We start from the raw sequence: 112,463 nt of genomic DNA, 5'->3' as shown, positions 1-112,463 counted from the left end.
GGACGGCCCGTCGGTCGCCGAGCTGGTGTACGGCTGCATCCGCTGGGACTGGCGATGGGACCCGACGGCCGACGATCGGGACCGCTACCTCGCCCGCCTGATCCGGGACCTGGGGCTGCCGCTCGCACCGGTGGTGGAGCTCCTGTCCGGCGACGAGGGCACCCGGCACCGGGCCACCCGGGTCCTGGAACTGCTCGCGCTCGGCGGCTCGGCGCAGGCCCGGGCGGCACTGCCGGACCCCGCCCCGGCGCCGGACGGCCCGACCCCGCACCACCCCCCGAAGGACGCCTGCCCGGACCGCGGCGACGCGTACCCGCCGGCGGGCCCCGGCGACGAGCGCGACATACCGGCCCTGGTCGCCGAGCTGGAGCGGTGCTGGGTGGCGCGGACCTGGTGCGGCCCCGCCGCCCTCGCCCGCGACCTCGCCCGCTTCGGCCCGCGGGCCGCCGACGCCGTCTCCCTGCTGCGCCGCTTCTGGCTCTCGACCCCGCACTCGTCCGAGCGCCCCGCCTACCTGGAGGCGCTGGCGGCGATGGGGGCCGCGGGCATGCCCGAGGTGTACGTCGAGTCGCTGGACGACTGCGAAACGCGGGCCCGGCTCCTCGCCGTCCGCCACGCCCCCGACCGGCCCGCCGTGCGGGCCCGCCTCGGCGGCCTGCGGGACGATCCGCTGGAGGCGCCGGAGGTCCGCGAGGCCGCCGCGGCGCGACTCTCGGGGCTGGGTCGTCAGCTGTTCGAGGGGGCTAAAGTAGACGCGTGAACGCGTGAGTGGTGGTCCGGGCCCCGAGAGGCGCTCCGGGCCACATCCATTTCCAGGGCATCCCCTGTGACCTGCACGTTCGCCGGCCCACCAGACCAGCACCAGAGCCTCCGGAGGCCCCGCCTTGAGCGACCAGCCGTTCGCGCATCTGCACGTCCACACCGAGTACTCGATGCTGGACGGTGCCGCCCGGCTGAAGCAGATGTTCAAGGAGGTCGAGCGCCTCGGCCAGACCCACGTGGCCATGACCGACCACGGCAACATGTACGGCGCCGCCGAGTTCCACAAGCAGGCCACCGCCGCCGGCATCACGCCCGTCATCGGCATCGAGGCGTACGTCGCCCCGGAGTCCCGCTCCAACACCAAGCGCATCCTGTGGGGCCAGCCGCACCAGAAGCGGGACGACGTCTCCGCGTCCGGCGCGTACACCCACAAGACCATCTGGGCCCGCAACAAGGAGGGCCTGCACAACCTCTTCAAGCTGACCTCGCGCTCCTACGCCGAGGGCTGGCTGGTGAAGTGGCCCCGGATGGACAAGGAGCTGATCTCCGAGCTCTCCGGCGGCCTGATGGCCACCACCGGCTGCCCCTCCGGCGAGGTGCAGACCCGGCTGCGCCTCGGCCAGTTCGACGAGGCCCTCAAGTCGGCCGCCGACTACCAGGACATCTTCGGCAAGGAGAACTACTTCCTGGAGCTGATGGACCACGGCCTCGACATCGAGAGGCGGGTCCGCGACGGGCTGCTGGAGATCAGCAGGAAGCTGGGCATCCCCCCGGTCGTCACCAACGACTCGCACTACACCACCGAGGCCGACGCCGGCGCGCACGACCTGCTGCTCTGCGTCCAGACCGGCAAGAACCTCTCGGACCCGGACCGCTTCCGCTTCGACGGCACCGGCTACTACATCAAGTCAGCGGCCGAGATGTACGCCCTGGACTCCTCCGACGCCTGGCAGGAGGGCTGCCGCAACAGCCAGCTCCTCGTCGCCTCCCGGGTCGACACCGAGGGCATGTTCAAGTTCAAGAACCTGATGCCCCGCTTCCCCATCCCGGAGGGCTTCGAGTCCGAGGCGGACTTCTTCAAGTCCAAGGTCTGGGAGGGCATGGACTGGCGCTTCCCGAACGGGTACGACGAGGAGCACAAGAAGCTCGCCGAGTACGAGATGGACACCATCATCCAGATGGGGTTCCCGGCGTACTTCCTCGTGGTCGCCGACTTCATCATGTGGGCCAAGAGCCAGGGCATCGCGGTGGGCCCCGGCCGCGGTTCGGCGGCCGGCTCGCTGGTCGCGTACGCGATGGGCATCACCGACCTCGACCCGATCCCGCACGGCCTGATCTTCGAGCGCTTCCTCAACCCCGAGCGCATCTCCATGCCCGACGTCGACATCGACTTCGACGAGCGCCGGCGCGGTGACGTGATCCGCTACGTGACCGAGAAGTGGGGATCCGACAAGGTCGCCATGATCGTCACGTACGGCACCATCAAGGCGAAGGCCGCCATCAAGGACTCCTCGCGCGTCCTCGGCTACCCGTACGCGATGGGCGACCGGATCACCAAGGCGATGCCGCCGGACGTCATGGGCAAGGGCATCCCGCTCTCCGGCATCACCGACCCCTCGCACCCGCGCTACAGCGAGGCCGGGGAGATCCGCGGGCTGTACGAGACCGACCCGGACGTCCGGAAGGTCATCGACACCGCGCGCGGCATCGAGGGCCTGATCCGCCAGCCCGGCGTTCACGCCGCGGGCGTCATCATGTCCGCCGAGCCGCTGACCGACCACATCCCGGTCTGGACCCGGCACACCGACGGCGTCACCATCACGCAGTTCGACTACCCCACTTGTGAGAGCCTCGGCCTCCTCAAGATGGACTTCCTCGGCCTGCGCAACCTGACGATCATGGACGACGCCGTCAAGGCGATCGAGAAGAACAAGGGCATCAAGATCAACCTGCTTGATCTGCCCCTGGACGACAAGCCGACCTACGAACTCCTCGCCCGCGGCGACACGCTCGGCGTCTTCCAGCTCGACGGCGGGCCGATGCGCTCGCTGCTGCGCCTGATGAAGCCCGACAACTTCGAGGACATCTCCGCCGTCCTGGCGCTGTACCGCCCGGGCCCGATGGGCGTCAACTCCCATACGAACTACGCGCTGCGCAAGAACGGGCAGCAGGAGATCACTCCGATCCACCCGGAGCTGGAGAAGCCCCTGGAAGAGGTGCTCCGGCCGACGTACGGCCTGATCGTCTACCAGGAGCAGGTGCAGAAGGCCGCGCAGATCCTGGCCGGTTACTCCCTCGGCCAGGCCGACCTGCTGCGCCGGGCGATGGGCAAGAAGAAGAAGGAGATCCTGGAGGCGGAGTTCGTCCCCTTCCAGAAGGGCTGCCGCGAGCGCGGCTACTCCGACGAGGCCATCCAGGCCGTGTGGGACGTCCTCGTCCCCTTCTCCGGCTACGCGTTCAACAAAGCGCACACCGCCGGCTACGGGCTGGTCTCCTACTGGACCGCCTACCTCAAGGCCAACTACCCGGCCGAGTACATGTCCGGCCTGCTCACCTCCGTCAAGGACGACAAGGACAAGTCCGCGGTCTACCTCAACGAGTGCCGCAAGATGGGCATCCAGGTGCTGCCGCCGGACGTCAACGAGTCGGACTCGGACTTCACCCCGCACGGTGACACCCTGGTCCGCTTCGGCCTGACCGCCATCCGCAACGTCGGTGGGCCGGTGGTCGACTCGATGATCCGGACCCGGAAGGCGAAGGGGAAGTTCGCGTCCTTCCCCGACTTCCTGGACAAGGTGGAGTCGGTGGTCTGCAACAAGCGGACCGTCGAATCGCTGATCAAGGCCGGTGCGTTCGACTCGCTCGGGCACACCCGCAAGGGCCTGAGCGCGCAGTTCGAGCCGATGATCGACAACGTCGTCGGCGTGAAGCGCAAGGAGGCCGAGGGGCAGTTCGACCTCTTCGGCGGCGACGCCACCACGGACGAGCCGAGCTTCGGGCTGGACGTCGTCTTCTCCGAGGAGGAGTGGGAGAAGTCCTTCCTGCTCACCCAGGAGCGGGAGATGCTCGGCCTGTACGTCTCCTCGCACCCGCTGCACGGCATCGAGCACGTGCTCGCCGACAAGGCGGACTGCGCGGTGGCCGACCTCGCGGAGCGGCCGGACGGGACGATCGTCACCATCGGCGGCATCATCTCGGGCCTCCAGCGGAAGATGACCAAGCAGGGCAACGCGTGGGCGATCGCCACGGTGGAGGACCTCGCGGGGTCCATCGACTGCATGTTCTTCCCGGCGAGCTACCAGCTGGTGTCCTCGCAACTGGTCGAGGACGCCGTGGTGTTCGTGCGCGGCAAGCTGGACAAGCGGGAGGACGTGCCGAGGCTGATGGGGATGGAGCTGTCCGTCCCCGACCTGTCGAACGCCCACGCCGAGGCGCCGATCACCATCAACATCCCGAGCGGGAAGATCACCCCGCCGCTGGTGGCCCGGCTCGGCGAGGTGCTCGGGAGCCACCGCGGCACCACCGAGGTGCGGGTGCGGCTGGAGGGCCGCAACAAGACCACGGTGCTGCGGTTGGACCGGCACCGGGTGAAGTCGGACCCGGCGCTGTTCGGGGATCTGAAGCAGCTGCTCGGGCCGAGCTGTCTGGCGGGGTGAGACCGGGCGGCGGCCGGGAGCGGCTGCCGGTGCTCGAGTGCGGGTAGCGGCCTTCCGCTTCGCGCAGTCCCCCGCGCCCCTTCGGGCGCGGGGGACTTCTGTTGTGGGGAGGGAGAAGGGGAGGGTGCGGGGGCGAGGGGCGCGGGGAGCTGCTGTCGGGGGAGCGGCGGTGGGCGGCGTCGGGAGGGTGCGGGGGTGTCAGGTGCCGCTGCCGAGGCCGGGTGGGACGGCCGTGTGCAGGGCCGAGACGAAGGCGGAGATGGCCGGGTGGGAGCCGGCGCCGGCGCGGAAGGCGGCGCGGGTGCGGCGGTACATCGGCAGGCGGGTGAGGACGACGCCGGGCGGGAGTCCGGCCGTGCCCAGGTGGGGCACCAGGGCGACGCCCTGGCCGGCCGCCACCAGGGCCAGCACGGTGGTGAAGTCGTCGATCTGGTGCCGGATCCGGGGTGCGAAGCCCGCCGCCTCGCAGGCGCGGACGGCCATGGTGTGGCAGAGCGTGTCGGGCGGGGACATGATCCACGGCGCGGCGCGCTGTTCGGCGACGGTGCCCGGGACGCGGGCGGCCAGGTACATGGGTTCGGTGAAGACCGGGCGGGTCACCGCGAGGCCCGGCTCCGGGTCGGTCGGGACGAGGTCGTACTCGTGCACCAGCGCCACGTCCAGCTCGCCCGCCCGCAGCGCCGCGCCGACGGCCGCCGGGTCCACCTCGGTGACCATCGGCTCCAGCCCCGGGTGCCAGCTCGCCAGTTCGGCGAGCACCCCCGGGATGATCGCCCGGGCCGCCGAGGGGTAGGTGCCGATCCGCAGTGGGCCGGCCAGCCCCCGCTTGGCGTGGGCGAGTTCGGCGCCGGCCTGCTCCAGCAGGGCGAGCACGGCCTCGGCGTGCCGGACCAGGTTGCGCCCGGCCGGGGTGAGGGTGACCCGCCGCCCGGTGCGCTCCAGCAGCGGGACGCCCGCCTCCTTCTCCAGGACGGACAGCTGCTGGGACACGGCCGAGGGGCTGAAGGAGAGCGCCTCGGCGACGGCCGCGATGGTGCCGAGGTGGGCGAGTTCGCGCAGCAGGCGCAGGCGTCGGACGTCCAGCATCGGTCCAGCCTAGTCGGGCACCGGCCCGAGCACAGGCCCGAGCATCGGCTCAGCTTACGAGTAGCGTCGGAAATGTGAACTGGACCTGGGCGATCGGCGCGCCGCAGGATCGTGGGCATGGAACTCAAGGGCATCCACGTCCCCCTGATCACCCCCTTCGCCGCCGACGGCTCCGTCGCCCTCGACGCGCTGGAGAAGCTCTCGTACGAGCTCCTGGACGCCGGCGCAGCCGGGCTGGTCGCCCTCGGCACCACCGGTGAGCCGGCCGCGCTGACCGCCGGGGAGCGGGACGCGGTGGTGGACGTCGCCGCGGCCGCCTGCGCCGCGCGCGGGGCGCAGCTGACCGTCGGCGCCTCCGGCGGTGACACCCGGGCCGTCGGCGAGGCGCTGGCCGCGCTCGGCGCGCGGGTGCCGCAGGCCGCGGCGCTGGTCACCACGCCGTCCTTCGTCCGGGCCGGCGAGGCCGGGACGGTCGCGCACTTCCGGGCGCTGGCCGCGAGCAGCCCGCTGCCGCTGGTCGTCTACCACATCCCGTACCGCACCGGGCAGCAGCTCTCCACCGCCGCGCTGCGCGAACTCGCCGCGATCGAGGGCGTGGTGGGCGTCAAGTACGCGACCGGCGGGCTGGACCAGACGGCCGCCGAGCTGCTCGCCGACGCCCCCGCGGGATTCGCGTTCCTCACCGGCGAGGACGCGTACCTCTCGCCGATGCTGGCGCTCGGCGCGGCCGGCGGCATCCTCGCCTCCGCCCACCTGGCGACCGGCCGGTTCGTCGAGCTGGTCGAGGCCTGGCAGGCCGGGGACGTGGCGCGGGCTCGGGCGCTCGGGCACCGGCTGACCGGCCTGGCGCTGTCGGCGTTCACCGCGCCGAACCCGACGGTGACCAAGGGTGTGCTGCACGCCCAGGGCCGCATCCCCACCCCCGACGTGCGGCTGCCGCTGCTGCCGGCCGGGGAGGCGGAGGTCCGCGCCGCGCTGGCCCTCGCCAGTGGTCTGGACCACTAGGGCCCGTCCGGGCGGCCTCTCACACCGTGGAACGCCAGGCCGCCGCACCCGCGTGACAAGGCATGATGGACGGAGTGCGGCCGTGAACAGCACCATTCAGAGGAGTAGTCGGAGATGAAGATCGGCATTGTCGGTGCCACCGGCCAGGTCGGCGGCGTGGTCCGCGAGATCCTGGCGGAGCGCAACTTTCCGGTGGAGCAGCTGCGGCTGTTCGCCTCGGCCCGATCGGCCGGGCGCACGCTGCCCTGGCAGGGCACCGAGGTCACCGTCGAGGACGCGGCCACGGCCGACTACACCGGCCTCGACATCGTGATCTTCTCGGCCGGCGGCTCGACCTCCAAGGCCCTGGCCCCCAAGGTCGCCGCGGCCGGTGCCGTCGTGATCGACAACTCCTCCGCCTGGCGCCGCGACCCCGAGGTCCCGCTGGTCGTCTCCGAGGTCAACCCGGAGGCCGTCGCGGACCGCCCCAAGGGCATCATCGCCAACCCGAACTGCACCACCATGGCCGCCATGCCCGTGCTGCGCCCGCTGCACGAGGAAGCCGGCCTGGCCGCGCTCGTCGTCTCCACCTACCAGGCCGTCTCCGGCAGCGGTGTGGCCGGCGTCGCCGAGCTGCAGGACCAGGCCGCCAAGGTCGTGGAGGGAGCCGCCGGGCTCGCCCACGACGGCGGTGCCGTCGAGTTCCCCGAGCCCAGGGTCTACGCGCGGCCGATCGCCTTCAACGTGGTGCCGCTGGCCGGCTCCCTCGTGGACGACGGCTCCAACGAGACCGACGAGGAGCAGAAGCTCCGCCACGAGAGCCGCAAGATCCTCGGCATCCCCGAGCTGAAGGTCTCCGGCACCTGCGTGCGCGTCCCGGTCTTCTCCGGCCACTCGCTGCAGATCAACGCCCGTTTCGAGCGCCCGATCAGCCCCGAGCGCGCCGTCGAGCTGCTCGACGGCGCCCCTGGCGTCGAGCTGTCCGACATCCCCACCCCGCTCCAGGCCGCCGGCCGGGACCCGAGCTACGTCGGCCGCGTCCGGGCGGACGAGACGGTGGACCACGGTCTGTCGCTGTTCGTCTCGAACGACAACCTGCGCAAGGGCGCCGCGCTGAACGCCGTCCAGCTGGCCGAGCTGGTCGCCGCCGAGCTCAGGGGCTGAGCGTCCCCGGCCGAGCCGCACCGGCCGGACCACCGGTGTCCGCCGTCCGGAACACCGCCGCGTGACCCAGGGCGGGCCCCGTCGTTGTACGGGGCCCGCCCTCGCTTCTGTTCGCTCCAGGCCGGGGCGGCTGTTGCGGTACCGGGACAAGCGGCGAGGTTCGGCGGGCGAACCGCGGGTAAAAGGGGACCCAACGATCGGGCGGCGACGGGGGCCCCTCACCTCGGCACGTCCGGACGACGGGCCGACCGGCCCGTTCCCGAATCGATCCACCCGACTGATTCCGAGGGCGAGCGAAAAGAGGTGCGCGATGGACCGTTGTGTCGTCCTGGTGGACGCCGGATACCTGCTGGGCGCCGCCGCCAGCCTGCTCGCCGGGGATCCGTCCCGTTCCAGGGTCACCGTGAACCACACGGCCCTGATCACCGCACTGCGCGAGCGGGCCGAGGCCGAGACCGGGCTGCCGCTGCTGCGGATCTACTGGTTCGACGCCGCGCCCGACCGGCGCCCGATGCCCGAGCACCGGCGGCTGCGGGTGCTGCCCCGGGTCACCGTGCGGCTGGGCGCGCTCACCCGGGCCGAGGGGCGTTGGGTGCAGAAGGGCGTGGACGCCGCGATGCACGCCGAACTCTCCGAGCTCGCCCGCAACCGGGCCTGCGCCGATGTCGTGCTGATCACCGGCGACGGGGACCTGCTGCCCGGCATGATGACCGCCAAGGAACACGGAGTGGCCGTCCACCTGTGGGCCCTGCAGGCCGCCGACGGCGACTTCAACCAGTCCGAGGACCTGGTCGGCGAGGCGGACGAGCGGCGGGTGCTGGACCGCGAGTGGATCGAGGGGTCCTTCTCGCTGCGCGAGCACTCCAGCCCGTTCCCGGCCCCGGGTGCCCGGCAGGAGATCGCCAAGATCCTCGCCGCCCCGCCGGCCGCCCCGCCCGCCACGCTGCCCACCGTGGTGCCGCCGGTGGTCCGCCCGGCCGCCGCCGAGGCAGCCGCCGCGGCCCCGGAGAGCGCCACCCCCGCCGCCGACGGACGGCCGCAGCCGGCCGCGGCCGCGCTCAAGGTCGTGCCGACACCGAAGGACCTGGCCGGGCGCGCCCCCTCCGTCACCCCGGTCACCCCGGTGGCGAGCGGCACCAACGGCCACGCCGCCAACGGCCACGCTGCCAACGGGCACGCCGCCGCCGCGCAGGGCGGGCCGGTGCTGCGCTGGTCCTCCGACCGGGGCTGGGTGGACCGGCCCGCCCCGGAGCCCGCCGTCACCGCCGGCGACAGCCTGCCCACCCTCGCCCAGCTCACCACCGCCGAACAGCGCTGGGCCGACCGCGAGGAGGACATCACCTCCATCGGCGGCGACGCCCACGAGGTCGGCCAGGTCTTCGCCCGCCGCTGGAGCGAACGCCTCGGCGACAACGAGAGACTCACCGTGCTCTGGCCCGACTACCCGCGCATCCCGCACCGGGTGGACGGCGAGCTGCTGCGCTACGCCGCCCGCTTCGGACTGCTGGCGCACAAGGACGACCAGATCGACGAACACGACCGCTACGCCATCCGGGCCGGGTTCTGGAAGGAACTGGCGGCGCGGGTGCCGGGCGGGTCGATGGTCGTCGAGGACTGAGCCGACCCGACCGGCCCGAGGGCCCCCTTGTCCGGTTCGCCCGTATGAGCGCGTAGAGTCTTCGGTCGTGAACGAGACGGCCGGGCGAGCACCCGAGGAACCCCAGCCGTGCGTGGCCGTACGCGACCTGGTCAGGACCTACCGCAGCGGACGCGGCGCGGCCGCCACCGAGATCCGGGCCAACGACGGCATCAGCCTCACCGTCCGCCAGGGCGAGATCTTCGGGCTGCTCGGGCCGAACGGAGCCGGGAAGTCGACGCTGGTGCGCCAGCTCACCGGGCTGCTGCGCCCCGACTCGGGATCCGTCGAACTCCTCGGCCACGACATCGTGCGGCACCCCGACCGGGCTGCCCGGCTGCTCGGCTACCTCGGGCAGGAATCCACCGCGCTGGACGAGTTGACGGTGGTGCTCGCCGCCGAGACCACCGGGCGGCTGCGCGGACTCACCCGGGCGCAGGCCCGCGGCGCGGCCGCGGACGTGCTGGCCGAGCTCGGGCTGGAGCCGATCGCCACCCGGCCGCTCGCCAAGCTGTCCGGCGGACAGCGGCGGCTCGCCTGCTTCGCCGCCACCCTGGTGGGGGAGCGGCCGCTGCTCGTCCTGGACGAGCCCACCACCGGCATGGACCCCGTCGCCCGGCGGGCCGTGTGGAGCGCCGTGGACCGGCGGCGCGCCGAGCACGGGACGACGGTGCTGCTGGTCACCCACAACGTGATCGAGGCGGAGACGGTGCTCGACCGGGTCGCCGTGGTGGACGACGGCCGGGTGATCGCCTGCGACACGCCCGGCGGGCTCAAGGCACTGGTGGACGGCGACGTCCGGCTGGACCTGGTCTGGCGGGACGAGGCGCCGGTCGGCGTGCCCGCCGTCGCCGCGCTGCGCGAACGGGCCGAGTGCACCGGGCGCCGCTGGACCGTCCGCACCACCCCCGAGCAGGCCCGCGAACTGGTCGCCGCCGTCACCACCGGCCCGGCCTTCGCCGCGCTCGACGACTTCACCCTCGCCACCCCGAGCCTTGAGGACGCCTACCTCAAGCTGGGCGGCCGCCACGGAGGACTGGCCAAGTGACACTGCTCTCGGTGCCGCCGGAGACCCGCCGGTCCACGGCCGCCCCCGCTCCGCTCGCCCCCGCGGCCGGGCTGCTGCCGGCGCTCGCGGCCGTGTACCGGGCGCAGCTCGCCCGGGCGCGGGTGGCGCGCATCCCGCTGCTGTTCGTGGCCACCTTCCAGTCCGTCGGCATCCTGGTGATGATGCGGGGCGTGGTGGACGCCGGGCAGTCCTCGGAGGCGCGGTCGGTGGTCGCCGGCGCGAGCGTCCTGGTGGTGGCCTTCGTCGCGCTGAACCTGCTCGCCCAGTACTTCGGGAAGCTGCGGGCCACCGGCGGGCTCGACCACTACGCGACGCTGCCGGTGCCGGCCGCCTCGGTGGTGCTGGGGACGGCCGCCGCGTACGCCTCCTTCACCCTGCCGGGGACGCTCGCCACGGCGGCGTTCGGGGCGGTGACGTTCGGGCTGCCGCTCGGGCAGCTGTGGGTGCTGCTGGCGGTCGTGCCGCTGGCCGGGGCCGCGCTGTCGGGGCTGGGGGCGGCCTGCGGGCTGCTGGCGCCGCGGCAGGAGATCGCGACGATGCTCGGGCAGCTCGGGATGTCGGCCGCCCTGCTGCTGGGGGTGCTGCCGGCGGACCACCTGCCGCAGCCGGTGCAGTGGCTGCGGGACCTGCTGCCGTCCACGTACGGGGTGGACGCCTTCGCGCGGACCTTCGCGCCGGATCCCGACTGGGCGCTGGTGCTCGGGGACCTCGCGGTCTGCGCGGGGGTGGGCGTGGTGTCGCTGGCCGTCGCCACCTGGGCGTACCGGCGGGCGGTCTCGCGGTAGGGCGTCCCGTGGCGGGACCGTCCCGGTTCCGTGGGTACGGTGGTGGGTCGTTCGAGTGGCCGTCGTGAAACGATGGGGCCTGTGACCGTACCGAACACACCTCCGGATCCTGCCCCCGCCGATGCGCAGGCGGAGCCGGGCGAAGCGCCCGACCCGTTCGCGCCGCCGGCGCACGGTGCCACCGCCCTCGGGGAGGGGACGGCTCCGCTGGGGAAGCGGCTGCTGCCGGAGGTGCGGGTCGGTGCCGGTGTCGTGGTCGCCTGTCTGGTGGCCGCACTGGTGGTGGCCGGGCTGTGGGCCTGGCTGGCGCCGAAGGTGCCGCTGCTGGTGGACGGGGACCGCATCCTCTACGCCGACCCCGAGGGCGAGCAGCGGGCCGGGGCCGACGCGGTGTTCGTGCTCATCGCCCTGGGGGCCGGGATCCTGACCGCGCTCGGGGCCTTCCTGGTGACCCGCCGGCGCGGCGGCGGCATCGCGGTCGCGGTGGGGCTGACCGTCGGCGGGCTGCTCGGATCGATCGGGGCCTGGCGGATCGGGCGGTGGCTCGGGCCGAGCGGCGACCTGATCGGCCAGGCCCGGCGGGTCGGCGACGGCGGCCACTTCGACGCGAGCATCGACCTGGGGGCGCTGGGGGCGCTGCTGGTCTGGCCGATGACGGCGATGGTGGTGCTGCTCCTGCTCTCGGCCGCGTTCGGCAAGCGCGAGGAGGACCCGCCGCCGTACTGGGCGCCGGTCGCGCAGGCTCCGCTGGGGGTGCCGCCGACGGGCACGCCGCAGGGCACGCCGACGGGCACGCCGACGGGGCAGTGGGCAGGGCCGGGGACGGGGAGCGGCCCGGAGCGCTGACCGCTGCCCGCCGGGCGCGGGTGGGCTCAGGGGCCCGGTGCGGTGGGTTCAGCGGGCTCAGCGGGCGATGGCGGCGGTGTGGGCCCCGGTGAGCGCGACCAGGTCGGCGGGGGCGAGTTCCACTTCGAGGCCGCGGCGGCCCGCCGAGACGTAGACGGTGGGGTGGCCGAGCGCGGTGGCGTCGACGACGGTGCGCAGCGGGCGGCGCTGGCCCAGCGGGGAGATGCCGCCGCGGACGTAGCCGCTGCTGCGCTCGGCGGCGGCCGGGTCGGCCATGGCGGCGCGCTTGCCGCCGACGGCCGCCGCCAGGGCCTTGAGGTCGAGCTGGCCGGCGACCGGGACCACGCCGACGGTGAGGGTGCCGTCCACGTCGGCGACGAGGGTCTTGAAGACCCGCTCGGGCGTGACACCGAGGGCCTCGGCGGCCTCGCCGCCGTAGGAGGCGGCGGCCGGGTCGTGGTCGTAGGCGTGCACGGTGAACGGGACGGCGGCGGCTTCCAGGGCGACGGTGGCGGGGGTGCCCTGCCCGCCCTTCCTGCTCTTCTTGGCCATGCGGGGTCCTCGGGCTCCTCGGTCAGTTGGGGCTGAAGCGCTGGCGGGTGAGGTCGGCGGCGGGAAGCGAGGGCAGCCAGCTGAGGACGGCGGTCTCGCGGCGCAGCAGGTCGAGTTCGGCGCGCAGCCGCTGGGCGGTGTCCGGGCAGGCGAGCAGCCGCTGCTTGACCGGGGTCTCGAACACCGAGGCGGCGGCGACCAGGTAGGAGAGCACCTGGGGGTCGTCCGGGAGTTCCTGGCGGCCGACGGTGCTGGCCTCGCGGGCGCCGGCCAGGCGCTTCTGGTAGACCCGGAACGCCCGCTCGACCTCGGAGGCCAGGGCGCCGGAGCCCTCGCCGGGGAGCTCCTCGATCGGCTCGATCTCGCCGGTCAGGTACGGGCCGGAGACGTCCGCCGAGCGCAGCCGGAACCGGGTGGTGCCGGTGACCAGCAGCTCGTAGCGGCCGTCCGGCTGGTGCTCGACGGAGGCGACGTCGGCGACGCAGCCGATGTGGAACAGCGCCTCCAGCGGGTCCCCGGTGGTGGTGCCGAGGCCGTCCAGCGGGCCGGCCGGGCCCTCCTCGGGTCTGACCGGCGCGACTTCCCGGCCGTCCCTGATCGCGAGCACGCCGAACCGCCGAGGGGTGTCCTCGGAGCGTTCGAGCAGGTCGGCGACGAGACGGCGGTAGCGCTCCTCGAAGACGTTCAGGGGCAGCACCAGGCCCGGGTAGAGCACGGTGTTCAGCGGGAAGAGCGGCAGCCGTTCTGTCACGGCGGACAGCGTAGTTCCCCGGACGGGGGCCTTGTCGCACGGATGACGAGGCCACCCGGTCGGCGGCCCCCGCCGCCGCCCGGCTCAGCCACGCTGGAGCATCCGCGTGGCGCCGGCGACGACCGTGGAGGCGAGCAGCCAGCCGATGACGACCAGCCCGGCGGCGATCCACTGGGAGAGGCCGCCCGGGTTCCAGCCGCCCTGGTTGAGGTCCACGATCGGCAGCAGCTGGTTCAGGGTGTACAGCACCGGGTTCCAGTGCGGGCGCTCGTCGGCCTTGAGCGGCTCCAGCGGGTGGGAGGCGAACCAGAGACTGCCGAGGATCCAGGCGAGCAGCAGCCACAGGCCCGCCCGGCCGGGCCGGTAGCCGTAGCCGACGGTGGCGTCCTGGACCGCGCCCCAGACGCGGGCGGGCAGCGGCAGCGTGCGGCGGCGCCGGCGCTGCTTGGCGTAGAGCACCTCGCGGGCGTCGTCGTCGGCGCCGTCGCGGCGCAGGGCGGCGGCCAGCTGCTCGTAGGACTCGGGCTGGAAGTCCACCGAGGAGCCCTCCAGCCAGGCGATCCGCTGCTGGACGGTGAACGTGCTGATCGGGCGCAGGTTCTCGTAGACGAAACCGGTGAGGCCCAGGTGCTTGCCGAGCGGCCAGGCGTGCGGCCTGTCGACCAGGTTGCCGACCCGGGCGCGGGAGAGCGAGACGGTGCCGGTGGGGCGGAAGTCGCAGGAGAACCGCAGCTCGGGGGTCTGGATGCGGCGCAGCGAGAGCTCGTCGTCGTCCTCCAGGTGGAACTCGCCGGAGATCAGGCAGGCGCCCTCGAAGCGGGAGTCGGACAGCCGGACCCGGCCGAAGGCCCGGAACGGGGTGACGGGGCCGTCGGCCGGCGGGACCTCGCCGTAGCCGGAGCCGTAGTAGCCGCGGGAGCCGGTCCAGCCGAGGTCGGCGGAGCCGGTCAGGTAGAGGGTGTGGCCGATGGTGACCCGGACGGCGTTGAGGCAGGTGCGGCTGTGCCGGCGGTCGGCGTGCAGCTGGGCGCCGCGCAGCGACAGCCGGCCGCCTATTCGGGCCGTGCGTATGCTCAACTCGCCCCGGGCCTCCAGGCGTTCGGCTTCGAAGTCCTGGTTGACGGTGATCCCGTCGGCGGAGACGGCCCGGCCGTAGCGGTCGCCGCCGACCCGGGTCTGGTTGAGCAGCAGGTCGGTGCCGATCTTGGAGTCGGTGAGCCGGATGCCGTCGGGGAGGCGGCAGCGGGCCAGGTGGAGGTCGCCGGTGGTGGAGAGCCGGGAGGCCTCCAGCCGGGGGATCAGGCAGTTCACGAAGCGCAGCGTCGGCGCCGAGGCCTCGGAGAGCAGGATCTTGTGCTCGAAGCGGCACTCGTGGAGCTCGATGTAGCGGTCGATGGCGGCGCCGGCCAGGTTGAGCGCGCCGGTGACCAGCACACCGCTGAACCGCAGCGAGGCGACCCGCCCGGGGGCTGGCCGCGGGCCGGCCAGCAGCAGGTGGGCGAGCACCTCGGCGCGGACGGTGCGCTCGGGGCCCCAGTCGGCGTCGCCGAAGGGGTCGTCGGCGTCCGCGTCGCCCGTTCGCAGGTCCAGGATCACACCTTGGCGGTAAGCCTCCCAGAGTCGCTGCTCGACCCCCGTCCAGCCCTCCGGAGCACGCTCCGCCATGGTTTCCCCCGTCCCCCCGGTCGTCTCGCCTTTCGTATCACGGACTGAAATGCGGGACCAGCGGTTCCGGCCACTCCTTACACTGGGTGGCGTGATCTCTCGAATCGACCTCCGCGGCTCGCTGGACGACCCGCGTGACCTGCTGCCCCGTGCCGAGTTCGACGTCGCGGCCGCCCTGGAGAAGGTGCGGCCGATCGCCGAGGACGTACGCCATCGCGGGGTCGCGGCGCTGATCGAGATCACCGAGCGCTTCGACGGCGTCCGGCTGGAGTCGACCCGTGTCCCGGCAGAGCAGCTCACCGCCGCGCTGGAGACGCTGGACCCGAAGGTGCGGGCCGCGCTGGAGGAGTCGATCCGCCGGGCCCGCGCCGTGCACGCGGACCAGCGCCGCACCGGGCACACCACCCAGGTGGTGCCGGGCGGCACCGTCACCCAGCGCTGGGTGCCGGTCGAGCGGGTCGGCCTGTACGTGCCGGGCGGGCTGGCGGTCTACCCGTCCTCCGTGGTGATGAACGTGGTGCCGGCCCAGGAGGCGGGCGTCAGGGGCATCGCGGTCACCTCCCCGCCGCAGAAGGAGTTCGGCGGACGCGTCCACCCGACCATCCTGGCGGCCTGCGCGCTGCTCGGCGTGGACGAGGTCTACGCCGTCGGCGGCGCCCAGGCGGTCGCGATGTTCGCCCTCGGCACCGAGGAGTGCGCGCCGGTCACCATGGTGACCGGCCCGGGCAACATCTACGTGGCCGCCGCCAAGCGCTACTTCGCCGGCCGGATCGGCATCGACTCCGAGGCCGGGCCGACCGAGATCGCCGTCCTCGCCGACGACAGCGCGCTGGCGTCCGACGTCGCCGCCGACCTGATCAGCCAGGCCGAGCACGGCCCGACCTCCGGCTCGGTGCTGGTCACCGACTCCCCGGCGCTCGCCGACGCCGTCGAGGCCGAGCTGGCCGCGCAGGTCGCGCGGACCAAGCACTCCGAGCGGGTGGCCGAGGCGCTGGGCGGCAAGCAGTCCGGCATCATCCTGGTCGACGACCTGGAGCAGGGCCTCGCCGTGGTCAACGCGTACGCGGCCGAGCACCTGGAGATCCAGACCCGTGACGCGCACGCGGTGGCGGCCCGGGTGGTCAACGCCGGCGCGATCTTCATCGGCCGCTGGACCCCGGTCTCGCTGGGCGACTACGCGGCCGGCTCCAACCACGTGCTGCCGACCGGCGGCTGCGCCTGCCACTCCTCCGGGCTGTCGGTGCAGACCTTCCTGCGCGGCGTCCAGGTCGTCGAGTACGACCGGGACGCGCTGGCGGACGTCGCCGCGCACGTGGTCAACCTGGCGAACGCCGAGGACCTGCCGGGGCACGGGGACGCGATCAAGGCACGTTTTGTCGGAGACGAACAGAACTGGCACAGCGACTGGACGGTGTCGGGAGCGTGACCGCCATGACCCGCATCGACGACCTCCCCGTCCGCGACGAGCTGCGCGGGCAGTCCCCGTACGGCGCGCCGCAGCTGGACGTGCCCGTCCAGCTGAACACCAACGAGAACCCGTACCCGCTGCCCGAGGAACTGGTGGCCCGGATCGCCGAGCGCGTCGCCGAGGCCGCCCGCGGGCTGAACCGCTACCCCGACCGGGACGCGGTCGAGCTGCGCGAGGGTCTCGCCGCGTACCTCGCCGAGACCACCGGCTTCCCGGTCGGCCGGGCGCAGGTGTGGGCCGCCAACGGCTCCAACGAGGTGCTCCAGCAGCTGCTGCAGACCTTCGGCGGCCCCGGCCGCAGCGCGCTCGGTTTCGAGCCCTCGTACTCCATGCACGCGCTGATCTCCCGGGGCACCGGCACCGCCTGGATCTCCGGGCCGCGCAACGACGACTTCACCATCGACGTGGACGCCGCCGTCGCCGCCATCGCGGAGCACCGGCCCGACGTGGTGTTCATCTGCTCGCCCAACAACCCGACCGGCACCGCCGTGGACGCCGACACCGTGCTGCGGCTGTACGAGGCCGCGCAGGCCGCCCGGCCCAGCCTGGTCGTGGTGGACGAGGCGTACGTCGAGTTCTCGCACCGCGCCTCGCTGCTGCCGCTGATCGAGGGCCGGCCCAACCTGGTGGTCAGCCGCACCATGTCCAAGGCCTTCGGCGCGGCCGGGCTGCGCCTGGGCTACCTGGCCGCCGACCCGGCCGTGGTGGACGCGGTGCAGCTGGTGCGCCTGCCGTACCACCTGTCGGCCGTCACCCAGGCCACCGCGCTGGCCTGCCTGGAGCACACCGACACCCTGCTCGGGTACGTCGGGCGGCTCAAGGAGGAACGCGACCGGCTGGTCGACGCGCTGCGCGGGATGGGCCTGGAGGTCACCGACTCGGACGCCAACTTCGTCCAGTTCGGCCGCTTCGCCGACACCCACGCGGTGTGGCAGGCGATCCTGGACCGGGGCGTCCTGGTCCGCGACAACGGCGTCCCCGGGTGGCTGCGCGTCACCGCCGGCACGCCAGCCGAGAACGACGCCTTCCTGGACGCCGTCCGTTTCGTGATCAAGGAGCTGTAACCCCCATGTCCCGCATCGGACGCGTCGAGCGCACCACCAAGGAGACCTCGGTCCTGGTCGAGATGGACCTCGACGGCACCGGGAGGACCGACATCTCCACGGGCGTCGGCTTCTACGACCACATGCTCGACCAGCTCGGCCGGCACGGCCTGTTCGACCTCACCGTCAAGACCGACGGCGACCTGCACATCGACACCCACCACACCATCGAGGACACCGCCCTCGCGCTCGGGGCCGCCTTCAAGCAGGCGCTCGGCGACAAGGTGGGCATCTACCGCTTCGGCAACTGCACGGTGCCGCTGGACGAGTCGCTCGCGCAGGTCACCGTGGACCTCTCCGGCCGGCCGTACCTGGTGCACACCGAGCCCGAGGGCATCGCGCCGATGATCGGCTCGTACGACACCACCATGACCCGGCACATCCTGGAGTCCTTCGTGGCCCAGGCGCAGATCGCGCTGCACGTCCACGTGCCGTACGGGCGCAACGCGCACCACATCGTGGAGTGCCAGTTCAAGGCGCTGGCCCGGGCGCTGCGCTACGCCGCCGAGCGCGACCCGCGCGCGGCCGGAATCCTCCCGTCGACCAAGGGTGCGCTGTGAGCAACACCGCGATGATCCTCATCTTCGTCGGCCTCTTCCTGGCCGGCGGAGTCATCTCCTTCTGGAAGCAGAAGCAGTCGAAGGGCGTCATCCTGGTGCTCGCCTTCGGCTCCGTGATGTGCCTGGCCTCCGGCCTCATGCGCCTGTAGACCCGCCGCCCGCCGCAGAGAGACTGGACACCTGAACATGGGCAAGAACGTCGTCGTCCTCGACTACGGCTCCGGCAACCTCCGCTCCGCGCAGCGCGCCCTGGAGCGGACCGGAGCGGACGTCACCGTCAGCTCCGACTACGACACCGCGATGGCCGCGGACGGCCTGCTCGTCCCCGGCGTGGGGGCCTTCGAGGCCTGCATGCGCGGACTCAGGTCCGTCCGCGGGGACTGGATCATCGGCCGCCGGCTCGCCGGGGGCCGACCGGTCATGGGCATCTGCGTCGGCATGCAGATCCTCTTCGAGAAGGGGGTCGAGCACGGCGTGGAGACGGCCGGCTGCGACGAGTGGCCTGGCACCGTGGAGCCGCTGGAGGCCCCCGTCGTCCCGCACATGGGCTGGAACACCGTGGACGCCCCCGAGGGCAGCCGGATGTTCGCTGGCCTCGACCCCGAGACCCGCTTCTACTTCGTGCACTCCTACGGGGTGCGGCACTGGGAACTGGAGACCCACAGCGCGCGGATCAACGCGCCGCTGGTCACCTGGGCCACCCACGGGCAGCCGTTCGTCGCGGCCGTCGAGAACGGCCCGCTCTGGGCCACCCAGTTCCACCCCGAGAAGTCCGGCGACGCCGGCGCCGCCCTGCTGACCAACTGGGTCAACACCCTCTGACTTTCTGAGAGTTGGATCTCTGATGAGCCTCGAACTGCTGCCCGCCGTCGACGTCCGCGACGGTCAGGCCGTCCGTCTGGTCAAGGGCGCCTCCGGCACCGAGACCTCCTTCGGCGAGCCGCTCGCCGCCGCCCTCGCCTGGCAGAACGCCGGCGCCGAGTGGCTGCACCTGGTCGACCTGGACGCCGCCTTCGGCACCGGCTCGAACTACGAGCTGCTGCGCGAGGTCACCGCACAGCTGGACGTCAAGGTCGAGCTGTCCGGCGGCATCCGCGACGACGAGTCGCTCGCCCGCGCGCTCGCCACCGGCTGCACCCGGGTCAACCTCGGCACCGCCGCCCTGGAGGCCCCGGAGTGGGTCGCCAAGGCCATCTCCGAACACGGCGACAAGATCGCCGTCGGCCTGGACGTGGTCGGCACCACCCTGCGCGGCCGCGGCTGGACCCGCGACGGCGGCCAGCTGTTCGAGGTGCTGGAGCGCCTCGACCGGGAGGGCTGCGCCCGCTACGTCGTCACCGACGTCAACCGCGACGGCACCCTGACCGGCCCCAACCTCCAGCTGCTGCGCGACGTCTGCGCCGCGACCGACAAGCCCGTCGTCGCCTCCGGCGGCGTCTCCTCGCTCGACGACCTGCGGGCGATCGCCTCGCTCGTCGCCGAGGGTGTCGAGGGCGCCATCGTGGGCAAGGCACTCTACGAGCAGAAGTTCACCCTCGAAGAGGCCCTGGAGGCGGTTTCCGGATGACGGACGGTCGGATCGTACGCGGCAGGGTCGGTGGATTCTCCCCCTGGGAGGACGAGTTCGGCTACGCCCGGGCGGTCGCCGCGGGTGACCACGTGCACGTGGCCGGCTCCACCGCCTGGGTGGACGGCCGGATCGAGCACGAGGGGGACCCGTACCGGCAGACCCTCGCCGCGTTCGGCGTCGGGCTCCACGCCCTGGCCGCGTACGGTCTGACCGCGCAGGACGTGGTGCGCACCCGGATGTACATCACCCACGTCCGCGACGCCGAGGAGGTGGGCCGGGCCCACCGCGAACTCTTCGACGCCGCCCGCCCGGCGGCCACCATGGTGGTCGTCGAGGGACTGATCGACTCCCGGATGCTGGTCGAGGTCGAACTCGACGCGTACCGATCCGGGCTGGCAAGGATCCTGGAAAACCAGGAGCCCCCGAAGCCCCTGGAATCCCCGGAACCCCTGGAAGGCAAACAGCCGTGACCCTCGCAGTACGTGTCATCCCCTGCCTGGACGTCGACGCCGGGCGGGTGGTCAAGGGCGTCAACTTCCAGAACCTGCGCGACGCGGGCGACCCGGTCGAGATGGCCAAGCTCTACGACGCCGAGGGCGCCGACGAGCTGACCTTCCTCGACATCACCGCCTCCTCCGGCGACCGGGAGACCACCTACGACGTGGTCCGCCGCACCGCCGAGCAGGTCTTCATCCCGCTGACGGTCGGCGGCGGCATCCGCGCCGTCGAGGACGTCGACAAGCTGCTGCGGGCCGGCGCCGACAAGGTCGGCGTCAACACCGCGGCCATCGCCCGGCCGGAGCTGGTCCGCGAGATCGCCCAGCGGTTCGGGCGGCAGGTCCTGGTGCTCTCGGTGGACGCCCGGCGCTGCCCCGAGGGCACCGAGACGCCGTCCGGCTTCGAGGTCACCACCCACGGCGGGCGGCAGGGCACCGGCCTGGACGCCGTCGAATGGGCGGGCCACGCCGCCGAGTTGGGCGCCGGCGAGATCCTGCTCAACTCGATGGACGCGGACGGCACCAAGGACGGCTACGACCTGGAGATGATCCGGGCCGTGCGCAAGGCCGTCTCGGTGCCGGTGATCGCCTCCGGCGGGGCGGGCAAGCTCGCGGACTTCGCGCCGGCCGTCGACGCGGGTGCGGACGCGGTGCTGGCCGCCAGCGTGTTCCACTTCGGGGACCTGCGGATCGGCGAGGTCAAGGGCGCGCTGCGGGAGGCCGGGCACCCGGTGCGGTGACGCTGCGTGCGTGACGAGGGCCCGCGGTTCCGGGAACCGCGGGCCCTCGCCGTGTGCTCGGGACTCCCGGGTGTTCAGGACTCCTGCGGCTCGCCGTGGATCAGCGCGAACGGGGCGCCGTTCGGGTCGGCCAGCCAGGCGATCCGGCCGACGTTCTCCACGTCCGAGGCCGGCATCAGCACCGAGCCGCCGGCCGCCGTCGCGGCGGCCACCCGCGCGTCCACGTCCTCGGTGGCGAAGTACGGCGTCCAGGCGGAGGGCTGCTCCGGGGACATGGTCGGGGCGATGCCGCCGAAGCTGGTGGCCTCCTGGTCGCCCTCGGCGGCGGAGAGCACCCGGTAGGTCATGCCCGGCGACGGCTCGAACTTCTGCATCCGCCAGCCGAAGAGCTTCTCGTAGAAGGCGAGGGCGACGTCCGGGGCGGAGGTGTGCAGCTCGGACCAGACCAGGGCGCCCTCCTCGGAGACGGCGCCCAGCCCGGTGGTGCCGCCGGACTGCCAGAGGGCGAACTCGGCGCCCTGGGGATCGGTGAGAGCGGCGAACCGGCCCTCCTCCATCACGTCCATCGGCGGCACCCGGACGGTCGCGCCGGCCTGCTCGGCGGCCTTCACGGTGGCGTCCGCGTCCCTGGTGCGGAAGTACGTCGTCCAGGCGGACCGCGCGCCCGGGTCGAGGTTGCCGACGGCTCCGACGGTCCTGCCGCCCAAGTGGAGGAACCCGTAGCCGCCGGCCTCGGGGACCTCCTGGAAGGTCCAGCCGAACACCTTGCCGTAGAACGCGGCGGTGGCGGGGATGTCCGGGCTGCCCAGGTCGATCCAGCAGGGCGAGCCGATGGGGAAGTCGGTGGTGAGCATGGCGGAGTGCTCCTTCGACGCGGAGGGACCGGGACGGTTCCATCGGGCGCGCCCACGCGCCACCCCGGCCACCTGCGAGTCTGCACCCGGGCCCGGACATCCGCAGCCGGAGGCCGTCCGCGGCGGACGGCCCGGGCCGCTACCGCGGCGGCAGCGGCAGCACGTGGCGCAGGGCCTCGACGGCGTCCGGGGCGCCGTCGACGGTGAGGGCGGTCCGGGCGCCGCGGCCGTAGGTGAAGAGGACGAGCTCGGCGGGTTCGCCGGTGAGGCGGACGGTGGGGGAGCCCGCGGGACCGACGGTGAGGGAACGGCCGTCGGGGTGGGCGAGGGCCAGGCGGACCGGGGACCGGCGGCCCGCCTCCATGCGGGCGATGAGGGGCAGACGGCGCCAGAGGGCCTCGGCGCGGCCCGGCGGGACGGCCTGCGGGGTCCAGTCCTCGGCCGCGCGCAGGACGTCCTCGGCGTGGACGTAGTACTCGATGGTGTTCGCCGCCTCGTCGGCGCCGGGCAGCGCGAACGGGGAGTAGACCGGCGGGCCGGCCCGGAACAGCCGCACCAGCTCCTCGTACGGCCGCTCGGCGTACTCGTCCTGCACCCGCCGCGTCCACCCGGCGAGGGCACCGACCCGGATGCCGGCCGCCGCGTCGGGGCGGCGCTCGCGGATCACCAGGTGGGCGGCCAGGTCCCGGGTGGTCCAGCCGGCGCAGAGGGTTGGGGCGTCCGGGCCGGCGGCGGTGAGCAGCCGGGCGAGGCGGTGGCGTTCGGCGAGGGCGTGGTTCGACATGGCGTCAGCCTAGGCGCTCGGCCGCCAGAGCCCGGCGCGGAAACTGAGGTCACCGCCACCTCGGTATCGGTCCGCGTCCGATGACCCTACGGACAGGCTCCGCAGTCATGACTCCAGTCCACCTGGCCGGCCCCGCCTGGCGATGCGCGAGGTCGAACCCAGGGACACCGACGCCCTCCTGGCCATCTACGGCGACCCTGAGGCCACCCGGCACCTCAGCTTCGAACCCCCACCCGCGAGCAGGTCGAAGCGATCACGGCCCGCTCCATCGACTCCGCGCATGCCACCCCGCGTACCGAGTACTGCATGGCCGTCACCCGCCTCGGTGAACACCAACTGATCGGCTACGCCCGGCTGGCCACCGAGCCCCAGCAGGCCGCCACCATCGGATTCGCCCTACACCCGGCCGAGTGGCGCAAGGGGCTCGGCACCGAGACCGTCCACCTGCTGTGCGCGCTCGGCTTCACCGTCCTCGGCATGCACCGCATCTGGGCCGCCCGCTCACCACGCAACGAGGCCTCGGCCCGCACCCTGCTTCGTGCCGGCTCGACCGAGCACGGCCGGATCCGTGACCTGGTCCGAGCGTTTCCCTCGGTGGCAGGGTTAACTGCTGGTTGGATTTATCAATTCGGGTCTTCCCTGTGGTGGCACCCCTTGATGGATCGAGGGGTGCCACTATCAACGGCGGCCTCCTCGTTGGAGGAGGCCGCCGTTGCCCGTTCTCGGTAGTCGGTCCTCTTTTTGGTGTCGCTCGCCTCGCTGTCAGGGCGAGGTGAGCGACGGAGGGTGCCCTTCTGGAGTTGTTCTTTGTGTTTCCCGGTCCTTCCTCGGGTAGGGGAAGCAGCTGACTCTCGGTGGCGGGCCTGCGCCCGGAGGCAGCCCCCCGGACGGGTGAGTTCGGCGAACCGCCTGCCGGGGACGGGGCGGGTGGGCCATCCTCTTGGCCATGACCTCCGAGCAGCCGCCGCCCGCAGTCGGCTCCCGTCCGTCCCGGGGCCTGGTCCTCACCGTCGCCGCCGTGCTGGTGGTCCTGCTCGCGGTGGTGGCCACCGCGGTGCTGTGGCCGGACGACGGGAAGCCGGCCGCCGCGCCGCCCCCGCCCACCCCCACGGCCACGGAGACCCCGACGCCGACGCCCACCCCGACGCCCACACCGGCGAAGCCGCAGCCGCCGTACGCCTTCTTCCCGGTCGGCGCCTGCTTCGACCACCCGCAGCTGAGCCCGGTGATCACCAAGCCCGAGGAGCGGCCCTGCGCCGGCGAGCACGACGGCGAGGTGATCGCCGACCTCAGGCTCGCCGACGGCCTGACCGGTGAGATCCAGGTCGCCCTCGCCATGCGGGAGGGGTGCAAGGACGTCGAAGCCGCCGCCAGGGCCCACCAGACCGACGGAAGGACCTACTACGGCCGCCAGTTCGGCCCGGCGATGGCCAACTACCAGCAGGGCTGGCGCGACTACACCTGCACCCTGGCCGTCAGCAACAAGCAGGGCGGCCCCAAGCTCACCGGACAACTGCATTCCTAGCGGTTCCCCGGTTCCCAGCGGTTCCCCCGCGGGCGATCCGTGCCCCCGCGGGGGAGCGGGGCGGGGCACGCCGGGGTGGCGGGGCGGGCTGACACAATGGGGCTCATGTCCACCACACCCGCCACGCCCGGCAGCACCGCCCTCGCCCCCGAGATCGCCGCGCGGCTCAAGCGCACCGAGGACGGGCTGATCCCGGCCATCGCCCAGCAGTACGACACCGGCGAGGTGCTGATGCTCGGCTGGATGGACGACGAGGCGCTGCACCGCACCCTCACCACGGGCCGCTGCACCTACTGGAGCCGCAGCCGTCGTGAGTACTGGGTGAAGGGCGACACCTCCGGCCACGTCCAGGCGGTCAAGTCGGTGGCCCTGGACTGCGACGGCGACACCCTGCTGGTCAGGGTCGACCAGAGCGGCGCGGCCTGCCACACCGGCGACCGCACCTGCTTCGACGCCGACGTGCTCCCGCTGTCCTGACCCCACCCCGTCCACAACTCCAGAAGGTGCCGCCCGTCATGGATCTCGAAGCCTTCCGCAAGCTCGCCGTCGACACCCGGGTCATCCCGGTCACCCGCAGGCTCCTCGCGGACGGCCTCACCCCGATCGGCCTCTACCGCAGCCTCGCCGAGGAGCGGCCCGGCACCTTCCTGCTGGAGTCCGCCGAGCAGGGCCGCAGCTGGTCGCGCTACTCCTTCGTCGGGGTGCGCAGCGCCGCCGCGCTCACCGTCGGCCCGGACGGCGGAGCCCGCTGGCTCGGCACCCCGCCGGTCGGCATCCCCACCGACGGCGACCCGCTGGAGGTGCTGCGCGCCGCCCTCCAGGCGCTGCACACCCCGCGCACGACGGACGACGGCCTGCCGCCGCTCACCGGCGGCCTGGTCGGCTACCTCGGCTACGACATCGTCCGCCGGCTGGAGAAGCTGCCCGACCTCAACCCGGACGACCTCGGCCTGCCCGAGCTGACCATGCTGCTCGCCACCGACCTCGCCGTGCTCGACCACGTCGACGGCACGGTGCTGCTGATCGCCAACGCCGTCAACCACAACGACCTGGCCAGCGGCGTCGACGAGGCCTGGGCGGACGCGGTGGCCCGGCTGGACGCCATGGAGGCCGAGCTGTCCAAGCCGGTCGACCCGGGCCTGGCCACCTTCACCCCGGCCGGCCCCGGCGAGGTGCACTCTCCGTTCGGCGGCGAGCCGTACCGGGCCGCGGTGGAGGAGGTCAAGGAACGGATCCGGGCCGGCGAGGCCTTCCAGGTGGTGCCCTCGCAGCGCTTCGAGGCGCCCTGCCCGGCCTCCGCGCTGGACGTCTACCGGGTGCTGCGCACCACCAACCCCAGCCCGTACATGTACCTGTTCCGCTTCCCCGGGCCGGACGGCGCCGCCGAGGGCGGCTTCGACGTGGTCGGCTCCAGCCCGGAGGCGCTGGTGAAGGTCACCGACGGCGAGGCGATGCTGCACCCGATCGCCGGCACCCGGCACCGCGGGGCCACCCCGCACGAGGACGCGGAGCTGGCCGCCGAGCTGCTCGCCGACCCCAAGGAGCGGGCCGAGCACCTGATGCTGGTGGACCTCGGCCGCAACGACCTCGGCCGGGTCTGCGAGCCGGGCAGCGTCGAGGTGGTCGACTTCATGCAGATCGAGCGCTACAGCCACGTGATGCACATCGTGTCGACCGTCACCGGCAAGGTGGCGCCCGGGCGCACCGCCTTCGACGTGCTGACCGCCTGCTTCCCGGCCGGCACCCTGTCCGGCGCGCCCAAGCCGCGGGCGATGCGGATCATCGAGGAGCTGGAGCCCACCCGTCGCGGCCTGTACGGCGGCTGCGTCGGCTACCTGGACTTCGCCGGGGACTCGGACACCGCGATCGCGATCCGCACCGCGGTGCTGCGCGACGGCACCGCGTACGTGCAGGCCGGCGCGGGCGTGGTCGCCGACTCCGACCCGCACGGCGAGGACACCGAGTGCCGCAACAAGGCGGCCGCCGTGCTGCGGGCCGTCGCCACCGCCAATACGCTGCGGAGGCCGGAACTGTCCTGAGGCGCGAGGAGGCGGCCGGGATGCCCGAGGTGCCGTACGACGAGCTGCGCTGGGCGGTCGTGCTCGGCGCCGCCGGACAGCTCGGCGAGCAGCCGGCCGGTCACGGGCGGGTGCTGTCGGGGGTGGCGATCGACTTCCCGGCGGCGCCCGGCGGCCCGGGGCCGCACGGGCCCGACCGGCCGGACCCGGTGGTGCTCGCCCCGGACCTGGCCGTGCTCGCCCGGGACGCGGTGCGCGGCGAGCGGGGCCGGTTCGGCGCGGCCGGGGTCGAGGCGGTGCTGGAGGTGGCCCGGCCCGGTCTGGCGGAGGCGGCGAGGGCGTACGCGCGCAGTGGCGTGCCGCTGTACCTGGTGGTCGATCCGGCGGCGGCGGTCTGCACCCTGCACACCGCGCCGTTCCCCGAGGGCGTGTACCGGGAGGCCGAGCGGGTGCCCTTCGGCAACGACCTGTTCCTGGCGCTCGGCGGCCGCACGGTGGTGCTGCGCACGGACGAGTTCCCGACGCCGTCATCCGCGCCGCCCGCCGCGCCGCCCGACGCTGGGGACCCGGCGCCGTTCCCCACCCCGGGTACGGACCCGGGCGTCGGCCGGGGGATAGTGGACGGGTGACCGCAGAGCAGACCCCCGCCCCCGCCGCTCCCAGCCGCCGCACCCTCGGCGTGATGCTGCTGCTGACGGTGCTGAGCGCCGTCCTGGTGCTGACCGCGGCAGGGCGGACCTGGGCCGAGGGCCGGGCCGGCACCCTGGACGTGTCCGTCACCGGCGGCAAGATCTCCGAACTGCCCGGCGGGCTGGCCCTGGTGGGCCTCGCCGCGGCCGTCGCGGTGTTCGCGGTGCGCGGCGTCGGACGGCTGGCGGTCGGCGCGCTGACCCTGCTGGCCGGGCTCGGCGCGGCCGCCGCCTCGGTGGCCGGGGCGGGCGACACCGCCGCGCTGGACGCCGAGGCCGCCCGCAAGCTGGCGCTGACCGGATCGGCGGCCACCGAGGTCGCGCACACCGCCTGGCCGTGGGTCGCGCTGGTCGGCGGGCTGCTGCTGGCCCTGGCCGGAGTGCTCACCCTGCGGTACGGCCGGGGCTGGCCGGCCATGGGCAGCCGCTACGAGGCGCCGACCCGCAAGGCCCCGGTGAAGACCGACACGCCGGGCGACCTGTGGAAGGCGCTGGACCGGGGCGAGGACCCGACCGCGGTGTGAGCCGCGGGCATGTGACGCGATAGACCCGCCACCCGCTTTGGGCCACCGATGTGTGGCCCGGCACAATGGAACCCGTCAACCCGCCGGCGGCCCCGCAGGCCCGGCCGGGCCCCGAGAGCCAAGGAGCACCACTCAGATGGCAGCAGCAGCACACGGCCACACCCCCGCCGCCTGGACCGGCGTCGTCATCTCCTTCGTCGGTTTCGGCGTCGCGGGCGTCGCGATGATCCTGCCGTCGGTGCTGCTCGTCTGGGTCGGCCTGGCGGTCGTCCTGGCCGGCGGCGTGGTCGGCAAGGCCATGTCCCTCGCGGGCATGGGCAAGCAGGCCAGCACCAACGTGTACAAGTCGGCCGAGGAGCAGATCGCGGCCCGTGAGGCCCGCGCCGCCGTCGCCGCCTGACGAACGGCTCGTCGCACCACACGTTTGTCGTACATCGGAACGGCGGGCGCGCCACGCCCGCCGTTTCGTCGTGTCCGGGCCCGACCCGGGCAGAATCGGGGCGTGACCTCCGCCCCCACCGCCTCCGCCCCGCCGCCCGTGCTGCGCCGGCTGAGCCCGCCGCTGACCGCGCTGGCGGCGGTGGCCGTCCCCGCCGCGTACGTCGCCGTGGTGGACCCGAACACCCCCGGGCACTACCCCGACTGCCCGTTCCTGACCGCCACCGGCTGGTGGTGCCCGGGCTGCGGGGGGCTGCGCTGCGTCCACGCGCTGACCCACGGGGATCTCACCGGTGCCCTGCACGACAACGCCGTCCTGGTCCTGCTGGTCGGCGTGCTGGCGGTGCTCTGGCTGCGCTGGGGCTGGGCCGCGCTGACCGGCGGTCCGCCGCCCAGGATCACCGTCGGGGCCCGTCGCTGGGCGCTGATCGCCCTGCTGGTGCTGGTGTTCACCGTGGTGCGGAACTCGGGGATCGGTGCCGGGCTGGCACCGCCGCTGGTCTGATCCGGCCACCCGGGGGCCGCTTCCGGCCACCGGGCCGCCGCCCTTACGGACCGCCGGCGGCGGGCTCGAAGAGCGACCGAAAACCAGTGCGAAGACCGGCCGAAAACCGGCGCGGGGCCGGTGAAACCGCAGCTGGGGACCGTCGGCGCGGAGGTCCGGTCCGCGAGACGCGGCTCGAACCGATGCGCCCCCCGCCGCCGGGTGCCGATACCATCGAAGAGCCGGTGGGCTGTCGCCCGCCGGCTCGCGCCGACCAACTGGCAGAAAAGATGGGGGCTCCTGAGTGAGTGTGCTCGACTCGATCATCGAAGGGGTCCGCGAGGACCTCGCCGAGCGGCAGGCCCGGGTCTCCCTGGACGAGCTCAAGGAGCTCGCCGCCAAGGCCCCGGAGGCCAAGGACGGCGTCGCCGCCCTCAGGGGCGACGGGGTCCGGGTGATCTGCGAGGTGAAGCGCTCCAGCCCGTCCAAGGGCGCCCTGGCCTCGATCGCCGACCCGGCCGCCCTGGCGGTCGACTACGCGGCCGGCGGTGCGGCCGCGATCAGCGTGCTGACCGAGCGGCGCCGCTTCGGCGGCTCGCTGGCCGACCTCGACGCCGTCCGCGCCGCGGTGGACACCCCGGTCCTGCGCAAGGACTTCATGGTCACCGCCTACCAGCTGTGGGAGGCCCGCGCGCACGGCGCCGACCTCGCGCTGCTGATCGTCGCCGCCCTCGACCAGCCGGCCCTGGTGTCGCTGATCGAGCGCGCCGAGTCGATCGGCCTCACCCCGCTGGTGGAGGTGCACGACGAGGAGGAGATCAAGCGCGCGGTGGACGCCGGCGCCCGGATCATCGGCGTCAACGCCCGCAACCTCAAGACGCTCGAAGTGGACCGCAACACCTTCGAGAACGTCGCCCACGCCATCCCGGACGGCATCGTCAAGGTCGCCGAGTCCGGCGTGCGCGGCCCGCTGGACGTGATCAACTACGCCAACCTGGGCGCCGACGCGGTGCTGGTCGGCGAGACCCTGGTGACCGGCAAGGACCCGCGCGCCGCGGTCGCCGACCTGGTCGCCGCCGGGGCCCACCCCGCCGTCCGGCACAAGGACTGACGCCGCCCGATGAAGATCGCCGCCCGACTCGCCCCCGGTTGCCGCCCGCGCGGCTGCCGCGCACCCGCACGCCGGGTGCTGGGGCGTCGGGTGCGGTACGTCATCGGGTGCGAGCCCGGGCAGGTACCGGGACGGCGATGGCGCGTGACGTCCGGCTGACCGGCCCACCAGCCGGGGCGGTCGAGAAGACGTCATCGTCGTTCATCTCCGTTCAAGGGAAACCACCATGTCCGAGAAGGACTACCTGCCCGGTGCCCAGGTGCCGGACGCGCGCGGCTACTTCGGCGCGTACGGCGGCCGCTTCATCCCCGAGGCGCTGGTCGCCGCGGTCGAGCAGGTCGCCGAGGAGTACGAGAAGGCCAAGGCCGACCCGGCCTTCGCCGCCGAGCTCGACGCGCTGCTCAAGGACTACACCGGGCGCCCGAGCCCGCTGACCGACGTGCGCCGCTTCTCCGCCGAGGCGGGCGGCGCGCGCATCCTGCTCAAGCGCGAGGACCTCAACCACACCGGCTCGCACAAGATCAACAACGTGCTGGGCCAGGCGCTGCTCACCAAGCGGATGGGCAAGACCCGGATCATCGCCGAGACCGGCGCCGGCCAGCACGGCGTGGCCACCGCGACCGCCTGCGCGCTGTTCGGCTTCGACTGCACCATCTACATGGGCGAGGTCGACACCGAGCGCCAGGCGCTCAACGTCGCCCGGATGCGGATGCTCGGCGCCGAGGTGGTGGCCGTCAAGTCCGGCAGCCGGACGCTCAAGGACGCCATCAACGAGGCGTTCCGGGACTGGGTCGCCAACGTCGACTCCACCCACTACCTGTTCGGCACCGTCGCCGGGCCGCACCCGTTCCCGATGATGGTCCGGGACTTCCACCGGATCATCGGGGTCGAGGCGCGGCAGCAGGTGCTCGACCGGACCGGCCGGCTGCCCGACGCGGTCGTGGCGTGCGTCGGAGGCGGCTCCAACGCGATGGGGATCTTCCACGAGTTCATCCCGGACACCGGGGTGCGGCTGGTCGGCTTCGAGGCGGCGGGAGAGGGCGCCGAGACGCCCCGGCACGCGGCCACCCTCACCAAGGGCGACCCGGGGGTGCTGCACGGCTCCCGGACGTACGTCCTGCAGGACGAGGACGGGCAGACCATCGAGTCGCACTCGATCTCGGCGGGCCTGGACTACCCGGGCGTCGGCCCGGAGCACGCCTGGCTGAAGGACACCGGGCGGGCGGAGTACCGGCCGGTCACCGACGACGCCGCGATGCAGGCGCTGCGGCTGCTGTCCCGCACCGAGGGGATCATCCCGGCCATCGAGAGCGCCCACGCGCTCGCCGGGGCGCTGGAGTTGGGGCGCGAGCTCGGGCCGGAGGCGACCATCCTGGTCTCGCTGTCGGGACGCGGGGACAAGGACATGCACACCGCGGCCCAGTACTTCGGACTGTACGACGAGCAGGCCGGCGGTTCGGGCGACGCCTCCGCCGAGGGGGGTAAGTGACCATGACTTCCAAGCTGAGCACCAGCAAGCTGAGCGGCCGGCTGGCGGCCGCCAAGGCCGAGGACCGGGCCGCGCTGATCGGGTACCTGCCGGCCGGCTTCCCGACCGTGGACGGCGGCATCCGGGCGATCAACGCGCTCATCGAGGGCGGCTGCGACGTGGTCGAGGTCGGGCTGCCGCACTCCGACCCGGTGCTGGACGGCGCGGTCATCCAGACCGCCGACGACATCGCCCTGCGGGGCGGCGTGCGGATCAAGGACGTGCTGCGGACCGTCCGGGAGGTCGCCGCGGCGCACCCCGAGGCCGCGGTGCTCGTGATGACGTACTGGAACCCGGTCGACCGCTACGGCGTGGCGCGCTTCGCGGCCGACCTGGCGGCCGCGGGCGGGGCCGGGTGCATCCTGCCGGACCTGCCGGTGGAGGAGTCCGAGGAGTGGCGCAAGGCGGCGGACGAGCACGGTCTTGACACCGTGTTCGTGGTCGCCCCCAGCAGCAAGGACGCCCGGCTGGCGGAGGTCACGGCGGCCGGCAGCGGCTTCGTGTACGCGGCCGCGGTGATGGGCGTGACCGGGACGCGGTCCGCCGTCGGGTCGATGGCCGAGGACCTGGTCGCCCGGACCAGGGCGACGACGGACCTGCCGGTCTGCGTCGGGCTCGGGGTCTCGGACGCGGTGCAGGCGGCGGAGGTCGCCCGGTTCGCGGACGGAGTGATCGTCGGGTCGGCGTTCGTCAAGCGGATCCTGGCCGCGGGCGAGGACGAGACGGCCGCGCTGGACGCGGTGCGGGCCCTGGCCGGGGAGCTGGCCGAGGGCGTGCGCCGGCACTGACGCGCGGCAGGGACATCCGGCCGACGGCCCCCCACTCCACCGGGAGTTGGGGGGCCGTCGGCGTTCCACCCGGCATCGCCGATCCGCTGCGGGGCGCGGGCACGGGCGTGCGGCTCCGCTCCGCGCTCCCGGCCGGGCTCGCGGACCCGAACGGGTGAACAAGGGGTGGGGACACGCATCAGCCGGGGTTGACGGACGTTGAGAGGAGGGACGAGTGCACGAACGGTTTCGCGGTCGAGCGGAAGGGGTGAGCCGGTGCGGAGTCTCCAGCGGGCCGTCCTGCTGCGGGCGGCGACGGCCGTGTTGGTGCTCGGCGCCGCCGTCGGCGTGCACGCCCAGGTGGGGCACGTGCTGGCCAGACGGGGGGCCGAGCGGGCGGAGCGGGAGGCGGTGGCGTGCGCGGAGGCGGCCCGGCACCCCGAGCTGTTCGAGGCGGGGTGGTCGGCCGGGTGCCGTTGACGCACGGATGTTCGTCATATTCGGACAGAACGTCACTCGTCCGGCTTAATTCCTGAATGCGGAGGAACCACTCTTCATCCCCCGCGGTTCATCAGGGAGTGAACGAGCTTCCCGAGGGGGATTCCCTGATGACCGCGCAGCCCGAGGGCTCCGCGCCCGAGCCGACGGCGCGCCGGCCGGTGTCGGCCTGGAGCGAGTGGCTCGGCACGGTCGTCCGGCTCGGCCTCGCGGTGGTCTGGGGGTGGGCCGGGCTGGCGAAGGTCACCGATCCGGCGGAGGCCGCGCAGGCCGTCCGCGCCTACGAGATCCTCCCCGAAGGCCTGGTCAAGCCGATCGGCTACGGCCTGCCGTTCCTGGAGCTGGCACTGGCCGTGCTGCTGCTGGCGGGCCTCGGCGTCCGGCTGGTGGCCGGGATCTCCGCCGTGCTGCTGCTGGTCTTCATCGCCGGGATCGCCTCCGCCTGGGCGCGCGGCATCTCGATCGACTGCGGCTGCTTCGGCGGCGGCGGGCACGTCGACGAGTCCCAGACGAAGTACCTCCAGGAGATCCTGCGCGACACCGGGTTCCTGCTGATGGCCGGATGGCTGCTCTGGCGGCCCCGCACCCGGCTGTCGGTGGACGGCTGGCTGGCGAGCTGACCCCACCCGCCCCCCCCCACGACCCCGCCCCACATCCCGCACCCCGACGAAGGCCCCCGACCGTGGACGTCAACGCAATGAGCGAGAAGAACCGAGAAGGCAAGCGCACCGCCCGCGAGCGGATGCTGGAGCAGCGGGCGGCCGAGGAGGCCACCTCCAAGCGCAGGAAGAAGCTGATCGTCGGCGGTTCCGTGCTCGCGGTGATCGCCGCCGCCGTGATCACCGGCGTCGTGGTGCAGAACCAGCGCTCCAAGCCGGAGACGCCCACCGCCGCCCCGGCCGGGACGATCGGCGACAAGAACCTGGTCATCCCCGTCGGCGCCGCAGACGCGCCCTCCGTCCTCACGGTCTACGAGGACCCGCGCTGCCCCGCCTGCGGCACCTTCGAGCGCGAGTTCTCGTCCACCATCGACCAGATGGAGGACGCCGGGAAGATCTACACGAACTACCACATCGTGTCGTTCATCGACCGGGCCGTGGGCGGCAAGGGCTCCAGGACCGCCGCCAACGCGCTCGGCTGCGCCCAGGACGCCGGGCACTTCCGGGACTTCCACGACGTGCTGTACCGCAACCAGCCGGACGAGACCAACGACGCCTTCGGCGACAAGAACACGCTGCTCGGCCTCGCCAAGCAGGTCAACGGCCTGGACACGCCCGAGTTCCAGGCCTGCGTCAACGACAACAAGTTCGGCGGGTGGGTGTCCGCGGTGCAGCAGGACTTCGACAAGTCCAGCTTCAAGTCCACCCCGACGGTGCTGCTCAACGGCCAGCCGATCTACCCGAAGAACGGCAGCGAGGAGATCACCCCCGCCAACCTGGCGAAGTGGGTGGACGCCGCGAACCAGGGCAAGCAGCTGGGCACGCCGGGTTCGCACGGGCAGAGCCCGGCGCCGACCAGCGCCGCCTCGGAGGCCAACAACCCGTCGCCGACGCCCGGCTGAGCCCGTTCCACCGTGCCGCCCCCTTCCCGTCCGGAGGGGGCGGCGCCGTCCGTTGTTCGGTTTCTGTGACCCCAGGGGTGTCCGAGCGGGCCGCCGGACCCTGTAGCGTCGGAACTGCCATGGATATCGCCTACATTCCCAGCCCGTCGCGGGGCGTCCTGTACCTCGGACCGATCCCGCTGCGCGCCTACGCCTTCTGCATCATCCTCGGTGTCGTCGTCGCCGTCTGGCTCGGCAGCAAGCGCTGGGTCGCCCGGGGCGGTGCCAAGCACACCGTCGGCGACATCGCCGTGTGGGCCGTGCCGTTCGGCCTGGTCGGCGGCCGCCTGTACCACGTGATCACCGACGGCGGCCGACTGTACTTCGCCGAGGGGAAGAACCCCTGGGACGCCCTCAAGATCTGGGAGGGCGGCCTCGGCATCTGGGGCGCGGTCGCGCTGGGCGCGGTCGGCGCCTGGATCGGTGCCCGCCGCCGGGGCGTGCCGCTGCCCGCGTACGCCGACGCCATCGCGCCGGGCATCGCGCTCGCGCAGGCGCTGGGCCGCTGGGGCAACTACTTCAACCAGGAGCTGTACGGCCGGTCGACCACCCTGCCGTGGGGCCTGGAGATCGACAAGACGCTGGCGAACGGCGAGGTCGTGAAGGGCGTCTACCACCCGACCTTCCTGTACGAGTCGCTGTGGTGCGTCGGTGTCGCGCTGCTGGTGATCTGGGCGGACCGCCGCTTCACGCTGGGCCACGGCCGGGCGTTCGCACTGTACGTGGCCGCGTACACGGTGGGCCGGTTCTGGATCGAGTGGCTGCGGATCGACGACGCCCACGTCTACTTCGGCCTGCGGCTGAACGACTGGGTGTCCATCGCGGTGTTCGCGGGTGCGGTGGCGTACTTCGTGATCGTGGGCCGGACGCGGCCCGGGCGGGAGGACCCGGCGAGCATCGACCCGGCCGCGCACCTGGCGGAGGACGCCGAGCCCGCCGACAAGGGCGGGAAGGGCGCCGGGGAGAAGGCCGACGGGAAGCCGGTGCTGCGCGAGCCGGCCGGGCCCGTGGATGGGGAACCGGCCGCCGGGACGGCCGGCAAGGACGCCAAGAACCCGATCTGACCAGGGGTTTCCCCCGCCTGAGGCCACCCTTCGCGAACGCCGCGAAGGGTGGCCTCAGTGGTGTTCGGGCAGCCTTACTTTGCTGGAAATGCCCAGGTCAGGCGGGCTACGGTCAAGGCCGAGGAACGACGACCGAGGGGAAGAACGATGAGTGCGACCGCTGTGGAGGCCGACGCCGGGCACCAGCCGCGGATACCCGCGGCCGACCACCACCGGGACGTCAACGGCGGCTGGCTGCGGCCGGCCGTGTTCGGCGCGGTGGACGGACTGGTGTCCAACTTCGCGCTGATGACCGGGGTGGTCGGCGGTGCGGCGTCCAACGGGACGGTGATCCTGACCGGACTGGCGGGCCTGGCGGCCGGTGCCTGCTCGATGGCGGCGGGGGAGTACACCTCGGTGGCCTCGCAGCGGGAGCTGGTGCAGGCCGAGATCGAGGTCGAGCGGCTGGAGCTGAGCCGCAACCCGCACGGCGAGCTGGCCGAGCTGGCCCAGCTGTACGTCTCGCGCGGGGTGGACCCCGAGCTGGCCCACGAGGTGGCCCGGCAGCTGTCCGCGGACCCGGAGCTGGCCCTGGAGGTGCACGCCCGCGAGGAGCTGGGCGTCGACCCGACCGACCTGCCCTCGCCGCTGGTGGCGGCCGGCTCGTCGTTCCTGTGCTTCGCGCTCGGCGCGCTGCTGCCGCTGCTGCCGTACCTGCTGGGGGCGACCACGCTGCTGCCCGCCCTGCTGCTGGCGGGGGCCGGGCTGTTCCTGTGCGGCGCGGTGGTGGCCCGGGTGACGGCCCGCAGCTGGTGGTTCAGCGGGCTGCGGCAGCTGGTGCTGGGCGGCGCGGCCGCCGGGGTGACCTACCTGCTCGGGTGGCTGATCGGCGGCCACGTGGGCTGAGCGCGGCAGTGCATGACTATGCTGACGAGTGCGTGACGTTTCACACATGAGCGCCGAGTGGCGCCTGGCAGTGTCTCATCATTCGGGCCCCCGAGCCGCGGATTCGCATCCGCGGACGGGCTCCCGGAATGGAATCCCAGGCACCCGTGATCGGCTTCCGTGGCGGGCCGGTTTCGCCCCTGTTTCAGGCCGTGGACGGTTGGGCACAATCGTCGGGACGTGCACTGTGGCGCGTCCTCTCACACACCCCTGACCTGCGCGTCGTCCCGCCATCTGGACGGGATATTTCCGCTTCTCGGGATCACGGGCATCATGTAACTTGCACGACACCGCACCATCGCATCAGGGCCAACGTCGTCCCTACTTGCACCAACTTGCCGAAAGACGACGACGGGAGAGCCGATGCTGTCTGCATCCATGCACTCCGCCAACGAGCCCCAGGCCGGCACCGCCCGCCGGCCCTACGCGCTCGTGCCGGATGCGCGACCTGCTGCTCAGGGCCTGTACGACCCGCGGAACGAGCACGACGCCTGTGGCGTCGGTTTCGTCGCCACGCTGACCGGCATCGCCGACCACACCATCGTCGAGCAGGCGCTGAACGTCCTGCGCAACCTGGAGCACCGCGGCGCCACCGGCGCCGAGCCCGACTCCGGTGACGGTGCGGGCATCCTGACCCAGGTCCCGGACGCCTTCCTGCGCGGGAAGGTCGACTTCGAACTCCCGGCCGCCGGCGCCTACGCCGTCGGCATCGCCTTCCTGCCGGACGAGGACGCCGCCGACGCCGCCGCCGTCGCGCAGGTCGAGGCCATCGCGGCCGAGGAGGACCTGACCGTCCTCGGCTGGCGCGACGTCCCCGTCACCCCCGACCTGCTCGGCGCCACCGCACGCGGCGTGATGCCGCGCTTCCGGCAGCTCTTCCTGGCGAAGGACGGCCTGGCCGGCATCGAGCTGGACCGGATCGCCTTCGTGGTCCGCAAGCGCGCCGAGCGCGAAGCCGGGCTGTACTTCCCGTCGCTGTCCGCGCGCACCATCGTCTACAAGGGCATGCTGACCACCGGCCAGCTCGAACCCTTCTTCCCCGACCTGTCGGACCGCACCTACGCCTCCGCGATCGGCCTGGTGCACTCCCGGTTCTCCACCAACACCTTCCCGAGCTGGCCGCTGGCCCACCCGTACCGCTTCGTCGCGCACAACGGCGAGATCAACACCGTCAAGGGCAACCGCAACTGGATGCGCGCCCGGGAGTCCCAGCTCGCCACCGACCTCATCCCCGCCAACAAGAACGGGCAGGGTCTGGAGCGGATCTTCCCGATCTGCACCCCCGAGCACTCCGACTCCGCCTCCTTCGACGAGGTCCTGGAACTGCTCCACCTCGGCGGCCGCTCGCTGCCGCACGCGGTGCTGATGATGATCCCGGAGGCGTGGGAGAACCACGCCACCATGAGCCCCGCCCGCCGCGCCTTCTACCAGTACCACTCCAACCTGATGGAGCCCTGGGATGGCCCGGCCTGCGTCACCTTCACCGACGGCACCCGGATCGGCGCCGTGCTCGACCGCAACGGCCTGCGCCCCGCCCGGTACTGGATCACCGAGGACGGCCTGGTCGTCCTCTCCTCCGAGGTCGGCGTGCTCGACATCGACCAGGAGAAGGTCGCCAAGAAGGGCCGCCTCCAGCCCGGCCGGATGTTCCTGGTGGACACCGTCGAGGGCCGCATCGTCGAGGACGAGGAGATCAAGTCCGCCCTCGCCGCCGAGCACCCCTACGAGGAGTGGGTCGAAGGCGGACAGATCCAGCTCGCCAAGCTCCCCGAGCGCGAGCACATCGCCCACACCCACGCCTCCGTCACCCGCCGCCAGCAGACCTTCGGCTACACCGAGGAGGAACTGCGCGTCATCCTCGCCCCGATGGCGCGCACCGGTGCCGAGGCGCTCGGCTCGATGGGCACCGACTCGCCCATCGCCGCGCTCAGCGAGAAGCCGCGACTGCTGTTCGACTACTTCGTGCAGCTCTTCGCGCAGGTCACCAACCCGCCGCTGGACGCCATCCGCGAGGAACTCGTCACCTCGCTGCTCTCCAACCTCGGCCCCGAGGGCAACCTGCTGGCCGCCGAGGCCGCGTCCTGCCGCTCGGTCGGCATCACCTTCCCGGTGATCGACAACGACGAGCTGGCCAAGCTGGTCCACATCAACGCCGACGGCGACCAGCCCGGCCTCAAGGCCGTCACGCTGTCCGGCCTCTACAAGGTCACCACCGGCGGCGAGGGCCTCGCCGCCCGGCTGGCCGAGATCGCCGCCGAGGCCGACGCGGCGATCGCCGACGGCGCCCGGATCATCGTGCTCTCCGACCGGCACTCCGACGCCGAGCACGCCCCGATCCCCTCCCTGCTGCTCACCTCGGCCGTCCACCACCACCTGATCCGCACCAAGCAGCGCACCCAGGTGTCCCTGCTCGTCGAGGCCGGCGACGTCCGCGAGGTGCACCACGTCGCCCTGCTGATCGGCTACGGCGCCGGGGCGGTCAACCCGTACCTGGCGATGGAGACCGTCGAGGACCTCGTCGCCCAGGGCGTCTTCATCCAGGGCCTCGAAGCCGAGAAGGCCATCAGGAACCTGATCAAGGCACTCGGCAAGGGCGTCCTCAAGGTCATGTCCAAGATGGGCATCTCGACCGTCGCCTCCTACCGCGGCGCCCAGGTCTTCGAGGCCATCGGCCTCGCCCAGGACCTCGTCGACGGCTACTTCGCCGGCACCACCACCAAGCTCGGCGGCATCGGCCTGGAGGAGATCGCCCGCGAGACCGCCGCCCGGCACGCCAAGGCGTACCCGGCCTCCGGCATCCCGGCCGCGCACCGCGCCCTGGAGATCGGCGGCGAGTACCAGTGGCGCCGCGAGGGCGAACCGCACCTCTTCGACCCGGACACCGTCTTCCGTCTCCAGCACGCCACCCGCAACCGCCGGTACGACATCTTCAAGCAGTACACGGACCGGGTGAACGAGCAGTCCGAGCGGCTGATGACCCTGCGCGGCCTGTTCCGACTGGACGGCCTCGACCGGGAGCCGATCCCGGTCGAGGAGGTCGAGCCCGTCTCCGAGATCGTCAAGCGCTTCTCCACCGGCGCCATGTCCTACGGCTCGATCTCGCGCGAGGCCCACGAGACCCTGGCCATCGCGATGAACCGCCTCGGCGGCAAGTCCAACACCGGCGAGGGCGGCGAGGACCCGGACCGCCTGTACGACCCGGAGCGCCGCTCCGCGATCAAGCAGGTCGCCTCCGGCCGCTTCGGCGTCACCTCCGAGTACCTGGTCAACGCCGACGACATCCAGATCAAGATGGCTCAGGGCGCCAAGCCCGGCGAGGGCGGCCAGCTGCCCGGCCACAAGGTCTACCCGTGGGTCGCCAGGACCAGGCACTCCACCCCCGGCGTCGGCCTGATCTCCCCGCCCCCGCACCACGACATCTACTCGATCGAGGACCTCGCCCAGCTGATCCACGACCTCAAGAACGCCAACCCGGCGGCCCGCATCCACGTGAAGCTGGTCTCCGAAGTCGGCGTCGGCACGGTCGCGGCGGGCGTCTCCAAGGCCCACGCCGACGTGGTCCTGGTCTCCGGACACGACGGCGGCACCGGCGCCTCGCCGCTCACCTCGCTCAAGCACGCCGGCGGCCCCTGGGAACTCGGACTCGCCGAGACCCAGCAGACCCTGCTGCTCAACGGGCTGCGCGACCGCATCGTCGTCCAGACCGACGGCCAGTTGAAGACCGGCCGCGACGTCGTGATCGCCGCGCTGCTCGGCGCCGAGGAGTTCGGCTTCGCGACCGCCCCGCTGGTCGTCTCCGGCTGCATCATGATGCGCGTCTGCCACCTGGACACCTGCCCGGTCGGCGTCGCCACCCAGAACCCGGTGCTGCGCGAACGGTTCTCCGGCAAGCCCGAGTTCGTCGTCAACTTCTTCGAGTTCATCGCCGAGGAGGTCCGGGAGATCCTGGCCTCGCTGGGCCTGCGCTCGATCGAGGAGGCCGTCGGCCACGCCGAGCACATCGACGCCCGGGCCGCGATCGACCACTGGAAGGCCGCCGGGCTCGACCTCGCCCCGCTGTTCCACGTGCCGGAGCTGCCCGAAGGGGCCGCCCGCCACCGCACCACCGCCCAGGACCACGCGCTCGACAAGGCCCTGGACAACCAGCTCATCGAGCTCGCCCAGGACGCCCTGGAGCGCGGCGAGACCGTCCGCATCGAGCTGCCGATCCGCAACGTCAACCGCACCGTCGGCACCATGCTCGGCCACGAGGTCACCAAGCGGTACCGCGGCGAGGGCCTGCCGGAGGGGACCATCGACGTCACCTTCACCGGCTCCGCCGGGCAGTCCTTCGGCGCGTTCCTGCCGCGCGGCGTGACCCTGCGACTGGAGGGCGACGCCAACGACTACGTCGGCAAGGGCCTCTCCGGCGGCGTCATCGTCGTCCGCCCGGCCCGCGAGGCGGCCGCCATCGGCAACGACGCGCAGAACCACGTCATCGCCGGCAACACCATCGGCTACGGCGCCACCTCCGGCCGCGTCCACCTGCGCGGCAAGGCCGGTGAGCGCTTCGCCGTCCGCAACTCCGGGGCCACCCTCGTCGTCGAGGGCGTGGGCGACCACGGCCTGGAGTACATGACCGGCGGCCGGGTCGTCGTCCTCGGCGAGACCGGACGCAACCTCGCGGCGGGCATGTCCGGCGGCATCGCGTACGTCCTGGACCTGCGCCCCGCCAATGTCAACGACGGCATGGTGGGCATCGAGGCCCCCACCGCCGCCGACCGCGACTGGCTGCGCGAGACCGTGCAGCAGCACTACGAGGAGACCGGCTCCACCGTCGCCGCCGAGCTCCTGGCGGACTGGGGCAGCGGGGTCTCCCGCTTCTCCAAGATCATGCCGACCGACTACAAGGCAGTGCTCGCCGCCAAGGACGCCGCTGAGCGCGACGGCCTCTCCGAGGCCGAGACCACCGCGAAGATGATGGAGGCGGCTAATGGCTGACCCCAAGGGCTTCCTGACCACGCCCAAGCAGCTGGCGGAGCGCCGCCCGGTCGACGTCCGGATCAAGGACTGGAACGAGGTCTACGTCGAACGCAGCCTCCTGCCGATCATCACCAAGCAGGCCGGCCGCTGCATGGACTGCGGCATCCCCTTCTGCCACAACGGCTGCCCGCTCGGCAACCTCATCCCCGAGTGGAACGACCTCGCCTACCGGGACGACTTCGTCGGCGCCATCGAGCGGCTCCACGCCACCAACAACTTCCCGGAGTTCACCGGCCGCCTCTGCCCGGCCCCGTGCGAGTCCGCGTGCGTCCTCGGCATCAACCAGGACGCGGTGACCATCAAGAACGTCGAGGTCACCATCATCGACAAGGCCTGGGACCGCGGCGGGGTCACCCCGCAGGTGCCCGAGCGGCTCTCCGGCAAGACCGTCGCCGTCGTGGGCTCGGGACCGGCCGGCCTCGCCGCCGCCCAGCAGCTCACCCGGGCCGGGCACACCGTCGTCGTGTACGAGCGCGCCGACCGTATCGGCGGGCTGCTGCGCTACGGCATCCCCGAGTTCAAGATGGAGAAGCGCCACATCAACCGCCGCATCGAGCAGATGCGGGCTGAGGGCACCCGGTTCCGCACCGGCGTCCACGTCGGCGAGGACATCACCGGACAGCAGCTGCGCGAGCGCTTCGACGCCGTGGTCGTCGCGGCCGGCGCCACCACCGCCCGCGACCTGCCGGTGCCCGGACGCGAGCTCAAGGGCGTCCACCAGGCCATGGAGTACCTGCCGCTGGCCAACAAGGTGCAGGAAGGCGACTTCGTGGAGTCGCCGATCAGCGCCAAGGGCAAGCACGTCGTCGTGATCGGCGGCGGCGACACCGGCGCGGACTGCGTCGGCACCGCGCACCGGCAGGGGGCGGCCTCCGTCACCCAGCTGGAGATCATGCCCCGGCCCGGTGAGGAACGGCCCGGGCACCAGCCGTGGCCGACCATGCCGATGACGTACAAGGTCACCTCCGCCCACGAGGAGGGCGGCGAGCGGGTCTACTCCGTCAACACCACCCGCTTCACCGGCGACCAGGACGGCAACGTCCAGGAACTGCACCTCGTCGAGGTGGAGTTCAAGGACGGCCGGTTCGAGCCGGTGCCCGGCACCGAGCGGGCCATCCCCGCGCAGCTCGTCACCCTGGCCATGGGCTTCACCGGGACGGACGTGCGCAACGGACTGGTCGAGCAGCTGGGAGCGGACCTCGACGCGCGCGGTAACATTGCCCGTGATGGCCGGTTCGCCACCAATGTCGATGGCGTGTACGTCTGCGGAGACGCCGGCCGTGGCCAGTCGCTGATCGTCTGGGCCATCGCGGAAGGCCGTTCGGCCGCAGCCGCGGTGGACAGGTACCTGGGCGGCAAGACCCCGCTTCCCGCCCCCATCCGGCCCACCGACCGCCCCCTGGTGGTCTGACGGACGGACGGTCTCCGACCGGCCCCCACCGAACGCCCGGCGCCGCATCGCCGGGAGCTCAACCCGCTGCCCCCGCCAGTGTCGCCGGGCCAACGCGGTCTCCTGGCGCCTGCCCTCTTCCCCGACCAGTTGGAGGGCGGGCGCCGTCGCGTTCTCCGCAGGACCCGACCCCGCAACCGCGACGACCCCCGGACACCCGGGGCCCGTCTCCCGGATACCGGCCGGAGCCGACCGCAACCCCCACGGTTCGCAAGGCAGCGGACTGTTGTTCGTCGGTGCCAGGTGGCAGACTGCGGCCGACGGCCGGGGGGCTGGGCGAGTGCGGAGGACGACTTCGATGGGCACGACTCAGGCAGGCGGGGGCGCCACCGTACGGCGTCTGCAGCTCGGCACCCAGCTGCGCAAGCTCCGCGAGGCCAGAGGCGTCAGCAGGGAGGAAGCCGGATACTCGATCCGGGCCTCCGAATCCAAGATCAGCCGGATGGAACTCGGCCGGGTCGGCTTCAAGGAACGGGACGTCGCCGACCTGCTGACCCTCTACGGAGTCGAGGCCGAACAGGAACGCGCCACCGTCCTCGGCCTGCTGCGCGAAGCCAACGCCAGCTCCTGGTGGCACGAGTACGGAGACGTGCTGCCCGGCTGGTTCCAGAACTACCTGGGCCTGGAGGAGGCCGCGGCCGAGATCCGCAGCTACGAGGTCCAGTTCGTCCACGGGCTGCTCCAGACCGCCGACTACGCCCGCGCCGTGGTCACCGCCGGCTGCCACGCCAACGGGCCGGAGGAGATCGAGCGCCGCGTCGACGTACGGCTCAAGCGGCAGGCGGTCCTGACCGGCGAGCGGGCACCGCACCTGGTCGCCGTCCTGGACGAGGCCGCGCTGCGCCGACCCTGGGGCGGACCGGAGCTGATGCGGGGCCAGCTGGACCGGCTGCTGGAGGCCGGCGAACTGCCCAACGTCCGGATCCAGGTGCTGCCGCTGGGCAACGCCGGACTGAGCGCGGAGAGCGGCGCCTTCACCGTCCTGGGCTTCTCCGAGGCCGAGTTGGCGGACGTGGTGTACCTGGAACAGTTCACCACCGCGCTCTACCTCGACAAGCCCGGCGAGGTGGCCGAGTACCGCAAGGCGATGGACGACCTGCTCGCCGACAGCCTGAGCCCGGAGCGGACCCGCGACCTGCTGCACGCGGTGCGCCAAGAGCTCTGATCCGTCAGTACGATGATTTTCCATCAGGTCGGTGCATGAGAGGGAACAGATGTCGTACTTCTCCGAGTTGGCGCTGCAGTACATCGATGGCGAGTGGCGCAGCGGCAGCGGCTCCTGGGACATCGTCGACGTCGATCCCTACACCGGTGACAAGCTCGCCACCATCACCGTCGCCACCGTCGCCGAGGTCGACCAGGCCTACCGCGCCGCCGAGCGCGCCCAGAAGGCGTGGGCCGCCGCCAACCCGTACCAGCGGCGGCTGGTCTTCGAGCGCGCGCTGCGGCTGCTGGAGGAGCGCGAGCCGGAGATCGTCCAGGCGATCATGCTCGAACTCGGCGGCACCGCGCTGAAGGCGGGCTTCGAGCTGTCGCTGGTCAAGGACGTGCTGCGGGAGTGCCTGCACCTGTCGGTGGCCGCCGAGGGCCGGCTGCTGGCCTCGCCCGCCCACGGCCGGGAGAACCGGCTCTACCGGCTGCCGGTCGGCGTCGTCGGCGTGATCAGCCCGTTCAACTTCCCGCTGTTCCTGGCGCTCAAGGCCGTCGCCCCGGCGCTCGCGCTCGGCAACGGCGTCGTCCTCAAGCCGCACCAGGAGACCCCGGTGGTCGGCGGCGGGCTGATCGCCAAGCTCTTCGAGGACGCGGGGCTGCCGCCCGGCCTGCTGAACGTGGTGGTCACCGACATCGCCGAGATCGGCGACAGCTTCCTGGAACACCCGGTGCCCAAGGTGATCTCCTTCACCGGCTCCGACAAGGTCGGCCGGCACGTCGCCACCGTCGCCGCCGCGCACTTCAAGCGGACGGTCCTGGAGCTCGGCGGCAACAGCGCGCTGATCGTGCTGGACGACGCCGACGTGGACCACGCCGTGGACGCCGCCGTGTTCAGCCGCTTCGTCCACCAGGGGCAGGTCTGCATGGCCGCCAACCGGGTGCTGGTGGACCGGAGCGTCGAGGCCGAGTTCACCGAGAAGTTCGTCGCCAAGGTCGCCTCGCTCACCGTCGGCGACCCCAAGGACCCGGCCACCCACATCGGCCCGCTGATCAACCCCGTCCAGGCCGACAACCTCCTCGCCAAGGTCGACCAGGCGGTCGCGGCCGGCGCCACCGCGCTGCTGCGCGGCGGCACGGTCGGCAGCCTGATGTCGCCGACGGTACTCACCGGCCTGGCGCAGGACGCGCCGATCCTGCGCAACGAACTCTTCGGCCCGGTCGTGCTGCTGGTGCCCTTCGACGGTGAGGACGAGGCCGTGCGGCTCGCCAACGACACCCCGTTCGGGCTCAGCGGCGCGGTGCACACCGCGAACGTCGAGCGCGGCGTGCGGCTCGCCCAGCGGATCGAGACCGGCATGATCCACGTCAACGGCGGCACCATCGCCGACGAGCCGGGCGTGCCCTTCGGCGGCGAGAAGCACTCCGGCGTCGGCCGCCTCAACGGCGAGTCCACGGTGGACGCCTTCACCACCGTGAAGTGGATCTCCGTCCAGCACGAGCGCGCGGTCTTCCCGTTCTGACCACGGGCCGCCGAACGGGCAGGGCCTCCTGGCGGCAGCCGCCAGGAGGCCCTCACTGCTTGACCGTTCAGACCCCGTAGCGGAGCAGGGTAGGTCAGGTCCGGGTTGCGCAGCTTGCCGACGTTCGGGGAGGCGAGGTCGGTGTTGCGCTGGGCATCATGCCGGCGGGTTCGTGTGCCTCGAACTGCCTGCGGATGAGCAGCAGGTTGCGTTGGTGGATCACCGACGGACCGGCCGTCATGATGATCTCGTCACCGGAGATCTCGATCTTCCAACCGGCCGGAGGCGTGAGGCTCTGCGCGTGGGCCAGCAGCCGCGCGTGGCGCTCCGGGGTCTGGAACTCGCTCATGGCGCCATTCTTCCACCGGACGGGTCGGAAGGCCGTCGCCTGCGGGGCGACGGCCTTCCGGTGGGGTGCGGATCAGAAGACCGGCTGGCCGGCGCGGACCAGGCGCCAGGAGTCGGTGAAGAAGTCCGCGGGGTCGATGGTGCCCTTGGCCTTCACCCAGGCGATCATGGTGTTGCGGATCTCGTCGGAGTTCGACCAGACCACCTTGGCCTTGGCGACGTGCGGGAAGTTGCCGCCGCCGTTGGCACGGTAGTTGTTGACGGCGAGGACGAACTCGGCGGCCGGGTCGATCGGCTTGCCCTGGAAGGACAGGTTGACGATCCGCTGGCCCTTCGGCTGGGCGATGTCGATGTCGTAGCTCAGGCCGTAGACCGAGTCGTAGTTGTAGTCCGGGGTGGCCTCGGCACCGGTCAGCTTGTCCTTGTCGACCGGGGCGCCCGGGGCGAGCTGGTTGTAGTACTTGACCGAGTACTCGAGGTAGTCCTTGAGCTGGGCGCCCGTCATGATGCGGGCCTCCAGGGTGTTCTCGTAGATGTAGAGGCCCGCGGCGTCGCGCAGCTTGACCTGACCGGACGGGATCAGGGCGGTGCGGTTGAACGGGGCGGCCTGGGCGAGCACCGGGAGGTTGGCGTACTGCCCGCCCGCCAGCGCGGCCTTGACGGCGTCGGCCTGGACCCGGCCGATCAGGTCGATGATCGGGGTGGCCTTGAAGGGTGCCTCGGCGATCGAGAGCGCGATCTTGCTGGTGCCGATGTTCTGGTTGACGTACGCGACGACCTTCTTGTGCTGCTCGGCGATCGCGTTGGTGATCTCCGGGTTCTCCGGCACCGTGTTGGAGTTCAGCAGCCGGGAGGAGACCGAGGTGACCTTCCAGGCACCGGCCGCGAACTCGACCTCGAAGTCGAAGCAGGTCAGCCGCTGGCCGTAGCAGAGCGGCTCGGAGAGCACGACCGTCCGGCCGGTCTTCTTGTTGACGACCAGGCGCTGCGCGACCTCCTTGTGGGCGTGGCCCACCAGCACCGCGTCGATGTCGGGGACGGTCTCCGCCAGGGCCACCGAGACGTTCTCGGCCCACGGCAGCTGGTCGCCCCAGGTGGTCGCCTCGTCGCAGCCCGAGTGCGCCGAGACCACGATGACGTCCGCGCCCGCGGCCTTCATCTTCGGCACCCAGGTGGCGGCGGTCTCGACGATGCCGGGGAAGACCATCTTGCCGCTGACGTTGGCCTTGTCCCAGATCGCGATGCCCGGGTTGGTGAGGCCGAGGATGCCGACCCGCACCGGACGGCCGCCGCCCAGGCGCAGTTCCTTGATCACGTACGGCTTGAAGGCCGGCTTCTCGTTCTTGGCGTTCAGCGCGTTGGCGCCCAGCAGCGGGAACTCCAGCTGGTCCTGGTAGGCCTTCAGGAGCGGGATGCCGTAGTTGAACTCGTGGTTGCCGAGCGCGGCGGCGTCGTACTCCATGAGGTTCATGGCGACGGCCATCGGGTGGTCCGGCACGGTGTTCGCCTCGGTGTCGATCGACTCGATCCGGGCGTAGTAGTAGGACAGCTGGGTGCCCTGGATGGTGTCACCGGAGTCGATCAGCAGGCAGCGGTCCCAGCCCTTCTCCTCGCGCACCTGGTTGGCCAGGGTGGAGATCTTGGCGAGGCCGACCGCGTTGTGGCCCTTGTCGGTGTACTCGGCGTCGGTGAAGTAGTCCCAGTTGAGCACCCGGCCGTGCAGGTCGGTGGTGCCCATCACGGTGAAGGCCTGCTTGTGCGGCTGGGGCCGGCCCTTGGCGGCCGCCGTGTCCGGCTGGGCGGCCGCGGCGGAGGGGGCGGCGGCCAGGGCGGCACCGCCGGCCAGGGCGGCGCCGGCGGCGGTGGCGGCGGACCGGGTGACGAAGTCACGGCGGTTCAGGGGCATGGACGACTCTCCCGAGTGGGACCGACGGCGGATGGGCCGTCAACTGGCATTCGTTGACAGGTGTGCGTGTACGCGTCGACGCGCGTAGAAGGACGCGCGTAGAAGTGTGCCGTGCGGGTCGGGGCGCTGGATAGCCCCCGGACCTGTCCAGGAGGTGAGATCTTAACGACTCGTTCGTGACGGGACGGGGGAGGTACCGGGTGGTAGGGCGGAGGGCGGACTTCCGGAGACCGACTCCGGGACAGGGGCGAACGTCGGGCTCCGGGGGGCGTCGGCTTCCGAGGGGCGGCTCCGGGACGGGCGGGCGGGAGGCCGCCGCCATCCCGGGGCGGACGGTCGGTCAGGACAGTTCGGCCGTGAGCCGGTCGACCTCGCGGCCCAGCTGGACCGCCGGATCCGGATCACCCGGCCCCGCCCAGGGCTGCCAGGTCCGCGCCCGCAGGTAGCCGGCCACCGCCACCGGCAGCCGGTGCCGGACGATCCGCTCCGCCACCGGCCCCGGGCCTGCCGCCCGCAGCGCCGCCAGCAGGGCGTCCACCCGGGCCGAGGGCGGCAGCGGCACCGTGTCCAGGTAGGCGGCCAGCGCCACCAGCTCCGGATCGGGTGCGGGGGCCGGCTCGGGCTCGGGCGTGGGCTTGGGCTTCGGCTCGGGCTCGGGCGCCGGAGGCCGCGGCTCCTCGAGCCCCGGCACCCGCGCGCCGGGCAGCTCGGGTGCACCGGGATCCGGCCCCGGGCCCGGGCGGGGCCCCGGACCGGGCGTCAGCAGCGCGCCCACCCCGTACAGCCCCGCCACGACCCCCGGCCACCAGGCCCCGCCCAGCCCGGCGAAGTGCAGCCCCAGGCCGACCGCGCCACCCGCGCAGCCGACCAGGTTCCTGGCCGACTCCAGGTAGCGCAGCACCCGGGGGCCGAACCCGTCACTGGTAGCCACGGATCTCCTCGAACACCCCGTCCAGCGAACCCGTCCCGTCGAACAGCTTGCCGCCGCTCAGGTCCGCGATCCCCTGGAGCTGGCCCACCGCCGCCTCCCCGAACTTGATCGGGAACACCGGGATCGACCTCTCCCCGGCCGGCAGCGCGTCGTGGAAGCGCTTGAAGTCGCCGTCCGTCGCACCGGCGTTGCTCTCCCCGTCGGTCATCAGCACGATCGAGGTGAACCGGTCGTCACCGGCCGCCGCCTGCTGACGCTCGATCACCCGGTACGCCTCCTCCAGCGAGGAGTACACCGCCGTCCCGCCCTCGGCCGCCAGCGACTGCACGTCCGCCTGGATCGACGCCAACTCCGCCTGCGGGCCCGGCTGGCTCCCGGTGGCCGGCACCACGTGGGTCTTGGTCCACTTCACCTCGGAGGCGAAGGAGAGCAGCGTGATCTCCTCGCGGTCCCGGAAGCGGCGCACCCCGCGGGTGTCGTCCGCTCCGGTCAGCCGGCCCAGCGCGCTCTTCAGCGCCGCGATCCGCGAGCCCTCCATCGAGCCCGAGGTGTCCAGCACGTACACCGTCCGGGACGGGCGGCGCAGCTCGTTCTGGTACGCGGCCAGCAGGCCGTCCGCGACCGCCCTGGTTCCCGGGAACGGCAGCTCCTTGCGGCGGTCCGCGGGCAGCCCGGCCGCCGGGGTCACGCCCGCCGTCACCGGGCGGCGCAGCGTCGCCTCGGAGATGCGTTTCTGCACGTCCTCCTTGAGCAGGTACGCCGTCAGCCGCTGGAAGGAGTCGCGCTGCTCCGGTGCGGCCGAGGACATCAGCCCGAGCGGGTAGTCCGCCGACACCACGCCGTCCAGCGGCCGCACCACGGTCAGCTGCTGCTGCGGCGGCAGCGTCCGGTTCAGCGACAGCAGCACCGACTCGTAGTTCACCAGCGCGCCCACCGTGCCCGACTCGGCCCGGCTGTACGCCTGCGCCAGCCAGCCGGAGGAACCGGAGGTCAGCTTCTGGCCCTTGAAGAACTGCTTCAGCTGCGGCGAGGCCTTCTGCACGTCCGCGTCGGTCAGCGCCGCGCCCGCGCCGGAGAAGGCCGAGGCCACCGCGACGAGCGTGGAGAAGCCCGAGTTGGAACGGGACGGGTCGGCCATCCCGTACGCCAGCCTGCCGGCCGCGGCCGCGTCCCCGACCTGCGCCCAGGTGACCTTCGAGCCGTCGCCCCAGCCGAGTTCGCCGAGCGTCGAGGAACGCACCCCGATCGCCACCGGCGAGACCATCACCGGGATCTCGGAGACCACCTTGGACCGGCCGGCCGGATCGAGCCGCAGGTACTGGTCGGACGGGAACCACACGGCGTCGTACTTGCCGTCGGCCCGGCCCGAGGCGACGGTGTCCGCGCCGTCCAGGGTGCCCGTCCAGGAGAACTGCACGGTCACCCCGGTGGCCTTGCGGGCCTCCTCCAGGACCGGTGCCAGGTCCTGGAGTTCACTGCCCGCCAGGACGCGCAGCACCCCGGGGCGGGCCGTCTCGGCGGGCGGGCCGCTGGGGTCGGGGCCCGGCCCGGAGCCGGAGCCGCCGGAGGTGCAGGCGGTCGCCGCGACGAGCACGGCGGCCAGCGCGGCCACGAGCCGGCCGCGCCGCTTCTTCGGGATGGTCACTTGGTCCCCTTCGCCGCGGCGGTCAGCTTGATCAGGTTGTCCAGCGAGGGCAGGGTCGCCTGCTTGATCCTGGCGGCGTTCAGATCGGGGGCGAAGGTCGGTTTCCTGTCCCGCATCAGGTTCGCGAAGGCCTCCGGCTTGGCCTGCGGCCGCAGGCCGAACCTGGCCTCCAGGCCGCGCAGCACCTCGTCGTTCTGGAGGACGTCGGCGAGCCTGCGGCCGTTGTCGGTGTGGGCCACGACGGTGTGGTCCGAGTAGACCGTGGTGTCCGGGTACAGCACGACCATGTCGCCGGTGGGCTTGCCCTGCAGCGACAGGGCGGCGGCCTGCGACTCGTACGCGAAGATCAGCGGGCTGCCGATGCCCGCGCCGAAGTCCCGGAACGGCTCGTCGCTGCTGCTCTTCTGGATGCCCTGCAGCGCGTTCGCGGTGTGCAGGACGTCCTTGACGGCGGCGACGCCGGCGTCGTCCGACACCACCTGGTGGTTGTTCGCGATGTACGAGAGCAGCGCGAGGTACATCGCCCCGGAGGACGAGCTCTCCGGGTCGGTGGTGGTCACGAAGAGCTGGCCGGACAGCTCCGGGTGCTCGCGGGCACCCGCCAGGTCCTCCCATCTGCGGTTGCTCCGCAGCGCGTTGACGTACTCGTCCATCCGGAACGTCCAGATGCCGGTGGAGTCCTTGTCGGCCAGCTTGTTCTGCTTCAGGACGTCGGCCACCGGCTGGTGGGCCACGATCACCAGCGGCGAGTAGAACGGCACCGGCGGGGAGTCCTTCAACTTCCAGATGCGCTGGATCTCCTGGGCCGGTGCCGCGCTCGCCGGGAAGGCGAAGTCGAGCCCCGGGGTCTTGTCCGCCTGGTCGCTCATCGTCCAGGAGCCGGTCGAGTCCGCCCGGACCTCCAGGCCCTGCTTCGCCAACTCGGCCCTGACCTCGTCGTTCTCGAAGAAGGCGCGCTTCTCCGAGCCGATCAGGCCGGTGACGGCGACCGTCCTGGTGTCCTTCTTCGGGTCGTCGTCGGGGATCAGCGCGAAGGCGACCCCGCCCAGCAGCGCCAGGGCCGCAACCACCCCCAGTGCGCGTCGCATACCGAACGCCTCCCCCTCGTCCGCTACTTCGTCCGGGTGGTGACCCGGGGCGCCCGGGCAGCCACCCGGGGGTGACGAGCGTCCCGCCGGGCGGGGAGCGGGGGAGGAAGCGGCGGTGAACCAGGGGTGAACACCCCTTCACGGAATCGCATCGACGGGCGGTGTGACGGGGGCGCGCAGGGCGTGCGGAGAGCGCGCGGCGAAGCGCGTTCGCACTGCGGTCCGAGGATGTGTCAGATTGTTCAACTCGCCTTACGCAAACGGTCATCCCGCAGTCCGGGCCCGCGTCGCGGTTACGCACCGGTAATGCCTAGTCTCAGCATTATGCGCCGAGCAAAAATCGTCTGCACCCTCGGGCCCGCCACCGACTCGTACGACCGGATCAAGTCCCTGGTCGACGCCGGGATGGACATCGCCCGACTGAACCTCAGCCACGGCTCGCACGCCGAACACGAGGAACGCTACCGCCGCGTCCGCAAGGCCGCCGACGAGACCGGCCGCAGCGTCGGCATCCTCGTCGACCTTCAAGGCCCGAAGATCCGGCTCGACACCTTCGCTCACGGACCCGTACTCCTCGAACGCGGCGACGAGTTCACCATCTCCACCGACAAGGGCGTCGTGGGGGACAAGGACCGCTGCGGAACCACCTACTCCGGGCTCGCCGCCGACGTCAGCCGTGGCGAGCGCATCCTGGTCGACGACGGCCGGGTCACCCTGGAGGTCGTCGCCGTCGACGGCCCGCACGTGCGGTGCCTCGTCATCGAGGGCGGGCTGGTCTCCGACCACAAGGGCCTCAACCTCCCCGGCGTCGCCGTCTCCGTCCCCGCGCTCAGCGACAAGGACGTCGCCGACCTGCGGTGGGCGCTGCGGACCGGGGCCGACCTCGTCGCGCTCTCCTTCGTCCGCAGCGGGCGGGACGTCGAGGACGTCCACCGGATCATGGCGGAGGAGGGGCGCCGCGTCCCGGTCATCGCCAAGATCGAGAAGCCGCAGGCGGTGGAGAACCTGGAATCCGTCGTCGACGCCTTCGACGGGATCATGGTGGCCCGCGGCGACCTGGGCGTGGAGATGCCCCTCGAACAGGTCCCGCTGGTCCAGAAGCGCGCCATCAAGCTCGCCCGCCGCAACGCCAAGCCGGTCATCGTCGCGACCCAGATGCTCGACTCGATGATCAACGCCTCCCGGCCCACCCGCGCGGAGGCCTCCGACGTCGCCAACGCCGTCCTGGACGGCACCGACGCCGTGATGCTCTCCGGGGAGACCTCCGTCGGCAAGTACCCGGTCGAGACGGTCAAGACCATGGCCCGGATCGTCGAGGCCGCCGAGAACGACATCCTCGCGGCCGGACTGCTGCCCCTGATCACCGGCGGCAAGCCGCGGACCCAGGGCGGCGCCGTCGCCCGCGCGGCCGCCGAGATCGGCGACTTCCTGCACGCCAAGTACCTCATCGCCTTCACCCAGTCCGGCGACACCGCGCGCAGGCTCACCCGCTACCGCTCGCCCATCCCGGTGCTCGCCTTCACCTACGAGCCCGCCGTCCGCAGCCAACTCGCGCTCACCTGGGGGGTGGAGACCTTCCTCGGTCCGTTCGCCCCGACGACCGACCAGATGGTCGAACAGGTCGACGCGGCGCTGCTGTCGCTGGGCCGCTGCCAGAAGGGCGACATCGTCGTCATCACCGCTGGCTCGCCGCCCGGCCTGGCCGGCTCCACCAACCTCGTCCGCGTCCACCACGTGGGAACCCTGGACGCCTGAGCGACCTTCGATCGGCGGCGCGGCCCTTCCGGGGCCGTGCCGCCGTCAGTACTTAGGCCCGATGTGGGCGTCGACGACCTCCTGCTGCCCCGGTGTGAGGACGATCGGCCGCCGGTGCTTCGGGCCGGGCCCGTGCTGGGGGAAGAGGCAGGGCCAGTGCTTGCTGGTGCTGACGACGCTGGTACAGCCGGGCGCCTGGATCCGGTTGACCTTGTTGTGCGGCATGACGGCGGCGACGGCTCGCTCGCACTCGAGGATGAGGCCCGGCCAGGTGTCGCAGCATGCGATACGGAGGGCGTGGACCTGGCGGCGGCCCTCGCCGATGCAGCCGTCGCCCAGATGGAGGCCGAGCAGGTAGGAGTACTGGGGGCGTGGCCTTGAGGGATCGAGTCGACCGCTGCGGACCGGGCATTCGGCGGTCATGCGTGGACCGGGGACCGCGCCGGATGCCCACTGGCGGATCGAGAAGCGGGAGATCCCGGTCGCACGACTCACCTGGCTGAAGGTCAGCCCGGAGGCGTGCAGATCGAGTGTCCCTGGCGTGCGGCCATGTCGTACGTACGGCCGAGCGTGTGTGAATCGCACGGGTAGATCTGGTGAATGCGGCGATTTTCATCCGGATTGATGAAGATCACCAACGGTTAGGCTGGCCTAAGTGGCCTGCGAATCGAAGGTTAAGTGCCCCGAGTGGGATTCGAACCCACGCTGTATGGTGTTTGAGACCATCGCCTCTCCCGCTGGGCTACCGGGGCGCCCATGGATTCGAAGGTTCAACTTCGGACCCGCTGGTCTCAAACATACCGTGTCTGGGTACCCTCGTGCATGCAGTACCCCGCCGGAACTAGGAGCCCCGTGAGCACCGCCGACGAGCAGGCGCAGCCGCTTGAGACCGATACGCCCCAGATCACGCGGATTGTGATCGCCGAGGACGAGGCGCTGATCCGCCTCGACCTCAAGGAGATGCTCGAGGAGGAGGGGTACACCGTCGTCGGTGAGGCCGGCGACGGGGAGACGGCGGTGCGGCTCGTGGAGGAGCTGAAGCCGGACCTGGCGATCTTCGACGTGAAGATGCCGGTCCTCGACGGGCTCTCGGCTGCCGAGCAGATCCACGAGAAGCACCTGGCGCCGGTGCTGATGCTGACGGCGTTCTCGCAGCGGGAGCTGGTGGACCGGGCGCGCGATGCCGGGGCGATGGCGTACATCGTCAAGCCGTTCTCGAAGTCGGACCTGGTGCCGGCGATCGAGATGGCGGTGTCGCGGTACGCGGAGATGCGGGCGCTGGAGAAGGAGATCGGGGATCTCAGCCAGCGGCTGGAGACGCGGAAGCTGGTGGACCGGGCGAAGAGTGTGCTGCAGACCAAGTTCGGGCTGAACGAGCCGGCGGCCTTCCGGTGGATCCAGAAGACGTCGATGGACCGTCGGATGACGATGGCGGCGGTGGCCGAGGCGGTCATCGAGGAGGGCGAGGCCCAGGACCGCAAGAAGGCGGAAGAGGGCAAGTCCGAGTAACGCGCGTACGAAGGCCCGGCAGAACGTTTCTGCCGGGCCTTTCGCGTCCGCGGAGGGCTCAGTCCTCGCCGAGGTAGGCCTTCCGCACGGACTCGTCGTGCAGGAGGTCGGCGCCCGTGCCGGAGAGGACGATGCGGCCGGTCTCCATGACGTAGCCGCGGTCGGAGAGGGAGAGGGCCGCCTGGGCGTTCTGCTCGACCAGGAGGATGGTCGTACCGGACGACTTCAGTTCCACGATGGTGGACATGATCTTCTGCATCATCAGCGGGGAGAGCCCCATCGAGGGCTCGTCCAGCATGAGCAGCTTGGGCTGGGACATCAGCGCCCGCCCCATCGCGAGCATCTGCTGCTCGCCGCCGGAGAGCGTCCCGGCGGCCTGGCGGCGCCGTTCGCCGAGGATCGGGAACAGGCCGTAGGCCCGCTCGACGTCCGCGGCGATGCCGGCCGCGTCGGTGCGCAGGAAGGCGCCGAGGAGGAGGTTCTCCTCGATGGTCATCCGGGGGAAGATGTGCCGGCCCTCGGGGGAGTGGGCGAGGCCGAGGGCGACGATCCGGTGGGCGGGGACGGTCGAGAGGTCCTGGCCGTCGAAGGTGATCCGCCCGGCGGTGGGCTTGAGCAGGCCGGACAGCGTGCGCAGGGTGGTGGTCTTGCCGGCGCCGTTGGTGCCGATGAGGGTGGTGACCTCGCCCTGCTCGACGGTGAAGCTGATGCCCTTGACGGCTTCGATCTTGCCGTAGGCGACGCGGAGGTCCTGGACCTCGAGAAGTGCGGTCACTGGTCGGACTCCGTAACGTTCTCCGGGGCGGCCGGGGCGGCCGGGGCGGCCGGGGCAGCCGGGTCGGTGCCTTCGAGCGGGGCTCCCAGGTAGGCGGTGATGACGCGTTCGTCGTTCTGGACGGTCTCGCGGTCGCCCTCGACGATCTTCTGGCCCTGGACGAGCACCGCGGTGCGGTCGCAGAGGTTGAAGATGAACCGCATGTCGTGCTCGATGACGAGGATGGAGATCCCCTTGTCGCGGATCGCGAAGACGAGTTCCTCGGCGGCCCTGGTCTCCTGGGGGTTCATGCCGGCGGTGGGTTCGTCGAGGAGCAGTAGGCCGGGTTCGGAGGCGAGGGCGCGGGCGATCTCCAGTTTGCGCTGCTCGCCGTACGGGAGGTTGCGGGCGAGGTGGTCGGCCTTCTCGGCGAGGCCGGTGAACTGCAGGAGGTCCATGGCCCTCGCGCGGCTCTCGGCCTCGGCGCGGTGGTAGCCGGGGCCGCGCAGGACGGCGGAGAAGATGCCTTCCTTGGTGCGGGTGTGCCGGCCCACCAGGACGTTCTCCAGGACGGTCATGTTGGCGAAGAGCCGGATGTTCTGGAAGGTGCGGGCGATGCCCGCCTGGGTGACCAGGTGGGGCTTGGGCGGCAGCAGGGTGTCGCGGAAGCGGACGGCGCCCTCGGTGGGGACGTAGAGGCCGGTGAGGCAGTTGAAGAAGGTGGTCTTGCCGGCGCCGTTGGGGCCGATGAGACCGATGATCTCGCCTTCGCCGACGGTGAGGGAGACGTCGTTGACCGCGGTGAGGCCGCCGAAGCGCATGGTGACGCCGGTGACTTCGAGCAGGGGTGCGGCGGTGGTGGTCATCGGGTCGGTCACGCCCCTGCCTTGGTGAGTGCGGTCGGCTCGCCGGCGGTCTGGGCCGGGAGGGCGGTCTCGTGGAACTCCAGCTGTCGGCGCCGGTTGGGGATGAGGCCTTCGGGGCGGACCCGCATCAGGACGATGAGGGCGGCGCCGAAGGCGAGGAGCTGGTAGTCGGCGAGGAATTCGAGCTTCTTCGGGATGAGGAAGAGCAGGGTGGCGCCGGCCAGCGGGCCGCTGATGGTGCCCATGCCGCCGAGGATGACGGCGGCGAGCAGGAAGGCGGAGTTCGGCGGGAGGGCCTCGGCGAAGGTGTACTGGTCGGGGGTGACGGTGTAGCTGACGTGGGCCTGGACGGTGCCGGCCAGGCCGGCGAGCAGGGCGCCGAGGGCGAAGGCGAGCAGTTTGAGGCGGAAGCCGTTGATGCCCATGGCCTCGGCGGCGGTCTCGTCCTCGCGGATGGCGACCCAGGCGCGGCCGATGCGGGAGTTGCCGACGCGGGCGAAGACCAGCACGACGAGGGCGGTGACCAGCAGCATCAGCAGGTAGTAGTTGGAGAAGCGGCCGAGTTCGATGCCGGCGACGGTGTGCGGTTTGCCGAGGTCGAAGCCGAGGATCTCCAGGTCCGGGATGCGGGGGATGCCGTTGGAGCCGTTGGTGACCTTGGGGCCGGTGGTGCCGTTGAGGTTGAGCATGGTGATGCGGAAGATCTCGCCGAACCCGAGGGTGACGATGGCGAGGTAGTCGCCGCGCAGTCGCAGGGTGGGGGCGCCGATGAGGACGCCGAAGACCATGGAGACGACGGCGCCGGTGAGCATCGCGGCCCAGAACGGGAACTGGACGTGGATGGGCGAGGCGGGGGAGCCGGAGACCAGGGCGGCGGCGTAGGCGCCGACGCCGAGGAAGGCGACGTACCCGAGGTCGAGAAGGCCGGCGAGGCCGACGACGATGTTGAGGCCGAGGGCGACGGTGGCGAAGATCAGGATGTTGGTGGCGACGGAGGTGTACTGGTCGCTGGTCTGGGTGAACGGGAAGCTGGCGGCGGCGGCGAAGGCGGCGCCGGTGGTGACGGGGCGGTGCTTGACGGTCAGCGCGCGCAGCCGGGCGATCAGGCCGGACCTGGTGAGGGCGGGGACGGCGAGGGCGACGAACAGCAGGTAGCCGGTGAAGAGTTCGCCGTACTCGGTGTCGATGCCGAAGGTGATGGCGAACAGTCCGAGCCCGAAGGCGAGGACGATCAGCAGCACCTCGACCCAGGAGGGGAGGGCGCGCGGCGCGGCCAGCGGGCGGTCGGCCCGGCCGAGGCGCAGTCCGCTGTTGGCGAGGTGGCCGAGCTGGAGCAGCAGGACGACGCCGGCCGCGATGGCGAGGCCGCCGGCCAGGGCGGTGAGGACGGGGGCGACGGGCTGGTCCGTGGGGACGGCGTGGGCGCCGAACCAGGCGGCGGGAGCGATCGGGACGAGCAGGAAGAGGCGCTTGTCGAGGATCCGCAGCGGGACGGCGGTGCGGCGGTCGAGGGGCAGACCGAGGGCGCCGAGGACGCCGATCAGGCCGCCCGCGGCGAGTACCCAGCCGCCGGGTTCGAGGTTGGCGAGGCCGCCGAGTTCGGCGGAGATGGCGGACACCGCGTAGACGGCGACGGCGAGGGCGCCGGTGGCGGCGTACAGGACGGCGTTGTTGCTGCGGGTGGGGGCGGCCCAGCGCAGGCCGGGGAGGCCCTGGCAGGCGAGCAGCAGGACGAGGGTGAGCAGGCCGGCGGCGAGGGCGAGCCACTGGAGTCCGGCGGGGGAGCCGTAGTAGGTGAGGTCGCCGGGGAAGTCGGCGGTCCAGGTCCAGGACATGGCGGCGGAGGCCGTGGTGGCGAGGGCGCCGAGTCCGGTGGTGGCCGCGGCGGCGCGGGCGGGCAGCGGGATGACCGGGGTGGTTTCGGTGCGGGTGGTGGTCATGGTGGTCACGCCCTGTCCGCGACGCGCTCGCCGAGCAGGCCCTGGGGCCGGATCAGGAGCACGAGGATGAGGAGAACGAACGCCCAGACGTCCTTCCAGGCGCCGCCTCCGAAGAGGTGCATGCCGGGCAGGTGCTGGATGTAGCCGGTGGCGAGGGCTTCGGCGAGGCCGAGGGCGAGGCCGCCGAGCATGGCGCCGTAGATGTTGCCGATGCCGCCGAGGACGGCGGCGGTGAAGGCCTTGAGGCCGAGGATGAAGCCCATCCGGAAGTCGACCTGGCCGCTGCGCAGCCCGTAGGCGACGGCGGCGACGGCGGCGAACGCGGCACCGATGGCGAAGGCCATGACGATGATGCGGTCGGTGTCGATGCCCATCAGCTTGGCGGTGTCCGGGTCCTGGCTGGTGGCCTGCATGGCGCGTCCGGAGCGGGTGCGGGTGACGAACCAGCCGAGGGCGAGCATGCACAGCGGGGCGGCGATGATCAGGAAGAGGTCGCTGCGCTGGATGGTGACGGAGCCGAGGCTGAAGGGGTCGCCGGGGAGCTTGGGGAAGACGCGGGCCTTCTTGGCGTCCGGGTAGAAGGAGAAGACGAGTTGCTGGAGGAAGATGGACAGCCCGATCGCGGTGATCAGCGGGGCGAGCCGGGGGGCGTTGCGCAGGGGGCGGTAGGCGAAGCGCTCGGCGGCGACGGCGGTGAGGGTGGAGACCAGGATGCCGGCGATCAGCATGAGCGGCAGGGCCAGCCACAGGGTGGTGCCGCCGGGGAGGGCGAGGTAGGCGGTCAGGGCGCCGAAGCCGCCGACCATGACGATCTCGCCGTGGGCGAAGTTGATGAGCTGGACGATGCCGTAGACCATCGTGTAGCCGATCGCGACGAGCCCGTAGAGGGCGCCGAGGATCAGGCCGTTGGCCAGCTGCTGCGGTAGGTCGTGCACCGCTGGGCCTCCGTAGTGCGTTCGGGGGTTGTCCGCGTGGGTGGTGGATGTGGGTGCGCGCGGGGGCACTGGTGGCGCCCCCGCGCGCGGTGGTGGTGAAGTGGCGCTGGTGGTGCGGGTGGTGACGGGACGTCAGGCCGTTCGGGCCTGCGTCGGCCCGTGCGGGCCTGTGTCAGCCCTTGAAGGTGCCGGACTTCTCCACGGCCCACTTGCCGTCCTTGACGGTGTAGACGGTGAGCTGCTTGTTGGTGGTGTCGCCGAACTCGTCGAAGGAGACCTTGCCGGTGACGCCGTCGAAGGAGACGTTCTGGACGGCGTCGCGGACGGCCTCGCGGGTGAGGGGCTTGCCGCTGGCCTTCACGGCCTTGACGCCCTGGATGACGGCCCAGGCACTGTCGTAGGAGTAGCCGCCGTAGGTCTCGTAGGCGTCCTTGTAGCCGGCGGTCTTGTAGTCGGCGATGAACTTCTTGGCGGTGTCGAGGCTCTCGACGGGCAAGCCGACGGCGGTGGCGAAGTCGCCCTGGCTCTTGGGGTTGAGCTTGATGAAGTCGGCGCTCTGGATGCCGTCGCCGCCCATCAGCGGGATGGTGGCGCCGGCCTCCTTGAGCTGGAGGGAGAGCGGGCCGGCCGCGGGGTACTCGCCGCCGTAGTAGACGGCTTCGGCGCCGGAGCTCTTGACCTTGGTGGCGATGGCGGCGAAGTCGCGGTCGTCGGGGTTGACGTGCTCCTCGCCGACGAGGGTGCCGCCGAGCTTGGTGAACTCGCCCTTGAAGGTGCCGGCCAGGCCGGCACCGTAGGTCTTCTGGTCGTCGATGAGGAAGACCTTGGTCTTCTTGGCGTCGTTGTAGAGGAACTGGGCGGCGAACGGGCCCTGGACGGCGTCGGTGGTGGCGGTGCGGAAGTAGGACTTGAAGGGGCGCTTCTTCTCGCCGCTGGCCCACTTCTCGCCCTGGCTGAGGGCGACGCCGGTGTTGGCGGGGGAGACCTCGACCAGGTTCTTGTCGTCGAAGATCTGCTGCATCGACTGCGCCACACTGGAGTTGAGCGGGCCGACGACGCCGAGGACCTTGGAGTCGCCGACCAGCTGGGTGGCGTTCTGCTGGCCGGGGGCGGGCTTGCCGGTGTCGTCCAGCGCCTTGATCTCGAACTTGACGCCGGGGACCTCGTTGGTCTCGTTGGCCTTCTTGATCGCGAGGTCGACGGAGTTGCGGATGCCGAGGCCGAGGGCGGAGAGGTCGCCGGTGAGCGGGGCGTCGACCCCGATGACGACGGTGGTGGAGGCGGAGTCGCCGCCGCCGTTGCCGCTGTTCTTCTCTCCGCGGGAGCCGCAGGCGCTGAGGCTGAGGGCGCCGATCACGGCAATGCTCACGACAACTGCTGAACGATGACGCACGAGGGTCCCCTTCGGTTCGGGAGGCGCCCGCGCCGGAGTGGCGGGAGCCGGAGTGCGCGGAGGGCCTGGCCCAATCGAGTGGCGCGGTGACTGGCCGTGACTCTAGATGCCGTTGGGCGGCTCGGGCAGTGCTGGGAGCAGGCTGTGATTCTCTTGTTATGAGCACACGGAGTATATGTCTCACGATGTGGTCGTTCCGGCTCGATCGATCCCGCGATGACGGGCGTTTACGCGCTGGTAGGGCGATGTAAGGGCCAGAAATGGGGGTTGCAGCTGGCAGCGTCGATTATCGGACGCCCGTGTCCGATGCCCTGGTTCCGGCCTTGAGCGTCCGTATTACGGACGGAGAGGTCGCGGCCGAGTCGCTCCGGGGCGCCTGGAGGCCTCGGAACCGGCAATTGATCGGATTTCCTACTTGTTACGCAGCGTTACAAGTGCGGGATTCGTGCCCGCCGCGCCCGGACATGCGAACGCCCCCTTGTCCAGATCAACGCCTGCCCAGGCCGGCGGATGGTCAAACAAGGGGGCGGAAAAGGGACTTGATGTTGTCCGGAGTGAACTCGCCGACGCCGTGCGGACGTTGTCGGGAGCTTTCGGGGTGCGGCCGGTCAGAGGTCGCGCAGCATGCAGGTCAGTCGGCAGCTGGTGATCCGCCGGCCGGTGTCGTCGGTGATCGCGATCTCGTACGTGGCGGCGGTGCGGCCCTTGAACACGGCGGTCGCCACCCCGGTCACCAGTCCGGAGGTGGCCGAGCGGTGGTGGGTGGCGTTCAGGTCCACGCCGACCGCGTACCGGCCGGGGCCGGCGTGCAGCATCGCCCCGATCGAGCCCAGCGTCTCGGCCAGCGCCGCCGAGGCACCGCCGTGCAGCAGCCCGTACGGCTGCTGGTTGCCCTCCACCGGCATGGTGCCGACCACGCGGTCGGCGGAGGCCTCGACGATCCGGATGCCCATCTTCTCGCCGAGGTGGCCGCCGGAGAAGGTCTGCGGGCTCACCCCGAGCTTGGCGAAGTGGTCCAGCACGTCCTGCGGGACGTTCAGAACGGGCTCGGTGTCGAGGGCGGTGTCGGGGGCCGCGTCGGTCATGGGGTGCTCCTGCCGCTGGGGGACGCTGGGTGTCGCTCGGGGGTTGCTCGGGGCGTTGCTCGGGGGCGTTCCGCCTGTGATCGTACGACCGTCCTACTCGTAGGTAACAGCTGCGGCCGGATCGGCGCGGCGCCCTTTTTGTCGGTGCCGGGCCATAGGATCGGTGGCCGGTAGTGGAATCGGCAGGAACGGACGTTGACGTGGCTACGCAGAGTACGGACAAAGGCGCGACGGGTGGCGGCGGGGCCGGCCCGCGGCCCCGGCTGATGCTGCTCGACGGGCACTCGATGGCCTACCGGGCCTTCTACGCCCTGCCCGTGGAGAACTTCAACACCTCCACCGGCCAGCCCACCAACGCGGTCTACGGCTTCGCCTCGATGCTCGCCAACACCGTCCGCGACGAGCAGCCCACCCACCTCGCCGTCGCCTTCGACGTCTCCCGGCAGACCTTCCGCTCCGTCGAGTTCCCCGAGTACAAGGCCAACCGCGCCAAGACGCCGGACGAGTTCCGCAGCCAGGTCGGCCTGATCGGCGAACTGCTCGACGCCATGAACATCCCCCGGCTGACGGTCGAGGGCTTCGAGGCCGACGACATCATCGCCACCCTGGCCACCGCCGCCGAGGCGGCCGGCTTCGACGTCGACATCGTCACCGGCGACCGCGACTCGCTGCAACTGGTCACCGACCACGTCACCGTGCTCTACCCGACCAAGGGCGTCTCCGAGCTCACCCGCTTCACCCCGGAGAAGGTCACCGAGAAGTACGGCGTCACCCCGCGCCAGTACCCGGACCTCGCCGCGCTGCGCGGAGACCCGTCCGACAACCTGCCCGGCATCCCCGGCGTCGGCGAGAAGACCGCCGCCAAGTGGGTCAACCAGTTCGGCTCCTTCGACGAACTCGTCACCCGTGCCGACGAGGTGAAGGGGAAGATCGGCGAGAAGCTGCGCGACCACCTCGACTCGGTCAAGCGCAACCGGGTGCTCACCGAGCTGGTCCGCGACGTCGAACTCCCGCTCGGCGTCGCCGAGCTGGACCGCAAGCCGTTCGACCGGGACGCCGTCGGCACCCTGATGGAGTCGCTGGAGTTCCGCAACGCCAACTTCCGCGACCGCGTCTACGGCATCGACCCGTCCGCCGGCGAGGACTCGGCGGAAGCCGAACTCGCCCCCGGCGTCGAGGTCGACGGCGAACTCCTCACCGACCCGGGCACCCTCGCCGCCTGGCTCGCCGAGCACGCCGCCGACGGCAAGACCACCGTCGCGCTCGCCGCCGTCTACCAGTGGGCGCTCGGCGCCGGCGAGGTCACCGAAGTCGCCCTCGCCGCCGGGGAGACGGCCGCCTGGTTCGACCCGGCGCTGCTCGCCGAGGAGGACGAGCGGGCCTTCGCCGCCTGGCTCGCCGACGCCACCGCCCCCAAGGCCCTGCACATCGCCAAGCAGGTCATGCGCGCCTTCGCCGAGCGCGGCTGGACGATCGAGGGCGTCGTCGCCGACACCGCGCTCGCCGCCTACCTGGAGAAGCCCGGCCGCCGCACCTTCACCCTGGAGGTGCTCGCCGAGGAGTACCTGGCCCGCTCGCTCACCCCGGCCCCCGCCACCGAGAGCGGCCAACTCGCCTTCGATGCACCGGAGGAGGACCCGACCGCGCACGCCCAGTCGCTGATGCTCCAGGCCCGCGCCGTGCTCGACCTCGCCGCGCTCTTCGACACCCGCCTCGCCGAGGTCGGCGCCGCCGGGCTGATGCACGACATGGAACTGCCCATCGCCGCCCTCCTCGCCCGCATGGAGCGCTACGGCATCGCCGCCGACCGCGAGTGGCTCACCGGCCTGGAGGCCCAGTTCGCCGCCGAGATCCAGCGCGTGGTCGAGGAGGCGCACGCCGCCGCCGGGCGCGAGTTCAACCTCGGCTCGCCCAAGCAGCTCCAGGAGATCCTCTTCGGCGAGCTCGCGCTCCCCAAGACCAAGAAGATCAAGACCGGCTACACCACCGACGCCGACGCGCTCACCTGGCTGGCCACGCAGACCGACAACGAGCTGCCGGTCATCCTGCTGCGCCACCGCGACCAGGCCAAGCTGCGCACCACCGTCGAGGGCCTGCTCAAGACCGTCTCGCCCAAGGGCCGGATCCACACCACCTTCAACCAGATGGTCGCCGCCACCGGCCGGCTCTCCTCGCAGGACCCGAACCTGCAGAACATCCCCGTCCGCACAGAGGAGGGCCGGGCGATCCGCCGCGCCTTCGTCGTCGGCCAGGGCTACGAATCGCTGCTCACCGCCGACTACTCGCAGATCGAACTGCGGATCATGGCGCACCTGTCCGAGGACGAGGCGCTGATCGAGGCCTTCGCCTCCGGCGAGGACCTCCACAACACCGTCGCCTCCCAGGTCTTCGAGGTGCCGCGCGCCGCGGTGGACGCCGAGATGCGCCGCAAGATCAAGGCGATGTCCTACGGCCTGGCGTACGGGCTGTCCGCGTACGGGCTCTCGCAGCAGCTCGGCATCAAGCCGGCCGAGGCCCAGGGCCTGATGGACACCTACTTCGAGCGCTTCGGCGGCGTGCGGGACTACCTGCGCCGGGTCGTCGACGAGGCCCGGGCCACCGGCTACACCGAGACCCTGCTCGGCCGCCGCCGCTACCTGCCCGACCTCAACAGCGACAACCGCCAGCGCCGCGAGATGGCCGAGCGGATGGCCCTCAACGCCCCGATCCAGGGCTCGGCCGCCGACATCGTCAAGATCGCCATGCTCCGGGTGGACGAGGCGCTGCGCGCCGCCGGCCTCACCTCCCGGATGCTGCTCCAGGTACACGACGAAATCGTGCTGGAGCTGGCCCCCGGCGAGCGCGAGCAGGTCGAGGCCGTCGTCCGCGAGCAGATGGCGGGCGCCTACCCGCTGCGTGCCCCGCTGGACGTCTCCGTCGGCGTCGGCCCCAACTGGGAGGCCGCCGCGCACTGACGGGTGATCTCCGGACGGGCCCGGGCGCGCGAGTGTCCGGGCCCGCCGCTACGATCCTGCCGGTCCGCCGCGCAGTGGGCACGGCGGTGAGGGGGGAACGGCGATGGCGGAAACGGCGACGGCGGGCTCGGGCGCAGGCGCGGGCGAGGGCGCGGGCACGCGCCGGCGCGGGGCCCTTCGGCCCCGGGTGGTGGTCCCGGCCGCACTGACGGCGCTGGTGCTGGTGGGCGGCTCGGTCTGGGCGGCCTCCGGCGGCGGGAACGGGCCGGCGGCCGCGGCCGGGGCGGGCGCGACGGCGACCGCTGGGCCCTCAGCGGCGGTTGAGCCGTCGATGACGCCGACGCCCGCGCCGACCGGGGCGCAGCCCTCGCCCAGCCCGTCCGCGGTGCCGGAGACCACCCCGGCCGCCGCCCCGGCCCCGGCCTCCGTCGAGCCCGACGCCCACGAGCCCGCCGCCGACCAGCCTGCGGGCAGCGCCCCGGCCGCCGCCCGGAAGCCGACCGCGAAGGCCGCGGCCACCGCCACGTCCAAGCCGCAGGGGTCGTCCGCGGGGGAGCCCAAGGCCCCGGCGGCGCAAGACCCGCACGACATGGCCCCGGCGCCCTGCACCAACTGCGAGGCCAAGGTGCAGGAATCCGACCCGCAGGGCAAGTGCATCCACGACTCGGCCGGCCGGATCATCACCTGCAGCCCCGTCCAGACCGGCATCCCGATCCTGCGCCCGGGACAGTCGGTCGGCACCCCCACCCCCGGCTGGCCCGACCACACCCACTGACCCGGGACCGGCGACGGGCCGGGGCCCGTCCTCGACGGGCTCGTCCTCGACCACCCGCATGCCGCGGGCACGCTGAGCCGATGCCGGGCCGGGACAGCGTCGGCGGCCCCCGCCGGACGGATTCCGCGCACGTGTGCCACCGCGAGCCCAACTGGGGTACCCCGGCCGCGAGCGCGAGCGAGGCGGCAAGCGGGGCACCGACCTCGGCGCCCCCTCCTGCCGCGCCTGCCGTTCCCGCCGCTCCTGCCATGGCTGCCCAGCACCGCCATGAGGAGGCCGTGATCCTTTGGAACGAGTGCCTGGACCTCATGGACGGTGTGGCATCCGCCCGGAACAAGAAGGAACTCATGGCGGTGCGTTCGGCCATGACCGTCTATCGCACACGAGGAATTCCGGGCGCTTCCGAGCTGGCTCAGCGGGTTGCCGAACTCGTATCCGCGTGAATCCGGCTGGACCTTCCGAGGAGCGCACTGAGCGGGTACGGTGCGAACGGGGATCCGGGAGGGGAGAGCGGAATGAAGCGGCCAGGGTACGCGATCGCGGTCGTGCTCGACATCGTGCTGCTGATCGGACTGCTCCAAGGCTGGCTGCCCACCAGTTCCGAGGGTTTCCGGAAGTTCCTGATCCTCCTCACGACCTTGGTCCTCACGCTCGTCCTCTACTCCGCGATCCGGCCGAACCGGCGCGACTGACGCGGCCGCCCGGCTACTTCCGGGCGTTGGTGCGGCGGGTGGGCTCGGCCGCCGTCCGCGAGGTCGAGGAGGAGACCGGCCGGCGCCCCGGCCGGGCCGAGCCGTTGACCGAGTACAACGCCATGGCCGGGATCAGCGACCGCACTTCCACGCCTACCACGTCACCGGCTGCACCCGGATCGGCGAGCCCGAGGACGTGTCCGAGGCGAGCCGCGTGGAGTGCCAATGGCTTCGGGCACCGCGGGCCCCTGCCGACTTGGCAGGGGCCCGCGGTGCGGGGAGCTACGGCCCGTTCCCGTAGGTGGCGTCCTTGCCGCCTACCGCCTACCGCCTACCGACGGCCCGGACTCACTTCAGGTGCCGGGCGAAGAAGCGGGCCCCGGCGTCGACCTCGTACTGCGGGACGCCGGTGTGCCCGCCCATGTTGGCGTGCAGGGTCTTCTCCTTGGAGCCGAAGGCGTCGAACAGGTCCAGGGCTGCCTGCCGGGGGTTCCGCTCGTCGTCCCACTGCAGCAGGACCTGCAGCGGGATGGTGACCTGCCGGGCATCCTCGAAGATGGCGGCGGGCACGAGACTACCGGCGAAGAGACCGGCGGCCGCGATGCGCGGCTCCACGACCGCCAGTCGGACGCCGATGGAGATGATTCCCCCCTCGTACCCGACCGGGCCGGCGATCTCGGGCAGCGCAAGGAGGTCGTCGAGCGCTGCCTGCCATTCCGGGACGGCCCTCTCGACCAGCGGGAGGACCAGGGCGTCGATGATCTCGCCGCTGACCGGCTCTCCCGCCTCCATGGCTCGGCGCAGGTCGGCGCGGGCCTGATCGGCGGCGGCCCAACGGGGACGGTCACCGCTCCCGGGGAGTTCGATGGTGGCCGAGGCGAAGCCGTACTCCGCCGCGTAGTGCCGGGCCCGACCCGCCAGCCGGGGGTACATCTTGCTCAGTCCGAGCGGCGGGGGACAGATCAGGATCAGCGGTACCGGTGCGGAGGCGGACGCGGGCGTCCACAGGATGCCGGGGATCTCGCCGAGAGTGAACTCGCGCTCGACGACGTCGTCGTCGAAACGCTGCTCAGAAGTGAAGTGCATGGTCGTGCCTTTCGGGAGTGCTCAGAGACGGCGCTCCCGGACGACGACCTATCGCCCGACCGTGACCCCGGAGGGGAGCACCCATGTCGATACTGCGTTCACGGGTACCACCTCCTCGTTCTCTCACACGGCCTCCGGAAAGGTAGCAGTGGTCGCCGTGGTCCGCCAAGCGGGTTGTTGCGGGGGCTCCGTGGCCGGATGCGGAGCGCACTGAGCGGGTCGGTGTGAACGGGGATCCGGGAGGGAGAGCGAATGAAGCGGCCCGGCCGAACGGCGCGACTGACGCCGCTGCCGGGCAGCGTCAGTCGCGCGGGCTACTTCCGCGCGTTGGTGCGGCGGGTGGGTTCCGCCGTGGTCGGGTCTTCGGGCCAGGGGTGGCGGGGGTAGCGGCCCCTGAGATCCGCTCGGACGGCTCGGTAGCCCTCGCGCCAGAAGCTCTCCAGATCGCCGGTGACGGCGGCGGGGCGGCCGGCGGGGGAGAGCAGGTGGATGGTCAGCGGGACGCGTCCTGCGGCCAGCGCCGGGGCAGCTTTCCAGCCGAAGAGTTCCTGCAACTTGACGGCCAGCACCGGGCGTTCGGTGGTGTAGTCGACGCGTATCTTCGAGCCGGACGGCACGGTGATGCGCTCGGGAGCGAGTTCGTCCAGGCGGCCCGCCTCGCCACTCGCCCACGGCAACAGGCGTTGGAGGGCGGACGTCGTATCAATGCGGGCCAGGTCCGAGCGGCGGCGGGCGCGGGAGAGTTCGGGCTCCAGCCACTCGTCGGCGCGTTCGAGAAGGGCGGAATCAGAGACGTCGGGCCAGGGTTCACCGATGGCGGTGTGCAGGAAGGCCAGGCGCTCGCGCAGGTTGGACGGGAACGTCAGCAGGGTGCTGACGCCCTCGCGCGCGAGGCCTTCGAGGAGGGCGGCGCGGACAAGCGAAGGGTCAGGGCGGTTGAGGGGCTTCTCGGCGAGTTCGATGGCGCCCAGGGACTCCACCTGGCGGGAGACGACGTCGCCCCGCCGGGTGTCCCAGTGGACTTCGGCGCGACCGTCGAGCAATGCCGCACCGGCGAGCAGCGCCGTGCCCTCGTCCAGCGCCGCGGCGTGCAGGATGCGGGCCGAGTGGGATCCCGCCGGGCGGTCGGCGACCGCGACGGCGAGCCAGGGAAGGGCGCCGAGCCGGGTGTCGGGGGCGAGTTCGGCGGCGGTGCCGGAGGCCATCAGGTACGGGCTGCGCTCGCCGGGGGCGGGCCGTTCGAGGCGGGCGCGGGCGATCCGCTCGGGGAAGGCGAGGGCGACGACGAGTCCGGCGGCGGTCGCGTCGGGCAGCTGGGTGGCGGGTTCGTCGGAGGTGGCGCGCAGCAGGCGGCGGACTTCGTCGCGCCAGCGGCCGGCGTAGGGGTCGCGGGAGTCCCGTACCGTCCGCCACACCGCGCCGAGGTCGTCGCCCAGCGCCCGGGGCGGTTCCTCGGACAGCAGCGCGACCACCTCGGCCGCGCGCCGCGCGCCGACCACCGGCGCGCCGTCGACCAGCGCGCGCCCCAGCCGGGGGTGCAGCCCCGTGCGGGCGAGGCGCACCCCTCGCGCCGTGGCCCGCCCGTCCGAAGAGACCGCGCCGAGGGCGAGCAGGGTCTGCCGGGCGGCGGCCATCGCCCCCGTCGGCGGCGCGTCGGGCAGGGCGAGGCCGGTGGCGTCCGGGTCGCCCCAGCAGGCGGCCTGGAGAGCGAACGAGGTGAGGTCGGCGAGCGCGATCTCCGGGGTGGGGAAGCGGGCGGCGAGGGCGTCCTCGGCCTCGTTCCAGCAGCGGTACACGGTGCCGGGGGCCTCACGCCCGGCGCGGCCGGCCCGCTGGCGCGCGGCGGCGAGCGAGGCCCGGACGGTGACCAGCCCGGCGAGGCCGCGGGCGTGGTCGGTGCGCGGCTCGCGGGCGAGCCCGGCGTCGACCACGACCCGTACGCCGGGCACGGTGAGCGAGGACTCGGCGACGGCGGTGGCCAGCACGACCCGGCGGCCCTCGCCGGGCGAGAGGGCGGCGTCCTGGACGGCCTGCGGGGCGCGGCCGTGGAGTTGCAGGACGTCGAGGCCCACGCCGCCCAGCGCCCCGGCGACCCGGGCGATCTCGCCGACGCCGGGCAGGAAGCAGAGCACGTCCCCCTCCTGCTCGGCGAGGGCTCGCCGCACCACCGCCGCGACGTGGTCGAGCAGCGCCGGGTCGACCCGGGTGCCGTGGGCGGGCCGGACGGCGCGCGGCGGCGGCGCCCAGACCGTCTCCACCGGGTGGGACACCCCGTGCGCCTCGATCACGGGCGCGCCGCCGAGGAGTTCGGCCCAGGCCTCGGTGTCGGAGGTGGCCGAGGCGCAGACCAGCCGGAGTTCGGGCCGCAGCGCCGCCCGGACGTCGAGCAGGAAGGCGAGCGCGGTGTCGGCGTCCAGGTGCCGTTCGTGGCACTCGTCCAGGACCACCGCGTCCACCCCGGGGAGCTCCTGGTCGCGCTGGAGCCGCTGCAGCAGCACACCGGTGGTGACCACCTCGACCACCGTCTCCGGCCCGACCCGGCGCTCGCCTCGCACGGTGTACCCGATCTCGCGGCCCACGGACGAGCCGAGCAGCCAGGCCATCCGCCGGGCGGCGGCCCGTACGGCGAGCCGGCGCGGTTCGGCGACCAGCACCCGCCGTACCGGGCCCTCGGAGGAGAGCAGCCCCGCCAGGGCGAGCGGCACCAGCGTCGTCTTGCCGGTGCCGGGTGGTGCGGCGAGGACGGCGGTGCCGTGCTCGTCCAGCGCGCCGTGCAGGGCGGGCAGGGCGGTGCGGACGGGCAGTTCGCGCCAGGCGGGACGCAGGGCCGGGTTCATCAGGGCGCTCAGCCCCGTTCGGTGACGAAGATCGCGGTGCCGGGGATCAGCCGCCCGCGCAGCGGGGACCAGCCGCCCCACTCCTGCTCCAGGCCGGCCGGCCACTCGGGCTCGACCAGGTCCACCAGGCGGAAGCCGGCGGTGACGAGCTCGCGGACCCGGTCGCCGAGGGTGCGGTGGTGCTCGACGTAGGTGGCGCGGCCCTGCTCGTCCTGTTCGACGTACGGGGTGCGGTCGAAGTAGGAGGACATCGCGGTGAGGCCCTCGACGCCCGGCTCGTCGGGGAACGCCCAGCGGATCGGGTGGGTCACCGAGAACACCCAGCGCCCGCCGGGCCGCAGCACCCGGTGCACCTCGCGCATCAGGGCGGCCGTGTCGGCGCTGAACGGGACGGCGCCGTAGGCGGAGCAGGCGAGGTCGAAGGACGCGTCGGCGAAGGGCAGCACGGCGGCGTCGGCCTGGACGACCGCGACGGGTGCGGTGCCGCGGCCGAGGTCGATCCGGCGGGAGTGCTGGAGCTGGCGGTAGGAGATGTCCAGGGCGACCGGCCGGGCTCCCTGGGCGGCCAGCCAGCGGGAGCACTGGGCGGCGCCGGCGCCGATCTCCAGGACGTCCCGGCCGGCCACCTCGCCGAGCAGGTGGGCGTCGGCCTCGTCCAGGCCCTCGGGGCACCAGGTGAAGCGGTCGTCGCCGAGGAACTCGCCGTGTTCGTCCTGGTACTCGTCGGCGTTGCGGTCCCACCAGTGCCGGCTGGCCCGGCTGCTCTCCCCGGTGCCGGCCTCCCGGCGGGTGGCCTCGTCGCCGTCCTCCTCCTCGACCCGCGCGGGGGAGGTGTCAAGATCGTGCAGGTCTGACTGGGGGGTGGTGGCCACGGTGACAATGCCCATCGCGTAGGGTATGGAAGTGCGGAAGCGCCGCTGCCGCGAACCGGCCCGTGAGGGTCCGGATCCTGGCGGTGGCATCCGGGGACAGGGCCCCTTCGGGCGCCGCCGCGAGGCGCGCATTCGGAGGATATGGCCTGATCCGTACCGGGCTCCACCGTCTTGCCGTCCTTCGGCATTGACCGTGCCTGGCCGTCCCCGTATGCTACAAGTTGCGCTGCGGGCCTGCGCGCCTCGGACGGAGCAGGTCGCGCTCGCATCTGTCGAAGACCCCACGGTCGCAAGACGGACACCGGTTCTCGTTGTACGGGATCTTGGTGTGCCGTGTTCTTGGCTGTCCGGCTTTCGGTGGGAGCGATACAGGCCCTCCGCGTGGCATTACCTACGACTTTCATGTCCGTACCGGAGCCCTTTTCCTAATGACGAGCCCCACCGACTCCTCCCTCAGCACCACCCCGCAGGTCGCGGTCAACGACATCGGCGACGCGGAGGCGTTCCTCGCCGCGATCGACGAGACCATCAAGTACTTCAACGATGGCGACATCGTCGAGGGCGTCATCGTGAAGGTCGACCGTGACGAGGTTCTCCTCGACATCGGTTACAAGACCGAGGGCGTCATCCCGTCCCGCGAGCTCTCGATCAAGCACGACGTTGACCCGCACGAGGTCGTCGCCGTCGGTGACAACATCGAGGCCCTGGTTCTCCAGAAGGAGGACAAGGAGGGTCGTCTCATCCTGTCCAAGAAGCGCGCTCAGTACGAGCGTGCCTGGGGCACGATCGAGAAGATCAAGGAAGAGGACGGCATCGTCACCGGTACCGTCATCGAGGTCGTCAAGGGTGGTCTCATCCTCGACATCGGCCTCCGTGGCTTCCTCCCGGCCTCGCTCGTCGAGATGCGTCGTGTCCGCGACCTCCAGCCCTACGTGGGCAAGGAGCTCGAGGCCAAGATCATCGAGCTGGACAAGAACCGCAACAACGTGGTCCTGTCCCGCCGTGCCTGGCTGGAGCAGACCCAGAGCGAGGTCCGCCAGACCTTCCTCACCACCCTGCAGAAGGGCCAGGTGCGCTCCGGCGTCGTCTCCTCGATCGTCAACTTCGGTGCCTTCGTGGACCTGGGTGGCGTCGACGGTCTGGTTCACGTCTCCGAGCTGTCCTGGAAGCACATCGACCACCCGTCCGAGGTTGTCGAGGTCGGCCAGGAGGTCACCGTCGAGGTTCTCGACGTTGACATGGACCGCGAGCGCGTCTCCCTGTCGCTGAAGGCGACCCAGGAGGACCCGTGGCAGCAGTTCGCCCGTACCCACCAGATCGGCCAGGTCGTTCCGGGTAAGGTCACCAAGCTGGTTCCGTTCGGTGCGTTCGTCCGCGTGGACGAGGGCATCGAGGGTCTGGTCCACATCTCCGAGCTGGCCGAGCGCCACGTCGAGATCCCGGAGCAGGTCGTCCAGGTCGGCGACGAGATCTTCGTCAAGGTCATCGACATCGACCTCGAGCGTCGTCGCATCAGCCTGTCGCTGAAGCAGGCCAACGAGGCCCTGGGTGCCAACCCGGCCGAGGTCGAGTTCGACCCGACCCTGTACGGCATGGCCGCCTCGTACGACGACCAGGGCAACTACATCTACCCGGAGGGCTTCGACCCCGAGGCGAACGACTGGCTGCCCGGCTTCGAGAAGCAGCGCGAGGAGTGGGAGCGCCAGTACGCCGAGGCGCAGGCCCGCTTCGAGCAGCACCAGGCCCAGGTCATCAAGAGCCGCGAGGCCGACGCCCAGGCTGCCGAGGAGGGTGGCGACGCCGTCGCCGCTGCCGCCGGTGGCTCCTACTCGTCCAGCAGCGACGAGGGCTCGGGCGCCCTGGCCTCCGACGAGGCCCTGGCCGCCCTGCGCGAGAAGCTGGCCGGCGGCCAGAGCTGAGGCTCTCGCTTCCCGCTAGCTAGCTAGACGGTGGGCCCCACCCGGAATTTCCGGGTGGGGTCCATTTCGTTTTTCGCGATGATTTATACCGACTTGACTTATGTGAAGCTGATGTGAAGAAAAGTGTGAGATGAGGCTCATTGCCCATCTATAGGCCTTGGTTCGGGTTCCACCTAGATTGAGAGGAGCTGCCCGAAAGGCTTTTCATGCGCAATACCTCCTCCGTCGCCCCCACCGCCCTGGTCGGCGGCCGGCTCGCGGCCATCGGCCGGTTCTGCTTCCGTCACCGTCGCTGGGTACTCGGCCTGTGGGCCGTCGTCCTGGTGGTCGGCGTCCTGATCGGGGGCCGGGTCTTCGAGGGCTCGGTGGCCGGGGCGTCCTCCGCCAGCGCCGAGGCCGACCGGGGGAGCGCGGTGGTCGCCGCGGCCGACCCGGCCAAGGGCACCGTCACCGCCGTGGTGGACGGCAGGCCGGTGGGCGATCCGACGGTGAAGGCCGCCGTGGAGCGGGCCACCGCCGAGATCGCCGCCCTGCCCGGGGTCTCCTCCTCGCTCGACGCGTACGGCACCGGCCCGGAGGCTGCCGCGCTGAGCTCCGCCGACGGGACGGCGAGCCTGGTCACCGTTCGGATGGCCGACACCGCGAGCACCGCCCAGACCGACGCCGTCACCGCGCGGCTCGCCGCGCTGGACGGAGTGGGCGGCGCCCACGTCACGGTCGGCGGGGACCTGGTGCTCCAGCAGGAGGTCAAGCAGCAGACCGAGAAGGACACCCGGTTCGGTGAGCTGGTGACGCTGCCGCTCACGCTGATCGTCATGGTGCTGGTCTTCGGCGGGCTGGCGGCGGCCTCGCTGCCGGTGATCGGGGCGGTCGCCTCGGTGGGCGGCGCGCTGCTGGCCATGTTCGGTTTCAGCCGGATCATGGACATCGACACCAGCGTGCTGCCGATCGCCACGGTGCTGGGGCTCGGGCTCTCGATCGACTACGCGCTGCTCATGGTGAATCGTTTCCGCGAGGAACGCGGCCACGGTGCGGACATCGCCGCCGCCGTGGAGCGGACCGCGGCGACCGCCGGACGCACCGTCGCCTTCTCCGGGCTGACCGTGGCCGTCGCGCTCTCCGGCCTGTTCGTCTTCACCAGTCCGGTGCTCGGCGCGGTGGCGGCGGCCGGAGTGAGCGTGGTGGTGATCGCCGTCGCCGCGGCGCTCACCCTGATCCCCGCGCTGCTCGGCTTCGCCGGCGCGCGGATCAAGACGCCCACCGCGCCCGTCCCGGACGAGGGGTTCTTCAGTCGGACCGTGCGCCGGGTGCGCAAGCGGGCGGTCGCCGTCACGCTCGCCTCCGTCGCGCTGCTGATGGCGGCCGGGGTGCCGTTCCTCCACGCCGACATGCGCAACTCCGGCGCCGCGGTGCTGCCCGCCTCCTCGGCCGGGCGACAGGTCGCCGAGACGATCGACCAGCGCTTCCCGCAGGTCTCGGCCGCGCCGATCACGGTGGTGGTCGAGGGCGGGGCGCCGGTGGCCCAGGCGTACGCGGACGACGTGATCGCCAAGCTGCCCGGGGTGAGCGGGGTCCGGGCGGTGTCGCCGGTGGGCGACACGGTCTCCACGATCGACGTGCTGGTGCACGGGGAGCCGCAGGGCGCCCAGGCCAAGCAGGTGGTGGAGGAGCTGCGGGCCGACCGCGGCGGGTTGACCACCTACGTCACCGGCGGCGCGGCCTCGGTGGTGGACTTCCAGGACGAGCTGCTCTCACGCGGGCCGTGGGCGCTGGGCCTGGTGGCGGTCGGCACCCTGGTGCTGCTGTTCCTGATGACCGGCTCGGTGGTGATGCCGGTCAAGGCGCTGCTGATGAACCTGCTCTCGCTGGGCGCCTCGCTCGGCGCGCTCACCCTGGTGTTCCAGGACGGCTGGTTCAGCGGGCTGCTCGGGTTCAGTCCGACCGGCGGGCTGGAGACCTTCATCCCGGTGCTGGTCTTCGCCTTCGCCTTCGGGCTGTCGATGGACTACGAGGTGTTCCTGCTCTCCCGGATCAGGGAGCTGACCCTGCGCGGGCACGACTGCGTCCGGGCGGTGGAGCTGGGCGTGCAGCGCAGCGGTCGGATCATCACCTCGGCGGCACTGCTGATGGTGATCGTCTTCGCCGGGTTCGCGCTCGGGGACATGCTGATGGTCAAGCAGATGGGCATCGCGCTGGCCGTCGCCGTCGCGGTGGACGCCACCCTGGTGCGCTGTCTGCTGGTGCCCGCCGCGATGAGCCTGTTCGGCGAGTTCAACTGGTGGGCGCCCGCTCCGCTGCGGCGGCTGCACCGGCGGTTCGGGCTCAGCGAGCACGTCGACCTGCCGGAGATCCGGCCGGCGGCGGCGGTCCCGGCGCCGCGGCCGGTGGCGGAGCCGGCGGAAGAGAGCCCGGTGGGAGAGGCGCCGGCTGGCAAGGACCTGGTGGGCTCAGCCCAGTCGGCGTAGCAGGTCGACCGCCGCGCGCAGCCGGTGCTGCTCCTCGGGGGTGAGCCGGGCCTCGATGGCGGTGGCGATCCGGTGCTCGCGGCGGGCGCGCTGGTCGAACAGGGCGCTGCGGCCGGCCTCGGTGGCGGTGACCAGCAGCTTGCGGCCGTCGGTGGGGTGGGGCTGCTGGGTGACCAGTCCGGCCTCGGTCATCAGCGCGACGGTGCGGGCCATCGACTGGTGGCGGACCCGCTGGAGCGCGGCGAGTTCGGCGACCGTGCAGGTGCGCCCGTCGCGGACCAGCAGGCCGAGGACGCCGGCCTGGTTCTGCGGCAGCTCGTCGCCGTCGCGCAGGGAGCGGACCAGGCCCCCGAGGGCGGCGCGCAGGTCGGCGGCGAGTTCCAGGGTGTCCGGGTGCGGGTGCGGGTGCGGGTGCGGGTGCGGGTGCGGGTGCGGATGTGGGAGCGGGGCTTCGCTGCTCATGGGATGAGTCTATCGGGAAGATCTACAGCCTGGCTGTACAGTCTTGCTGTATGGTTCCCGGCATGCGAATCACCAAGTTCGGACATGCCTGCGTACGCGTCGAGCACGGCGACACCACCGTCGTCGTCGATCCCGGGGCGTTCACCGACTCCGCCGCCGCACTGGCCGGCGCGGACGCCGTCCTGATCACCCACGAGCACATGGACCACTTCGAGGAGTCCGGGCTGCGCGCCGCGCTGGAGGCCGACCCGGCGCTGCGGGTGTGGACCAACCGGGCCGTCGCCGCCCAGCTGGACGGCGTGGCGCGGCGGGTCACCGTGGTCGGCGAGGGCGACGCCTTCGAGATCGGCGGGCTCGGCGTCTCGGTGCACGGCGAGTGGCACGCGGTGATCCACCCGGACATCCCTCGGGTGCACAACATCGGGTTCCTCTTCGACGGCCGGCTGTTCCACCCCGGCGACGCGTTCACCGTGCCGCCGCACGCCGTGGAGACGCTGCTGCTGCCGCTCGCGGCGCCGTGGAGCAAGGCCTCTGAGGTGATCGACTACGTCCGGGAGGCCGGTCCGCGCCGGGCGGTGCCGGTGCACGAGGCGGTGCTCAGTCCGATCGGGTTCGCCGTGCAGATCCGGCTGGTCGGGCCGCAGGGGCCGGGGACGGGGGCGGAGCTGACGGTGCTGGGGGAGGGCGAGAGCCTGGAGCTGGACTGAGGGGGCTCCGGGGGTGGCCCGTGCTGACGGGTCCGGAGCCGCGCCGGTAGCCTGACGCCATGCTGAAGATCGGACTGACGGGTGGTATCGGCGCGGGCAAGAGCGAGGTGTCCCGGCTGTTCGCCGCGCGCGGCGCGGTGATCGTGGACTCCGATGTGATCGCCCGCGAGGTGGTCGCCCCCGGGACGGACGGTCTGGCGGCCGTGGTCGCCGAGTTCGGACCGCAGGTGCTGCGCGAGGACGGCGCACTGGACCGTCCGGCGCTCGGGGCGGTCGTGTTCGCCGACCCGGAGCGGCTGAAGGCGCTCAACGCGATCGTCCACCCGCTGGTGCGGGACCGCGCCGCCGAGCTGGAGGCGGCGGCCGCGCCGGACGCGGTCGTGGTGCACGACGTGCCGCTGCTGGCCGAGAACGGCCTGGCGCCGCTGTACGACCTGGTCGCGGTGGTGGACGCGGCCGACGAGGTGCGGGTGGACCGGCTGGTGCGGCTGCGCGGGATGGCCGAGGAGGAGGCCCGGGCCCGGATGGCCGCACAGGCCTCCCGGGAGGACCGGCTGGCGATCGCCGACCTGGTGATCGACAACAGCGCCGGCCTGGCGGAGCTGGAGGCGCGGGTGGACGAGGTCTGGGCGGAGCTGGCGCGGCGCGCGGCGGCCTGAGTCCGGGCTTCGGCCGAGGGCCGCGGATACACGCTGCGGATGCGGGCTGTCTGACGGCCCGGCGGCCGACTCGCCGGTGGCCGACCGGTCGGTGGGCTGCTGCACGAGGGGCCATGCTTCCACGCCGGCGCGGTGCCGGGACGATCGTCGGATCGAGTGGCCGGGAAGGGACTGGTGAAAGGCCCGGGCGGGAGGGGAGCATGGCGGGATGGATGATCGTTTCTCGCCCGAGCCGGCCCCCGCCGGGGCGCCGGTGGTCGAACGGCTCGCGCAGTACGGCCGCGTCGAGCAGGAGGAGGTCCTCGGCCCGGGGAAGGACCCGTACGGCGTCGCGTACACCGGGCTGACCTTCCGGCCCAAGGAGATCCACTTCGGTATCCGGGCCGCGGACGGCCGGCTCGTCGCCCACGCCGGGCTGGTGCCGCTGCCGCTCACCGCGGGCGGCACCGACCTGACGGTGATGGGCGTCGGCGGGGTCTGCGTCGCCCCCGACCGGCGGCGCGGCGGCCTCGCGCAGGCCGTGGTCGGGGCCGCCCTCGACCACGCGCGCACGCTCGGCCACCGGTACGCGCTGCTGTTCTGCCGCCCGCCGCTGGCCGCGTTCTACCGGGGGCTCGGGTTCCGGGAGGTGGTGCGGGGGGTGACGGTGGAACAGCCCGAGGGGCGGCTGGCGGAGATGCCCCTGCGCACCATGTGGGCGCCGCTGGTCGCCGGGGCCGGGTGGCCGGAGGGCCCGGTACGGCTGCGCTCGCTGCCGATGTGAGGTGCGCCCGGGCCGCCCCGGGCCCGGCTCGGGCCGTCGCGGCGAGGAGGCCGCCCGTTCCGGGCCGGGGTCAGGCCGTCGTGGCCGGGATGCCCGCGTCCGCGTGCGCCACGGCGGCGCCGGCCAGGGCGCGGATCATGGGGTGCGCCCGGGTGCCGTCGCCGGACAGCTCCGGCTGGAACAGCGAGGCCAGGAAGAACGGATGGCCGGGCAGCTCCAGGATGCGCGCCTCGCCCGACCCGTCAACGCCGCTGAACCGCAGGCCGTGCGCGGACAGCCGGTCCAGGTAGGCGCCGTCGAGGCCGTACGCGCAGTGGTAGCGCTCCAGGATGCGGGTGGCGCCGAGGACCCGCTCGGCGAGGCTCCCGGGGGTGACCGTGACGGACCCCTCGTGGCCGACCAGCGAGCAGGCCAGCGGCGCGATCACCTGCTGCTCGGCGTCCGGGTGCGCCTCGCCGTGGACGGCGTCCGTCAGGCCGCAGACGTTCAGGGCGTACTCCAGCACCGCGTGCTGGAACCCGGCGCAGGTGCCGAGGAAGGGGATGCCGCGCTCGCGGGCGGTCCGGACGGCGGCCAGCGCGCCCGCCTCGCTGCGGTACGGACTGCCGGGCAGCAGCCAGACCGCGTCGAAGCCGGCCAGGGCGTCGGGCGCGGCGGCGTCCCCGGTAGGGATCCAGTAGGCGTCCAGGACGAGGTGGTCGTGCTCGGCGAGGGCGTCCAGCAGGCCCGGGATCCGCGCGTGCGAGCGGACGGCGGGGGAGCGGTCGCCGACCAGGGCGACCCGCGGGGTCAGGTAGGTCATGGGGCTATCCTGACCCCGCACCCGAGATCAGTGCCAACGATGATTCCTTAAGCTTCGATCAGATCGGTTGATGGCCGCCGTGGACCCGCAGCAGCTGCGCACCTTCGTCACCGTCGCCCGCCTGGCCTCCTTCTCGGAGGCCGCGCGGGAGCTCGGCTACACCCAGTCCGCGGTCTCCCAGCAGATCGCCTCGCTGGAGGCGGACCTCGGGGCGGCGCTGCTGGTCCGCCGTCCGGTCGGGCCGACCGGCGCCGGGCGGCGGCTGCTGGAGCACGCCGCGCCGCTGCTGGTCCGGCTGGAAGCGGCGCGTGCCGACGTCGCGCGCCTGGCGGGCGCCCCGAGCGCCCGGCTGGTGCTCGGGGCCACCCCGCTGGCGGTCGGGGCGGCCCTGGGGCGCGCGCTCGGCGAGGTGCGCCGGAGCTACCCCGGGGTGGAGCCGGTGGTCCGGGTGCTCGCCCAGGACGCGCTGCCCGCCCAGGTCGCCACCGGAGAGGTCGACCTCGCCCTGATCGACGGACTGGCCGCGCCCAGCGACCCGCTGGCGCTGCCCGATGTCGGCCCGCTGCGCACCGTCGCGGTGGCCGAGCGGCCGGTCGCCGTCGCCCTGCCCGTCGGCCACCCGCTGGCCGGCCACCGCGGCCTCGCGCTCGCCGACCTCTCCGTCGCCCGCTGGCTGGACGCGCCCGACCTCACCCCGACGGTGGCCCGGCTGCGCGCGGCCGCGGGCGTCGACGGCTTCCGGCCCGCCATCCGCTACCAGGGCACCGACCTGCACGGACTGCTCGCGCTGGTGGCGGCCGGGCACGGGCTCACCCTGCTGCCCGAGCCGGTGCTCGCGGGGGCGCCCGGGGTCGGGTCCGCGCCGATCGCGGAGCCCCGGCTGGCGCACCGCACCGAACTCGTCCACGGCAGCCTGCCGGAGGGCCCGGCGGCGCTGCTGGCGCGGCTGCTGGAGGGATCCCGGGGCGATCGGGACCGGTCGGCGGCGGCGCCGAATTCGGTTGCACGGGGTGTCGGCCCCGATGAAATGATCACGCGATGAGTACCGGAATCATCATCAGACGGGTGCGGGCCGAGGAGTGGCAGTCGCTCAGGGACCTCCGCCTGGAAGCGCTGCAGGACCCGGTCGCGGCCGTGGCCTTCCTGGAGACGTACGAGCTGGCCGTCACCAGGCCCGACGAGTTCTGGCAGGACCGCACGACCCGGGCCGCGACCGGCCCGGACGTGGCGCAGTTCGTCGCGCAGACCCAGGACGGGCGCCTGCTCGGCTCCATGACCGGGGTGGTCGAGCGGTCCGGCGGAGACGGGGCCCTGGAAGGCGACGTCATCGAGGTCGACCAGGTGCACGTGGTCGGGGTCTACGTCCGGCCTCAGGCGCGCGGCACCGGGCTGGCGCGGGACCTGATCCGGGCCGTCCAGGACTGGGCGTGGTCGCTCACCGAGCCCAGGATCGAGCGGGTGCGGCTGTTCGTCCACGAGGACAACCCGCGGGCCGAGGCGATGTACCGCAAGGCCGGCTTCGAGCCCTCCGGCGTGTCGCTGCCCGTGCCCGGCGCCGGGGCCGGCCGGGAAGTCGAGCTGGCGGTGCTCCGGGGCTGACCGGGGGCGGTCGGTCGTGGAGACCCGGGCGCCGGGCGTTCACGTCCCGGGCCTGACGGTGGTCGGCCGCGAGGTGCTGTCACGAGCGCAGTCGCCCGACTCCCCGGAGCGGGCGTGAAGGGGCCGCCGGGCCCGTCCGGTCCCCAGGGGGGCGGACGGACCGGGCGGCCTTCCGTGCCGTGCGGTTCCTCCGTGCCGTGTTGCGGGCGGGTGCCCGCCGGGGGTCAGTGCCCGTCGCAGCCCGGGAGGGCCTCGCACATCGGCGCGGCCATGCCGGTGCCGACGTACTTGTCCTCGGGCGCCTTCCAGGCGTCCTTCGGCTGGGCGCCGGCCTTGGTGGTGGCCCAGACGGTCAGCTCGCTGACCACGCCGCCGTCGCTGACCACGTACTCGTGCAGGGTGACGGTGCCGCCGTCGGCCTGCGGGACGGTCAGGACGGCCGCGAAGTAGGGCGCCTCCGGGGCGCTGTCGACCTTCACGGTGGCGCCGGGCACGGTCTTGGCGCAGGACTTGACGGCCTCCGTCAGGCGGGCCTGGGCCAGGTTGGTGGACTGCTTGGCGCCGCTGCTGTGGGTCGGGTCACCGTGGAACAGCAGGGTCTGCTGGGCCGCCCAGCGGTCCCCGCCGAAGCCGACCTCGGACTTCGCGGCGGCGGCGCCGGTGAACAGCGCCTCGTCGTCCTTGGCGACCGCGGCGTGGCACAGCTCCATGCCCTTGAACTGGGTGACGCCGGAGACCTGCTTGGCGTTGGCCGCCAGCGGCGTGTAGTGGTAACTCTCGTCCATCGGGATGCTCTTGGTGTCCATCCAGGCCTTGTCCGGGATGCCCTTGTCGCTTCCGGTGGGCTTGGTGGGGTTGGTGGCGGGGGTGGTGGCCCCGGCCGGGGCGGCGATCGTGCCGCCGTCCTGGCCGTTGTCCGGCCCGCAGGCGCTGAGCGCGCCCAGGCAGACGAGGGCTGCGGCGGTGGCGGTGACGACTCTGGTGGTGCGCAACTGACGGTTCCTCGGATGTCCGGTGGCATTGGTCGGGGTCGGGTGCTCGCCGGCCGTGGGCCGCTGGTGCGCGGCGCCGTCCGTCCGTCCTCGCCGCCCGGTCGACCCGTGGTCACGGGCGTGCGGCATGGCGGCTCCTCCCCCTGTGCTTGGGGCCGCCTGGCTCCTCGCCCTGCCCGCCGCCCCGGGATTGAGGAGTGGTCAGGGCCGATGCGCATCGACGGTGATCGAAAACCTATGCCAACGGACCGTCGGCCGCAAAGCCGGGTTCCGGGCCGGACGCCCGGATTCCCTTTTGTGGTCGATGGTGCTGATTGGGCCTGTGTGTTCGATGTGATCGGATGCGGTGGGGGCCGGGGACGGGGCGCGGGGTGGTCCTCGGGGCGCGGGATCGCCCCCGCGCGGGACCGGCGGCCGGGGACGCGTCCGGCCTGGTCGGGCGACCAGGCCGCCGATGCCGGAACGCCGTCGAGGGTGACCACGGTCTGTCGGCCGACGGCCTCGCCGAACACGGCGGCGATCGCCCCGGCCGCCGCCGCGACCGACCGGGCGGGCGCGTCCGGGAACTGCGGCAGGTGGTACGCAGGGAAGCCGTCCGCGGGCGCCGGGGGCGCCGAGCTGCTGGGCGAGCCGGGGAAGGGCCCGGGGGAAGCAGCCGGACACGCCCTGGAGCCGGGGGTGGTGGGCGAGCGCGGTCTACGGATGAGCGGCCGTTTGGAGGCCGGCGGTTCGCTGGAAGAGCGCCGTGAGGAGGAAGGGGACGCCGAACAGCGCCGAGTCGGGGCCCTGGGCGGCCATCGGGCGGATCTCCAGCGGGGTGAACCCGCGGAACAGCGAGCGGAGTTCGTCCGGCGAGTAGGCCAGGCCGCCCTCCAGCGCGCCGAGCCGGTAGAGCTCCTCGTCGGGCCGCTCGGACCCCATCGCGCCGGCCGCGAAGGCGGTGACGGCGAAGTGCCCGCCCGGCGCCAGGACCCGGTCCAGCAGGGCCAGGTAGCTGACCCGGCGGTGCGGCGGGAGGTGGTGCAGGCAGCCGGAGTCGTAGACCAGGTCGTAGCGGGCGTGCGGGAGTTCGGCCTCGAAGATGCTCGCCCGGTGGAACCTCAGGCCGGTGCCGGTGCCGGTGCCGGTGCCGGTGCCCGTGTCGAGGCCGAGGCCCGCCTCGCGGGCGCGCTCCTCGGCCCAGGCGATGGCGGTGGCGGAGAGGTCGACGGCGTCCACCTCGAAGCCGACGGTGGCCAGGTGGATCGCGTTGCGGCCGTTGCCGCAGCCGAGGTCGAGCGCCCGGCCGGGGGCGAGCAGGCCGCGGTCGAGGTAGTGGGCCAGGTTCTCGTCCGGCTTGGGAGCGAAGAACGGGCGCCCGGCGGACCGGTCCGCGTAGAACCGGTCCCAGAACGGTTCGGCCGGCGGGAAGAGGCCGTCGAGGAGGGTGAGGACGTCTTCGGTGGTGCGGATCGTACGGTTCATGCGGCCGAGCCTAGGCGGCTCGCCGGACGGGTGCGCGGAGCGCGATGACCGCTGTACGGAGGCCTGTTGGGTCTGTCGACGGCCAGGTCGGGACGAGGCTCCAGGCCCGGGGCCGGCGCGCGGCGGCGCCCCCGTCAGGAGCCGGGAAAGGCCGTTTCCGCGGGGCGGGGAGAGGCGCCGGAGGGAGCGTTCCGGAAATTCCTCCGGGAACTTCCGGGTGAAGGGCCGAAGGGTGCGCGAACCGGTCAAACCGGCACGCCGGGGGCCGGACATGACGGCGATGTGAACCTGGTGGGACCGTGACGGCCCGCGCCGTCCGTGTGCTAGGTTCGCGCGCATTCGAACGGTCCGGTGCGCACGGGGGGAAGCATGGTGGCGGTGCCGATGAGTGCCCGGTGGCTGACCGCGCTGGGGATCGTGGCGTTCCTGCTGCCGGTGATCGCCATGACGGCGGGCCGCGGGACGTCGGCGCTGGTGTTCTACCTGCCCGCGCTGTTGTGCGTCGCGGTCTGTGCCGTGCCGTCGTTCTTCCGCCGCCGGGACCGTTTCCGGATCGCCTGCGCGGCCGCCGGGATGACGGTCGCGGCGGTGTCGGCTCCGCCGGGGGTCCTCGGCCTCTGGTTCGCGGTGTTCGCGCCGGGCTGGGCCCGCCTGCTCTACCTCGCCTTCCTCGCCCTGCCGGTCACCGCGATCGCCGCACTGATCGCCGGCTTCCAGCGGGCCAAGGGCCGCGGGAGCGGCCGGCGGGCGGTCGCGGTCGCCTGGGCGGCCACGGCGATCACGGTGGCCGGCTGGGGGTACATCGGCGGCCGCGCGATGGCCTGAGCGACGGACCCCCGAGAGGATCATCGGATTGCCGCCCCACGGCCCGGTCGGATAGGAAACTCGCATGCTCAGGGGAAGCAAGGTCGGGCTCAGGGCCCGGCACGAGGAAGACATCCCGGTCCTGCGGACCGAACTCTTCGACGACGTGGTCACCTCCGCGCGGTCCGAGGGCGCCCCGTGGCGGCCGGTCTCGCCCGGCTCGAAGGACCGCCGGCTCGTGGTGGACGACACCGTACCGACCCACGTGCCCTTCTCCGTCGTGGAGTTGGACGGCGGCGCGCTGGTCGGCACCGCGACGCTGTGGGGCATCGACACCCACCACCGGTCCGCGCACATCGGCCTCGGCATGCTGCCCTCCCGCCGCGGCAAGGGCTACGGCACCGACGTGGTCGCGGTGCTCTGCCACTACGGCTTCGTCGTGCGCGGCCTGCACCGGCTGCAGATCGAGACGCTGGCGGACAACGCCGGGATGCTGCGCTCCGCCGAGCGCAACGGCTTCGTCCGCGAGGGCGTGCTGCGCTCCGCGGTCTGGGTGATGGGCGAGTTCGTGGACCAGGTGGTGCTCGGGCTGCTGGACCGGGACTGGAAGCCGGGCGGGAACCACCCCCGGCCGGAACGGCCCGGAACCGGCGGATGATCACCGTCCCGGCCGGCCGGGTCACCCTCTCCGACCGCCGCACCCAACGCAGTTGGGCCGTCGAGGTGGCCTCGTACCGACTGGCGGCCTGCCCGGTGACCCGCGAGCAGTACGAGGGCGCGACCGGCGACCACCGCCCCGCGCACAGCGTCTCCTGGCTCGACGCCGTCCGCCACTGCAACGAACTCTCCCGCCGTGAAGGCCTCGTACCCGCCTACGCGGTGGACGGCGAGGAGGTCTCCTGGGACCGCGCCGCCGACGGCTACCGGCTGCCCACCGAGGCCGAGTGGGAGCACGCCTGCCGCGCCGGCACGGACGGCCCGCGCTACGGCCCGCTGGACGAGATCGCCTGGCACCGCGGCAACTCGGGTGAGCGGCCGCACGAGGTGGGCGGGCTGCGCCCGAACGCCTACGGGCTGTACGACCTGCTCGGCAACGTCTGGGAGTGGTGCTGGGACCACTACGACCCCGAGGTGTACGGCAGTTACCGCGTGCTGCGCGGCGGCGGCTGGTTCGACGAGCACTGGAGCTGCCGCGCCTCCGTCCGCCGCCGCAGCCACCCGACCCTGCGGATCGACGACGTGGGATTCCGGCTCGCGCGCTCGATCGCCGGGTGAAGGCGGGCCGGTGAAGGACGGGTCGGGCGCGGTGGACGTCCCTCCGGCACGGTGAGTCGCGGGCCCTCGGACATCCGTCCGGAATTTCTCGCGGAATCGAGGAACCGTCGTGAACGGACCCGCGTTGGCGCCTGCATGAGTGACGAGAGATCCGATGAGCCGGTGTCCCTGCGCCCGATCGCCGAGGCCGATCTGGCCGTGATCGAGGAGATGGTGAACGACCCGGAAGCCCTGGGTGAGTTCCAGTGGTACGGCTGGCGGGACCCGCAGCGGTTCCGCCGCCAGTGGGTGGAGGGCGGGCTGCTGGACGACCGGCAGTGGATGCTGGCGGTCGTCGTCGGGGGCGGGTTCGGCGGCTTCGTCGCCGCCAACCGCAGCGGGGTGCGGCCGTCCGCCCCGTACTGGAGCATCGGCGTGCAGCTGCGGCCCCAGGTGCGCGGGCGCGGGATCGGCACCCGGGCCCAACGGCTGCTGGTGGACTACCTGTTCGCGCACTCGCCGGTGATGCGGCTGGAGGCGGACACGGAGGCCGGCAACCTGGCCGAGCAGCGCGTCCTGGAGAAGCTCGGCTTCACCCGCGAGGGCGTGCAGCGCGCGGTGACCTTCCGCGGCGGCGAGTGGCGCGACGTCGTGCGGTACAGCCTGCTGCGCACCGACCCGCGGCCCTGACCGGCCCCGACAGGCTCTGGCGGACCTGGACGCCGAACCACTCCTCGGCGAGGGCGTCCGGCGTCCGCGCCGAGGGCTTCGACTCCCGCAGGTGCCACGGCAGGTTGCCGTGCACGTGGAGCAGGGTGTACGCCCTCGGCGGGCGGGGCTCGACGCGGCGCCCGTAGGCGTCCGGCAGGTGGCCGAGCAGGTGCGGGCCGGCCCGGGCGGTGAACTCGGCGCCGTTCCGCGGCGTCGGTTCTCAGTCCCCGTCCCGGCGGCTGCCGCAGGCGTCGGCGTCCGTGGCGACCGGCTCCGGGGTGGATGGGTCGCGGGTGAGCAGGTAGCGGGCGCCGGGCCCGGCCTCGCCCGCGCGGTCGGCGGCGTTGTAGAGGGCGCAGCGCGACAGCGAGAGGCACCCGCAGCCGATGCAGCCGGAGAGCTTCTCCTTGAGCCGCCGCAGTTCGGCGATCTGCTCGTCGATCCGGCTCTGCCAGGACTCGGCCACCCGGTCCCACTCGGTGCGGCTGGGGGCCGGGCGGTCGGGGAGACGGTCGAGGGCGACCTTCGCCTCGTCCAGCGAGAGGCCGACCCGCTGGGCGGCGCGGACGAAGGCGATCCGGCGCAGTGTGCCGCGGGTGTAGCGGCGCTGGCCGCCGGTGGTGCGGGTGGCGTGGATCAGGCCGAGGCTCTCGTAGTAGCGCAGCGCGGAGGGGGCGAGGCCACTGCGCCGGGCGAGTTGGCCGATGGTGAGCAGGTCGCTGTGGTGCGGGCCGGGGGCATGGCGGGCTTCGTGGCGGTCTTCGTGGCGGGCGGTCACGGGGACCCACTCTAGCCGTTTGACCTCAAGTCGGCTTTAAGTTGCACGATCGGGGGCATGACGACGAACCCGACGGCCGAGGCCGGGACCGGCACCCGTTTCGAGGACCTGCCCGCCCTGATGAGCCTGATGACCGGCGACGAGAAGCACGGCCCCGCCGCCACCTCCACCCTGGACGCGCTCTGGGTGCTCTACGACCGGGTGCTGCGGGTGGCCCCGGAGACCGCCGACGCGCAGGACCGCGACCGCTTCCTGCTCTCCAAGGGCCACGGCCCGATGGCGTACTACGCCGTGCTGGCGGCCAAGGGCTTCCTCGACCCGCAGGTGCTGCCGAGCTTCGGCGGCTACGACTCGCCGCTCGGCCACCACCCGGACCGCACGCTGGTCCCCGGCGTGGAGATCGCCTCCGGGTCGCTCGGCCACGGCCTGCCGCTGGCCGTCGGCACCGCGCTCGGGCTGCGGGCCCAGGGCCTGACCGACCCGGCGGTCTGGGTGCTGGTCGGCGATGCGGAGTTCGACGAGGGCTCCAACGCCGAGGCGGTGGCCTTCGCCGGGGCCTACGGGCTGGAGCGGCTGCACGTGGTGGTGATCGACAACTCCTCCGCCACCCACGGCTGGCAGGGCGGCATCGCCCAGCGGTTCGCGGCCGAGGGCTGGTCGACCGCGACGGTGGACGGCCGCGACCACGAGGCGCTGTACCGCGCCTACACCGCCGAGCACCCGGGCCGCCCGCACGTGGTGGTCGCCCGGGTCGAGCCCAAGTACTCCTGAGCACCCAAGTACTCCTGAGCACCCACGTACTCCTGAGCACCCACGTACGCCTGGGCGCCCACGTACTCCTGAGCACGCCGAGCACCGCCGACCTCCCGGCGACGAAAGGACCTTCACCGATGGACACCATGCGCGACCGCTTCGTGGCCGTGACCACCCGCCTGCTGGACGAGGACCCCCGGCTGGCCCTGGTGCTCGCCGACATCACCGCGGCCGCCTTCGGCCCGGCCCAGGAGCTCCACCCCGACCGGGTGGTCAACGTGGGCATCCGCGAGCAGCTCCTGATCGGCGCGGCGGGCGGCCTGGCGCTCACCGGGATGCGCCCGATCGCCCACACCTTCGCCAGCTTCCTGATCGAGCGGCCCTTCGAACAGGTCAAGCTGGACCTCGTCCACCAGGGCGTCGGCGCCGTGCTGGTGAGCGCGGCGGGCTCGTACGACTGGCCGGCCGGCGGCCGCACCCACATGTCCCCGGGGGACGTCGCCCTGCTGGACACCCTGCCGGGCTGGACGGTCCACGTTCCCGGCCACCCGGACGAGGCCGAGCAACTGCTGCGCCACGCCTACGCGGACGGCGACCGCAACGTGTACGTCCGGCTGTCGGTGCAGCAGAACGCGACCCCGCTGCCGGTCGAACCGGGCCGCTTCACCACGGTCCGGACGGGCTCGCGCGGCGCGGTGCTCGCCGTCGGGCCGATGCTGGACGCGGTGCTCGCGGCCACCGAGGGCCTGGACGTCTCCGTGCTGTACGCGGCGACGGTGCGCCCCTTCGACGCCGCCGGACTGCGGGCGGCGCTCGGCGAGCGGGCCGATGTGGTGCTGGTCGAGCCGTACCTGGCGGGCACCTCCGCCGGCGAGGCGCACGCGGCGCTCGCCGACCGCCCGCACCGGGTGCTGGGCCTGGGCGTGCCGCGCGAGGAGCACCGGCACTACGGCTCGATCGAGGAGCACCTGGCCGCCTACGGCCTGGACGCCCCGTCGCTGCGGGAGCGGATCGGCACCTTCCTCTGGTAGGCGACTCCCACGGCGGGTTCCTGCCGGAGGGGGGGACGCTCAGACGGCGACGATCGCCACCGCGTCCGCCGCCAGCCGCACCGCCGGCCCCTCCAGCGCCGCCGCCCCGAAGGCCGCCACCACCTCGCGCCCGGTGGCCCCCAGCGCCGGCGCGGCCTCGCCCGGCCCGAGGTTGACGGCGATCCGGTACGGCCCCCGGTGCACCACCAGCAGGCCCGCCGCCTCGTCGTGCGTCACCCGCACCGCGCCGAGGTCCGGGTCGGACAGTTCCGGGCGCTCGCGCCGCAGCCGGATCAACTGCCGGTACCAGGAGAGCAGTTCGGTGTGCGGGGCGCGCCGGGGCTCGGTCCAGTCGAGGACCGAGCGCAGTACGGTGGCGGGTTCCTGCGGGTCGGGGACGGCCTCGGCGGCCCAGCCGTGCTCGGCGAACTCCCGCCGCCGGCCCTGCCGGACGGCCTCGGCGAGGTCCGGGTCGGTGTGGTCGGTGAAGTACTGCCAGGGGGTGGCGGCTCCCCACTCCTCGCCCATGAAGAGCATCGGGGTGAACGGCGAGGTGAGCACCAGTGCCGCGCCGCAGGCGAGCCGGCCGGGGGAGAGGCTGGTGGAGACGCGGTCCCCGAGCGCCCGGTTGCCGACCTGGTCGTGGGTCTGGAGGTAGCCGAGCAGTCGGTGTCCGTCGCCGAGCGGGGCGAACGGGCGCCCGTGGGTGCGGCCGCGGAAGGAGGACCGGGTGCCGTCGTGGAAGAACCCCCGGGTGAGCGTCTTGGCGAGGGCGGCGAGCGGCGCGCGCGCGAAGTCCCGGTAGTAGCCCTGGGATTCGCCGGTGAGCGCGCAGTGAAGGGCGTGGTGGAAGTCGTCGCTCCACTGGGCGGTGAGCCCCTGCCCGCCGGCCTCGGGCGGGGCGGTGGTGGCCGGAGAGTTGCGGTCGGACTCGGCGATCAGGAACAGTGGCCGGTTGGTCGTGACAGCCAACTTTCGTACCTCGCTGGAGAGTTCCTCCAGAAAGTGGACCGCCCGGTGGTCCACGAGGGCGTGCACGGCGTCCAGCCGCAGCCCGTCGATCCGGTAGTCGCGCAGCCAGGCCAGCGCGCTGCCGATCAGGTAGGCGCGCACCTCGTCCGAGCCGGGCGCGTCCAGGTTGACCGCCGAGCCCCACGGGGTGTGGTGCCGGTCGGTGAAGTACGGGCCGTACGCGGGCAGGTGGTTGCCGGAGGGGCCGAGGTGGTTGTGGACGACGTCCAGCACCACCCCGAGGCCCCTGCGGTGGGCGGCGTCCACGAAGCGCTTGAGCCCGTCGGGGCCGCCGTAGGGCTCGTGGACGGCCCAGGGCGAGACCCCGTCGTAGCCCCAGCCGTGCTTGCCGGGGAACGGGCAGACCGGCATCAGCTCGACGAAGTCCACGCCCAACTCGACCAGGTGGTCCAGCCGTTCGGCGGCGGCGTCGAAGGTGCCGCGGGCGGTGAAGGTGCCCACGTGCAGTTCGTACAGCACCGCGCCGGGCAGCGGCCGGCCGCGCCGGCCCTCCTGCGACCAGCGGAACGCGGCGTGGTCCACCGCGCGGCTCGGCCCGTCCGGCCCGTGCGGCTGCCGGGCCGAGCGCGGGTCGGGCAGCGGCGGGCCGTCGTCGAGCCGGAAGGCGTAGTCACCCGCCGGAGCCTCGCCGGACCACCAGCCGTCCCGGTCCGGGCAGCGGGACAACTCGTAGGCGAAGCCGTTGACTTCGACCCGCACGCGGTCGGCCGCGTGGGGCGCCCACACCTCGTAGGCCGGCATCATCCCCTCCTCGTCAGCAGCGCCACCGGCAGGGCCGCCAGCAGCTCGGCCACCGGCACCGCGCCCGCCGGGAAGCTCCGCCCGGTCAGCTCGTCCGTCCACGGCCAGCCCGCCGGCAGCTCCAGCACGGTGTCGCGCCAGCCGCCCGCCCGCTCCAGCCCGTACGGCAGCCGGGTGACGGCGGTGACCACGTCCTCGCCCCGGGCGAAGGCCAGCAGGTGGTCACCGGCGAGGCCCACGGCGTGCAGCGGCCGGTACGGGCCGAGCGGGTGGGAGCGGCGCAGGTGCAGCGCGGTGGCGGTGAGGTGCAGCTTCTCCCGGGCGAGGTCGCCGGGGCGCGGCGCGGCCGCGTCGGTCAGCCGCACGGCGAGCGCCCCGAAGTCCACCACGCCCCGGTTGTCCGGGTCCACCAGGGTGTACAGCGGCTCCTCGCTGCCCTGGTAGAGGTCCGGCACGCCCGGCACGGTGAGGTGCAGCAGCGCGGCGGCGAGGGTGTTGGCGCGGGCGTACGGGGCGAGGGCGTGCACGGCGCCCTCGATCCTGGGCAGCAGCCCGGGGTTGCCGTGGACGGAGCGGGCGCGCTGCTCCAGGGCCCGCTCGTAGCCGGGGTCGGGGCTGGTCCAGGAGGTGTGCAGCTTGGCCTCCCGGGCGGCCTTGAGCAGAGCGGCGACCAGCCGGTCCGGGTCGATCGGCCAGGCGGCGACCAGGCTGTGCCAGAGCAGCCAGTCGGCGTCCCGGTCGAAGCCGGGGCCCGCGGCGGTGGACCACGCGGCGGCCTCGGCGGCCCAGGCGTCCGGCCGCTCGGCGAGCACGGCGAGGCGGGCCCGGGCGTCGGCGCTGCGCTTGGTGTCGTGGGTGGAGAGCACCGTCATGCTGTGCGGCCAGGTGCCCTCCAGGTAGCGGCACCAGTCGTGGAACTCCGCCGGGTGCAGCCCCGGCCGGGCGGGCTCGCCGCCGACCTCGTTGAGGCCCGGCAGGGCGTTCCAGCGGTAGAAGGCGGTGTCCTCGACGCCCTTGGCGGCCACCGCGGCGGCGGTCTGGGCGAAGCGCGCGCAGAATTCGTCCTTGTCGGCGCCGCGGCCCAGCTCGCCGAGCGCGAGCGCGGCCACCAGCCGGTCGGTCGGGTCGGCGGAGCCGTCCAGGGCCGCCCGCAGCTGCTCCACCGACGCCGTCGGCGGCGCCTCGCCGGGCCGGGCGTACGGCCGGTACGCCGGGTAGCCGGTGAGCAGCCGGCCGAGCGCCGCGCGCAGCTGCCCGGGCGCGTGGTCGGCGTGCGCGGGCTCGGCCGCGCCGATCCGCAGCGCGATCCGCACCAGCCGCTCGACCTCGGCGGCGAGCTCGCCGTCCGGCCCGGCCATGTCGGCGCGCCCGCGCCGGGCCTCGGCGATCGCGGGGTGCGGGTCGGCACAGAGGTCCCGGACCGGCCCGCCGTGCAGGAAGGACTCGTACGCCCCGGCGAGGCGGCAGGCACCCGCGTGGTCGACGAGCACGCCGTCGATCCGGCGCAGCGCGTCGTAGCCGGTGGTGCCGGCCACCGGCCAGTCCGCGGGGAGCCGCTCCTCGCCGGTGAGGATCTTCTCGACCACGACGTACGCCCCGCCGGTGGCCGCCGCCAGGCGCTCCAGGTAGCCGCGCGGGTCGGCGAGCCCGTCCGGGTGGTCGATCCGGAAGCCGTCCAGGACGCCGTCGGCGTGCAGCCCGAGGAGGACGGCGTGGGTGGCGGCGAACACCTCCGGGTCCTCGGCGCGCAGTGCGATCAGCTCGTTGACGGTGAAGAAGCGCCGGTAGTTGAGCTCGGTGCGGGCCAGCCGCCACCAGGCCAGCCGGTACCACTGGCGGGCGAGCAGCTCCGGCAGCGGCAGCTCCTCGGTGCCGGAGCGCAGCGGCAGCTCGTGCCGGTGGTAGCGCAGCACCCCGGCGTCCACGGTGAGCTGGTCCAGCACCGCGCCGAGCCGGTCGCCGAGCAGCGGCAGCAGCACCCGCCCGCGCCCGGGGGCGTCGACGGGGCCCGCCTGGGCCGTCCAGTCGATGTCGAACCAGCGCGCGTACGGCGAGTCGGGCCCGTCGCGCAGCACCTGCCACAGCGGCCGGTTGAGCCGCTCGGGGGCGGGCACGGCCATGTGGTTGGGTACCACGTCGGCGATCAGCCGCAGGCCGTGGCGGTGCGCGGCGGCGGCCAGCTCGCGCAGCGCCGGCTCCCCGCCGAGCTGCTCGCTGATCCGGGTGTGGTCGACGGTGTCGTACCCGTGGGTGGAGCCGGGGACGGCCTCCAGCAGCGGGGAGAGGTGCAGGTGGGAGACGCCGAGGGCGGCCAGGTAGGGGACGGCGGCGGTGGCGTCGCGGAGGGTGAAGCCGGGCTGGAGCTGGAGGCGGTACGACGACGAGGGGACGGCGGCGGCCGGGCGGGGCTGCGCGGGCTCGGCGGCGGGGGTCATAGCTCCATAGGTACCCGGGGGAGGGCGCCGCCAAGACCCGCTGCTGACCCGAACAGGTGACCTATCCGGCCGTCCGAACGGCCGCGCCGCTCCCGGGGAGCGGCCGGGCACCGCCTGCGAGGACCCGCTTCGAGGACCGCCTTCGGGCACCGCCTGCGCGCGCCGGCTACGCGGGCCGCTGCAGCACCATCAGCGAGCGGTCGGTCAGCCACAGGCGGTCCCCGGCCTTGACCCGCGCGCCGGTGCCGGGGGCGGGCAGCCGGGGCCGGGCGGTGTCGACCACGACCTGCCACTCCTGCCCGTGGTCGGCGGGCACGGTGAACTCCAGCGGCTCGAAGTGGGCGTTGAACATCAGCAGGAAGGAGTCGTCGACGATCCGCCCGCCGCGCCGGTCCGGCTCGGAGATCGCGTAGCCGTTGAGGAAGACGGTCAGCGACTTGGCGTGGCTGGCGCCCCAGTTGCGCTTGGTCATCTCCTCCCCCGTCGGGGTGAACCAGGCGATGTCGGTGAGGTCGTCGAAGCCGCCGGAGGCGGACACCGGCCGGCCGTGGAAGAACCGCCGCCGCCGGAACACCGGGTGGTCGCGGCGCAGCCAGATCATCCCCTGGGTGAACTCCAGCAGCCGCGCCTGCGGCCCGTCGCCCTCGGGCCAGTGCACCCAGGTGAGCTCGTTGTCCTGGCAGTAGGCGTTGTTGTTGCCCAGCTGGGTGCGGCCGAGCTCGTCGCCGTGCGAGAGCATCGGCACGCCCTGGGAGAGCATCAGGGTGGCGATGAAGTTCCGCTGCTGGCGCTCCCGCAGCTCCTCGACGGCCGGGTCGGCGCTGGGGCCCTCGACACCGCAGTTCCAGGAGCGGTTGAAGGACTCGCCGTCCCGGTTGTCCTCGCCGTTGGCCTGGTTGTGCTTCTCGTTGTACGAGACCAGGTCGCGCAGGGTGAAACCGTCGTGGCAGGTCACGAAGTTGATCGAGGCGATCGGGCGGCGGCCGTCGTCCTGGTACAGGTCGGAGGAGCCGGTGAGCCGGGAGCCGAACTCGGCGAGGGTGGCGTTCTCGCCGCGCCACAGGTCCCGCACGGTGTCCCGGTACATGCCGTTCCACTCCGTCCACAGCGGCGGGAAGTTGCCCACCTGGTAGCCGCCCTCGCCGAGGTCCCAGGGCTCGGCGATCAGCTTGGCCTGGGAGACCACCGGGTCCTGCTGGACCAGGTCGAAGAAGGAGGACAGCCGGTCCACCTCGTGGAACTGCCGGGCGAGGGTGGCGGCGAGGTCGAAGCGGAAGCCGTCCACGTGCATCTCGGTCACCCAGTAGCGCAGCGAGTCCATGATCAGCTGGAGCACGTGCGGGCTGCGCATCAGCAGGCTGTTGCCGGTGCCGGTGGTGTCCTCGTAGAAGCGCTGGTCCCGGGCGAGGCGGTAGTAGGAGACGTTGTCCAGGCCGCGCAGCGACAGCGTCGGCCCCAGGTGGTTGCCCTCGGCGGTGTGGTTGTAGACGACGTCCAGGATCACCTCGATCCCGGCCGCGTGCAGCGCCTTGACCATGGACTTGAACTCCTGCACCTGCTGGCCGCGGTCGCCGGTGGAGGAGTAGGAGGAGTGCGGGGCGAAGAAGCCGACGGTGTTGTAGCCCCAGTAGTTGGCCAGGCCGAGGTCCCGCAGCCGGTGGTCACGGACGAACTGGTGCACCGGCATCAGCTCGATCGCGGTGATGCCGAGCTTGGCCAGGTGCTCGATCACCGCCGGGTGGGCCAGGCCCGCGTACGTCCCGCGGATCTCCTCGGGGATGCCCGGGTGCAGCCGGGTGAGGCCCTTGACGTGGGCCTCGTAGATGACGGTGCGGTGGTAGTCGGTGCGCGGCGGGCGGTCGGTGCCCCAGTCGAAGTACGGGTTGATGACCACCGAGTGCATCGTGTGCGGGGCGGAGTCCAGGTCGTTGCGGCGCTCGGGGGCGCCGAAGTGGTAACCGTAGACCGACTCGTCCCAGTCGATGTGCCCGCTCATCGCCTTGGCGTACGGGTCCAGGAGCAGCTTGGCGCTGTTGTGCCGCTGCCCCAGGCCCGGGTTGTACGGACCGTGCACGCGGAAGCCGTAGCGCTGGCCGGGCTGGACGCCCGGAAGGTAGGCGTGCCGCACGAAGGCGTCCGTCTCGCGCAGTTCGACGGCCGTCTCGGAGCCGTCCTCGGCGATCAGGCACAGCTCGATCCGGTCGGCGCTCTCGGAGAACACCGCGAAGTTGGTGCCGGCCCCGTCGTAGGTGGCGCCGAGCGGGTAGGGCGTACCGGGCCAGACCTGCATGACTCCTCAACTTCCTTCCTGTCGACGGAAACTGGCACGTGATCCGAGGGCGATCCGGATCGCCTGCCCGGACCGGACGCTCTCTTCCCGGCCGGGCGGCCGGGCATGTGCGCGACCGGGCGCCGTGACGTACGGCACAGCGGCCGCGACGGGCGGCACAGCGCATACTCCCCGAGCCCGTCCCCGGCGGCCGGGACATCCGGCCCGGGTTGGGCCGAACGAGCTCCCACCGGGCATTCGTGTGAAGAATGCGCCCGGTGGTGCGGGGGAGCCCCCGGGCATCCGGCTGCGAGCGGCTCGCGCCGGGCAGTACCCTTGATCGTCCGGCCGCGTGGGCGGGCCTCCAGGAAGTCACAGGGAGTCAGCGGCCCCCGCGCCCGCGGGGGTCGGCCGCAGCAGACCAGACGAGGTGGCGCATGGTGTACCCCGCCGACGGCCCCGGCCGGGGCGCGGCCCGCAGCGAGGCACCCACGGTCGTCATGCGCCCCACCCTGACCGGCCGGGCCCTGGTGCCCGCCCAGGGCGGCCCGGTCGAGGTGCCCGCCCTGGCCTGGTCGGCCGGCGAATGGGAGGACGCCTACCAGCGGGTCCGGCTGTCCGGCCGCGCCTACGTCTGGCTCAACCTCGTCGAACAGCGGCTGCGCGCCCTGGTCGACGAGGTGCTGCACCCGATCTACGCCCCCGCCCACGGCGAGGACTGGGTCACCGCCGCCGCCGGGCCGGCCGGCGAGGAATGGGCGCACCGGGCCGGAGCCGTCCGCGAGGTCAGCCGCCGCAAGGGCTACCTCCTCGACCCGGCCGACGACGACCCGCTGGTCTTCCTCACCCTGCCCCAGCTGCGCGAACTGATGGTGCAGCACTGGCCCTGCTTCGAGCCGTACCTGGCCGACCGGCGCGAGATCGAACTGGCGCTGGACGAACTGGAAGTGGCCCGGCACGTGGTCTCCCGCAACCGGGCGCTCACCCAGACCGTGCTCGCCCAGACCGAACGGGCCGCCGCCCGGCTGCTGGCCGTGCTGGACGGCGGCGCAGGCGGGGTGCCCGCCGACGTGGTCGAGTCCCTGGTGGCCGGCCGGTACGCCGACGTCGTCGCCGTGCACGCCGACCGGGTCCGGCTCCAGCGCGACCTGCCCGTCGAGGACCTGCTGGACGGCGCCCGGCGCCTGGACGCGCTCGGCATCGGCCTCGGCATGCTCTGCCAGAACTACACCGGCAAGCGCCTGGTGCGCCTGGCCGGCGAGGGCTGCCGGGTACGGCTGCTCTTCCTCAACCCGGCGAGCAGCGCGGTGCGCCGCCGCGAACGCGAACTCGGCCTCGGACGCAGCGAGTTGTCCCGCTCCATCGAGATGAACATCATGCACGTGCGACGGGTGCGGGCCCGGCTGCGGGACCAGGGCGGCTTCGAGATCCGGGTCTTCGACGAGACCCCGCGCTTCACCGCCTACCTCGTCGAGGGCCCCCGCACCGCCGGCCAGGCCGGCGGCCGACGGCAGGGCCGCGACCTCGGCGTCGTCCAGCCCTACCTGCGCCGCGCCCGCGGCATGGAGTCCCCGGCCCTGGTGCTGCGCGGCGGCGCCGGCCAGCAGCCCGGCGGCACCGAACCCGGACTGCTGGAGGTCTACCGCGAGGAGTTCGAGGGCGTCTGGGCCGACTCCCGGCCCGTCTCCTGAGCCGCGCACCCTCGAATGAGGCGCTGGTCGGGGCGGTCGCGCCGCTGCCGGACCGCGGCCGTGAACAGCGCACCCGACTGGAACCTGCGCCCCGCCACACCCGAGGTCCCTGCGCTCTTGAGCCGGCGGTGGACGGCGAGGTACGCCGCGGCCTCCCGTTCGCCGATGTCGGCGATCCGGCCCCGGTATTCGGCCCGCACACCGTCGAGGACCCGCTCGAGTACGGCCCGGCGCAGTGGATCGGACGTGGCATCGACACCCGCCCGGACCTCGCGACGGTGACGACGCCGAGACGGCGCTCATGGTCGGCTCCATCGCCCGGGTCCGAGGAACAGCGCAGGGCGGGCGGGCCCGTGATCGGGCTCCCGGTGGGTCGGACTGTCGGTGGGGCGGGTGATGATAGGGGCTGTTTCGAGAGGCAGGACGGAAGGACACACCTGATGAGCTGGTGGCAGCAGCCACTGGTCGGCTTCGACCTGGAGACCACGGGCACCGACCCGGCCGTGGACCGCATCGTCACGGCCGCGCTCGTGGACACCGTCGGGGCCGCCCTGGTGGGCACCGCGCACTGGCTGCTCGACCCCGGGGTGCCGATACCCGCCGAGGCGGAGGCGATCCACGGGATCGGGGACGAGGTGGCGCGGAGCAAGGGCAGACCGGCGAAGGAAGCGGTGGAGGAGATAGCCGCCGCGCTGTGCGAGCGGATCGCCGACGGGCGGCCGGTGGTGGCGTTCAACGCGCCGTTCGACCTGTCGCTGCTCGACGCCGAGCTGCGCCGGCACGGGCTGGCGACGCTCGCCGAGCGCCTGGGCCGCCCCGTCGGGCCGGTGCTGGACGCGCTGGTGATCGACCGCGCCGTGGACAAGTACCGCAAGGGCTCGCGCACCCTGCAGCGGGTCTGCGAGCTGTACGGGGTGGAGCTGACGGACGCCCACGAGGCGGGCAGCGACGCGCTGGCCGCCGTCCGGGTCGCCGTCGCGCTGGCCGGCCGCTACCCGAACGAGGTCGGCGCGCTGGACCCGGCCGAGCTGCACCGGCGGCAGATCGACTGGTACCGGCAGTGGGCCGAGAGCCTCCAGGCCTGGCTGCGCCGCGGCAAGGACCCGCAGGCGGTGGTCGACCCGCGCTGGCCCGCCCGGTGACGGAGGTCCGCCCGGTACGCCGCGCCCGCCCCGCGGACCCGCCCGGCTTCCTCGCGCCCGCCGCCGAGGTCGAGCACTCGTTCGGCCCGACGGCCGCCGAGCCGGGCTTGCGCAGCGCCGGGCCCCGACGGCCTTACGCGGCCGGGAAGTCGAAGGTGTAGCCCTGGGCGACCAGCCAGGGCAGCAGCTGCTTGAGCGCGGCCACGGTCTGGCTGCGGTCGCCGCCCCCGTCGTGCATCAGGATGACGCCGCCGGGCTTGAGCTGCTTCTGCACGGCCGAGACGATCGCCGGCGTCCCCGGCCGCGCCCAGTCGCGCGGGTCGACGGACCAGCCGAGCGAGGACATCCCCAGGCTCGCGGTGATCTGCTCGTTGTCGGCGTTGAAGCCGCCGCCCGGGGCGCGGAACCAGCCGACCTCGGTGCCGGGGCCGCCCGCCTGGACGATCATGTCCCGGGCGGCGGTGACCTCGTGCACGGCCTGGTCGTGCGGGAGCTTCGCGAACGGCTGCGGGTGGTGGACGCTGTGGTCGCAGAGCCGGTGCCCGGCGGCCAGGACGCGCTTGACCATGGCCGGGTTGGCGGCGGCGTTCTGGCCGATCTCGCAGAAGGTGGCCTTGACGTGGTACTGGGCCAGCAGGTCGAGGATCTGACCGGTGGCCGGGCCGGGGCCGTCGTCGAAGGTGAGTGCCACGGTGCGGCCGCCGGAGGCGGTGGAGCCGATCACGGTGCCCGCCCCGGTGTGCGGGGGCGGCGCGGCGGGCGAGGACGGGTCGGCGGCCGGTGCGGTCGGGGTGGCGGCCGGCGTGGCGGGCGCGGTGGACACCGGGGAGCCCGTGGCCGCGGGCGGGTTCGGCTTCGCCGGCGCCGACGGGGCGGAGGCGGGCGCGGAGGCGGGCGCGGAGGGGGCCGCGGGGGAGACCGGCGGCGCGGCGTCCGAGCCGGGTGCCGGCGCGATGGTGGTCGCCGCCGTCCCGCTCGGCCGGGCGGCGTCCGGGGACGGCGTCCCGGCCGCGGTCGCGCTCGGCGCCGCCTGGGGCGCCCTGCCGGCCGTCCCGCACGCGGCCAGCCCCAGGGCGGCGGCCACCGCCACACAGCCCGCCAGCAGCCGGCGCCGGGAGCGGGACGGTCGGGTCGGGGCGAAGGGGCGGCGGCGGGCGGTCCGGTGCATGGCGGCGGCTCCTGAGGTGCGAGTACGGTGCCGATCTCTCGGGTCAGGACGACTGTCCGACAGGACGCCGATCGTACGTTCCTCGGTTGCGGACCGGACCGGACCGCCGTAAGAGTCTTCTCACACCCGCCCCGGTGGCAGAGCCGCCCCGCCACGGGTAACGGGAGGGCCGTCAGAACGGGTACCAGCGCACCTCCGCGGCCCCGTCCCGCAGCGAGTCCACCCGGCGCCGGAACTCCTTCAGCGCGGCCGGGTTGCTGGCCGCCTGCTGCGCCACCCAGGAGGCGCTGGCGGTCTCCCGGGCGCCGCGCAGCACCGAGAAGCCGGGCCACTCGCGCACGTCCCACCCGTACGCCTCGGTGAACGCCCGGTACTCCTCGGCGGGTACGCCGTACCGGTCCTGGCTGAGCGCGAGGACCACCAGGTCGTGCTCGCGCAGGTCGTTCGCCATGAACTCCAGGTCGAGCAGCACCGGGCCTTCGGGGCCGATGTGGACGTTGCGCGGCAGCGCGTCGCCGTGGATCACCCCGGGGTGCAGCTGCGGGACGAGGTCCGGCAGGGCGGCCTCGAAGGCCTCCCGGCGGTGGCGCAGGAAGGCGACGTCCGCCGGGTCGACGTGGCCCTCGGCGGAGGCCAGCCAGCGTTCGACCGGGGCCAGCAGGTCGCGCCGGCCGAGCGTGAAGGGCGGCAGCGGCAGCCGGTGCAGGGCGCGCAGCAGCGGGGCGAGGTCGACCGGGCGGGCGGGCCGGACGGCGGGCGCGAGCCGGTGCCAGAAGGTGACCGGGTGGCCGTCGGCGAGCTGCGGCTCGGGCGCCACCGCGTCGTACGGGCGGACCACCGGCACGTCCTGCCCGGCCAGCCAGTGGGCGAGGGCCAGCTCGCGGTGTGCCCGGTCGTACAGCTCGGGGCCGCGGCCGACCTTGGCGACCACGGCCGGGACGCCGAGGTCGAAGACGGCGTTCTCGCCGAGCGCGAGCAGCGTGGCCCCGTCGGGGGCGGCCAGGCCGGCCGACTCGCAGGCCTGGGCGAGCAGCAGCCGGGCGCGGCCCTCGTCGAAGGGGATCATGACTGGTTCCGTTCCGCCGACGTTCGTCCGGAGGATCCCGGACGGTGATCATCATGACGCACGGACGCCGGGCCCCGCGCGTTGCGGGACCCGGCGTCGGGGCGTTCCGGCGGGGGCTCAGACCCCGGCCCGGCGGTGGCGCGCCCCCTCCGTGGCGGCGGCGGCCGGCCGGGCGGGCGGCGCGGCCCCGTCGGCGCCGAGCGGCGGGACGGACTCGCCGTGCGAGAGGTCCGGCAGCCAGTGCAGCCAGCGCGGCAGGTACCAGTTGCGCTCGCCCAGCAGCGTCATCACCGAGGGCAGCAGCACCGCGCGGATCACCGTGGCGTCGATCAGCACCGCGACCGCCAGGCCCACGCCCATCTGCTTCATCACCTGCATGGACAGCGAGCCGAAGACCGAGAACACCCCCACCATGATCACCGCGGCGCTGGTGACCACCCCGGCCGTGGAGCGGATGCCGTGGGCGACGGCGGCCCGGGTCGGCAGGCCGCGGTCACGGCCCTCCTTGATCCGGGAGACCACGAACACGTGGTAGTCCATCGAGAGCCCGAAGAGGATCACGAAGAGGAACAGCGGCACCCAGGACTCCACCGCGCCGACCCCGGCGGTGCCCAGCAGCGAGGCGCCCATGCCGTGCTGGAAGACCAGCGTCAGCACCCCGTACGCGGCGCCCACCGAGAGCAGGTTGAGCACCACGGCGGTGGCCGCGACGACCGGGGAGCGGAACGAGGTGAGCATCAGCAGGAAGGCGAAGGCGACGACGAAGCCGAAGACCAGCGGCATCGAGCCGGTCATCTTCCGGTTGAAGTCGTACGAGGCGGCGGTCTGGCCGGTGACCGGCGCCTCGGTGCCGGGCACCTTGAGCACGGTGGCGGGCAGCAGGTCCTCGCGCAGGCTCTTCAGGGCGTCGTTGCTGGTGGTGTCGTTGCCGCTGCCGTTGAGCGGGATGTTGACGACGGCCACGTTCCGGTCGGCGTGCACGGCGACCTCCACCGGGCCGTGCATCCGCCCGCCGGCCAGCGCCCTGGCCTGGAGCTCGGCGATCGCGGCGGTCATCGCGGGGGAGTCGATGTCGGAGGCCCTGATCACCACGGTGGCGGGGGCGGGGCTGCCGGGGAAGGCGGCCTCGATCTTCTGCGAGGCGGCGACCAGGGCGTTGCCCCTGGGCAACTGCTGCTGGAAGGTCAGCTTGGCGGTGTGCATGGTGAGCAGCGGCGCGGCCAGGGCCAGCAGGAAGGCGCAGGCGAGCACGGTGGCCGCCAGCGGGCGGCGCAGCACCGGGGTCAGCACCGCGTTCCAGAACCGTCCGCCGTCCTGTCCGGTGTCCGGGCGGCGCAGCTTGGCGAGGAACGGCACCCGGCCCTTCTCGACCCGGTCGCCGAGCAGCGACAGCAGCGCGGGCAGCACGGTGAGCGAGCCGAGCACGGCGGTGATCACGACCACGATGGTGGCGAAGGCCATCGCCTTGAAGGTGGAGATCCCGGTGAGGAACATGCCGGCCATGGCGACGACCACGGTGATGCCGGAGACCAGCACCGCCCGGCCGCTGGTGGCGGCCGCCACGGCCAGCGCGGTGGCGGCGTCGCGTCCGGCGGCCCGCTCCTCGCGTTCGCGGCGCAGGTAGAACAGGCAGTAGTCGACGCCGACGGCGAGGCCGACCAGCAGCATCACCGAGCTGGCGTCGCCGCTGGTGTGCAGGAACCCGCTGCCGAGTGCGACCAGCCCGGCGGCGGCGATGAAGGCGGTGAGCGCCAGCACCACCGGCAGCACGGCGGCGACCAGCGCGCCGAAGGCGACCAGCAGGATGCCGAGGGCGAGCGGCACGGCCGTCCACTCGGCGCGGGCGAAGTCGTTCGTGAGCTGGTCCTGCACCCACTTGCCGGAGCTGGCGTCGCCGAGCTGGACCACGGTCAGGTCGGGGTTGCGCTTCTGCACGCCGGCCACCGCGTCCAGCACCGGCTGGACGTGGTCCACGGCCTCGGTGGCGTCACCCTTGAGGGTCAGCGTCACCAGCGCGGAGTGGCCGTCCGCGGAGACCGCCTTGGTGTCGTACGGCGAGTGGACCTCAGCGGCCTCGCCGGTGCCGTTGACGGCGGCGATCACCTGGGCGACGACGGCGCGGAACTCCGGGTCGTCGGCGCCGCGGGTGGCGCTCTGGACCAGCACGGTCTCGCCGGCCGGGCTCTTCAGGCCGGCCTCGTCGAGGATCCGCGCGGCCCGGGAGACCTGCCCGGGGACCTGCTCGGCTTCGGTGATCTTCGTGCTGCCGTGCAGGCCGCCGAGGACGGCGGTCAGGACGACGAACAGCAACCAGCCGAACACGGCCGTCCTGCGGTGCCGGGCGCTCCAGGCGCCCATCGCCGCCGCCAGGCCGAGTCTGGGCTTCACGGGCTTCACGGTGGTTCTTCCCCCCTGGGAGATTCGGCGGTCGTCGCCGGACGGGAGCGGCGGCGGCCCCGGGTCGCGGGAGCCGCCGATCGCGGTGCGCCGACTGCGGTCCGGCGTCCCGATCGACAGTAGGGAAGCGGGGGTTGACGGTTAATCCGGCTGGCGGGTGGCCTCGTCCTGGTGCTCTCCTCGGGGGCCCGGGTGGGGTTTTCCCTACCCCCGGACCCCGAGATCTCCTCCTGAGGGGTAGGGGATCCACCTCCACCCTGAGGGGGAGAAGTCTCCACCCGCAGTACGAGGTCAACGGGCCCGCGTCCGGGAGAGACTGGGCCGGGGCCGCTTCGTGGCGGCCCGACGGGGGTTGAAGCACACGGGGGCTCCTTGCCGGGCGGCAAGCAAGTGCTCGTAGGATGATGCCCCAGATCTACTTACCTGCCGACCGGCAAGGGAGCGTCTTGCGGGCGTTCCCGAGTCGGCCTTGCCGTCGCCCCGAAACCCGTCCCCCGAGGGCTGCGGTGAACCATGCCCAGGAGGCATCACGAGCATGTTCCACCGACTAGGACAATTCGTCGTTCGCCGTGCGTGGTGGGTGATCGCCGCATGGGTCGTCGCGATGATCGCCATCGTCGCGACGGCGCCGAAGGTCACCTCGCAGACGGACGAGTCCGCGTTCCTGCCCAAGCACTACGAGTCCATCCAGGCGGCGCAGCTCCAGGCAGAGGCCTTCCCGTCGAGCTTCACGCCCTCCGCGCTGCTGCTCTTCGAGCGCAACGACGGCCAGGCCCTGAACGAGACCGACCAGGCCTCGATGGACAAGGTCGTCAAGGGCCTCACCGACGCGCACATCCCCGCCGTCGAGACGATCCTGCCGGTCGACCCCAAGAACTCGAAGTCCAAGGACGGCAAGTACGCGCTGTCCATGGTCGCCATCGACAAGAACAAGATGCAGAGCACGGAGTTCACCGAGGCCGCGAAGAAGCTTCGCAGCGAGGGCTCCAAGCTCGCCGACGGCTCCGGACTGAAGTTCCAGGTCGGCGGTCAGGCCGCCAGCAGCCTGGACCAGCAGGACGCCTCCGGCGCCACCGACGCCATCGTCATGTTCGGCAGCCTGCTGCTGGTCATCCTGATCGTCGGCATCATCTTCCGCAGCATCCTGGCCGGCATCCTGCCGGTCATACTCTCGCTGGCCATCGCGATGCCGGTGGCCAACGGCCTGATCGCCGACGCGATCAAGATGTTCGACCTCAAGTCCTCCCCGATGACCTCGGCGATCCTGATCATCGTGGTCCTGGGCGTCGGCACCGACTACTTCCTCTTCCTGGCGTTCCGCTACCGCGAGCGGCTGCGCCTGGGCGAGGACCGCAAGACGGCCGTCGCCAACGCCGTCGGCCGGGTCGGCGAGGCGATCGCCTCCGCCGCCGGTGCCGTCGCCGTCGCCTTCGCCGTCCTGGTCCTCTCCAGCCTGGGCATGTTCACCGCGCTCGGCCCGGCACTGGCCATCGCGGTCATCGCGACCGCCCTGGTCTCGCTGACCCTGGCCCCCGCCGTGCTCGCCGTCATCCCGTCCAAGGGCGTGTTCTGGCCGGGCAAGAAGTGGATGCAGGAGCCGTCGAACGCCCGCTTCGCCGCGCTGGGCCGGATGACCGGCAAGAAGCCCGGCCTGGTCGCCCTGGTCTCCGGCGCCATCCTGGTGGTGCTGGCCCTGGCCGGCATCAACTACAACGGCACCTACGACCTGGCCGGCAGCTCCATGCCCAAGGGCAAGGAGTCGATGGTCGTCCAGGACAAGCTGATGACCGCGTTCTCGGCCGGCGCCGCCGACCCGAGCCACGTCTACCTGACCAGCACCGACGGCGCCAAGCTCAGCGACTCGGCGATCAAGGACTTCGCCGGCAAGATCCAGGGCGTCCCCGGGGTCGCCACGGTCGTCGCGCCGTCCGCCGAGGCCAAGACGGTCAACGCCGAGGGCACCACCGGCGACTTCACCGTCCTGCTCAAGGACGCGCCGGCCTCCAACCAGGCCATCGACACCATCGAGAAGGTCCGGGACACCGCCCACGCGTCGGCCCCGGCCGGCAGCAAGGCCCTGGTCGGCGGCATCACCTCGGTGTACAAGGACATCAACACCGCGATGGTGCACGACTACACGCTGGTCTTCCCGATCGCGGCCGTGCTCATCATGCTCATCCTGGGCCTCCAGCTGCGCAGCGTGGTCGCCCCCTGGTACCTGATGGCCTCCGTCGGCCTCGGCTTCGGTGCGACCCTCGGCGCCACCACCCTGCTGTTCCAGAACGTCAAGGGCGAGCCCGGCCTGATGTTCATGCTGCCGATCTTCATCTACCTCTTCGTGGTGGCGATCGGCACCGACTACAACATCCTGATCATCGCCCGCCTCCGCGAGGAGGCCCGTGAGGGCCGCAATCCGCGCGACGCGGCCCGCGAGGCCGTCAAGCACGGCGGCCCGACCGTCGCGGCGGCCGGTTTCATCCTGGCGGCGTCCTTCGCGACCTTCATGCTCGCGGGCAACGTGCTCTTCATGGAGCTCGGCTTCTCGCTGGCCTTCGGCATCGTGCTGGCGGCCTTCGTGATGGCGATGTTCTTCACACCGGCGATCACCGCGCTGCTCGGCCACCGCGCCTGGTGGCCCGGCCACGCGGACAGCCCCGGCCACGGCCACGGCCAGGGCCCGGCCCCGCTGGCCGACGCCCACGGCGTGCCGGAACCGGCCGGTCGGCACTGACCCGGACGGGTCGGTACTGGCAGGCGGCGTCCCGCTTCGGCGGGGCGCCGCCTGCCCCTTTCCCCGGGCCGCCAAACGTGATCTCCCGGGCAGAAAATCCCCGGTCAACCCCGGTTCCACCGTGCTACAGTCGAGGCAGTTGCAGTTTTGGTTCCCATGAACGTGGTGTGCGCCTGCTGGTTCCAACCGCCAGGCGCATTTGTTTTGTCCGGTGTTTCAGTCTCCGGATGGGGATCGCGGCTACTTGGGGATCCACGAGGTGTGGGTCCCTGATGCCCCAGTTAGAGGAGACGGTTATGGCTACCGGCACCGTGAAGTGGTTCAACAGCGAAAAGGGCTTCGGCTTCATCGAGCAGGATGGTGGCGGCGCCGACGTGTTCGCCCACTACTCGAACATCCAGGCTCAGGGCTTCCGTGAGCTGTTCGAGGGCCAGAAGGTCGAGTTCGACGTCACCCAGGGCCAGAAGGGCCCGCAGGCCGAGAACATCCAGATCATCGGCTGACGTCGGCTCCCACGCTGACTCGCGATCATCGCGAAGCGGGGCCCGCACCCATGGTGCGGGCCCCCGCTCATGCCGCCGTACGGCCGGGGCGGCGCACTTTCCCTTCCGACGGCCGACCCAGCCCGCCGACCGGGCTGTAGACCGACGGACGGAGAACCCGTGACCAACCCTGCCCGCCCGCCGCGCGACCGCGGCCCCCGCAACTCCGACCAGGCCCGCCGCACCGCCGGCACCGCCTCCGGCGACGGCCGGCGCAAGCCGCGCAGCCGCGCCGGCGCCCCCCGGCAGAACCGCCCCGCCGCCACCCCCGAGGCCACCGACTTCACCGTGGTCCAGGGCACCCCGGCCCGGCCCCCGGCGGCGTCCTTCGCCGAGCTGGAACTGCCCAAGGCGATCCTCTCCGCGCTCACCCGCCAGGGCGTCACCGAGCCCTTCCCGATCCAGGCCGCCACGCTGCCCGACTCGATCGCCGGGCGCGACGTGCTCGGCCGCGGCCGCACCGGCTCCGGCAAGACCCTGGCCTTCGGCCTGCCGCTGCTCGCCCGTACCGCCGGGCGCCGCGCCGACCCCCGGCACCCGCTGGCGCTCGTCCTGGTGCCCACCCGCGAGCTGGCCCAGCAGGTCACCGAGGCGCTCACCCCGTACGCCACCGCCGTCAACCTGCGGATCACCACCGTCGTCGGCGGCATGTCGATCGGGCGGCAGGCCAACGCGGTGCGCCGCGGCACCGAGGTGCTGGTGGCCACCCCCGGCCGGCTGGACGACCTGATCGGGCGCGGTGACGTCAAGCTCTCCGACGTCGAGATCACGGTCCTCGACGAGGCCGACCAGATGGCCGACATGGGCTTCCTGCCGCAGGTCAGCAAGCTGCTGGAGCAGGTCGCCGAGGGCGGGCAGCGGATGCTGTTCTCCGCCACCCTGGACCGCAACGTCGACCGGCTGGTCAAGCGCTTCCTGACCGACCCGGTCACCCACTCCGTCGACCCCTCGGCCGGCGCGGTCACCACCATGGACCACCACGTCCTCCAGCTGGAGCCCGCCGACAAGGCCTCCGCCACCGCGCACATCGCCTCCCGCGACGGCCGCGTCATCATGTTCGTGCACACCAAGCACGGCGCCGACCGGCTGGCCAAGCAGCTGCTCGCCAACGGCGTGAAGGCCGCCGCCCTGCACGGCGGCAAGTCCCAGCCGCAGCGCAACCGGGTCCTCGACCAGTTCCGGGACAGCCACGTCACCGCGCTGATCGCCACCAACGTCGCCGCCCGCGGCATCCACATCGACGGCCTGGACCTGGTCGTCAACGTCGACCCGCCGGTCGACCACAAGGACTACCTGCACCGCGGCGGCCGCACCGCCCGTGCCGGCGAGTCCGGGACGGTCGTCACCCTGGTGCTGCCCGAGCAGCGCCGCGAGGTCAACCGGCTGATGACGGTGGCCGGCATCCGCCCGACCATCACCAAGATCCGCCCGGGCGACGCCGACCTGGCCCGGATCACCGGCGCCCGCACGCCCAGCGGCGTCCCGGTGACGCTGGCCGTGCCGGTCCCCGCGGACCAGGCCGCCTCCGGCGCCGCGGCCCAGGCCGGCGCCGACAAGCCCGCCGGGGCCAAGTCCGGCTCTCCGCGCCGCCGCTCCGGCAAGCGCTCCGGGCTGCCCACCGACGTCGACATGAACGGCAACCCGCGCCGCCCCCGCCCCAAGCAGCGCATGGGCGGCGCCGCCCAGGGCGAGCGCCCGCAGGCGGCCGGCTTCATCGGCCGCTCCTCGGGCCGCGCCAAGCCCGGCAGCGGCTCCAAGTCCGGCTCCAACTACGGCACCGGCCGCCAGCGCCGCAAGGCCGACTGACGGCCGTCCGACCCGTACCGAACGGGCCCCGCCCCTCCCCACGACAGGAGGCGTGCGGGGCCCGTTCGGCTTTCCGGGCCTGTTTCGGTTCTGCGGGGCCCGTCCGGCTCTCCGGGCCCGTTCGGTTGTCCGGCGACGGGGGGCGAACAGGCCCGGCGAAACTGCCGCTCGGAGCGACGGCCCTGATCAGGGCGCCCATGCCCGGCAGCTGCCGGTGACCTGCCGGTTGACGGCCGACCGCGCACCCCCGAGTCTTTCACGCGGCCCACACATCCGACGCACCGTCACCACGGTCGCGCCGACGGTGGGTCGACGTGATCCCACGACCCGGAAGGACCTTCCATGCGCCGTATCGCAGCCGTGTTCGCCACCGCCCTGCTGGCCGGAGCTGCCGCACTCACCGCGCCGGCCGCCGACGCCGCCGAGCGGGCCACCCAGGGCTCCCAGAGTTCTCAGAGTTCTCAGACCGCTGCGGGCGCCAACGCCCTGGCCGCCGCGAGCTGTTCCGTCGGCAGAAGCGGCAACGGCTTCGTCGGCACCTGCTCGGGCATGGACCCGAACCAGACCTGGCGCGTCGCCGGCAGCTGCCAGAGCATCGGCGCCAACGGGTTCCCCGTCTTCTCGGCGGCGTTCGGTGCCTGGGCCGCCGGCAACGGCACCGCCACCGCGGTGTGCATGTGGCCGGCGATGCCGACCTCCGGCTGGATCGTCTCCGGCCCCGCCGTCCCGGCGGGCCCGACCGGCCAGATCTCCGGCTACGCGAGCAAGTGCGTGGACGTGCGCGGCGGCATCAACTCCAACGGCACCCCGGTCCAGATCTGGGACTGCCTCGGCAACGCCAACCAACAGTGGAAGATCGGCACCGACGGCACCATCCGTGCCTTCGGCAAGTGCCTGGACGTCTCCGGTGGCAACACCGGCAACGCCACCCTGGTGCAGATCTACGACTGCAACGGCACCGGCGCCCAGCAGTGGCAGGCCCGCGGTGACGGCTCCCTGCTCAACCCGCAGTCCGGCCGCTGCCTGGACGACCTCGGCTTCTCCACCACCAACGGCAACCAGCTGGGCATCTGGGACTGCAACGGCGCCGACAACCAGAAGTGGAACCTCCCGGTCTGACGATCCCGGTAGGCCCGTACGTTCCGTCGCCCGGTTGGACGGACTCAGTGGCGGCCCGGTTTCCGGGCCGCCACCAGGGCCAGCACACCGATCACCAGCAGCATCCAGCCGCCGTTGCCGGGAAAGCAGACGACGCACACCGGCAGGCCGACCGCGATCAGCGACCAGCCGATCAGGGCGGGCAGTTCACCGGTGGCCCGGAGGCTGCGGCGGGCCAGCAGGCCGAGCACCACCACGGCCGCCCCGCCCAGCGTGAACCCGATCGCGGCAGCGGGGGACGCGCGCCCGGCCGCACCGGGCTCGACCACCGCGGCCAGCACCCCGTCCCGCACGATCGCGCCCCACGCGTAGGGCCGCCACAGCCCGAACACCAGGTGCAGCACCGCCGTGCCGATGACCAGCCCCGGTATCCAGCGGGCCAGGCCCCTGGTCATGATGCCCTCCCCGCGCCGCACCGAATGCTTCGTACCCCGCCGTATGCTACGGCCGCCGCACCAGGGCCCGCCGCGCCGCCCGCGGCCCCGCGAGCCCCCGCGCGCCGTCACCCGGGGGAGCGACAGTGCCTTGAGTCACGCAATGCGTTTGCATCACGCTGCTGCTCGCGCATAGTGAGATCTACTGGACTGGTACTGCCAGCACCGCGAGGCCTCGTGAGGCTCAGGCGGTGAGGGCCGGGGCGGCCTGCGCCGTCCGCAGGGCCTGGGCGTGGCGTTCCAGGAGCAGTGCGGCCACCTCGGGGCACGCGCCGAGGACGCCGGCCAGGACGTCCGCCCCGGCGGCCCCGGCGGCGGCCGCGATGCGGTCCGGCAGCAGCCCCGGGGCCAGCAGGTACGGGGCGACGGCGGTGCGCCCGGCGCCGCCGGCGCGCAGGGCGGCGAGCGCGTCGGGGACGCGCGGGCCCGCCGCGGAGGCGTAGGCGACCTCGACGCCGGCCCAGCCGCGGGTGCGCCGCCACTCGGCGGCGACCGCGCGGGTCGCCGCGTCGGCGGCCGGATCGGAGGAGCCGGCCGCCGCCAGCACGACCCCGGTACGGGCCCGCACCGCCGGCGAGCCGACCGCCAGACCGGCCTCGGCCAGCCGCCGGTCCAGGGCCGCGAGCAGCAGCGGCGAGGGGCCGAGGACGTCCGCGACCGGCAGCCGGGAGCCGGCGGCACGCAGCGCGGCCGGGATGTCGTGCTTGGCGTGGAACGCCCGGTTCAGCAGCAGCGGCACCGCCACCGCGTCCGCCAGCCGTCCCACCACCTGCGGGATCCGTGGCGCGCAGTGGTCAAGGTAGGCGGTGGCGACCTCGACGTCGGGCCGCCGTGCCCGCACCTCCTCCACGAGCGCGGCCACCGTCGCGGCGTGGCGCGGGTCGCGGCTGCCGTGGGCGATCAGGAGGAGGGCGGGCATCAGCGGTGCCTCACTTGCTCGCGGCCAGCAGCCCGCGGTTGCGCAGCACCCGGCGCTCGACCGGGGTGAACACCAGCAGCTCGATGGCGATGCCGACGAAGAGGATGAGGATGATGCCGAGCAGGACGCCCGACATGTCGGAGAACTCTCGCTGGTCCTCCAGGAAGCGGCCGAGTCCCCGGCCCAGGTCGGGCGAGGACGCGACGAGTTCGGCGGCCATCAGGGAGCGCCAGGAGAACGCCCACCCCTGCTTGAGGCCGGCCAGGTAGCCGGGCAGGGCCGCGGGGATGAGGACGTGGCGCGCCCCGGCGAGGCCGGTGGCGCCGAGGGTGCGTCCGGCCCGCAGGAACAGCGGCGGCACCTGGTCGATGCCGGCCACCAGCCCGTTGGCGATCGACGGGACGGCACCCAGCAGGATCACCGCGTACATCATCGAGTCGTTGATGCCGAGCCAGATGACGGCCGCGGGCACCCAGGCCACCGAAGGCAGCGACTGCAGGCCCTGCAGGACCGGCCCGATCGCGGTGCGCACCGGCCGGACCCGGGCGACGACCAGCCCGATCGGGGTGCCGATGACCACGGCGAGCAGGAAGCCGGACAGGCCCCGCCAGACGCTGGTCCAGATGATCGAGAACAGGGTGCCCTGGTACCAGAGATCCTGGGCGGAGCGCCACACGTCCGCCGGGCTCGGCAGCTTGTACGAGGACGTGAGCTGCAGGCTGTACGCCCCCTGCCACAGCGCGAGCACCACGAGGACGCCGATCAGCGGCGGCAGGGCCTTGCTGCGCAGCGCCTCGCCGAGGGATCCGCGCTGGGTGGTGACGGCGTCGAGGGCGTCGAGGCCCGCACCGACGTCGGCGGTGTCGCTCGCGCTCCCGGTGTGCTTGGCGAGCGCGGTGTCAGTGCTGGCCATGGCGGCGGATCTCCCCACGCAGTTCTTCGGTGATCTCGATGGACAGGTCGGCGACGCCGGCGGACTCGATGCGGCGCGGCTGCGGCAGGTCGATGTGCCACTCGCGGGCGACCCGGCCGGGGCGGGAGGAGAGCAGGACGACCCGCTGGGCGAGGCGGACGGCCTCGCGGACGTTGTGGGTGACGAAGAGGACGGACAGCTGCCGTTCGGCCCAGATGCGGGTGATCTCGTCGTGGAGGACGTCGCGGGTGATGGCGTCGAGGGCTGCGAAGGGCTCGTCCATGAGCAGCACCTGGCTGCCCTGGGCGAGGGCGCGGGCCATGGCGACGCGCTGGCGCATGCCGCCGGACAGCTCGTGCACGCGCTTGCCGTACGCACCGGCGAGGCGGACGAGTTCGAGGAGGCGCTCGGCCTCCGTGCGGCGCTCGGGGCGGGGGACGCCGGCCAGCTTGAGGGCGAGTTCGATGTTCCGGCCGGCGGTGAGCCAGGGGAACAGGGCGTGTTCCTGGAACATCAGCGCGGGGCGGCCGCCGGGCACCTCGATGGTGCCGGCGCTGGGCCGGTCGAGGCCGGCGACCAGGTTGAGCAGGGTGGACTTTCCGCAGCCGGAGGCGCCGAGCAGGGTGACGAACTCGCCGGGGGCGACGTCGAGGGTGATGTCGTCCAGGACGTGGGTCCGGGCGCCGGGGCGGCCGAAGGACTTGTGCACGTGCGAGATCCGGACGGCGGGCGCGCCGCCGGGGGCGTCGGCGCCGGGGGCGTCCGCCGAGGTGGTCAGTGCCGGAGTCATCCGGGCACCTCCTGCGTGAGTGGTCATGGGGTCCTCCGGGCGGGAGGGAGAGGTCTGGGCCGGGGCCCGGGCCCCGCCCGTCCCGGTGGGCATCGATCGGGGATCGACCGGGCGGGCGGGGGCCGGACCGCGGAGTCGGGACGGGCGGCGGCGCCGGGGCGAACGGCGGCGCCGCGGTGAACGGCGGTGCCCCGGTGAACGGTGGCGCCCCGGTGAACGGTGGCGCTGGGGCGAACGGCTGTGCCGCGTAGGCTACTTGGCGCCGAGTCCGGCGTCCGCGACGGCCGGCCGGCCCTGGGCGGCGAGCACCTTGTTCAGCAGGGTGAGGTCGTAGATGCCGTTCAGGTTGGGCTTCTTCAGGAGCCCGGCGGTGACGGCGTGGTCGGCCTCGGCCTGGAGGGTGTTCGCCAGCGGGTCGTCCAGGAAGTCGATGTCGGCCCAGGCCGGGTCGAGGACGGCGGGCTCCAGGGAGTTGCCGGCCTCCTTCCTGATCGCCTCGTTGGCGTCGGCCTTGGCCTTGTCGGAGTCGGCCTTGATGAAGGCGTTGGTCTTCACCGAGCCGCGCAGCACGGCCTCCACCACGTCCGGGTGCTCCTTGAGGAACTTCTGCGAGACGATGATGTTGGTGATCACGAACTGCTTGTCCGGCCAGACGTCCTTCTCGTTGAGCAGGACCTTCGCGCCGAGCGTGACCAGCTTGGAGGCGGTGGGCTCGGGCACCCAGGCGCCGTCGATGGAGCCGGACTTGTAGGCGTCGGGGGTGACCTTGTTGTCGGTGCGCACCACCGAGACGTCACCGGCGCCGGAGGCCGCGTCGACCTTGTAGCCCTTGCCCGCGAGGTAGTTGAGCAGGGCGACGTCCTGGGTGTTGCCGAGCTGGGGCGTGGCGATCTTCTTGCCCCTGAGGTCGTCCAGGGAGGCGATCCGGTCCGGGTTGGCGACCAGCTTGACGCCGCCGGAGGCGGAACCGCCGATGATCTTCAGGGACTTGCCGTCGGACTTGGTGTAGCCGTTGATCGCGGGGGAGGGGCCGATCCAGCCGATGTCGATGGAGCCGGCGTTCAGGGCCTCGATCTCGGCGGGTCCGGCGTTGAAGACCTGGGTCTTGACCTGGGTGGAGCCGAGCTCCTTCTGGAAAATGCCTTCCTGGAGGCCGACCAGCGGGGTGCCGTGGGTGAGGTTGGCGAAGTAGCCGATCCTCACCGTGTCCGCGGACAGCTTCGCGCCGGAATCCCCGGCGGTGGCCGCCGTGCCGGCCTTGGTGTCGGAGGACTTGCCGTCGGCCTGCGAGCCGTAGCCGCAGGCGGACAGCAGGGCCACCGCGGTCAGGCCGGCCGCGGCCGCGGCGGCGGGCCGTCTGATCCGCCCGGCGCGGGGGCGGGGGCGGCTATGGGCGGACGGGCCGTGGGCGGACGGGCTGTGCGGGGGCGTGCCGTGTGAGGGTGCCGGGTTCGGTGCCATGGTGAGTCCTGTTCGCGGACGGACCGTCAGGAGGCGGTCTCGGGCCAAAGGTGCGGAAGATGGTGCGCGCGGCAGCGGTGTGCCGGGGCAGGCCGGGCGGCCGTGGGGGAGGGCAGCCCGGTGACAGGGCGAACTCAGCCCTGTCGGCCCGCACATCGGGTCAGGCCGCCCTGGCCGCTGCCGAGGACGCCGCTGCCGATGCGGCCGCCTTCCTTGTCCATGCCCGAGAACGCCTCGCTGGGCATCAGACCCAGTCCTCCTCGTCGGGTGTGCCGGTGGTCGGTGCGGTGTCGAAGGCCTCGCCCGCCATGCCGGCGGTGAGGGTGGTGCCGTCGGCCGGGTCGATGAGCAGGAACGATCCGGTGCGGCGGTTGTCGGTGTAGCTGTC

Annotated in this window: 99 protein-coding genes and 1 tRNA gene (1 of these 100 running past the window's edge); 62 read left to right on the top strand and 38 right to left on the bottom strand. The window is 72.9% G+C overall.

What is annotated here, in order from left to right; translation table 11 throughout:
* Positions 1-760: the 3' portion of a hypothetical protein gene (locus tag ACWDBB_RS14175; RefSeq protein ID WP_449789824.1), read on the top strand. The gene continues 86 nt to the left of window position 1, outside the view; the window shows 760 of its 846 coding nt (coding positions 87-846); its start codon lies off the left edge, out of view; its stop codon occupies positions 758-760.
* Positions 761-884: 124 nt separating this feature from the next.
* Entirely contained in the window at positions 885-4,418 is a 3,534-nt protein-coding gene (gene dnaE, locus ACWDBB_RS14170; protein WP_449789823.1) for a DNA polymerase III subunit alpha, read from the top strand.
* A 198-nt stretch (positions 4,419-4,616) separates the two neighbouring features.
* Here the strand turns inward: dnaE and ACWDBB_RS14165 are convergent, their stop codons facing one another.
* The gene (locus ACWDBB_RS14165) at positions 4,617-5,504 is read right to left on the bottom strand and encodes a LysR family transcriptional regulator (RefSeq protein ID WP_449789822.1); all 888 of its coding nucleotides are present in this window, start codon (positions 5,502-5,504) and stop codon (positions 4,617-4,619) included.
* Positions 5,505-5,621: 117 nt separating this feature from the next.
* Here ACWDBB_RS14165 and ACWDBB_RS14160 point away from each other — a divergent pair, with 117 nt between their 5' ends.
* The 6 genes from ACWDBB_RS14160 (at position 5,622) to ACWDBB_RS14135 (ending at position 11,988) form a co-directional block, all read left to right on the top strand.
* Positions 5,622-6,509: a dihydrodipicolinate synthase family protein gene (locus tag ACWDBB_RS14160; protein WP_402405270.1), complete on the top strand. Its 888-nt coding sequence runs from the start codon at positions 5,622-5,624 to the stop codon at positions 6,507-6,509.
* Between the two features lie 114 nt (positions 6,510-6,623).
* Positions 6,624-7,652 carry an aspartate-semialdehyde dehydrogenase gene (locus ACWDBB_RS14155; RefSeq protein ID WP_449789821.1) on the top strand — a complete coding sequence of 343 codons (1,029 nt, stop codon included), beginning with the start codon at positions 6,624-6,626 and terminating at the stop codon, positions 7,650-7,652.
* A gap of 310 nt (positions 7,653-7,962) precedes the next feature.
* Positions 7,963-9,270 (top strand): NYN domain-containing protein, encoded by a 1,308-nt coding sequence (locus tag ACWDBB_RS14150; RefSeq protein ID WP_449789820.1) that lies wholly within the window; start codon positions 7,963-7,965, stop codon positions 9,268-9,270.
* 67 nt (positions 9,271-9,337) lie between these two features.
* On the top strand, positions 9,338-10,336 hold the full coding sequence (locus tag ACWDBB_RS14145; protein ID WP_449789819.1) for an ABC transporter ATP-binding protein: 999 nt from the start codon (positions 9,338-9,340) through the stop codon (positions 10,334-10,336).
* Positions 10,333-11,142 carry an ABC transporter permease gene (locus ACWDBB_RS14140; RefSeq protein ID WP_449789818.1) on the top strand — a complete coding sequence of 270 codons (810 nt, stop codon included), beginning with the start codon at positions 10,333-10,335 and terminating at the stop codon, positions 11,140-11,142. The genes ACWDBB_RS14145 and ACWDBB_RS14140 overlap by 4 nt, the downstream gene beginning before the upstream one ends.
* Positions 11,143-11,223: 81 nt before the next feature.
* Entirely contained in the window at positions 11,224-11,988 is a 765-nt protein-coding gene (locus ACWDBB_RS14135; protein ID WP_449789817.1) for a hypothetical protein, read from the top strand.
* A gap of 57 nt (positions 11,989-12,045) precedes the next feature.
* Here the strand turns inward: ACWDBB_RS14135 and ybaK are convergent, their stop codons facing one another.
* From ybaK to ACWDBB_RS14120, 3 genes are all read right to left on the bottom strand, one after another.
* Positions 12,046-12,540, bottom strand: a complete 495-nt coding sequence (gene ybaK, locus ACWDBB_RS14130; protein ID WP_449789816.1) for a Cys-tRNA(Pro) deacylase — start codon at positions 12,538-12,540, stop codon at positions 12,046-12,048.
* Between the two features lie 22 nt (positions 12,541-12,562).
* The gene (locus tag ACWDBB_RS14125) at positions 12,563-13,291 is read right to left on the bottom strand and encodes an LON peptidase substrate-binding domain-containing protein (RefSeq protein WP_449789815.1); all 729 of its coding nucleotides are present in this window, start codon (positions 13,289-13,291) and stop codon (positions 12,563-12,565) included.
* 84 nt (positions 13,292-13,375) lie between these two features.
* Positions 13,376-14,956 carry an oxidoreductase gene (locus tag ACWDBB_RS14120; protein ID WP_449789814.1) on the bottom strand — a complete coding sequence of 527 codons (1,581 nt, stop codon included), beginning with the start codon at positions 14,954-14,956 and terminating at the stop codon, positions 13,376-13,378.
* 91 nt (positions 14,957-15,047) lie between these two features.
* On the opposite strand from ACWDBB_RS14120, the gene hisD reads away from it, so the two are divergent.
* Genes hisD through hisF form a run of 8 tightly spaced genes read left to right on the top strand, consistent with a single transcriptional unit; the run spans position 15,048 to position 20,894 of the window.
* A complete protein-coding gene (gene hisD / locus ACWDBB_RS14115; RefSeq protein ID WP_449789813.1) occupies positions 15,048-16,382 on the top strand; it encodes a histidinol dehydrogenase in 1,335 nt (444 codons plus the stop codon).
* Between the two features lie 5 nt (positions 16,383-16,387).
* Complete coding sequence (locus ACWDBB_RS14110) at positions 16,388-17,488, top strand: histidinol-phosphate transaminase (RefSeq protein WP_449789812.1); 1,101 nt, start codon at positions 16,388-16,390, stop codon at positions 17,486-17,488.
* Positions 17,489-17,493: 5 nt separating this feature from the next.
* The gene (gene hisB, locus ACWDBB_RS14105) at positions 17,494-18,087 is read left to right on the top strand and encodes an imidazoleglycerol-phosphate dehydratase HisB (protein WP_449789811.1); all 594 of its coding nucleotides are present in this window, start codon (positions 17,494-17,496) and stop codon (positions 18,085-18,087) included.
* Positions 18,084-18,236, top strand: a complete 153-nt coding sequence (locus ACWDBB_RS14100) for a hypothetical protein (protein WP_449789859.1) — start codon at positions 18,084-18,086, stop codon at positions 18,234-18,236. The genes hisB and ACWDBB_RS14100 overlap by 4 nt, the downstream gene beginning before the upstream one ends.
* A 37-nt stretch (positions 18,237-18,273) precedes the next feature.
* Complete coding sequence (hisH, locus tag ACWDBB_RS14095) at positions 18,274-18,909, top strand: imidazole glycerol phosphate synthase subunit HisH (RefSeq protein ID WP_449789810.1); 636 nt, start codon at positions 18,274-18,276, stop codon at positions 18,907-18,909.
* Between the two features lie 22 nt (positions 18,910-18,931).
* Positions 18,932-19,654: a bifunctional 1-(5-phosphoribosyl)-5-((5-phosphoribosylamino)methylideneamino)imidazole-4-carboxamide isomerase/phosphoribosylanthranilate isomerase PriA gene (gene priA / locus ACWDBB_RS14090; RefSeq protein ID WP_402405251.1), complete on the top strand. Its 723-nt coding sequence runs from the start codon at positions 18,932-18,934 to the stop codon at positions 19,652-19,654.
* Positions 19,651-20,127 carry a RidA family protein gene (locus ACWDBB_RS14085; protein ID WP_449789809.1) on the top strand — a complete coding sequence of 159 codons (477 nt, stop codon included), beginning with the start codon at positions 19,651-19,653 and terminating at the stop codon, positions 20,125-20,127. The genes priA and ACWDBB_RS14085 overlap by 4 nt, the downstream gene beginning before the upstream one ends.
* Positions 20,124-20,894, top strand: coding sequence for an imidazole glycerol phosphate synthase subunit HisF (hisF, locus tag ACWDBB_RS14080; RefSeq protein ID WP_449789808.1), 771 nt, complete (start codon positions 20,124-20,126; stop codon positions 20,892-20,894). The genes ACWDBB_RS14085 and hisF overlap by 4 nt, the downstream gene beginning before the upstream one ends.
* Positions 20,895-20,968: 74 nt before the next feature.
* Here hisF and ACWDBB_RS14075 read toward each other — a convergent pair whose 3' ends face one another.
* Together ACWDBB_RS14075 and ACWDBB_RS14070 are read right to left on the bottom strand one after the other, a co-directional pair.
* Positions 20,969-21,748, bottom strand: coding sequence for a VOC family protein (locus ACWDBB_RS14075; protein WP_449789807.1), 780 nt, complete (start codon positions 21,746-21,748; stop codon positions 20,969-20,971).
* 139 nt (positions 21,749-21,887) lie between these two features.
* The gene (locus ACWDBB_RS14070; protein ID WP_449789806.1) at positions 21,888-22,532 is read right to left on the bottom strand and encodes a TIGR03085 family metal-binding protein; all 645 of its coding nucleotides are present in this window, start codon (positions 22,530-22,532) and stop codon (positions 21,888-21,890) included.
* Positions 22,533-22,784: 252 nt separating this feature from the next.
* Between ACWDBB_RS14070 and ACWDBB_RS14065 the strand changes: the two genes are divergently transcribed.
* The 21 genes from ACWDBB_RS14065 to ACWDBB_RS13965 all read left to right on the top strand — a co-directional run bounded on the left by ACWDBB_RS14065 (position 22,785) and on the right by ACWDBB_RS13965 (position 44,846).
* On the top strand, positions 22,785-23,261 hold the full coding sequence (locus ACWDBB_RS14065) for a GNAT family N-acetyltransferase (RefSeq protein ID WP_449789856.1): 477 nt from the start codon (positions 22,785-22,787) through the stop codon (positions 23,259-23,261).
* A 217-nt stretch (positions 23,262-23,478) separates the two neighbouring features.
* The gene (locus tag ACWDBB_RS14060) at positions 23,479-24,057 is read left to right on the top strand and encodes a hypothetical protein (RefSeq protein WP_449789805.1); all 579 of its coding nucleotides are present in this window, start codon (positions 23,479-23,481) and stop codon (positions 24,055-24,057) included.
* Between the two features lie 105 nt (positions 24,058-24,162).
* The gene (hisI, locus tag ACWDBB_RS14055) at positions 24,163-24,534 is read left to right on the top strand and encodes a phosphoribosyl-AMP cyclohydrolase (protein ID WP_392869245.1); all 372 of its coding nucleotides are present in this window, start codon (positions 24,163-24,165) and stop codon (positions 24,532-24,534) included.
* 38 nt (positions 24,535-24,572) lie between these two features.
* On the top strand, positions 24,573-26,096 hold the full coding sequence (locus ACWDBB_RS14050; protein ID WP_449789804.1) for an anthranilate synthase component I: 1,524 nt from the start codon (positions 24,573-24,575) through the stop codon (positions 26,094-26,096).
* Positions 26,097-26,116: 20 nt separating this feature from the next.
* The gene (locus ACWDBB_RS14045) at positions 26,117-26,704 is read left to right on the top strand and encodes a Uma2 family endonuclease (protein WP_449789803.1); all 588 of its coding nucleotides are present in this window, start codon (positions 26,117-26,119) and stop codon (positions 26,702-26,704) included.
* Entirely contained in the window at positions 26,701-27,288 is a 588-nt protein-coding gene (locus ACWDBB_RS14040; RefSeq protein WP_449789802.1) for a TIGR02234 family membrane protein, read from the top strand. Before ACWDBB_RS14045 ends, ACWDBB_RS14040 begins: the two co-directional genes overlap by 4 nt.
* A gap of 136 nt (positions 27,289-27,424) precedes the next feature.
* Positions 27,425-27,688 (top strand): HGxxPAAW family protein, encoded by a 264-nt coding sequence (locus ACWDBB_RS14035; protein ID WP_449789801.1) that lies wholly within the window; start codon positions 27,425-27,427, stop codon positions 27,686-27,688.
* A gap of 102 nt (positions 27,689-27,790) precedes the next feature.
* Complete coding sequence (locus tag ACWDBB_RS14030; RefSeq protein ID WP_392869237.1) at positions 27,791-28,231, top strand: DUF2752 domain-containing protein; 441 nt, start codon at positions 27,791-27,793, stop codon at positions 28,229-28,231.
* 283 nt (positions 28,232-28,514) lie between these two features.
* On the top strand, positions 28,515-29,321 hold the full coding sequence (trpC, locus tag ACWDBB_RS14025) for an indole-3-glycerol phosphate synthase TrpC (protein ID WP_449789800.1): 807 nt from the start codon (positions 28,515-28,517) through the stop codon (positions 29,319-29,321).
* Between the two features lie 9 nt (positions 29,322-29,330).
* Positions 29,331-29,480 carry a tryptophan biosynthesis modulator TrpM gene (gene trpM, locus ACWDBB_RS14020; protein WP_188296911.1) on the top strand — a complete coding sequence of 50 codons (150 nt, stop codon included), beginning with the start codon at positions 29,331-29,333 and terminating at the stop codon, positions 29,478-29,480.
* A 67-nt stretch (positions 29,481-29,547) separates the two neighbouring features.
* Positions 29,548-30,810 carry a tryptophan synthase subunit beta gene (gene trpB / locus ACWDBB_RS14015; protein ID WP_449789799.1) on the top strand — a complete coding sequence of 421 codons (1,263 nt, stop codon included), beginning with the start codon at positions 29,548-29,550 and terminating at the stop codon, positions 30,808-30,810.
* 2 nt (positions 30,811-30,812) lie between these two features.
* Complete coding sequence (gene trpA / locus ACWDBB_RS14010) at positions 30,813-31,637, top strand: tryptophan synthase subunit alpha (protein ID WP_392869232.1); 825 nt, start codon at positions 30,813-30,815, stop codon at positions 31,635-31,637.
* A gap of 255 nt (positions 31,638-31,892) precedes the next feature.
* Complete coding sequence (locus ACWDBB_RS14005) at positions 31,893-32,096, top strand: hypothetical protein (RefSeq protein ID WP_449789798.1); 204 nt, start codon at positions 31,893-31,895, stop codon at positions 32,094-32,096.
* A gap of 128 nt (positions 32,097-32,224) precedes the next feature.
* Positions 32,225-32,734, top strand: a complete 510-nt coding sequence (locus ACWDBB_RS14000; RefSeq protein WP_449789797.1) for a MauE/DoxX family redox-associated membrane protein — start codon at positions 32,225-32,227, stop codon at positions 32,732-32,734.
* A gap of 77 nt (positions 32,735-32,811) precedes the next feature.
* Positions 32,812-33,675, top strand: a complete 864-nt coding sequence (locus tag ACWDBB_RS13995) for a DsbA family protein (RefSeq protein WP_449789796.1) — start codon at positions 32,812-32,814, stop codon at positions 33,673-33,675.
* Between the two features lie 119 nt (positions 33,676-33,794).
* Positions 33,795-34,778: a prolipoprotein diacylglyceryl transferase gene (lgt, locus tag ACWDBB_RS13990; protein WP_449789795.1), complete on the top strand. Its 984-nt coding sequence runs from the start codon at positions 33,795-33,797 to the stop codon at positions 34,776-34,778.
* Between the two features lie 147 nt (positions 34,779-34,925).
* Complete coding sequence (locus ACWDBB_RS13985; RefSeq protein WP_449789794.1) at positions 34,926-35,663, top strand: VIT1/CCC1 transporter family protein; 738 nt, start codon at positions 34,926-34,928, stop codon at positions 35,661-35,663.
* 417 nt (positions 35,664-36,080) lie between these two features.
* Positions 36,081-40,682, top strand: coding sequence for a glutamate synthase large subunit (gene gltB, locus ACWDBB_RS13980; RefSeq protein WP_449789855.1), 4,602 nt, complete (start codon positions 36,081-36,083; stop codon positions 40,680-40,682).
* Positions 40,675-42,135 (top strand): glutamate synthase subunit beta, encoded by a 1,461-nt coding sequence (locus ACWDBB_RS13975; protein ID WP_449789793.1) that lies wholly within the window; start codon positions 40,675-40,677, stop codon positions 42,133-42,135. Before gltB ends, ACWDBB_RS13975 begins: the two co-directional genes overlap by 8 nt.
* A 337-nt stretch (positions 42,136-42,472) precedes the next feature.
* Entirely contained in the window at positions 42,473-43,339 is an 867-nt protein-coding gene (locus ACWDBB_RS13970; protein ID WP_449789792.1) for a helix-turn-helix domain-containing protein, read from the top strand.
* Positions 43,340-43,388: 49 nt separating this feature from the next.
* Complete coding sequence (locus tag ACWDBB_RS13965; protein ID WP_449789854.1) at positions 43,389-44,846, top strand: aldehyde dehydrogenase family protein; 1,458 nt, start codon at positions 43,389-43,391, stop codon at positions 44,844-44,846.
* A 94-nt stretch (positions 44,847-44,940) separates the two neighbouring features.
* Here the strand turns inward: ACWDBB_RS13965 and ACWDBB_RS13960 are convergent, their stop codons facing one another.
* From ACWDBB_RS13960 to ACWDBB_RS13940, 5 genes are all read right to left on the bottom strand, one after another.
* Complete coding sequence (locus ACWDBB_RS13960; protein ID WP_449789791.1) at positions 44,941-45,195, bottom strand: hypothetical protein; 255 nt, start codon at positions 45,193-45,195, stop codon at positions 44,941-44,943.
* A gap of 72 nt (positions 45,196-45,267) precedes the next feature.
* Complete coding sequence (locus tag ACWDBB_RS13955) at positions 45,268-47,100, bottom strand: bifunctional metallophosphatase/5'-nucleotidase (protein ID WP_449789790.1); 1,833 nt, start codon at positions 47,098-47,100, stop codon at positions 45,268-45,270.
* A 340-nt stretch (positions 47,101-47,440) separates the two neighbouring features.
* Positions 47,441-48,031, bottom strand: a complete 591-nt coding sequence (locus ACWDBB_RS13950) for a hypothetical protein (protein WP_449789789.1) — start codon at positions 48,029-48,031, stop codon at positions 47,441-47,443.
* A complete protein-coding gene (locus ACWDBB_RS13945) occupies positions 48,018-49,676 on the bottom strand; it encodes an extracellular solute-binding protein (protein ID WP_449789788.1) in 1,659 nt (552 codons plus the stop codon). Before ACWDBB_RS13945 ends, ACWDBB_RS13950 begins: the two co-directional genes overlap by 14 nt.
* Positions 49,673-50,764: a hypothetical protein gene (locus ACWDBB_RS13940; protein WP_449789787.1), complete on the bottom strand. Its 1,092-nt coding sequence runs from the start codon at positions 50,762-50,764 to the stop codon at positions 49,673-49,675. The genes ACWDBB_RS13945 and ACWDBB_RS13940 overlap by 4 nt, the downstream gene beginning before the upstream one ends.
* Positions 50,765-51,088: 324 nt before the next feature.
* Here ACWDBB_RS13940 and pyk point away from each other — a divergent pair, with 324 nt between their 5' ends.
* Positions 51,089-52,519, top strand: coding sequence for a pyruvate kinase (pyk, locus tag ACWDBB_RS13935; protein ID WP_449789786.1), 1,431 nt, complete (start codon positions 51,089-51,091; stop codon positions 52,517-52,519).
* A 45-nt stretch (positions 52,520-52,564) separates the two neighbouring features.
* On the opposite strand, the gene ACWDBB_RS13930 is transcribed toward pyk, so the two are convergent.
* Entirely contained in the window at positions 52,565-52,942 is a 378-nt protein-coding gene (locus ACWDBB_RS13930) for a hypothetical protein (RefSeq protein WP_449789785.1), read from the bottom strand.
* Between the two features lie 256 nt (positions 52,943-53,198).
* Positions 53,199-53,271 (bottom strand) — tRNA-Leu (locus tag ACWDBB_RS13925).
* A 100-nt stretch (positions 53,272-53,371) separates the two neighbouring features.
* On the opposite strand from ACWDBB_RS13925, the gene ACWDBB_RS13920 reads away from it, so the two are divergent.
* Positions 53,372-54,028 (top strand): ANTAR domain-containing response regulator, encoded by a 657-nt coding sequence (locus ACWDBB_RS13920; protein ID WP_449789784.1) that lies wholly within the window; start codon positions 53,372-53,374, stop codon positions 54,026-54,028.
* Positions 54,029-54,086: 58 nt separating this feature from the next.
* Here the strand turns inward: ACWDBB_RS13920 and ACWDBB_RS13915 are convergent, their stop codons facing one another.
* The 6 genes from ACWDBB_RS13915 to ACWDBB_RS13890 all read right to left on the bottom strand — a co-directional run bounded on the left by ACWDBB_RS13915 (position 54,087) and on the right by ACWDBB_RS13890 (position 61,001).
* Complete coding sequence (locus ACWDBB_RS13915; protein ID WP_392869202.1) at positions 54,087-54,803, bottom strand: ABC transporter ATP-binding protein; 717 nt, start codon at positions 54,801-54,803, stop codon at positions 54,087-54,089.
* Positions 54,800-55,648, bottom strand: a complete 849-nt coding sequence (locus tag ACWDBB_RS13910) for an ABC transporter ATP-binding protein (protein WP_449789853.1) — start codon at positions 55,646-55,648, stop codon at positions 54,800-54,802. Before ACWDBB_RS13910 ends, ACWDBB_RS13915 begins: the two co-directional genes overlap by 4 nt.
* Positions 55,649-55,656: 8 nt before the next feature.
* The gene (locus ACWDBB_RS13905; RefSeq protein WP_449789852.1) at positions 55,657-57,588 is read right to left on the bottom strand and encodes a branched-chain amino acid ABC transporter permease; all 1,932 of its coding nucleotides are present in this window, start codon (positions 57,586-57,588) and stop codon (positions 55,657-55,659) included.
* A gap of 5 nt (positions 57,589-57,593) precedes the next feature.
* Complete coding sequence (locus ACWDBB_RS13900; RefSeq protein WP_359819021.1) at positions 57,594-58,523, bottom strand: branched-chain amino acid ABC transporter permease; 930 nt, start codon at positions 58,521-58,523, stop codon at positions 57,594-57,596.
* Between the two features lie 172 nt (positions 58,524-58,695).
* Complete coding sequence (locus tag ACWDBB_RS13895; RefSeq protein WP_449789783.1) at positions 58,696-59,916, bottom strand: ABC transporter substrate-binding protein; 1,221 nt, start codon at positions 59,914-59,916, stop codon at positions 58,696-58,698.
* A gap of 608 nt (positions 59,917-60,524) precedes the next feature.
* Positions 60,525-61,001 carry a PaaI family thioesterase gene (locus ACWDBB_RS13890; protein ID WP_449789782.1) on the bottom strand — a complete coding sequence of 159 codons (477 nt, stop codon included), beginning with the start codon at positions 60,999-61,001 and terminating at the stop codon, positions 60,525-60,527.
* 266 nt (positions 61,002-61,267) lie between these two features.
* Here ACWDBB_RS13890 and polA point away from each other — a divergent pair, with 266 nt between their 5' ends.
* The 4 genes from polA (at position 61,268) to ACWDBB_RS13870 (ending at position 65,422) form a co-directional block, all read left to right on the top strand.
* Positions 61,268-63,955 (top strand): DNA polymerase I, encoded by a 2,688-nt coding sequence (gene polA, locus ACWDBB_RS13885; RefSeq protein ID WP_449789851.1) that lies wholly within the window; start codon positions 61,268-61,270, stop codon positions 63,953-63,955.
* Positions 63,956-64,058: 103 nt separating this feature from the next.
* Positions 64,059-64,730, top strand: coding sequence for a hypothetical protein (locus tag ACWDBB_RS13880; protein WP_449789781.1), 672 nt, complete (start codon positions 64,059-64,061; stop codon positions 64,728-64,730).
* A gap of 248 nt (positions 64,731-64,978) precedes the next feature.
* Positions 64,979-65,173 (top strand): hypothetical protein, encoded by a 195-nt coding sequence (locus tag ACWDBB_RS13875; RefSeq protein WP_449789780.1) that lies wholly within the window; start codon positions 64,979-64,981, stop codon positions 65,171-65,173.
* A 72-nt stretch (positions 65,174-65,245) separates the two neighbouring features.
* On the top strand, positions 65,246-65,422 hold the full coding sequence (locus ACWDBB_RS13870) for a hypothetical protein (RefSeq protein WP_449789779.1): 177 nt from the start codon (positions 65,246-65,248) through the stop codon (positions 65,420-65,422).
* Positions 65,423-65,770: 348 nt separating this feature from the next.
* Here the strand turns inward: ACWDBB_RS13870 and ACWDBB_RS13865 are convergent, their stop codons facing one another.
* From ACWDBB_RS13865 to ACWDBB_RS13855, 3 genes are all read right to left on the bottom strand, one after another.
* Entirely contained in the window at positions 65,771-66,508 is a 738-nt protein-coding gene (locus ACWDBB_RS13865) for a dienelactone hydrolase family protein (protein ID WP_449789778.1), read from the bottom strand.
* A gap of 314 nt (positions 66,509-66,822) precedes the next feature.
* The gene (gene hrpB, locus ACWDBB_RS13860) at positions 66,823-69,345 is read right to left on the bottom strand and encodes an ATP-dependent helicase HrpB (protein WP_449789777.1); all 2,523 of its coding nucleotides are present in this window, start codon (positions 69,343-69,345) and stop codon (positions 66,823-66,825) included.
* An 8-nt stretch (positions 69,346-69,353) separates the two neighbouring features.
* Positions 69,354-70,232 (bottom strand): class I SAM-dependent methyltransferase, encoded by an 879-nt coding sequence (locus tag ACWDBB_RS13855; RefSeq protein ID WP_449789776.1) that lies wholly within the window; start codon positions 70,230-70,232, stop codon positions 69,354-69,356.
* Positions 70,233-70,645: 413 nt separating this feature from the next.
* On the opposite strand from ACWDBB_RS13855, the gene rpsA reads away from it, so the two are divergent.
* Entirely contained in the window at positions 70,646-72,136 is a 1,491-nt protein-coding gene (rpsA, locus tag ACWDBB_RS13850; RefSeq protein ID WP_030061640.1) for a 30S ribosomal protein S1, read from the top strand.
* A 206-nt stretch (positions 72,137-72,342) separates the two neighbouring features.
* The gene (locus ACWDBB_RS13845; RefSeq protein ID WP_449789775.1) at positions 72,343-74,601 is read left to right on the top strand and encodes an MMPL family transporter; all 2,259 of its coding nucleotides are present in this window, start codon (positions 72,343-72,345) and stop codon (positions 74,599-74,601) included.
* Here ACWDBB_RS13845 and ACWDBB_RS13840 read toward each other — a convergent pair.
* Complete coding sequence (locus ACWDBB_RS13840; RefSeq protein ID WP_449789774.1) at positions 74,584-75,063, bottom strand: MarR family winged helix-turn-helix transcriptional regulator; 480 nt, start codon at positions 75,061-75,063, stop codon at positions 74,584-74,586. The genes ACWDBB_RS13845 and ACWDBB_RS13840 overlap by 18 nt on opposite strands.
* Before the next feature lie 62 nt (positions 75,064-75,125).
* Here ACWDBB_RS13840 and ACWDBB_RS13835 point away from each other — a divergent pair, with 62 nt between their 5' ends.
* The 3 genes from ACWDBB_RS13835 to ACWDBB_RS13825 all read left to right on the top strand — a co-directional run bounded on the left by ACWDBB_RS13835 (position 75,126) and on the right by ACWDBB_RS13825 (position 77,192).
* A complete protein-coding gene (locus tag ACWDBB_RS13835; protein ID WP_449789773.1) occupies positions 75,126-75,770 on the top strand; it encodes an MBL fold metallo-hydrolase in 645 nt (214 codons plus the stop codon).
* A gap of 59 nt (positions 75,771-75,829) precedes the next feature.
* The gene (coaE, locus tag ACWDBB_RS13830; RefSeq protein WP_449789772.1) at positions 75,830-76,429 is read left to right on the top strand and encodes a dephospho-CoA kinase; all 600 of its coding nucleotides are present in this window, start codon (positions 75,830-75,832) and stop codon (positions 76,427-76,429) included.
* A 208-nt stretch (positions 76,430-76,637) separates the two neighbouring features.
* Positions 76,638-77,192 carry a GNAT family N-acetyltransferase gene (locus ACWDBB_RS13825; protein WP_449789771.1) on the top strand — a complete coding sequence of 185 codons (555 nt, stop codon included), beginning with the start codon at positions 76,638-76,640 and terminating at the stop codon, positions 77,190-77,192.
* 70 nt (positions 77,193-77,262) lie between these two features.
* Here ACWDBB_RS13825 and ACWDBB_RS13820 read toward each other — a convergent pair whose 3' ends face one another.
* Positions 77,263-77,994, bottom strand: a complete 732-nt coding sequence (locus ACWDBB_RS13820) for a CTP synthase C-terminal region-related (seleno)protein (RefSeq protein WP_449789770.1) — start codon at positions 77,992-77,994, stop codon at positions 77,263-77,265.
* Positions 77,995-78,064: 70 nt separating this feature from the next.
* Between ACWDBB_RS13820 and ACWDBB_RS13815 the strand changes: the two genes are divergently transcribed.
* Together ACWDBB_RS13815 and ACWDBB_RS13810 are read left to right on the top strand one after the other, a co-directional pair.
* On the top strand, positions 78,065-79,036 hold the full coding sequence (locus ACWDBB_RS13815; RefSeq protein ID WP_449789769.1) for a LysR family transcriptional regulator: 972 nt from the start codon (positions 78,065-78,067) through the stop codon (positions 79,034-79,036).
* Positions 79,033-79,593 carry an N-acetyltransferase family protein gene (locus tag ACWDBB_RS13810; RefSeq protein ID WP_449789768.1) on the top strand — a complete coding sequence of 187 codons (561 nt, stop codon included), beginning with the start codon at positions 79,033-79,035 and terminating at the stop codon, positions 79,591-79,593. Before ACWDBB_RS13815 ends, ACWDBB_RS13810 begins: the two co-directional genes overlap by 4 nt.
* A 224-nt stretch (positions 79,594-79,817) precedes the next feature.
* Here ACWDBB_RS13810 and ACWDBB_RS13805 read toward each other — a convergent pair whose 3' ends face one another.
* Both ACWDBB_RS13805 and ACWDBB_RS13800 read right to left on the bottom strand, forming a co-directional pair.
* On the bottom strand, positions 79,818-80,585 hold the full coding sequence (locus ACWDBB_RS13805; RefSeq protein WP_449789767.1) for a hypothetical protein: 768 nt from the start codon (positions 80,583-80,585) through the stop codon (positions 79,818-79,820).
* Between the two features lie 696 nt (positions 80,586-81,281).
* Positions 81,282-82,049 carry a class I SAM-dependent methyltransferase gene (locus ACWDBB_RS13800; RefSeq protein ID WP_449789766.1) on the bottom strand — a complete coding sequence of 256 codons (768 nt, stop codon included), beginning with the start codon at positions 82,047-82,049 and terminating at the stop codon, positions 81,282-81,284.
* Positions 82,050-82,433: 384 nt separating this feature from the next.
* On the opposite strand from ACWDBB_RS13800, the gene ACWDBB_RS13795 reads away from it, so the two are divergent.
* The 4 genes from ACWDBB_RS13795 to ACWDBB_RS13780 all read left to right on the top strand — a co-directional run bounded on the left by ACWDBB_RS13795 (position 82,434) and on the right by ACWDBB_RS13780 (position 84,797).
* The gene (locus ACWDBB_RS13795; protein WP_449789765.1) at positions 82,434-82,874 is read left to right on the top strand and encodes a hypothetical protein; all 441 of its coding nucleotides are present in this window, start codon (positions 82,434-82,436) and stop codon (positions 82,872-82,874) included.
* Between the two features lie 64 nt (positions 82,875-82,938).
* Positions 82,939-83,511 carry a GNAT family N-acetyltransferase gene (locus ACWDBB_RS13790; protein ID WP_449789764.1) on the top strand — a complete coding sequence of 191 codons (573 nt, stop codon included), beginning with the start codon at positions 82,939-82,941 and terminating at the stop codon, positions 83,509-83,511.
* On the top strand, positions 83,508-84,128 hold the full coding sequence (locus ACWDBB_RS13785; RefSeq protein WP_449789763.1) for a formylglycine-generating enzyme family protein: 621 nt from the start codon (positions 83,508-83,510) through the stop codon (positions 84,126-84,128). Before ACWDBB_RS13790 ends, ACWDBB_RS13785 begins: the two co-directional genes overlap by 4 nt.
* 162 nt (positions 84,129-84,290) lie before the next feature.
* Positions 84,291-84,797 (top strand): GNAT family N-acetyltransferase, encoded by a 507-nt coding sequence (locus tag ACWDBB_RS13780; RefSeq protein ID WP_449789762.1) that lies wholly within the window; start codon positions 84,291-84,293, stop codon positions 84,795-84,797.
* Between the two features lie 241 nt (positions 84,798-85,038).
* Here the strand turns inward: ACWDBB_RS13780 and soxR are convergent, their stop codons facing one another.
* On the bottom strand, positions 85,039-85,596 hold the full coding sequence (soxR, locus tag ACWDBB_RS13775; protein ID WP_449789761.1) for a redox-sensitive transcriptional activator SoxR: 558 nt from the start codon (positions 85,594-85,596) through the stop codon (positions 85,039-85,041).
* Between the two features lie 57 nt (positions 85,597-85,653).
* On the opposite strand from soxR, the gene ACWDBB_RS13770 reads away from it, so the two are divergent.
* Complete coding sequence (locus ACWDBB_RS13770; protein ID WP_449789760.1) at positions 85,654-86,367, top strand: thiamine pyrophosphate-dependent enzyme; 714 nt, start codon at positions 85,654-85,656, stop codon at positions 86,365-86,367.
* Positions 86,368-86,486: 119 nt separating this feature from the next.
* The gene (locus ACWDBB_RS13765) at positions 86,487-87,380 is read left to right on the top strand and encodes a transketolase family protein (protein ID WP_449789759.1); all 894 of its coding nucleotides are present in this window, start codon (positions 86,487-86,489) and stop codon (positions 87,378-87,380) included.
* Positions 87,381-87,419: 39 nt separating this feature from the next.
* Here ACWDBB_RS13765 and treZ read toward each other — a convergent pair whose 3' ends face one another.
* The 3 genes from treZ to glgX all read right to left on the bottom strand — a co-directional run bounded on the left by treZ (position 87,420) and on the right by glgX (position 93,878).
* The gene (gene treZ / locus ACWDBB_RS13760) at positions 87,420-89,153 is read right to left on the bottom strand and encodes a malto-oligosyltrehalose trehalohydrolase (protein ID WP_449789758.1); all 1,734 of its coding nucleotides are present in this window, start codon (positions 89,151-89,153) and stop codon (positions 87,420-87,422) included.
* Positions 89,153-91,588 carry a malto-oligosyltrehalose synthase gene (treY, locus tag ACWDBB_RS13755; RefSeq protein WP_449789757.1) on the bottom strand — a complete coding sequence of 812 codons (2,436 nt, stop codon included), beginning with the start codon at positions 91,586-91,588 and terminating at the stop codon, positions 89,153-89,155. Before treY ends, treZ begins: the two co-directional genes overlap by 1 nt.
* 166 nt (positions 91,589-91,754) lie before the next feature.
* Positions 91,755-93,878: a glycogen debranching protein GlgX gene (gene glgX / locus ACWDBB_RS13750; protein ID WP_449789756.1), complete on the bottom strand. Its 2,124-nt coding sequence runs from the start codon at positions 93,876-93,878 to the stop codon at positions 91,755-91,757.
* Positions 93,879-94,357: 479 nt separating this feature from the next.
* Here glgX and ACWDBB_RS13745 point away from each other — a divergent pair, with 479 nt between their 5' ends.
* On the top strand, positions 94,358-95,548 hold the full coding sequence (locus tag ACWDBB_RS13745) for an SAV2148 family HEPN domain-containing protein (RefSeq protein WP_449789850.1): 1,191 nt from the start codon (positions 94,358-94,360) through the stop codon (positions 95,546-95,548).
* A gap of 440 nt (positions 95,549-95,988) precedes the next feature.
* A complete protein-coding gene (locus tag ACWDBB_RS13740; RefSeq protein WP_449789755.1) occupies positions 95,989-96,690 on the top strand; it encodes an exonuclease domain-containing protein in 702 nt (233 codons plus the stop codon).
* Between the two features lie 133 nt (positions 96,691-96,823).
* Here the strand turns inward: ACWDBB_RS13740 and ACWDBB_RS13735 are convergent, their stop codons facing one another.
* From ACWDBB_RS13735 to ACWDBB_RS13725, 3 genes are all read right to left on the bottom strand, one after another.
* A complete protein-coding gene (locus ACWDBB_RS13735; protein WP_449789754.1) occupies positions 96,824-97,858 on the bottom strand; it encodes a polysaccharide deacetylase family protein in 1,035 nt (344 codons plus the stop codon).
* A 172-nt stretch (positions 97,859-98,030) separates the two neighbouring features.
* Complete coding sequence (locus tag ACWDBB_RS13730) at positions 98,031-98,924, bottom strand: phosphotransferase enzyme family protein (protein ID WP_449789753.1); 894 nt, start codon at positions 98,922-98,924, stop codon at positions 98,031-98,033.
* 117 nt (positions 98,925-99,041) lie between these two features.
* Positions 99,042-101,282, bottom strand: a complete 2,241-nt coding sequence (locus ACWDBB_RS13725) for an MMPL family transporter (RefSeq protein WP_449789849.1) — start codon at positions 101,280-101,282, stop codon at positions 99,042-99,044.
* Between the two features lie 619 nt (positions 101,283-101,901).
* On the opposite strand from ACWDBB_RS13725, the gene ACWDBB_RS13720 reads away from it, so the two are divergent.
* The 4 genes from ACWDBB_RS13720 (at position 101,902) to ACWDBB_RS13705 (ending at position 107,519) form a co-directional block, all read left to right on the top strand.
* Complete coding sequence (locus tag ACWDBB_RS13720; protein ID WP_449789752.1) at positions 101,902-104,052, top strand: MMPL family transporter; 2,151 nt, start codon at positions 101,902-101,904, stop codon at positions 104,050-104,052.
* Positions 104,053-104,348: 296 nt separating this feature from the next.
* Complete coding sequence (locus ACWDBB_RS13715; protein ID WP_030060364.1) at positions 104,349-104,555, top strand: cold-shock protein; 207 nt, start codon at positions 104,349-104,351, stop codon at positions 104,553-104,555.
* A 159-nt stretch (positions 104,556-104,714) separates the two neighbouring features.
* Positions 104,715-106,400, top strand: coding sequence for a DEAD/DEAH box helicase (locus ACWDBB_RS13710; RefSeq protein ID WP_449789751.1), 1,686 nt, complete (start codon positions 104,715-104,717; stop codon positions 106,398-106,400).
* A gap of 342 nt (positions 106,401-106,742) precedes the next feature.
* The gene (locus ACWDBB_RS13705; RefSeq protein WP_449789750.1) at positions 106,743-107,519 is read left to right on the top strand and encodes an RICIN domain-containing protein; all 777 of its coding nucleotides are present in this window, start codon (positions 106,743-106,745) and stop codon (positions 107,517-107,519) included.
* A gap of 44 nt (positions 107,520-107,563) precedes the next feature.
* On the opposite strand, the gene ACWDBB_RS13700 is transcribed toward ACWDBB_RS13705, so the two are convergent.
* The 5 genes from ACWDBB_RS13700 to ACWDBB_RS13680 all read right to left on the bottom strand — a co-directional run bounded on the left by ACWDBB_RS13700 (position 107,564) and on the right by ACWDBB_RS13680 (position 112,075).
* Entirely contained in the window at positions 107,564-107,953 is a 390-nt protein-coding gene (locus ACWDBB_RS13700; RefSeq protein WP_449789749.1) for a DUF6463 family protein, read from the bottom strand.
* Between the two features lie 223 nt (positions 107,954-108,176).
* A complete protein-coding gene (locus ACWDBB_RS13695) occupies positions 108,177-108,911 on the bottom strand; it encodes a sirohydrochlorin chelatase (RefSeq protein WP_449789748.1) in 735 nt (244 codons plus the stop codon).
* A gap of 10 nt (positions 108,912-108,921) precedes the next feature.
* Complete coding sequence (locus tag ACWDBB_RS13690) at positions 108,922-109,824, bottom strand: ABC transporter permease (protein ID WP_449789747.1); 903 nt, start codon at positions 109,822-109,824, stop codon at positions 108,922-108,924.
* A complete protein-coding gene (locus ACWDBB_RS13685) occupies positions 109,811-110,614 on the bottom strand; it encodes an ABC transporter ATP-binding protein (RefSeq protein ID WP_449789746.1) in 804 nt (267 codons plus the stop codon). The genes ACWDBB_RS13690 and ACWDBB_RS13685 overlap by 14 nt, the downstream gene beginning before the upstream one ends.
* 252 nt (positions 110,615-110,866) lie before the next feature.
* Entirely contained in the window at positions 110,867-112,075 is a 1,209-nt protein-coding gene (locus tag ACWDBB_RS13680) for an aliphatic sulfonate ABC transporter substrate-binding protein (RefSeq protein WP_449789745.1), read from the bottom strand.
* Between the last annotated feature and the right edge of the window lie 388 nt (positions 112,076-112,463).

The sequence above is a fragment of the Kitasatospora sp. NPDC001095 genome (assembly GCF_053598615.1).
The sequence above is the reverse complement of the archived record's forward strand: the minus strand, read 5'-3'. Positions and strand labels throughout refer to the sequence as shown.

Excerpts from the sequence above, each read along its gene's own strand:
- ACWDBB_RS14165 (WP_449789822.1), bottom strand. The coding sequence starts at position 5,504 with ATGCTGGACGTCCGACGCCTGCGCCTGCTGCGCGAACTCGCCCACCTC.
- ACWDBB_RS14160 (WP_402405270.1), top strand. The coding sequence starts at position 5,622 with ATGGAACTCAAGGGCATCCACGTCCCCCTGATCACCCCCTTCGCCGCC.
- ACWDBB_RS14155 (WP_449789821.1), top strand. The coding sequence starts at position 6,624 with ATGAAGATCGGCATTGTCGGTGCCACCGGCCAGGTCGGCGGCGTGGTC.
- ACWDBB_RS14150 (WP_449789820.1), top strand. The coding sequence starts at position 7,963 with ATGGACCGTTGTGTCGTCCTGGTGGACGCCGGATACCTGCTGGGCGCC.
- ybaK (WP_449789816.1), bottom strand. The coding sequence starts at position 12,540 with ATGGCCAAGAAGAGCAGGAAGGGCGGGCAGGGCACCCCCGCCACCGTC.
- ACWDBB_RS14120 (WP_449789814.1), bottom strand. The coding sequence starts at position 14,956 with ATGGCGGAGCGTGCTCCGGAGGGCTGGACGGGGGTCGAGCAGCGACTC.
- ACWDBB_RS14110 (WP_449789812.1), top strand. The coding sequence starts at position 16,388 with ATGACCCGCATCGACGACCTCCCCGTCCGCGACGAGCTGCGCGGGCAG.
- hisB (WP_449789811.1), top strand. The coding sequence starts at position 17,494 with ATGTCCCGCATCGGACGCGTCGAGCGCACCACCAAGGAGACCTCGGTC.
- hisH (WP_449789810.1), top strand. The coding sequence starts at position 18,274 with ATGGGCAAGAACGTCGTCGTCCTCGACTACGGCTCCGGCAACCTCCGC.
- priA (WP_402405251.1), top strand. The coding sequence starts at position 18,932 with ATGAGCCTCGAACTGCTGCCCGCCGTCGACGTCCGCGACGGTCAGGCC.
- ACWDBB_RS14085 (WP_449789809.1), top strand. The coding sequence starts at position 19,651 with ATGACGGACGGTCGGATCGTACGCGGCAGGGTCGGTGGATTCTCCCCC.
- ACWDBB_RS14075 (WP_449789807.1), bottom strand. The coding sequence starts at position 21,748 with ATGCTCACCACCGACTTCCCCATCGGCTCGCCCTGCTGGATCGACCTG.
- ACWDBB_RS14070 (WP_449789806.1), bottom strand. The coding sequence starts at position 22,532 with ATGTCGAACCACGCCCTCGCCGAACGCCACCGCCTCGCCCGGCTGCTC.
- ACWDBB_RS14060 (WP_449789805.1), top strand. The coding sequence starts at position 23,479 with ATGACCTCCGAGCAGCCGCCGCCCGCAGTCGGCTCCCGTCCGTCCCGG.
- hisI (WP_392869245.1), top strand. The coding sequence starts at position 24,163 with ATGTCCACCACACCCGCCACGCCCGGCAGCACCGCCCTCGCCCCCGAG.
- ACWDBB_RS14050 (WP_449789804.1), top strand. The coding sequence starts at position 24,573 with ATGGATCTCGAAGCCTTCCGCAAGCTCGCCGTCGACACCCGGGTCATC.
- ACWDBB_RS14045 (WP_449789803.1), top strand. The coding sequence starts at position 26,117 with ATGCCCGAGGTGCCGTACGACGAGCTGCGCTGGGCGGTCGTGCTCGGC.
- ACWDBB_RS14035 (WP_449789801.1), top strand. The coding sequence starts at position 27,425 with ATGGCAGCAGCAGCACACGGCCACACCCCCGCCGCCTGGACCGGCGTC.
- trpM (WP_188296911.1), top strand. The coding sequence starts at position 29,331 with ATGAAGATCGCCGCCCGACTCGCCCCCGGTTGCCGCCCGCGCGGCTGC.
- trpB (WP_449789799.1), top strand. The coding sequence starts at position 29,548 with ATGTCCGAGAAGGACTACCTGCCCGGTGCCCAGGTGCCGGACGCGCGC.
- trpA (WP_392869232.1), top strand. The coding sequence starts at position 30,813 with ATGACTTCCAAGCTGAGCACCAGCAAGCTGAGCGGCCGGCTGGCGGCC.
- ACWDBB_RS14000 (WP_449789797.1), top strand. The coding sequence starts at position 32,225 with ATGACCGCGCAGCCCGAGGGCTCCGCGCCCGAGCCGACGGCGCGCCGG.
- ACWDBB_RS13995 (WP_449789796.1), top strand. The coding sequence starts at position 32,812 with ATGAGCGAGAAGAACCGAGAAGGCAAGCGCACCGCCCGCGAGCGGATG.
- lgt (WP_449789795.1), top strand. The coding sequence starts at position 33,795 with ATGGATATCGCCTACATTCCCAGCCCGTCGCGGGGCGTCCTGTACCTC.
- ACWDBB_RS13985 (WP_449789794.1), top strand. The coding sequence starts at position 34,926 with ATGAGTGCGACCGCTGTGGAGGCCGACGCCGGGCACCAGCCGCGGATA.
- gltB (WP_449789855.1), top strand. The coding sequence starts at position 36,081 with ATGCACTCCGCCAACGAGCCCCAGGCCGGCACCGCCCGCCGGCCCTAC.
- ACWDBB_RS13975 (WP_449789793.1), top strand. The coding sequence starts at position 40,675 with ATGGCTGACCCCAAGGGCTTCCTGACCACGCCCAAGCAGCTGGCGGAG.
- ACWDBB_RS13970 (WP_449789792.1), top strand. The coding sequence starts at position 42,473 with ATGGGCACGACTCAGGCAGGCGGGGGCGCCACCGTACGGCGTCTGCAG.
- ACWDBB_RS13965 (WP_449789854.1), top strand. The coding sequence starts at position 43,389 with ATGTCGTACTTCTCCGAGTTGGCGCTGCAGTACATCGATGGCGAGTGG.
- ACWDBB_RS13960 (WP_449789791.1), bottom strand. The coding sequence starts at position 45,195 with ATGAGCGAGTTCCAGACCCCGGAGCGCCACGCGCGGCTGCTGGCCCAC.
- ACWDBB_RS13955 (WP_449789790.1), bottom strand. The coding sequence starts at position 47,100 with ATGCCCCTGAACCGCCGTGACTTCGTCACCCGGTCCGCCGCCACCGCC.
- ACWDBB_RS13940 (WP_449789787.1), bottom strand. The coding sequence starts at position 50,764 with ATGCGACGCGCACTGGGGGTGGTTGCGGCCCTGGCGCTGCTGGGCGGG.
- pyk (WP_449789786.1), top strand. The coding sequence starts at position 51,089 with ATGCGCCGAGCAAAAATCGTCTGCACCCTCGGGCCCGCCACCGACTCG.
- ACWDBB_RS13930 (WP_449789785.1), bottom strand. The coding sequence starts at position 52,942 with ATGACCGCCGAATGCCCGGTCCGCAGCGGTCGACTCGATCCCTCAAGG.
- ACWDBB_RS13910 (WP_449789853.1), bottom strand. The coding sequence starts at position 55,648 with ATGACCACCACCGCCGCACCCCTGCTCGAAGTCACCGGCGTCACCATG.
- ACWDBB_RS13905 (WP_449789852.1), bottom strand. The coding sequence starts at position 57,588 with ATGACCACCACCCGCACCGAAACCACCCCGGTCATCCCGCTGCCCGCC.
- ACWDBB_RS13890 (WP_449789782.1), bottom strand. The coding sequence starts at position 61,001 with ATGACCGACGCGGCCCCCGACACCGCCCTCGACACCGAGCCCGTTCTG.
- polA (WP_449789851.1), top strand. The coding sequence starts at position 61,268 with ATGCTGCTCGACGGGCACTCGATGGCCTACCGGGCCTTCTACGCCCTG.
- ACWDBB_RS13880 (WP_449789781.1), top strand. The coding sequence starts at position 64,059 with ATGGCGGAAACGGCGACGGCGGGCTCGGGCGCAGGCGCGGGCGAGGGC.
- ACWDBB_RS13875 (WP_449789780.1), top strand. The coding sequence starts at position 64,979 with ATGGCTGCCCAGCACCGCCATGAGGAGGCCGTGATCCTTTGGAACGAG.
- ACWDBB_RS13870 (WP_449789779.1), top strand. The coding sequence starts at position 65,246 with ATGAAGCGGCCAGGGTACGCGATCGCGGTCGTGCTCGACATCGTGCTG.
- ACWDBB_RS13865 (WP_449789778.1), bottom strand. The coding sequence starts at position 66,508 with ATGCACTTCACTTCTGAGCAGCGTTTCGACGACGACGTCGTCGAGCGC.
- hrpB (WP_449789777.1), bottom strand. The coding sequence starts at position 69,345 with ATGAACCCGGCCCTGCGTCCCGCCTGGCGCGAACTGCCCGTCCGCACC.
- ACWDBB_RS13855 (WP_449789776.1), bottom strand. The coding sequence starts at position 70,232 with ATGGGCATTGTCACCGTGGCCACCACCCCCCAGTCAGACCTGCACGAT.
- rpsA (WP_030061640.1), top strand. The coding sequence starts at position 70,646 with ATGACGAGCCCCACCGACTCCTCCCTCAGCACCACCCCGCAGGTCGCG.
- ACWDBB_RS13845 (WP_449789775.1), top strand. The coding sequence starts at position 72,343 with ATGCGCAATACCTCCTCCGTCGCCCCCACCGCCCTGGTCGGCGGCCGG.
- ACWDBB_RS13840 (WP_449789774.1), bottom strand. The coding sequence starts at position 75,063 with ATGAGCAGCGAAGCCCCGCTCCCACATCCGCACCCGCACCCGCACCCG.
- ACWDBB_RS13835 (WP_449789773.1), top strand. The coding sequence starts at position 75,126 with ATGCGAATCACCAAGTTCGGACATGCCTGCGTACGCGTCGAGCACGGC.
- coaE (WP_449789772.1), top strand. The coding sequence starts at position 75,830 with ATGCTGAAGATCGGACTGACGGGTGGTATCGGCGCGGGCAAGAGCGAG.
- ACWDBB_RS13825 (WP_449789771.1), top strand. The coding sequence starts at position 76,638 with ATGGATGATCGTTTCTCGCCCGAGCCGGCCCCCGCCGGGGCGCCGGTG.
- ACWDBB_RS13820 (WP_449789770.1), bottom strand. The coding sequence starts at position 77,994 with ATGACCTACCTGACCCCGCGGGTCGCCCTGGTCGGCGACCGCTCCCCC.
- ACWDBB_RS13815 (WP_449789769.1), top strand. The coding sequence starts at position 78,065 with ATGGCCGCCGTGGACCCGCAGCAGCTGCGCACCTTCGTCACCGTCGCC.
- ACWDBB_RS13810 (WP_449789768.1), top strand. The coding sequence starts at position 79,033 with ATGAGTACCGGAATCATCATCAGACGGGTGCGGGCCGAGGAGTGGCAG.
- ACWDBB_RS13800 (WP_449789766.1), bottom strand. The coding sequence starts at position 82,049 with ATGAACCGTACGATCCGCACCACCGAAGACGTCCTCACCCTCCTCGAC.
- ACWDBB_RS13795 (WP_449789765.1), top strand. The coding sequence starts at position 82,434 with ATGAGTGCCCGGTGGCTGACCGCGCTGGGGATCGTGGCGTTCCTGCTG.
- ACWDBB_RS13790 (WP_449789764.1), top strand. The coding sequence starts at position 82,939 with ATGCTCAGGGGAAGCAAGGTCGGGCTCAGGGCCCGGCACGAGGAAGAC.
- ACWDBB_RS13785 (WP_449789763.1), top strand. The coding sequence starts at position 83,508 with ATGATCACCGTCCCGGCCGGCCGGGTCACCCTCTCCGACCGCCGCACC.
- ACWDBB_RS13770 (WP_449789760.1), top strand. The coding sequence starts at position 85,654 with ATGACGACGAACCCGACGGCCGAGGCCGGGACCGGCACCCGTTTCGAG.
- ACWDBB_RS13765 (WP_449789759.1), top strand. The coding sequence starts at position 86,487 with ATGGACACCATGCGCGACCGCTTCGTGGCCGTGACCACCCGCCTGCTG.
- treZ (WP_449789758.1), bottom strand. The coding sequence starts at position 89,153 with ATGCCGGCCTACGAGGTGTGGGCGCCCCACGCGGCCGACCGCGTGCGG.
- treY (WP_449789757.1), bottom strand. The coding sequence starts at position 91,588 with ATGACCCCCGCCGCCGAGCCCGCGCAGCCCCGCCCGGCCGCCGCCGTC.
- glgX (WP_449789756.1), bottom strand. The coding sequence starts at position 93,878 with ATGCAGGTCTGGCCCGGTACGCCCTACCCGCTCGGCGCCACCTACGAC.
- ACWDBB_RS13745 (WP_449789850.1), top strand. The coding sequence starts at position 94,358 with ATGCGCCCCACCCTGACCGGCCGGGCCCTGGTGCCCGCCCAGGGCGGC.
- ACWDBB_RS13740 (WP_449789755.1), top strand. The coding sequence starts at position 95,989 with ATGAGCTGGTGGCAGCAGCCACTGGTCGGCTTCGACCTGGAGACCACG.
- ACWDBB_RS13735 (WP_449789754.1), bottom strand. The coding sequence starts at position 97,858 with ATGCACCGGACCGCCCGCCGCCGCCCCTTCGCCCCGACCCGACCGTCC.
- ACWDBB_RS13730 (WP_449789753.1), bottom strand. The coding sequence starts at position 98,924 with ATGATCCCCTTCGACGAGGGCCGCGCCCGGCTGCTGCTCGCCCAGGCC.
- ACWDBB_RS13725 (WP_449789849.1), bottom strand. The coding sequence starts at position 101,282 with ATGGGCGCCTGGAGCGCCCGGCACCGCAGGACGGCCGTGTTCGGCTGG.
- ACWDBB_RS13715 (WP_030060364.1), top strand. The coding sequence starts at position 104,349 with ATGGCTACCGGCACCGTGAAGTGGTTCAACAGCGAAAAGGGCTTCGGC.
- ACWDBB_RS13705 (WP_449789750.1), top strand. The coding sequence starts at position 106,743 with ATGCGCCGTATCGCAGCCGTGTTCGCCACCGCCCTGCTGGCCGGAGCT.
- ACWDBB_RS13700 (WP_449789749.1), bottom strand. The coding sequence starts at position 107,953 with ATGACCAGGGGCCTGGCCCGCTGGATACCGGGGCTGGTCATCGGCACG.
- ACWDBB_RS13695 (WP_449789748.1), bottom strand. The coding sequence starts at position 108,911 with ATGCCCGCCCTCCTCCTGATCGCCCACGGCAGCCGCGACCCGCGCCAC.
- ACWDBB_RS13690 (WP_449789747.1), bottom strand. The coding sequence starts at position 109,824 with ATGGCCAGCACTGACACCGCGCTCGCCAAGCACACCGGGAGCGCGAGC.
- ACWDBB_RS13685 (WP_449789746.1), bottom strand. The coding sequence starts at position 110,614 with ATGACTCCGGCACTGACCACCTCGGCGGACGCCCCCGGCGCCGACGCC.
- ACWDBB_RS13680 (WP_449789745.1), bottom strand. The coding sequence starts at position 112,075 with ATGGCACCGAACCCGGCACCCTCACACGGCACGCCCCCGCACAGCCCG.